Raw genomic sequence first — 115,343 nt, 5'->3', positions numbered from 1 at the left:
ATGTTACAGGAATAAGGCCAATAAATGAGAAGCCTAAAATTTTTTTTAATTTGGAAATAATCATAAATATGCCTTTCTAAAAAATAATGGTGATAATTATCAGTATTTTTTCTTTTTTTAAATACTTTTGCTATTATACCATTTTTGCAAAATATTTTTGCATTCCAAATTATTTTTTTAATTAAAGTCTATAATTCGCTAAGAAAGTGAAAATTATTTAATTAGAGCCATGCTGATTTTTAGTTTTATGTACAATAATTTTTTATAATTTTATAAAAAAGTCGTGAGTGTTTATAATTTTGTTTTTAAATGTGATTCTCCATTCTCTCAATTTGACACTGTATTCTTGATTTTTTTGAAATTAATATACTAATTTATTGAATTTTTGAACTGATTTATTTATATTTATAGATTTTTTGCCATTAGTTGCTTTTTTGTGGTAATATCATTTTAGATATTAACAAAAAAATTAAGAGGATTGCTATGAAAAAAATTGCTAATTTCTTGATAATTGAACAAAAAAATGAAATTTTTACTGTTTATTTAACGGCCGAGTTACAAGATGATCTTGGAACAATCGGATTTTTAAAATTTACGAATAAAAAACAACTAGAAAAAGATGATGTTGTCGCTAAAATTGAAGCGTCAAAAACTGTTTTTTCAATAAAAACACCCCTAAAATGTAGAATTATTGAACTAAATCAATTAGCTGAAAAGGATCCAAAAATTTTGAATTCGCATGAGTCAGACAAAAATTGACTTTTTAAAGCAAAAGATATAGACCAAAGTGAATTTGATGAACTTGAGGACTTTTAGTATTCTAGATCAAGCGATAAAAATCAAGAAAATCCTTGATTCAGCTGATGCGATTGTTGTTGGAGTTGGTTCAGGACTAACAAGTGCAGATGGAAATAATTATTATGGATCAAAATTCAGCGATAATTTTAAAGATTTTATCGAAAAATACCATTTTTTAGATATGCTTCAAGCTTCGCTTTATGATTTTGGATCATGAGAAACATACTGAGCTTTTCATAGTAGATTTGCAAAAGTTAATTTTTTAGATCTAAAAGAATCAGAAAGTTTTTTGAATTTGAAAAAAATTTTAGAAAATAAAAATTTTTTTATAATAACCACAAATTCTGATAGTTTTTTTGAAAAATCAGGATTTGACAATCAAAAAATTTTTTACATCCAGGGTAAATATAATTTAATGCAGTGCTCAAAAATGTGTAAAAATTTTTTATACCAAGATGATGAATTGATTCTAAAAATGGTACAAAATCAAAAAAATATGAAGGTTGATTATAATTTATTGCCAAAATGCCCAGAATGTAATGCCTTCTTAGAAATAAACAAAAGAATTTCGTTTAAAGGAATGGTTGAAGACCAAAACTTCGATAACCAAAAAGCAAATTACAATAATTTTATTGAAAAAAATAAAGATAAAAACTTAGTTTTTCTTGAAATAGGGGTTGGATTTACGACCCCGCAATTAATTAAATCACCATTTCAAGAGATGACAAAAAAATTTAAAAATGCAAAATATCTGGTTATAAATCAGAAAAAATACCGTACTAACAAGGATATTCTTGAAAAATCCTATTTTTTTCATGAGGATATTAAATTACTGCTACAAAAAATAACAGAACAGGAATAAAAATGTACTTAATCGAACCAAAACGCGATGGAAAATGAGTTTTTGACGGTGCAATTTTGCTCGCTATTCAATATTGAGCAATCAAAAACTTAAAACTAGATGAAACAATTGTTTTTCCTTATATTTGTGATCCGCACGTACAAATTGGTTATTTCCAAAATCCAAGTGTTGAAGTTAACCTTGAACTTTTAAAACAAAAAAATATTGAAGTTGTTAGACGCGACACTGGTGGTGGTGCAATTTATTTAGATAGAAATGGAGTAAATTTTTGTTTTTCATTCCCATATGAAAAAAATAAAAATTTACTCGGAAATTATGCACAATTTTACGATCCTGTTATTAAAGTTTTGCAAAACTTAGGGATAAAAAATGTGCAATTTAGTGGAAAAAATGACCTTCAAATTGAAGGAAAAAAAGTCTCTGGTGCGGCAATGTCGCTTGTAAATGATAGAATTTATGCAGGTTTTTCACTTTTATATGATGTAGATTTTGATTTTATTGGCAAAATTCTAACTCCAAACCAGAAAAAAATTGAAGCAAAAGGGATAAAATCTGTTTCTCAACGAGTAACTAATTTAAAAAATAAGCTTTCAGAAGAATACCAAAATTTTTCAATTTTTGAAATGAAAGACTTATTTTTGGCTGAATTTTTGAAAGTAAATTCAGAAGAAAAGTTTAAAAAATACGAACTTACTGAAAGTGATTGAGTTCAAATTGACAAAATGGTTGCTGAAAAATACAAAAATTGGGATTTTGTTTGAGGACTTAGTCCAAATTATTCATTCAATAGATCAATTAGAACAAAAGTTGGGACAATTACATTTTCTTTAGAAATTGATGAAGGAAAAATTAGCAAAATTAAAATTTCAGGTGATTTTTTCCCGAAAAAATCACTTTTAGAGTTAGAAAATTTCTTAATTGGGACAAAATTAACTCAGGATCAACTATTAAATCGGCTAAAAGATGCAAAATTGGATGATTATTTTAGTCAAAAAGTTGATGAAGAAGAAATTTGTAACTTACTTTTAAGCTAAATATGAAAAACAAACTTTTTAAACCGTATCAAATTGGTAATTTCACATTAAAAAACCGATTTATTTTTAGCCCAATTAATCTTAATCTTTCTGAAAAGGGGCAAGTTTGCCAAGCAGATTTAGATTTTTTTAGCGCAAGAGCCCATAGTGCACCAATGACAATTACAGGTGGAGTTTACGTTTGTAAATCAGGTAGTTTGTTCAAATATGGTCATAGTATCGAAAGTGACAGCGATATTGAAGGACTAGCAAAACTTGCAAAAGCAATAAAATCAAAGGGAAGTATTGCAATTTTGCAATTAATTCATGCTGGTTCTCACTCTGTTTCAAAAATTGAAAAAGATGGTTTTTGCTATGGACCTAGTGCTGAAAAGCGAAATTATCCCGTAAAATACAAGGTTTTTCGTCTTACACAAAAACAAATTCAAAAAATTGTTAGCCAATATGCAGATGCTTGTCTAAGGGCAATTAAGGCTGGTTTTGACGGGGTTGAAATTTCTTCTGCCCAAAAATTATTACCTCAAGAATTTTTCTCACATTATACTAACAAGCGAAATGATAAATATGGCTGTCAAAATATTGAAAATAGATCTCGGTTTTTAGTAGAAATATTAGAAAAAGTACAAAAAACTATTTTAAAATCAAAGAATCCTAATTTTTTGCTAGGTTACCGGGCAACACCTGAGGAACGAAGAGGTGATAATTTAGGTTACACAGTCGAAAATTTCCTAGATTTCTTAGATCTAATTGAAAAAAGAGGGATAAAAATTTCTTACCTTGCAATTGCCGGTTGGGGTTTTGACGTTTTTCGTGACAAAGTTCGGTCAAAGTCAAGCAATTTTAACCGTTTAATTTCTGATGTGGTTTATGAAAAATTGCAAGGAAAAATCCCGGTTATTGCTAGTGGTTCAATAAATTCCTTAGAAAAATCAGTCGAAGCTATTCGATTTTCTGATTTTGTCGGAATTTCTTCAGCATTTGTGCCTGATCCTGATTTTGTTGAAAAAATTGAGAAAAATCAGCCAATAAAATTAAGTCTCGAACCGGAAGAATTTGAAAAATTAAAAATAAGTAAAAATGCCTTTAAGGAAATTGGCCATTATTTTGAATATGGCAAATCTTTACCTGAAAATGCTCGAAAAACTATTTTAAATAATTCAAAAAAAGCGGAATAATTTTTTCCCTGACTTTCCCAGTTTGATGAGATAATCTTAAAAAAAGTTTCCGTTTTTTGGGCACTTTTTTAACTTTTTTGACAAAAGTTAATTACAATTTTAAAACACTGGCAAAAATCAATTTATGGACAAAATAACAAAAACCACAAAAAATACAACTACTATTTAAACTCAATGTAAATAGAAAACTCGTTTTTATTTAAATTGAGCCTAAAAAAATATATGAAGTTTTGAAAGAACAATAATTAAAAGCCATAAATTTATAGATTTCTAAACGGTTAAATTTAAGGCATTCCATCATATTTAAAAATATGACGGAAAATTCGCATTTTCTGATTTTTTAGACAAAAAACATAACTGATTCCCCCTTAATTCAATATTAAAATTTATTAATTTATTCTTAAGTGAAAGTAATTATAACCTAAAATTTTTTTAAACCAAGCATTTTTTTTTTTTTTTTTGCAAAGTCTTAATTTTAAAATAATAAAAATTAAGACTTTGCGGCAAAAAACCCGGATTTACCGGTATTTTCTCATATTTATATTCACTAAAAAGTGAATTTTTGCCATCAAACTGCCAAACTCAGAAAACCAGAATAATTTTTTTTCTTTGAAAAATTAACAAATAAATATATAATTATACATTTATTAATTATATATTTATTTGTGTGAAGTAATATGATTGTTGATTTAAAACTAATTTTTGAGAAACAAAAAATTCTAGATAAACTTTTTGCCGAATATAGTTATGGTAATGATTTAATTACAAAGGTTGATCACCAATGGCAAGATAAGGTAATAATTGCTGCGATAGTTGAAATTGCTGAATTTGCAAATGAAATTGAAAGCTTTAAATATTGAAAAATTAACAAAAAGTCTAATTTTGATAAAACTATCGAAGAATTTGTTGATGCAATTCATTTTCTTGTTTCAGCCGGAATTCATTTTGAAAGCCAACAAGTTTTTGAAACAAAATTTGTTAAAAACAAAGATATTAACGAACAATTTAAAAAAGTCTTTATTTTAGCCTCTGATTTTTTGCATAAAAAGGAAAAAGAAACTCTTGTTAATTTGTTTGAATATTTCCTTGGGTTTATTGAAATTTTGAACTGAAATATTGATCAAGTAACTCAAGCTTATTTGGAAAAATACAATAAAAATCTTGAAAGAATTAAAAATCAGTATTAAATTTAATTTTTCAAAATAATTTTATTTTGAAAAATTAAACGGCACAAGACTCGCAAAATTCATAGTTTTCTGAATCTTCAAGAACATCTTGGCGAATTCTTACATAATAAATTGACTTGCAACCTTTTTTAAAGGCATGAATATATGCTTTATTTAAATCGCGAGTTGTTGCCTTGTCAGTTAAAAATAATGTCATTGAAATTGACTGATCCACGTGTTTTTGGGCCTCAGCAACGATGTTAATAATTGGAATCGGTCCAAGTTCGTATGCTCCTTTTTGATAAAAATCGTATGTTTTTGGACCTAATTGGTATGAAGGAACATAAATTCGCCCTAATTTTCCTTCTTTTCTAACTTCAACAGGAGCAACAACCGGCTGCAATGAAGGGGTACAAGAACTAAGATAAGAAATTGACCCAGTTGGAGCAATGGCCATTAAATGTGAATTTGCAATTCCGTGAATTTTAATTTGCTCGGCAAGTTCAATTCAGTCTTGACGGGTCGGAATGTCAACTTGATAGTCTTCAAAAAGTTGCTGAATTTTAGCTGTTTTTGGCACAAAAGTTGAGGCATCAACTTTTGTGTATTTTTCAAAATATTTGCCGCTGGCAAATGTGGTTTTTTCAAAACCAGCAAAAGGACCAAATTTTTTAGCCAATTCTAAAGAAGACTTAAAAGCAGCAAAAGCTAGACAATAAAAGAAAATATTTGTAAAATCAAGGGCTTCTTCTGAGTCATACATTATTTGGTTTTTGGCCAAAAAACCATGTAAATTCATAGCTCCAAGTCCAATTGCATGGTTTAAATTATTCCCTTTTTGAATTGAAGGGGCAACTGAAAGATCAGAATTTCTTGAGACACTATCAAGACCAATGACTGAATAGTGAACCATTTTTTGAAAATCTTTACCTGATTCCATGGCTTTATCAATATTTAATGAACCTAAATTACAACAGATATCTTGACCAATTTCTTTAAATGTTAAATCAGAAAAATAAGAACTTGGAGTTGAAGGTTGAGTAATTTCTGAGCATAAATTTGACATTACAACACGATTAGGATGAGCATTTGCATCATTAACAGTGTCTTCAAATAAAATATAAGGATAACCGCTTTCAAATTGTAATTCAGCAATTGTTTGAAATAATTTTCTTGCTGAAATAAAGGTTTTTTTAATTTGAGGATTGTCTAACATTTTATAGTATTCTTCGGTAATTGAAATGTCACTAAAAGGTTTTTTATAAAATTTTTCTGTATCATAAACAGAAAAAAGTGCCATTTGCTCGTTGTTTTTGGCCAAAGTTAATGTTATATTTGGGATTATAACACCTAAAGACAGCGATTTTATTCTTATTTTTTCATCAGCATTTTCCCTTTTTGTATCAAGGAAAGAAAGAATATCAGGATGATGAACATTTAAATAAACAGCACCGGCTCCTTGGCGTTGTCCAAGTTGGTTTGCATATGAAAAAGAGTCTTCAAGTATTTTCATGACAGGAATTACGCCTGTTGCTTGATTTTCAATGTTTTTAATTGGAGCCCCTAATTCACGTAAATTTGTCAGCAAAACACTGACTCCGCCGCCACGCTTTGAAAGTTGCAAAGATGTTGTAATTGCCCGCGAAATTGATTCCATATTGTCTTCAACTCTAATTAAATAGCAAGAAACAAACTCTCCTCTTCTTAGTTTTCCTGCATTTAAAAAAGTTGGGGTAGCTGGTTGAAATCTGCCTAACATTATTTGCTCAAGAATTTGTTTGGCATCTTCAAAATTTCCATTAGCCAAAAATAAACTATTTAACAAAGCTCGATCAGGAAAATGTTCTAAATATGTTAAATTATCATCAGATTTTAGGGCATATGAAGAATAAAATTTAAAAGCACCCATAAATGAAGGGAAAAAATGATTATAACTTCAAGCTTTTTGATTTAATTCTTCAAGTTGTTCAAATGAATATTGATTTATGACTGCAGGATCATAATAATTTTGGCTAAGCAAAAAATTAATTCGGTCTTTGAACGAATTAAATACTTTAAATCTAGGCTCAATATGTTCACTAATATATTTTTGCGCAGCTAAAATATCAAATTTATATGAATCTGGATTTTTTGAAAATAATTTGGCCTTTGCATTTAGGCTAATATAACTTTCAGAACTACTAGAACTAAAAGCGTGATTTTTATCGTGTGTTTTCATTTATTTTTCCCAAAAATTATTTAATATTGTCTTAACATTAATAACATCTTCTGAAGTCCCTAAGAGCTCAAAGTGATATAAAAAGGGGACATTCAATTTTTTTGACAAAACCGGACCAGCAAGAGCGTATGTGTCGCCAAAATTAGTGTTTCCAGAGGCAATAACCCCTTTACAAAATTTACGGTTTTGTTCATTATTTAAAAATTTTATTACCGGTTTTGGTACTGAACCGCTTGTTTCACCTTTTCCGCCGCTATAAGTAGGACAAAAAAGTACATAATCTTGATTAACTTCGATTTGAGAATCCATATCAATTGGAATTCTTTGATTTTTCAGTCCAAGTTTTTCAATAAAACGGTGAGTATTATTAGAAATTGAAGAGAAATAAACAAGAAAAATTTCACCTTTAGGTTTAGGATAATCGCTTAATTCATAGGTTTTTTTGATGTCTTCCATTTTAGAACTCCCAGTCTTCATCTTCAGTTTCTTCAGCAAGTGCCATTACATAAGAAGAACCATTTCCTGAGAAAAAATCATGATTCTCGTCTGCCCGAGCTGATAATTGGCTAAAAACTTCAGGTTCAATTTCAGTTTCTTCTTTTGTAAAAGGTGAGTCATATCCTAAATTTTGTAAAAATTTGCCAGCATTATAGAGACTAAATTTTATTGCAGATTCGGCAAGTCCAACTTCAGAATATAAGTCATATAAATAATCTTTTTCTAAGTCGATTAATTTATAAAGTAAATCAAAAACAAAGTCTTTCATTTCTTTTTGTTTTTCAGGACTTAGTTTTTCAACCTTTCTTTGATATTTATAGCCTGAATAATAATTGTGTATCACTTTGTCGCGTAAAATTAAACGAATTATATCAGAAGTATTTGGCAGTTTTGAACGCGAAGAAAGGTAAAAAGGAAGATAAAAACCGCCATAAAGTAGAAAACCAGGCATTAGTGCGGCAGCAACTTTTGATTTTAAAGGATCTTTTCCAACATAAAAAGGTATTAAGATTCTTGCCCTTTTTTGTAATTTTTCGTTATTTATTACTCAATTGTGTGCCTCTTCGATTTCCTCACTTGAACAAAAAGTTGAAAAAATCGAACCATAAGAACGAGCATGAACACCTACCATGAAGGCAAAATTAGCATATATAACTTGCTCGTGATCCGTCAAAGAATGACCAATTTGGGCTACATCACCAATTGTTGCTTGAATTGTATCAAGCAGAGTTAGACCAGTAAAAGTTCGGGTTACAAGTTGTTGTCATTCTGGTGATAAAGTTCTTCATGATTCTAAATCGTTTGAAAGCGGAATTTTTTCTGGAATTCAGAAATTTTGAACTACACGGGTTCAAACTTCTAAATCTTTAGGATCATTGATAACATTTCAGTTTACTGCCCGCATTTTGCCTGAAAAATTATTATAGGCATACTCAAGAGGCGAAACTGAAAGGTTATAGTAATCATTTTTTTGTTTAATTTTTAAGTTGTTGTTTTCTTGATTCATTTTTTTCACCTCTAAATAGCTCTTTAAAAAATAATTAAAATTAAGTGGACTATAATTTTACCAAAAAGAAAAAGGCTTTTAAGAAAAAAATTATTTTTAAATTTATTTTTTTAATTTTTTTAATTTGAAAAATAAAAAAACCCTATGAATTCATAGGATTTTTTTGTATTTGGTAGGTGAATAAAATAAAAATTTTATTGTCAATTTTTAAGTTTTTGGAAAAAACTAAGAAAAAATAATTTTATAGACAAAAATAACAAAATTAGACTTATAAAGTTGTTAAGGTGTTGCCAAATGCAAAAACAAAACCGCCAACAACGAAAATTACAGACAAAAAAATATGGGCATTATATTTTGCTCTTTGTCAAGCGGGTAAAAACATTTTTGTCTGCTCATAAGTAAAATGTTTTTTGCCCGGATTTTCTCTTTTCCAATCTTCCATTTGAAGTTCTTTATATTGTTGAATTTTTTTTCTTGTGTACTTGTGAAATGAAATTGAAACTATCGCAAGAACAAAAAAAATAACAGAAAGACTAATTAAAACTGGTTGAGGAAGATCTATTAGTCTGATTCCAGAATAAAAAGGATTTGTTTGCATAATATAATAATTATAATGATTTATTTTATATTTTAATATAAAGTATTATTATTAATACAAAAAAGTAAACTTTTGTCTTTAAAAGTTTACTTTTTTAATTTCTCATTTATTTTATTAAAAAATTAATTAATGAATTTTTTAATAAAATGATTATTTAAACTTGAAACTGCCTCAACATTTGTTGCCAGAGTAGGCGAGTCATAAACGGCAAAACCTTTGAGCAAGATTTGTGCTGAAGAGGCGGTTTGGGTTGTGGTTTGGGTTGTTCCAGCTCCTGATCCTCCAGATGCAGCTGTAGTAGAACTTTGTCCAGCATTAGGACCTAAATGAGTTCAAGTTAGATTTTTAGCATGATCAACATGACCACCTAAAGTTAGGTCTAAAACACTAGAAATTCTTTGAGTATAAGGGTTTTTTGCTTTTTCTGAAGTTAGCCAAATTGTTCATTTATTTTGATTCTTTAATAAAGTTAAGAACATTAAATCTCCATCTTTAATAAAGTCAAAGTCATCAGCTTCACCTTTGTTTACATTAGTTTGTCTGAAAGGGTCTGGAGGGGTGATTAAAAAAACTAGTTGAGTTATATTTTTCGCTTCAGCGCTAGAGGTTCCAGAACCAGAACTACCACCAGAAGTTGACTCTTCAAATTGAAGCCTAGTGTCAGCTTCGCCATCAACTCCAGAAATTAAAGCAACAATTGAGTCAATTTTTCCGTTTCTGCCTTTGCCATCGCCCGGATTTTCATCAAGACCTAAAACAAATTTTTCAGTTTTACCATCACCAAGTTTAGTTTTTTTAATGAAAATACCTTTACCATCTTTAGATGCAATTAAATAATGTTTTTTATCGTCATTAATGTTATTAGGTTGGAAAGCTAAAAATATTACTCCAGATTCAAGAATTTGCTCTTTAGAATCAGTAGTTGAAGTCTGACCCGCGTTTTCTGGAACCTTACTAATTTCAACAGCTTTACTTACTAATAATCCATCTTGACTAGCAACTTGATCTTTATCTTTTCCAAGATCAATTTTTACATCACCACGGTTAAGTGGTTGAATTTTTGTAACTTCACCTGTTCTATCTATTTTTTGATTTTCACGAAAATCAAAAAATACGGTTGGATTAAAACTTCTTAAAACATCATAATCAGCATCATCTTCTAATTTTGTAATTGAAAAAATAGCTTTAGGATTTGAATCTTTTTGTTCTGTTTGTGTTTTTGACCCAAAACTAAGAATTACATCAATTTGACTGTCAGATTTTTTAACTACTTCTGTTTGATAATCAGTTTGACCAAGTTCAGAATAATTAGATTTTTGTAAAAATGCTCAAAGTCCAACACCTAAACCATTGAAAGTTGAAATTTGAATTGGTTCAGTTTCAGGTTCAGTTTTAGTTTCGGTTTCAGTTGTAGTTTCAGTAGTAGTTTCAGTAGTTGAATTATCTTGGAAAGTTGTCGCTGTTGATGAAGTTGTTTGGGATCCAGATGTTGAGGAAGTTGAGGTAGCTGGAGCGGCTGCAGCAGCTGCTGGAGCTGGAGTTGAAGCGGCTGGAGGTGTTGTTGGTGCTGGCGAAGCGGGAGTGCCAGTTGATGGTTGAGATTCTGGTGCGCCTTCAGGTGCTTTTTCTTCTCCTTCTGGTTTTTTCTCACCTTCTGCTGGTTTTTCACTGCCTTTATCTGTAGGAGTAGATGATTCAAATCTTGGTTTGTTTCTAGCTATATAATCTTGGAGAGCTCTGGTACTATCTACCTCAAATCCAAAATCTAAAAAGAAAAGTTTTCTAGCAACTTGATCAAAAGTTTTTTGTTTTTTAGCATCATCAACAACTTCTGAAACTAGAGATTTAACATATTCTAAAGTTAATTTTGGACCATTAGGATTTTTTCTGAATTCAAAAGTTTTAGCTAGAGGATTAAAGTTTTGAATTTTTGGATCTTCAAAATTAATTTTGTCTAAATTTTCAAAGTCAATTTGAGAATTTTGTTTTAAAACAGCATTTATAACTTTTCGCTGATTTTCGTCATAATCAAGTTGAACTTCAAAACTAGATTTTGAAGAACCAAGATCAACTAAAACAAATTTAGAATTATTTCCTTTTCCTAATCTGGCAAGTGAAGATTCAAGAACTGGCGGATAATTTGACTTAACAAATTCACTTTCAAGGTAAGGAGCTTGAATATTTAGTTGTTTTTTTATTTGAAAATCAACATCAAAAGAAACTTTATTTTCTTTTAAAAGTTTATCTTTTTGCTCTTGGGATAAATTTTTTGCTAAATCAATTGAATTAATTTCAACAAAATAACCATCCATACCAGGAACTTGGATTCTCTCAGGCTTTAAATTGAAAAAAGCACTAAAATCTTGACGGTTTATTTCAACTTTGGCATTATTAGCTTGTGAATTTTGGCCTGAGTCTTGGAAAAGTTGGGTTGAAACCTGGCTCTGTTGTCCATTTTGTTGCGAGTTTTGCGCAATTCTGCTCAAGACTTTGGCGAGATTAACGGGGTTATTATCGGTTTTGTAAATACTTTGGGCTAAACTTAGATTATCTTTGACAAGTGCAAGTTGAACAAAAGGTTTTAATTGAACAAAATCGCTAAATTGTGAAAGAATTTGTTGCTCAACAGTTTTGACATCAACACTTAATTTTTTAATTCCTAAAATTGGAAAGTCAAATTCTTTGATAACTTTGCCAGTTGGATCCATTAGTTCAAAAGAAATTGAAAGAGTTCCGGCTTTATCATCAAGGTTTTTGAAAACTAAGTTTTCAACCTTCATTAGACTGTCAACTCTTTTGGTGTCTGACTCACCTATCATAACAATTTTTTCTTGTTTAGCTTTTTGATTTTCAACAGTTTTTGGTGCTAAAACATAACCTTTTTCCAAAATTGAAGGTAATCCTAAGGTGTTAACCAAATTATAACCTAATCCATTTTCGAATAAAGCATCAGAAAAAGCTTGTGATTTTGAACGTGTTCTTTTATAAGAGGCTTGGAAGTCATTATCAAGTTTAAAAGCAACTTCAGAAGCTGTTAAATTAGAACTTTTTGTTCCAAAAAGTTCTAATTTTGACTTTTCAAGGTCAATTTGGAATCCAACTAAATCACCATCAGCTTTATCACTTTGTGCAAAACCTTTAAGATCAGTTTGTTTTGAATAAGTAAGTTTGAATTCATCTGAATGCGCATAAACTACAACATTTTTTACTTCGCTACCAGAAGCAGTTGCTTTTTCAATGTCTAAAACTACCCGAAAATTGTGTTTAGTAATTGGGCTAAAGTCATATGCTTTTAGAAAATTAAAAGCATATGAAGGGTTGTTAGCTAATGCTAACGCTGTTTTTGCTGATAAATTTTTGTACTGGTCATGTAATTTTAGATTATTAAGAGCATTAATAAAATCTTCTTCGCTAAAAGTTGATTGAGTTTTTAGATCCACAACCTGATTTTTATCAACGTTACCAAAAATTTGCGAACTATATGAGCGCTCAAAAATTGTTAGACCGATTGGAACTGCAACGATTGTTGTAAGAATTGCGGTGATCGAAAAACCTGTTGAAACTATTGTTTTTATACTTTTTACTTTATTTTCTTTATTAAGCATTTTTCTCCTTTAAAATGGTAGAAATTTTTATTGTTGATTAAAATCGTCAAGTGCAATTCTAACTTGGAAACTTAGACTTGATTTAACAGATTGAGAAGTTGAAGAACCTTCGGTAGTTGTTGGTGTAGTTTTTTCGATTTGCAAATTCACAACTTTATATTTTTGAGGATTAATTTTATCTTCATCTATTGAAACAACTGAAATTTTGAGATCTTTATTGTTTTCTTGAATTTTTGCTTGAATTTCTTTGAAAACCTCGGTTGTTTCAAAAGTTTTAGTGTCAGTAGATTCAGTAGATCCATCTTTTTTGATCTTGTCAAAATCCTCTTTTTTGAGGAAAAATAGCGAAAATGATGGCGGAATACTTAAAACAGCTTTATTTAATTCATCTCTTTCAGTTTTTTGAGTATCTTGTTTATTAACTCATAAATTTAAGTCAATTTTTGGACTTTGATATTTATCAACACCAGTATTTTTATCAAAAACTTTGTAATAATAAGTTAATTTATAGTCCTCAAGTCCAAAAGGTGTATGAAGACTTTCGGCAACACTTGGTGAAGATGAAGTTGAAACAGTTGTAGCTACTGATTCTGGTTGTTTTTCAAAAACAATTTTATAATCTAGATCATTACCTAATTTTGATCAAGCACTAAACTTAGTTAATTCTTTAGCTTTAAAGTAAAATGCTAGCAATAAATCTTTTAAAGTGCTAAGTGGTTGTGTTTTATCTTTGAAGAATTTTTTGATTTCTGCTTCAATTGAAGAAGTTGTAGTTGAACCTGAACCACCTGCGCCAGCTCCAGCACCGCCTCCGCCGCCGCCACCAGAATTATTTCCATTAACTCCGGCTTTTAAAATTGTGGAATTTTGTTTTTTCAGGTCTTCTTTAATTTTTTTAGCAGCATCTTGCAATGATTTATAAAGATCATCAGTTCCTGAGCTAGTTGTTCCCCCTGAACCAGATGTCGACCCTGAGCCAATTTTTACAGCTGAAAATTGATTTAATTGATTAAAAATATCACTGTCATTGGTTAAGGCTTTTACTTTTTCCCAAACAGTTTTTGGTAAAAATAGATTAGAAATTCAACCACGAGAATCAAAACCTAAAAAATGGTTGTTAAAATCAAGTGAATAAACTGGATTATCTTGGGTTGTTTTAAATTTAACATCAGCAGCAATACTGAAAATATTGTTATTTCTTATATCATTTAAATTAATTGAATCATTTTTATCAATTAAACCATTTGCTTTAGCAATTTCAAATAGATAATTTAAAACCGCAGCAGGTTCCATTTGGATTAAATACGCATAAAAGGAAGCAACATCATATTCATTTTTGAAAAATTTATCAGATCTTAATGATTTTATATTGAATTTTGATGCAACTAAATTATTTTGCATAAAACTAGCAAAATCTTCGAGTTTAGGGAATTTTTGTTGTCCAACTCAAGCTTTTAACATTGATTCATTTGCATCAAAATCATAGGCATATTGGAAAGGATTACCAATAATTTTCTTAATTTCTTCAAATTTAGGAGCTTTTGATTCAGTAGTTTGATCGGTTTCGCCACTAGCTGGACTAGTTTCACCGATTAAATTTTCTAATTCAGTTTTAGAAATATAAGCTGTTGTTGAGCCAATTCTAATTTGTTTATTTCCAGTTGTTGTTGCTGTTGTTGAAACAGGAACTGGAGTTGCTTGAGAAGATGTTGTAGGTAAGCCGTCAAGATTATAGTATGTTTTTCGCTCTGGATCTAAATTAGAAGCAATATCTGTACTTGTTTGTCCTGTTTGTGGAACAACTTTTTTGAAATTAGGAATTTCAAAAATTGAAGTTTTAGATCTTAAAAGTTTGTTTTCTGAGTCGCCAAAAAAACTTGAATAAAGATTAATAACAACCGGAATTTCAAGATTTGATTGTCTAACACCTTCTTTTTCTTGTGCTTTAGAAAGATCAAAATAATATTCAACGCCTTGAGGTTGTCTTTGGGTAAAATATGGATTAAAATCACCAAAATCAAGAGAAATTGGCTTAATTAATAATTCAGAATTTATTTTTTTTATTAAATCATTAGACTTTTCTTCAATAGAAGAATATATTTTGTTATTAAAACTAGTTAAAAAATCATTTATAGTGTGTTTTGAAACTTCGAGATATTTGACTAATTCCGCTTTTTCGTCTTTAGGCTGAGCTGGAGGGGTTTCGGTAGATTGTTCTTCTGTGGTGGTTTGTCCGTCAGATTGTTGTCCTGTGGTTGCGCCAGAGGCTTCTCCTGAGGCTACCCCAGCTGCAGCTGTCCCGGTTGTTCCGGTTGTTCCTGCGTTTGAGCCGGTTGATCCTTCGCTCCCTTGTTGCCCTGTAGTTTGATCAGCTTGAGGTTGAGCCTGAGCTTGGGTAAGATTAGAGGCAACTTGAACTAATTGTCTAATTTCCGGATTTTCAGAAGTTAATAAACTAACTTGATTTTCAACTGGCTGATTTGTAACCTTAAAATCAAGAAAATTTAATTTTCTGACTGAAATTTTAGACAAAATATCGTCTAAATCAGCAAAATAAGTTGCTTGTTTTGCTTGTTTTTCAGCAGTGCCGTCAGTTTTTGTTTCTTCATTTTGATTTTGGCTTGATTCTGAAGTTGAACTAGTCTGGGGAACTAAGTCAATTTTTTCAAGCAATTGGGCATCTTCAATATTGAAATTTTTAAGCTCAAATTTTGCCTCATCACTTAATTCAGCTTTAACTAAAAAACTTGGAACTGAATTTGGACCAACTAAGATAAAACTGTTAGTTCCAGGATGTTTTTCTAAACTAAAATTGTAAATTGTTCCTTGTTTAAAAGGGAAAGAATTATTTTGATCAAAGTTTAATTCGTTAATTATTTTTTGAAAATCAGGGAAATATTGACTTATTTTTTCAACAGCCTCGGTTTGAGTTCCGGCTCTATTAATATCAGCGGCAAAATCTTCAACACGAGTTAAAGATGCAATTTTTTGATCAGTTAAATTTGAACTTGAAAAATTAGAGCTAAAATCTGTTCTTCTTAAATTTTGGATATTTTCTTTGAAGCTTTTGGTTATTTTTTCCAGATTTGAATTAAATTCGGCAAGAGCAAATTGTGAGCGTTGCGCAAATGAAACTTTTTTTGAGATAATTGTTGAAAATGCTGTGCGATTGTTATCAATTTGGTGCTTTGCACGAAAGCGGAGCTCAAAACTTTGATCATTATCATTTGGAATTAAGTCAATAAATTCTAAAAATGGCTTATTTGGTGCAAAAGTTGGCTCAAATTTACGTAGTTTGGAGTTGACCTGTGTGTAAAAGGATATAAATTTATTTAAATCTGTGCCAGCTATTAATTTTCCACTATTGTCAAAAAGTTGTGCTTTTATTTGACTATATGTGGTAGAATCATCAAAGACATCAGATTTAAAGGCAACATTTTGGACTCGAGAAACTAAATTTTCTAACTCAGCTCGGGGATTTTCTCCTGTATAGCGAATTCGAGTTACAAGCCCAATAGTTGTTGCAAAAATAGCAATACCGCCAACAGCGGTTAATGCTATTGCTAATCTATTAGTATTTTTAGGCATATATATTTTTCCTCTATTATATGGTTTTTAATCAAATATTTAAAATTATAGCACTACAAAGGCGTTTTTTATGATTTTATTTCAATAAAATAGTAAAATTTACTTTATTTTATGTTTTAAAAGTAAATTTTACTCTTTTTTTAGCTATTTTTATCAAATTTTTGCGACTTTTTTGACTAAATTGATTTTGAACTTTTTATTTTTAATGTCAATAAAATCATTCTGAGTTCCCCTGTTTGATGGCAAAAATTCACTTTTTAGTGAATATAAATATGCAAAAATACTCGTAAACCGGGTTTTTTGACGGTAAATCTTAATTTTTATTATTTTAAAATTAACCCTTTGCAAAAAAAAAAAAAAAATGCTTGGTCTAAGAAAAAATTATGTTATAATAAATCTCACTAAGAATAAATTAATAAATTTTGATATTGAATTAGGGAGGAATTAAGGATGTTTTTGTCATAAAAAAAACAGAAAATGCGAATTTTCCATTACGTTTTTTAATGTAATGGATTGCCTTAAATTTAACCGTTTAGAAATCTACAAATTTATGGCTTTTAATTATTGTTCTTTCAAAACTTCATATGTTTTTTTAGGCTCAATGTAAGTAAAAACGAGTTTTCTTTTTACATTGAGTTTAAATAGTAGTTGTATTTTTTTATCATTTTTGGCAGTGTTTTAAACTAAAAAAGCAGTTTAAAAATTCATAATTTTGCTTTTTAAGTTAAAATTTTATCTTTTTTAGTTTTGCTTATTTGATTAGCAAGTAGGTTTTGCATTCATGAGTGTTAGATTTAAAATTTAGTGTTTTTGCTTTGATAGTTATTTTTTGCTGAGTTTGCCAAAAAAGTCAAAAAAGCGTGGAAAACCCACACTTTTTTAAAATTATCTCATTAAACTGGGAAATTCGGGACTTTAAAATTATTTTACTTGTCAAAATCCTTGAAAAACCACGGGAGATTATATTCAAGCGGATTTTGAGCATTAAGTCTCATTATCATCGCAGACAAACTAAATTTATTTTTTAGTTCAAGTGGTTTTTCATTTTGTCAATTTATTCCAAAATAATTATGACTTGCTGTTGAATAATTCCAACTTTGTAAAAATGTAAGCGGTGAACCTGCATTAATCGTTGATATATACTCATCATTTAGCCCTAATACTCCAGTTCCGGAATTACCGGCATTAAAATATGTAGGAGTATAGCCTTTTTGATTTGAAATAGAAATATTTTGTTGATCTGAATTAGCCCTATTAATTATATAACCACTTTGTTTTGCATAAGGAAATCCATTCATTCCAAAATGTTTAACATTTGGGCCAAAAAATGTTAAATCTGATTGACCATTTGTATTTAATTTTAAGTTAGGTAATTTATATCAATTTAATAATCAGGCTGCTTTTTGGAATTCTCCTTTTTCATAAGCCGCTTGAATTAAAGGTTTAATATCAACTATTAAAACAGATATGTCAACAAATTTTGGATTTTTTTCATTTACATCCACTTGCTTAGTACCTGTTCAAACTAGTCAAGCAGAAACATTTTTGACACTGATTTGTCCACCTCAGTAGCTATAACCACCATCAATTGAATTAGCATAATATTTACTTCCAATAGCCATGTAACGACTATTTGATAAAAATTTAGTTAAATCTTTACCAAGAAGGGAACTTAAATCAAATTTTCCGCCACCTTCGACATGATTATTTGTGATTATGTAAAATTTGCCATCATTTGGGTCGTCATTTACTTTTGCAAGCATAGTTGCACTTCCAAAAGTAAAGCCAAATGTTCTTGATAATAAATTTTTTGCCAGTGGGAAATTTTTAGTGTCCCAAGATTTATGTAAAAAGTCTAAATCTTGTAAATATCCTTCATGTAATTTATAAGGAACATTTTGGTTTGGGTTATATTTTTCTAAATTGTAAGCATCTGAATTGGTAAAAAATGAAATTGGTTGTTCTTCATTAGTGTAGTCAATATTTTTATAATCAAATTGATTTGTTTTAGAGCCAAAATCTTCGTTTTCAAGCGAGTTTGTGTATTCAATATGAACTCTTGCTCCTGCTTTATGTATAATAAAGGCTTTTTTTGGATCAAAAGTGTCAAATTTTGGGCTATTATAAAACTCAACACCTTTTTCAACATGATTAAGAACATTATCAACTATTAAACCAAGATTTGAATTATTTAGTCATAATTTGAATTCAATTCCTTGATTTTTTATATATTGAGCACTTAAATTGAAACTAAAATGCTCAAATTTTTTGTTTGGTTCCTCAAAAAATACATTTTTGGTTTTTTCATTAACTACTATTATTTGGCCACTTGCTAATTTTTCAAAGTCAAAACTAAAATCATAACCGCCTTTAGTTGGTTGTTTTGTGATTAAGTCAGTTCCACCAGTAATTCGGGTAAGCCTTTGGGTATTTTGAACTAAAGCATTTGCAAATAATTGTAGTTTTATTTTCCGGTTTTTAGGATTATTCTTTAAAAATGTTTCAGAAAAATACTTTTCTTTTAATGTTCATTTAGCTGTTTTTGTAGAATTATCGTAATTTCAATATAAATCTTTATAATAAGGTTCAATTTCACGACTTCTAATTACTTCATTTCCAGAATCAAATAAAGTAACTAATGGCTTTTGTGTGTCTAAATCTATATTGGTCTGAATATTTTGGTTATTTATATTTGTTAAAAAATATCAAGTTGATCCTTCAACAATATGTGATCCATTAACATATTTTAGACGGAAATATAATTTATTATTATGTTTTTTTGTCTCAAGAAATTGTAAATTTTCTTTTGAGATTTTAAAATTATTATACTTAAGAGCTTCTTCTTTGATGTCAAAAAGATCTTTAAAATTGTTGTTATTTAACGCTTGTTGTGTAAGTGAACTATTATTTTTGGCAACAAAATCAGAAAATTTGATTCTATTTAGAATTATTTCAGGATAAAGTTTGTTTTTATAATCGTTTTCTAAGTTTTGTAATTTTATGTCTTTCTTAGAACTATAGCGGATATTTGTATTATTTTTGTTAATAAAACCAAGTTTAAAAATCATTTCCCCTGGTATATTAGTGGTTTTAACATCATAATAATAGACAAAATAATTCTTTAAAATTTTTGAAGTATCAAGCGTAACTTCAGGATCAGTATTAAAAAATATTTGCTTTTCGACAATTATTGGCAATTTTTCACTATTTTGTACAGTTTTTTTGTCTTCGTCTTCAAGTTTGACTTCTGTATTTTTAAACTTATCTAAATTATTATCTTTAACACTATTATTGTTAGCTTTAATTTGAAGTAAATAATTTAACTTTGATTCAGCCTTTTGTTCAACTATATCAGCGGGATCAATTAGTCTATATTTTACGTGTTTTTGTACTTTTTTATAAAATTCACCACCTACTCTACGATAATCAAAGTGGCGACTATTAATATTATCAATTATTGATTTATCATTATCAGGAATCTGGTTGGGTTTTACAATTGGTTTACCATTTCTATCCCTTTGCCCAGTTTCTTCTGGAATTGGTGAAAAATCTTCGCTGGTGAAATTAGAACCATTTTTAGGCTTAATATCACTATAAGTGGCTGGCAGTCAATTTGAAAAACTAATGGCTTTTTCAGTTTTGAACTCTTCAGAAGTTTTAATTCCTTCAACAATTAGTGGAAATTCTAAGCCATTAAATCTGTATCAAAAGAAAATTTTTGCCTCACCTTTTAAAATGTTTGTGGAAATAACATCTTTTGCAAAAATTTCAAATTTACCGATTTTAGCAAATGTATAAAGTTTGTTAAGTGAGTCAATTATTTCTAAATTCGTTTTTCCGGCTAGTGAAATTTGACCGTGGGTATAATCAATATCCTTAATTTTTGTATTTTTAAATAATTTTTTACCACTAGAATCACTTAAAATTTCTTCAATTAACGCTAAATCAGCTTTATCACGCGGTGATAAAATTGGTTTTAAGTAATCTTTAGGTGCAAATTGTAGAATTTCTTCTCTAGTGTGTTGGCCATTTTTTATTAATAATTTTAGGTAAATACTTTGACTAGTACTTGAGGTTAAAATTCTTCTTTTTTCTTTTTCAACATCAAAAGTTGAAAAAGAAATTGTGGCATCTTTAGGAATTTCATAGGTAAAAAATTGTTGATCTTTTAAAATTTTATCAAAAATTTTATCAAGGTCAGCCTTACCTAATTCATCTTGTTGTGTTGGGTTTTCTGAACCAATTTCTGAAACTTTTACAACTCTTGGGTTTTGTTCAAAAGTTTTAAATCTTTTATTTGCAGCAATTTGGCCTGTTTTTTGCAATGATTCTAACGTTGGTTTTAATAAATATTTATAAAATCAGTAACTACCAACCCCGCCGGCACCTAATGGTTCTTCGATTTGCCAAAAATAATCTAAATGATTTTTTGACCTTGTAAAATCAAAATCAACATATTCAGAATCACTAAGGTAAGTTTGATTATAAAAACTGGTGTTTTTAAAGTTTTGAGTATATCCAATTTTTACTGGCACGTTTTCTTTTTGTTTAAAATTAACTTGGTTCTTGGATTTAACACTGACTGTTTTAATAACTTGGTTATTAAATTTAATATCTAAATTTAAGGATATTTTGTTATCACTGGTAAAAGTTAATTCAGGTTGGTCTGATAATGCAACATGGAAAAATTTTTCTATTCTTTGTTTTGATTGGGAAAAATTTTCTGAAATAAATTTTTTTACGTCTTGCTTGCGTAAGGCTTCTTTTTCAAAATCAAGGAACGAATTATAGTTAATATCAAAATAGTCATCAAGAAAATCTATATTTAACGAAGAGACTATCTTGTTTAAGTCAACATCATTATTAGGAATTAAAAGTTGGGTGGATAAAATTGTTGAATTTGAAGGGTTTTCTATTGAATTCGCCTGATATTTAAGGACTAAAATATTTCTGTCGTTATTATCTAATGATAAGTCTAATAATTTGAAATTTATTTCATTATTTTGTGGTTTTTTTAACCAAAGATTTGCATTTTGAAGGTTAAATGAAGCAGAAGTAAGATATTTTTTTATACTGTGATGGTCAAGCCCTTGGTCATCAAGACTAATTTTTAGGGCATTTTGAGCTTGCTGTTTAAAATCAGATAAATTTTGCGCAATTTTTGCTGGTGGTTTTTCTTGCACAATTTGGTCATTTTGCGTTTTTGAATCTAAAATTGTTTGAGAAAATGAAGAGACTAAATTAACAAATTCATCAGCAAATGTGGCCAAATTTTCATTATCAATCTGATTGAGTCGGAGATTTTGGTCTAATTTTTGTTTAATTTTGTTATTTTTTTCTTCAAGTTCTTGCTTATTTGTTATAGATGTACTTGAGTTTTTCAATAATAATTGAAAATTTTTCACTTCAACACTATACAAATCAAGGGAATCTGCTAATTTTAAAATATAAGAACTTATAAGTTTAATATCAGAAACTAATTTTTTTGAATCTGCCAGTGTTTTAATATTAGAAATAAAATTTGGGCTAAATTTGTTCGGTAATAATTGATTTTCCAAAGTTTTTTTAGCTTCACTTAACTTCACACTACCATTAAGACGTGCTATTTCTGATTTTACATTTTCATAGACTGTTAAAACATTAGATAAAAAATATTTTGTATTAGTGGAAATCTCATCATTTAATACAAGCTTATTTTCTTGGTCTAATAAATTTAAGGAACTCATTAGACCATCTAATTCTGTTTTATTTTCAGAATTTAAATAATTAGAATCATTTTCTAATTCTATTTTTTCTGTTTTCAATGAAGATAGAAGTGATGCAACACGCTCTAATTCTGAAATAAATTCCTTAATTTGACTAATTTGTAATTCAGTAATTGAGTTATTTATTTTTTCTTTAAAATTACTTTGAACTGTTTGGGATAAATTAGCGGTTTTATCAACTTCTAAAATAGCAGATTTTTTTAATTCTTGTAATTTTTCGTTTTTTTCTGCTGACTTATTAACAATTTTTTCTAAATTAGTTTGGATATTTTTAAGATTTTGAATTGAATCAGTGACATTGTTAATTAAATTACCAGAATTTATATTTGAATTAAAATTTGTAATTAAACTATTGAAGGTTTCATTGCTCTCAGTTGAATATTCATTTTTTATTGATTTAATTTGAGCAATAATATTTTCTAATATGAGTAAATTTGAGGTGAAATTTTCAATTTCTTCTTTATTATCGTTTTTATATAAAGTGGTAATTTTGTCATTAATTTGTGCGCTTAAGGCTTTAAGATTAACAAGGTTTGCGTGTTTTAAAACCGTATTAAATCAACTAAAAGTTGAAACTTCCTGACTAAAGGTGTCATTGGTTTTAGTAATTTCCGTGCTTAATTTGCTTATTTTGACTAAAAACTCATCCAATTTAGTTTCAAAATTAGATGAATTTAGAATTTTTTGATTAAACGATTCAATTTCACTTTTTAAATTATTGTATTTTTCCTCGTTAACACTAAAAGACTTATCAATTGTCTTAGATTTAAAATTCGACTCGAATTTTTGAAACAAATCTAATGTTGATAAGTATTGTTCTACAAATTGAGAAAGTTTGGGTAAGTATTCTGAATTTGAAAAATTTTGTGAGGAAATGTTTAAACTATCTTTTATTTTATTTTTAATAACTTCAGGAAAATTAGGATACTGAAGAAAAAAATTATCTACCTGATTTTTTTGAAGACTTTGATTTGGATCGATGTAATTTTGAAATGAATTTGGGTTTGAGGTTGAGCAAGACGCAACAACAAACGAAACAATACCAACCCCAAATAAAAATATTGGATTGGTTTTTACTTTTTTTCTGTTCATAATTTTTCCTATTTCGTGAGAGTTTTAATTATGTAATTATATAACAAATAATTAAAAAACGTATATGTTTCAATTTTAATAAGTGTATTAATTTATTTTTAAACAATCCTATTAAATTTTCATGGGGTTTTGCGGCTAGAATTAATCAGTCTTGAACGCCAAAATTTTGAAAATGTAATTATTGCTTCTAAAAAATAAGTTCATTTATTTGTATAACAATTCAAGACTTTAAAGTCACTTTTCATATAAAAGCCCAAGTTTTTATATGAGCTAAATTATTTTCACATTTTTTAAGACCAAATGTCAGAAAATATAAACAAAAGACTGCAATCAAAATCACTCAAAAAAAGCTAATTGTTAAATTTTTTATACTAATTTATTTTAGAGATAATTGATTTTTTAATTTTTTTAAATTTTTTTTCATTTAATAAATAAATGTATTTAAAAAACTAAAAATTTGCTATAATTTCATCATTAAAAAACAATAAGTAGTGAAAAGGAAAGGCTAAAATCTGGTTTAAAAGAAATTCATATTGATGAGAAAAGGATACAGATAATACTGTAGATAAAATAAAACTATTTATTAATTCTTGAATTAGTGGTTATGCTAGTCCTTCTTTTTAATTTAATAAACATGACCTAAAAATATGACAAAGTTCCTATTGAAATATTTAATTCCAAACAAGAGGTTTATTTAGATGATAAAAATTCAAAATTTAACAAAAAAAATTGATCATAAATTTATTTTTAGTTCACTAAATCTTGAAATTCCTTCGAACAAAGTAACTTTTGTAGTTGGTGAATCAGGGATTGGTAAGACAACTCTTATTAATTTAATTGCCGGTTTTACAAAAAAAGATAGTGGAAACATTTCTTTTTTTGATGAAAATGGTTCTGAAATTAAAAAACCATTAGTTGATGTTGTTTTTCAAGATTTTAATTTAATTGAAAAAATTACATCTAATGACAATATTTTGATAGGAAATAATGTAATAAATAAACTTTTAGACAAAAATGCATTAAACCAAAATGCAAATTTAATGTCGATAAAAACTGAACAACTTGAGCAAAAAGTAAATAATTTATCTGGGGGCGAAAGGCAAAGAATTGCAATTTTACGTTCACTTTCACGTGATAGTAGTTTTATATTACTTGATGAACCAACAAGAAATTTAGATATTGAAAATGCAAAAATTGTATTTGAAAATTTAACTAATATTGCCAAAAATAAAACTATTTTAGTAGTTAGTCATAACCTTGATTTAGCAAAAAAATATGCCGACAAAATTGTTTATATTGAAAAAAACAAAATTACTGAGGAAATTTTTGACAAAAATAGTCAAAATCAGTCCTTAATTGCTAAAAACAGTGATTTAAAATATCAAAAAACAGCTAAAAATTCCAAACTTTCAAAAATTAAACAGGAATTTAAGACAGGTTTTTTATTAACAATCACAGACTTTAAATCAAAACTTACTTCAAGTATTTTATTTTTATTGCTTTTTTTAACTAGTTTTTTCGGGACACTGTTATTTGGCGTCTTAAATTTAAATATTAGCAGCACTAATTTGCAAAATACGATTGAATATCAATTAGATTCGGTTGTAATAACCAAAAAACCAAATGGAGAAATAGCCACATTTTCTACTGATGAAATCACAAAACTTAAAGAAGATAACCCAAAAATTGTAAAAATTGTTCCTTTTTTTAATTTTCCTAAGCTTACTTTTACTTATGGCGATAAAACAGAGTTTGATTCTTCTGTTGATTATATTGATGAAAGTGATTTTTTTAAAAACAGATTTATTTTTGACAACAAAAATTTAGTAGGCAGAAATATTCAAAACAAAGATGAAATAATAATTTCAAAATCGCTGGCAACAAAATTTAATATAGAAGAACCAAACAATCAAAAAATTAGTGTCACAAGTTTTCGAAACACAGCTGTAGATCTAAAAGTAGTTGGTATAAGTAACTTGGCTACTTTAGATAGTCTAAATTTTAGCTTTTTACATCATAAATTTTTTGAACTAGCAAAACCTGTGCAGAAAAACAGCGGGCAGCCAAATGAAAATCTTGACAACGATAAGCCAGAAAAAATTGACCCGTGAATATTGAAACTGTATTTTAATATTGATGATGATTTAGCTAATAATATTGAAAACTTTACTAAAAACAACAAAGAATTTGAAATCCAATCGTCTCTAGGTGGTATATCAAAATCAATATTAAATACACAATCATTTACAAATATAGTTATTGGTGCTATTTTAGTTTTATTTATTATAATTTTGCTAATTCAAACAGTCTTTTATGCTAAAAACCTGAGCGATTCAAAAATGAAATTAATTGGAATTCTTAAGGCATTAAGTGCTAAAACCTGACAAATTTTCTTTTACCATTGGCTAAATATTATTATAATTTCGCTCTTTATTTTGTTTATTAATTCAGTTGTTTTTCTTCCGTCAATGGGAAAAATTTATACCGCAATAATTGGTCAAGATATTTTACTACCCTCACTAAGCCAAGTTGGGACTTTACTTATAATAATATGACTTATAATGTTCGCGTCTATTTCGGTAATTTACCTAATAATTTCTTGACTAAGCTATCGTAAACCGGTAATTAAATTGCTAAAATTTGAGCAATTCTAATTTTTGGATTTTACTTCTATATTAAGACTAAATTTTATCTAAGTTTGCAAATCTCTCTGTTATTTATTATAAATTCCTAAAGATTTAAAGCTTTTCAAGGCTTAATTCTTTAGGTTTTTTTGTGCTGTTTTAAAGGCAAAAATTAGTTGCTTTTTGCTTAAATCCTGTGTTTGCCAGTTTGATGGTAAAAATTCACTTTTTAGTGAATGTAAATATGAAAAAATACCCGGATTTATGGGTATTTTGACACTAAAACCTTAATTTCTATAGTTTTGAAATTAGCTCTTTGTAAAAAAAAAAAAAAAATGTTTGGTCTAAGAAAAAATTATGTTATAATAAATCTCACTTAAGAATAATTAATAAATTTGATATTGAATTAAGGGGGAATTGGTTATGTTTTTGTCATAAAAAAATCAGAAAATTCGACTTTTCCATTATATTCTTGAATATGATGGTATGCCTTAAATTTCACCGTTTAGAAATCTAGAAATTAGGGCTTTTAATTATTGTTCTTTCAAAACTTCATATATTTTTTTAGGCTCAATGTAACTAAAAACGAGTTTTCTATTTGCATTGAGTTTAAATAGTAGTTGTACTTTTTTATGATTTTTATTGTTTTATCCATAAATTGATTTTTGTCATGTTTTAAAATAGGTAATTAACTTTTGCCAAAAAAGTTAAAAAAGTGTCCAAAACTAATAAACCAGGACACTTTTTTAAGATTATCTTATCAAACTGGAAAACTCGGGAAAATTAATGACTTTTTACTTAAATTAATGCACTAATTTACCCTGTTTTTTCAAAATTTGCTCACTTTTTAGAAATTATTCTTTATCCGTGTCGCTAATTTTGATATTGTATTCAGATAATAATTCAGGATTTATTGATGAAGGTGAATTTAGTAATAAGTCCAAACCTTTTGAATTTACTGGAAAAGCAATAACATCACGAATTGAGTTTGTTTGTAATAAAATCATAATTAGACGATCAAGACCAAAAGCAAACCCTCCATGAGGTGGGACTCCAAAATTAAAAGCCTTTAAAAGAGTACCAAATTGAAGATTAATTTGATCTTGATTAAGACCTAAAATTCTAAAAATTTTACTTTGTAATTCAGAATTATTAATTCTTATCGAACCAGAACCAAGTTCAAAACCATTAAGGACAAGATCATAAGACTGAGCACGAACTTTTATAGGATCAGTATCTAAAAATTCAATATTTTCAACAAGCGGTGCGGTAAATGGGTGGTGAGCGGAAGTTATTTGCTGATTTGAATCAAGCTCAAAAAGCGGTCAGTTAATAATTCAGGCAAATTTAAATTCATCTTTATTAATAAGGTCGTATTTTTGTGCCAATAAATTTCGTAGAGCCCCAAGAGCCAATGATGTTTCTTGATAATTATCAGAAATTAAAAATAAAGTTCCATTTTGATAATTGTTGTCTGATAGTCAACTTTCAAGCTTAGATTTTAAGACAGATTCATCAGTTTTAAAGGAAAAATATGAAATTTTTCCGGATTCAATATGAATATATAAAAGTCTGTTTGCATTATGTTGTCTTATTTTTTCAGAAAAAATTCGGTAATCCGCTTTTGAAATTAAAACATTTTCAAGAAAAATTCCGCGAGTTTTTCCTTGGAAAAGTGGGTCTTGACCATAAAGAAAATCAAGAGAAAATAATTTATTTTCAAATCGCAAGTCAGGTTTGTCGGTTCCATATTTATCAATTACAAAATCATAATCAAGCCGCGGAAATTCAATTTTTGAATTAGAGTAAATTTTTTCTCACAAATATTTTATAAGGTTTTCAATTTGATTAGAGATTTGTTCAAAATTACTAAAGCCAAATTCTAGATCTAGTTGACAAAATTCAAATTGGCGGTCTTTTCTTAAATCCTCATCACGAAAAACACGGGCAAATTGGAAGTATTTTTCAAATCCAGAAACCATTAAAAGCTGCTTATAAATTTGAGGTGACTGCGGTAAGGCAAAGAATTTTCCTTTTTGACGAGTAGGAACTAAAAAAGATCTTGCTCCCTCAGGTGTTGATTTTGACAAAATCGGGGTTTCAATTTCGATAAAATTATTCTCAAAAAGGAAAGAGCGAATATAGTGAAAAACTCTATAACGAAAAGTCAAATTTTTCTGCATTACTTCCCGACGTAAATCTAAAAATCGGTATTCCAAACGTAAATCTTCATTAGCGTGAGCCTCGTTATAAATTTCAAACGGGATTGGCTGTGAAAATGAAAGTGTTTCAAAATTTATTGCATTTATTTCAAGATCACCATTATGAATTTTTGTATTTGGATTGCTTCTTAAGGATAAAATACCTTCAACACGAACAACAGATTCTTTTGAGTATTTATCAGTTTTTTTGGTATTTTGGTCAATAATTACTTGAAAAATTCCGTGATAGTCACGGATTACCACAAAGGTTTTATTTTTAATTTTGCGAATATTTTGGACTCAACCTTGAATTGAAACTATATTGCCAATTTGATCTTTGGATAAATTTTTTGAATTATACATGAGTTTCTCCGTCTATAATTGTTCTTAAAAATTTAAAATCAATGTTTAAAAGTGAAATGACCTTATTAATAGATGTTTGAAGGTTTTTAATTGATATTTGGCCAGGTTGTTCATCTTTTTCAAAGAAAAAAGCAAATTTTGCGCCAGATTTTTTTGCTTTTTGAAATCCATCTTTAATTGATAGAGGCGATTTATTTAAATCAACTCGAAAATTTTGCTCACGAAGTAAAATTGCAAGTTCAAAATTTTTAAGAATTTCATCTTGACTAAACCCGATTAAATAAAAATCTAAATTTGTTAGTTTAGTGGGGCAATTAGATTTAAAAATTTCTATTAGACGCTCAATTCCAAAGGCAACACCGATACTTTTAAAATTAGACATGCCAAATTTTTGTGGTAAATTATTATAACAACCTCCACCAGCAAAAGTTAATTTTGAGCCTAAAATTTTGTCAGTATCGATAAATTCAAAAACAAATTCATCATAATAATCAAGCCCTCGAACTAAAGAATAATCAATCACGTAATTAATTTTAAATTTTTCAAAAATTGAAATTATTGAATTAAAATTTTTCTTATCTTCAACTGATCAAAATTCGCTTATTTTTGGGGCTGATTTAACAAAATCTTTAGAAGATTCTACTTTGTCATCAAGAATTCTCAAAGGATTATTCCTGATGCGTGCCTTAGAAATAGGCTCAAGTTGATCAATATATTTTTCAAAATATTGACTTAAATTTTTGCAATATTCTTCTCTTGTTTGTGAATTTGAAAGGTAATTAATTTTAAGTTGGTAATTTTGAATTTTAAGATTTTCAAGAATTTTAGTAACTAAAAGAATAACTTCTAAAATCTGTAGAAAAAATGAATCTGGTTTATAATTAGTAATTTCAAATCCGGCTTGGTAAAACTGACGAAAACGTCCTTTTTGTGGCTTTTCATAGCGAAACATAGGTCCAAAATAAAAAAATTTCTTTTCAACTTGGTGTAATTTATGCTGTCAAATTGCCCGCATGATTGGCGCAGTTCCCTCGGGTCTCAAAGCTAATTCTCGATTTGATTTATCTAAAAATTTATAGAGTTCTTTGGTTACTATATCTGAAATTTGACTAGTTTTTTCGAAAATTTCTGCATACTCAAAAATTGGTGTTTCAATATATGAGAAATTAAATTTTCTAGCATATTCAAAAAAAATATTACGGATTTTTAGGAATATTTCACTTTCTTGCTCAACAATATCATAAGTACCCTTAGGACTTGAATTTAAGAATGTTTTCATTTTTAACCTTTAATTTTAAACCATCGAAAATTTTAACAAAATAATAACCAAAAATTAAAATAGATATTTTTTAGTAATTATTTTAATTTTTGGTTATTTATTTCTCATAGTCATTAATGCTTGCAAATGTTTGTTCATGAACCTTCTGAACATTTCAATATTTAGCGTTAATTCTTTTTTGTTTTTTATAGTTTCGATATGCTTCTAATTTATTTCATATTCTAGTTGCGACAAATAATGAAGAATATGTTCCGATTATAACACCTATAAGCATTGTTAAACTGAAAACTACGTCAATTGATTCATAGAAAATCATCAAAACTATGATTGTAAAAATTGTTGTTAGGGATGTAAAAATAGATCTTTTAGCAGTATCTTTAATTGCTTCTAATGAAATTTGGTTAATTTTTTCACTTTTGTAAACATCAACGTGATTTGTTTCGCTAAATTTGGACTTAATACGGTCAAATACAACAATTGTATCATTTACAGTATAACCAATTAGAGTTAAAATTGCAACAACCAAATTTTGAGATATTTGAATTCGAGTAATAATAATCGCACAAAAGACCATCAAAACATTAAACAATTGAGAAAGAATAATTGCAAATGAAAAAGTTCATTTAAATCTAATCAATGTAAAAATACTTACAAAAACAAGCGCTAAACCAACTGAGAGTATTGCATTAAAAATTAATTTTTGTGCTTCTTCATTTGAAATTGAATAGTTTGTCATTCGAATATTTGAGAAATTACTTTGAATTTCCGAATTAAGACTCGAAAGTCTGGAAGCTAAGTCTAGTTGGGTTTTGACTTCAATATTAAAAATAGAAGATGATTCATTTAAAGGATTTAAAATTATTTGCGAATTTGTGCTATTAATATTATGTGAATTTAAAAAATCAATTATTTTATTAGCTTTTTCTTGGTTTATCAAATCAAAACTTGAATTTGATGTTTCAATTAGCAAGTTTGTCCCACCACTAAAATCAATAGCTAAATTAAAGCCTGAACCAAAAGACTTGTAAATTCCGGCAAATGTTGCAAAAACTACTAAGGAACCTAAAAACAAAACAAGCGGGGTTCATCTAGAATATTTATAAATTTTTTCATAATTAATTCGTGAATAAACCGATTGGTAACCACGTTCATATTTTTTGAAGTAAAAGTTTTTTATACCTAAGAGTCAAAATCTATTCTTTTTTTGTAAAAAATCAGCTTTAAGAATAAAGCTTGTGAAAAATTTTGTAAATCCAATTGTAACTATTAGTGTAAAAACAATTGAAAAAATAAGAGTAATTGAGAAACTTTTTACATTTTTGGTTCCAAAAAAGAACAAAACAAGCGCAGCTATCAGTGTTGTAACATTTGAGTCAATAATTGCATTAAAAGAGGTACGATTAGCCTGGGAATTTGCTTTTATTACGGAATTACCGGCATAAATTCTCGACTTAAATAATTCAAAACTAATCACATTTGCATCAATATTCATCCCAATTCCAACAACAAGCGCTGAAATGGTTATTGGAGAATATTCACCTCGAACAATTGTGAAAAAAAGTAATGTCAAAAAGACATAAAGTGAAAGTGAAATTGTTGCAACAATTCCTAAAAGACCGTAATTTACAATCAAAAATAACGAAATTATCCCAATGGCTAGACCTATTGCGATTCAACCAGCAATAAAGGCTGAATCAGATTTGGTTTTGCTAACAAACGAAGCTGACAAAAAATCTAATTTATAATCAGCAGTCCCATAATTAATATCCAGCGCTAATTGTTTTGCCTCTTGAGGAGAAAAATTACCTGTAATTACAAAGGATTGCCCGTTTAAAGCTTGACTAACTGTTGCATCGGAAATTAAATACCTTTTTGCATCAATCTGAAATTTTTTAAGTGAAGGTTGTAAAATTTTTTGGTCTGGCAAAAAATCAGGGGTAGTTTTTTCGCCAACGTGTAAAAAATTATATATATTTTTATTAGCATTTTCCCATTGAAGCGGGAATTTTTCTTGGGCAATTTTTTTAAGTTCAGAAATATTAGATCAAATTAAAATTCTGTTTTGACCCTGAGGTAATTTTGAAATATATTCAGTGGCTTTAGTTCACTCTAATTGAGCATTGTTGTCTTTTAATTCGATTAATACTTGATTACTTGATGGATTTTGTGGATTAGGCTGTGAAAGGGCAGAACCAGGAGCAAATGGAACTAGCCAATTTGACTCATCACCATTTTCAAGACTAAGGTTTGTTTCGAATTTACCGTCAAAAAACAGTGGATTTGTGTTAATATCTGTAATTGTCAGTGTTGGTTTATTGACTATTTCTTCAATAAATTGATCTAATTCACGGTTATTAGAAATTTTATTACGTGAAATTCTTATTCTACCTTCACCTTCGGTAAAAACGTTGGTACCATTCAAATTAGCCCCGCCGGTTAAGCGCTGAAAAATAGCCGAATCTGCCTCCTGAACAACTTTTGAAGATGGAATTTTCCCGTCCAAAGTTTTAACTTGAACTAAAACTTCAGCACCACCACCATATTCAATTGAGCGATTAATGTTCTGTGAAATATAGTAATTTGAAACGAGAAAAACACCACTTCCCAGAAAAGAAAATGTTAAAAAAGCAAGAAAAAAACGCTTTCAACTATTAAGCGAAAACAACCTAACAAAAAAATTGCGTATTTTCATGGCTTTCCCTTCTAATAAATTAAAAATTATACCATGTTTTGCTTAGCAAAAGCAAAAAAATTTTTTGCAAAATATTAGCACTTTTTAGAGTTTTCTTTATTTTTATTGTATAATTTTTATGTTTTTTGAAAAATGTACAAGAAAATTAATATTAAAGATCAACAAATTTCTGAGCTAATTAATTTAGAAAGTCAAAGGCAAAACGACCAAATTGAGCTAATTGCCAGTGAAAATTATGCTTCCGAAGATGTTCTAAGCGCAAATGGAACAAGTCTGAGCAATAAATATGGCGAAGGTTATCCCGGAAAACGCTATTATGGTGGCTGTGAGTTCATTGATAAAATTGAATTAATTGCAATTGAACGTGCAAAGCAACTTTTTGGGACAAAATTTGCAAATGTTCAACCCTATTCAGGCTCAAGTGCAAATTCAGCCGTTTTTGCCGCACTTTTAAAACCTGGAGACAAAATTCTTGGTCTTGATTTAAGCTCAGGCGGCCATTTAACTCACGGATATAAAGTTAATTTTTCTGGAATCTTTTACAACGGAATTAGCTATTTTCTTGACAAAAATGAAATGCTAGATTATGATGAGATCGAAAAAATAGCTCTTGAGACCAAACCAAATTTAATAATTTGTGGCTATTCAGCTTATTCAGGCTTGATTGATTTTGCTCGTTTTCGACAAATTGCCGACAAAGTTGGAGCCTATTTGCTAGCTGACATTGCCCATATTGCCGGTCTTGTTGCCACAGGCGTCCATCCTTCGCCAGTTGGAATTGCTCATATAATAACATCAACAACCCAAAAAACTCTGCGCGGACCTCGAGGTGGCTTGATTTTAACAGATATTGAGGAAATTGCAAATAAAATCGACAAAATTGTTTTTCCTGGAATTCAAGGTGGTCCACTTTTTAATACAATTGCCGCAAAAGCTGTTGCATTTAACGAAGCACTGCAGCCTTGATTTAAAGATTATTGTGAGCAAATCGTTAAAAATGCTGCTTTTTTTGCAAACGAATTTGCAAAAAAAGGCGCAAGAATTGTATCAGGAAAAACCCAAAATCACCTTTTTATTGTTGATGTTAAAAAAACCTATGATCTAACAGGCAAACAAGCACAAATTTTACTTGAATCAGTAAATATTATTACAAATAAAAATACAATTCCAAATGATACTCTAAGTCCTTTTGTAACTTCAGGAATTCGTTTTGGCACTCCAGCAATGACTTCGCGCGGTTTTAAGGAAAAAGAATTTGCTATTCTTGCTGAAATTATTGATTTTGTTCTGAAAAAGAAAGATTTAAGTCCTAGCGAAATTGAAGAAATTAAGCTAAAAATTCAAGAATTAACAAAAAAATTTCCAGTTAAGTCTAGTTACTGAATTTAAAAAAATAAATTATTTTCAATTTAGGAAAAATTATCTTCATTTTTAAGAAGATGGTTTTTTTATTTTTTTTCTGAGTTCACCAGTTTGATGGCAAAAATTCACTTTTTAGTGAATCTAAATATGAAAAATACCCCTAAATCCGGGTTTTTTGAGACTAAAATCTTAATTTTTATTATTTTAAAATTAACCCATTGCAAAAAAAAAAAAAAAATGCTTGGCTTAAAATAAACTTATGTTATAATAAGTCTCACTAAGAATGGATTAATAAATTTTGATATTGAATTAAGGGGGAATTAGTTATGTTTTTGTCATAAAAAAAATCAGAAAATGCGAATTTTCCATTATATTTTTAAATATGATGGAATGCCTTAAATTTGACCGTTTAGAAATCTACAAATTTAAGGCTTTTAATTATTGTTCTTTCAAAACTTCACATATTTTTTTAGGCTCAATGTAAGTAAAAAGGAGTTTTCTATTTACATTGAGTTTAAATAGTAGTTGTATTTTTTGTGGTTTTCGTTATTTTTTCCATAAATTTATTTTTGCCAGGAATATTCAATATTCTGTGTTTTAAGTTAAAATTTTAGCTTTTTTAGTTTACTTTATTTGATTAATAAGTAGATTGTTAGATTTAAAATTTAGTGCTTTTTCTTTAATAGTTATTTTTTCCTATTTAGCAAAAATCATCTCCATTTTTAAGAAGATGATTTTTTATTGGTTTGAGTTTTAATTAATATCTTTGCTATATTTGTAATTACTTATTTGACTATATACATGTTTGTTATTTAAATATTTTTGGTAGCGGGCTTTTGATTTGAGAGTTCATAAGTTTAGTGGTAGACCAAAAGCTTCAATCATCCCTGGTTCTTCGTCATATAAATCTATTCAAGGATGGAGGTACTTGCAAATTTGTTTAATTTCTTGTTGACTTACACTTGTTAGTTGAGTTTTAGTTCAAAATAAAAAACCAAGTTGATATTTAGAGTTTAATTTAAACATACGCTCAAGTGTTGAAAAATTAAAAGATGAAAAAATTATTTTGTCAAAAAAGTCTTTCCCATATCTAACTGATAAGTCATCAATAACTCTTTCAATTCCAATGTATTCAGTTTGGTCAGTTTTAAGTTCAACATTAATTACTTCAAACTTATCTAGATAAAGATCTAAAAAGTCCTCAAGTGTTAAAATGGTTTGTTTTCGAGTCTCAAGTTGAAAATGTAAACTATGATCATCATTATATAATTCAGATAAAGTGCTATTTGCAATTATTTTATCCACACCAGCTGTTCTTTTAGTATCCTCGTCATGAATGACAACTATTCTATTATCTTTAGTTAAATGAACATCTAATTCGATTCCATCAAAATTAAATTCATATGCTAAATCAAAAGCTAGTTTGGTATTTTCAGGTGCGATTCCTGAATAACCACGGTGCGCTATTAACAATTGTTTTTTAGGCATTATCTAATTCCCTTCAGCGATAATTTGTTTTGCCTAGCTTTTTAAGTTCAGCGCGATTGTGTAAAAAGACTATTAGACCACAAATTGTTCCAAATAAGGCAACACCTAATGCGATTGTTAAAATTAATTGGTAACCTAAAGGTGAAGTATTTGTTTGTCCTTCAATTGTATAGATTTTTCCAACATATCCTGATAATTCATAGAATCAAGCATCTGGTGAAAAGGCAATAAATGAAAGAATTCCAACTGAACTTGCATAGTTATTTTTACCAATTTCAATTTCAGCAACTTGAGTAAATCGAAGAGTTACCATTACTCATGATAGAGAACCTGCTATTAAGAATAAAATTGTAGCCAATATTATAAAGAAGATAAACAGTGGCGTTCCAGGCTCTTGAATTCCGGCTAAGGTAAGAAGTAAAATAGTTAAAATAACAAACATTCCTGTCACTGCTGTTAAAACTAAAATGAGAATGTAACTTCTAAATTTGTCAGCATAGTAACCAACATAAGAACTAATTAAACCTCGAAGTCCATAAGTTCTAATTCCGCCAAGAATTGTAACTAAAATTGTAGGTGCTAAAAAGACATTATTTAACACTTGAACTAAGTAATAGGCAAAAACTGATTGGAAAGTATACATTCCCATTACAAAAATTGAAAGCATTCATAGTTTTCAATTTTTAAGTGAGACAAAAATTTGATTAATATTTTTCTTGATAGATTCTCAACTAATTTTGTTAGTATAACGTTCAATTTTTTTCTCTTTAACAAAAAAGAGAACCAAAAATGAAGTAATTACTAAAAAACTACCGATTGTAAAAGTATAAGCAGCAAAAGGTGTAGAATTGATTTCTCTAGTATTTTGATTGTCTGGATAATAAACTGATGTAATAATTAAACCAATAACAAAAACTAGGAAAAATCCAATTACACCATTTGCACTACCTTGAATTCCATAAGCAAGACCTTGGTTTTTTTGGTCAGTTTGCTGTGAAACTAGTTTTCAAAGTGGGGTTCAGAATATTAGGGTTGATGTAATTCCTCAAAGACCTCAAATAATTTTATATTGAGTCAAAGCACTTTCTTCACCTAATTGTTGAGCATTTTTGATTGTTATACCAAATCAAAATGTAATAATTCCCGTTGATAAAACTGCAATAAATAAGAGTCAACGCGAACTAATCCTATTAGATAAAAATCCACCTGGTAGTTGAGTTGCAAGTGTAACTCAACCAATAATGGCTGTCAAAGAAGCTACTTGGTCTTCACGAATTCCTAAATATGTGTGCAGGTTAGGCACAATATTTTTTAAATAATAAGGGGCAGCAATAACAAAAACATCAGCGGCTGCTAATATTATTAAAGCAAAAATTTGTGATCAAGTAAAATCTTTAAATTTGCTAAAAAATCTTGTTTTAACTATGATTTCTCCTTTCAAAAAATTAAATTTACTATATTAATAATCATATAATAAATTTGCAAGAAAGTTTTAAAATTCCGGCCAAAAAAGCAAATATGAAATATATTCGTAATTTTTATTAAAAAAGCACAAATTTACTAAATTATTTCATAAATGGAAATAAAAAAAATGCAACGATAAAATTATTTTACTATTTGTTGCATTTTTATTTACTATTTGGGAACATGACATTAAAAAATGTCATGTTTTTAGAATATTAATTTTTAATAACGTGTTTTAGGGGTGTGATTAAGAACTAGAGGTTGAAGGTGATGGGGTTGAACCTGTTGAAGTTGATGATGAAGATGATGAAGATGATGAAGATGATGAAGATGGTGAAGATGGTGAAGATGGTGAAGATGGTGAAGATGGTGAAGATGAAAACTTACCTGATAAGAAATCCGTTAAAAGTTGTGTTATATTAAGATTTGCAACAAAGCCATTAATAATACTATTAATTATTGAAGGAAATGTGATTTTTGAGTGGTTTTTAGGATCTTTTGCATTTTTTTCTAGATCGGCTAATAGTTTATTAAGTGCAGCTTTAAGTATATCAGTATCTGGGGTCTTTAGATAAGGTTTAGCAAATTCTGCAAGTGATTTTAAAATTTCTGCTAGAGATTTTTCTGATGCTGATTCAGGAATAACCTTAACAAGATTGCTAGCATAAATGTTTCGTGATTTTTTAACTAAGTCTTTAAAATCTAATTTTCCAAAAATGTCTGAACTTAAAACTGATAACATTGAATCAGCCAAATCTCTTTTATCGGCACTCATTAGTGCATTTTGGGTTTTTTCAAATTCAGACTCATCACTAATGAAATCAGTTTCGGACTTATTATCGTTTATTTTCTTCAATAGTTCTTCATTAGTTTTTGCAACACTTGATAAATCAATAACACGTTTATATGTTAAATTTCCTGAAGCGTTATCAGTGAATTTTGTAGATTTTTTGATACTATCAACAACAGCACCAGTTTGAGATTGATCGGTCGCTAATTTTAGCAATAATTGCTCAGCTATTTTTTTATATCCCTTAATTTGAGGGTGAATATCAAATTTTGTGGCTCCTAATGTTGTATCAGAATCATTTCAAACTTCTGCATCAAATGGATCAACATAATTTACATTAACTTTTTGGGCTGTTTCACGAATCGTAGTATTAATTTCTGTTGTAATTTTTTGGAAATAGTCTTTTTCTAAACCAAAATTGTTAGCAAAAAGGTTACTTAAAACTTGTACTAAAAGTGAGTTTGGCAATTTATATGGAAGTAAATTTATATGTAAATTAGGATTAATTGTCTTTAATTCTTTTAAAAGATTTTCTAAATCTGATTTTAATTCTTTTATTTTGGCTGAAATTTCGTTTTGAATATATTTGGCTATTTTTGGTTTTAAATCGGGTTTTTTCTTAGGGTCAGGAGGAGTTGTTTCTTGGGCTGTTTCTACAGTAATTTTATCCAATTCCTCTTTAATTCCAGATGTTTCAGGTGATAAAAGTGGACCAAATTTAGTTGCAGCTAAGAAAATATCATTAGCACCAAGAGTCATTGTTAAAAGATTAGCGCTTTTAATTTTCTGAGTTAATTCAGGATAACTTGATTTATTAAAATTGCCAAAAACGGTAGATAAATCATTGAATTTTGTATTTTGATCGTTATTTTTAGGCACAAAAGGATTATCAGCAACTTTTCCAGCTGGGTATTTTGTAGGATTAATTAAATTAAGTCAATTTTTTACTGTTGCACCAGAAAAGGCCAAATTATCATATGAAACAAGCGAATCTTTGTTTAATTTTTGCAAAAAGTGTGCAAAAAAGGAAGGATACGAAAGACCACTTACGCTTCCTGAGTTAAGTTTACCTTGAAAATCGCGATATGTATCTTGATTGAATCCGGCGGTAACAGAATCACCAATTGCTAAATAGTTAAATCTTGAAAGTTGTGTTGATTCTTGTGATGAGATACATGCAACAAACGTTACTGTAGTAGCTATTGGTAATAAACCTAATGATATAAATTTTAATCTTTTTCTAACGGGATAGTTTTGAAGATTTTTGTATTTCATACTGTTCCTTTCGATTTTAGTTTAATAAATTTAAAATTATACTAAAAAAAAGAAAAGATAAGAAACAAAAAAATGTAAATTAGTATATTAACTTATCAAACAGAAGATTATTTTTTATTTTTGCATGTAATTTTTATAGTCAAAATTATTCTTAGCCTTATTAAATACCAAACTTAATTTCTAGCAAAGGTTGCCCAAAAATAAATTTTTCCTGAGTTTGCCAGTTTGATGGCAAAAATTCACTTTTTAGTGAATATAAATACGCAAAAATAGCCGTAAATCTGTGTTTTTTGACTGCTAAAATCTTAATTTTTATTATTTTAAACTAACCTTTTGTAAAAAAAAATGTTTGGTCTAAAATAAAATTATGTTATAATAAGCCTCACTAAGAATGAATTAATAAATTTGATATTGAATTAAGGAGGAATTAGTTATGTTTTTGTCATAAAAAAATCAGAAAATGCGAATTTCCCATTATATTTTTAAATATGATGGAGTGCCTTAAATTTGACCGTTTAGAAATCTACAAATTTATGGCTTTTAGTTATTGTTCTTTCAAAACTTCATATGCTTTTTTAGGCTCAATTTAAATAAAAACGAGTTTTCTATTTGCATTGAGTTTAAATAGTAGTTGTATTTTTTTATGATTTTTGTTGTTTCATCATAAATTGATTTAAATTGATTTTGCCAGTGTTTTAAACTAAAAAAGTAGTTTAAATATTTTATAATTTTGCTTTTTAAGTTAAAATTTTAGCTTTTTTAGTTTGCTTTATTTGATTAATAAGTAGATTTTGCATTCATGAGTGTTAGATTTAAAATTTAGAGTTTTTGCCTTGATAGTTATTTTTCCTGAGTTTGCCAAAAAAGTTAAAAAAGTGCCCAAAACTAAACCAGGACACTTTTTTAAGACTATCTCATCAAACTGGGAAACTCGGGAATATGCTAATTTACTTTATTTTGCTAGATCTTTATTTAAAGGAAACTAAATTATAATTGATTTTAGCAAAAAACAACGGTTTTAGAATTAACCAATTTAAAAAAGAAACTAATTTCCTAAAATTTCAACTGAAATTTTAGTCTGAAAAACATTAATTACTAGGATTTTTTACTAAAGGCGATATTTCTTGAAATATAATATACAGATTCAGCAAGTGTAGGGTGGGTAAAAGCTGAATTTTGAAGGTCAAAAATTGTCATATCTTTGCTTATTGCTAATGCAATTTGGTTAATCAAAGTTGCTGAATCTTCAAGGAAAATAGTTGCTGATAGAATTTTGTAAGTGTTTTTTTCATAATTAATTTTGACAAAACCAATTTCAAAATCTAAGTTAGCATGGGCTCTTGGCAAATTTTTTGCAAAAATTTGCGCTGATTCAAATTCAATTTTTGCACTTTCTAACTCTTTTTCACTTTTTCCAACAAATGAAATTTCTGGATTTGTATAAATTGCAAACGGAACGTTGGATTTTACAAATTTTTCATCAGATTTTTGGTGCAAAATATGTTTTGCAACAACATCTCCTTGTTTATATGCACTCGTTGATAACATCATAATTGCGTTTAAATCACCAATTGCATAAATGTTTTCTTCTGAAGTTTGAAAAAATTCGTTTACTTTTAAAACACCATTGTCATATTTTTCTAAATTTAACTCACAAAATGAATCATTATTAACAATTCTACCAACTGCAAGTAAAATATTTTGAGTTTTATGTTTAGAAATAGTTTCACCTTGCTGAATAAGTAGACCATCAGTTTCGTATTTTAAAACTTTCGCATTTGTTATGATATTTATTTTATCTCTTTGGATAATTGAATTAACAGCGTCTTTTATTGACTCATCAAAATTGCCAAATAATTGTTTATTTGATTCAATTATAGTTATTTTTTTGTCAAAGTTGGCATAGAAACTAGCAAACTCAAGAGCAATAACTCCGCCACCAATTATTGTTAGTTCATCAAAATCGTGATAATCTAAAATTAAATCATCAGAAGTATAAACATTTGCATTTTCAATGCCTTCAATTTTTATTTTTCTTGGACTGCTTCCGGTTGCAAGAACTATTTTGTCGGCATAAATTTCGTTGTTGTCAGCTTTAATTATGTTTTTAGAAAGTAATTTTGCTTCTTGGTTAAAAATAGAAACACCAGCTCCTTCTAGGGCGCCTTTGATTGCTTGTTGCAATTTTTTACTATTATTGCGAGCATTTTCAAAGATTTTTTCTAAATTAAATGTGTGGGTAGATTCAAAACCGTATTTATGTGAATTAGACATTAATTGTCTTATTTTTGCAGATTTTAAAATTGTTTTAGTTGGGATGCAACCCCTATTTACACAAGTTCCGCCTAAAGAATTTGATTCAAAAAGTGCGACATTTTTGCCGTTTTTAGCTAAAATAATTGCCAAAGAGTATCCACCTGGGCCACCCCCAATTATTGCAATATCAAATTTTCCCATATATTACTCCTTTTTTCAAATTAAAATTAATAAATTATGAGCAGCAAACTTTTTAAATAATTTTTTCAAAAAGCATGCTTGCTTATTTAAATATTTTACAGCAAAATTGTAAAATATTTAATTTATTCAAAATTAAAGTCTATTTTTAATAAATTTTTTAATTTTTTTTAGTAATTTTAGGCAACAAAAAATACTTTTTTAGCATAGTCGCTAAATTAATTATTTAAGAGAAAAATTTATACTAAATTTAAATTTTTAATAGCCAAATTTCTTAATCATTTTAGGGTCGTTAAACCATTTTTTGGCAACAGCTACTCTGTTTTTTAAAACAACTTTTTTACCAAAAATCTCTTCGAGTTCTTTGCGAGCGTTAGTACCAATTTGTCCAAGAACCGCGCCAGCTTTACCAATAATTATTGGTAAGTGTGATTTTCTACCAACATAAATTGTTGCATCAATTCGAATACAATTTTTTTCTGATTCGTCAAAATTGTCAATGACAACAGCGGTTTGGTGTGGAATTTCATCATCAACATTCAAAAGTATTTGTTTTCTTATTATTTCTTTTGCAAAAAAACGTGAACTTTGATCGGTAACATCTAAATTATTGAAAAAATGATTTGAGGGATAGGCATATTTTTCAATTTGGGCTAATAAATTGGTTCTTAAATCATCAAAATTAGTTGAAAAAGGTAAAATGCTATCGAATTCAAATTCAAATTCCTTCATTTTTTGTGACTGACTTTCGAAATTAAATTCGTCATCTTCAATATCAGTTTTAGTAATTATTGCGATTTTGTTTTTAATATCTGAAAGTTTTTTAGCAAATGCTTGTGTGTCTTCATCGATTGGTTCGTTAACTGGGTGCAAAAAAAGAACAAGATCTATTCCCTCAAGTGTCGAGTTTATCGCGAAATTCAGGGAATTACTTAAATTATTAATTTTATTATGAAAACCGGGGGTGTCAACAAAAACTATTTGAAGATTATCTTTATTATAAATTGCGTTAATAGCATCTCTGGTAGTTTGAGCTTTTAGACTAACGATTGAAACCGGAAATTGAACAATCGAGTTTATTAGTGAAGATTTACCTGAATTAGGTCGGCCAATAACTGCAACAAAACATGTTTTTGTTTCCATATTTATAAAAAATCCTTTTTAAATTGCAAGGGGAGAAGTTGATTTAATTTTTTCTCAACAGATTCTGCTTTTGAATTATAAAGAAAAATACTAACATTTTCAGAAAAAAATTCAACAAAAACTTGTAAACATTGACCACAAGGGACAATAAATTTACTAGATTTTGGGCTATAAATGTGAATTTCTTTAAAATTTTCAGGATTAACTCCTTGGGTAATTGCCTGAAATATCGCTACTCTTTCGGCGCAAATTCCTGCAGGATAAACGGCATTTTCAACATTAATACCTTCAAAAGTGTGCTCTTGTTTTGTTAGTAAAATTGAGGCTACTGGAAAATTAGAATAAGGACAGTAGGAATTTTTGCTTAGTTTTTTTAGGGATTCAAATATTTGTTCCATTAGCGAAAAATCTCCAAATTTTTTAAAATGTTTTCCACTTTTTCGTGCATAAATTTATTATTTTCATCATTGTCATGATCCAAACCTAGTAAATGATAAAGGCTATGAACAAAAAGGTATGAAAATTCGCGTTTTTGGGTGTGATTATAGTCTTTTGCTTGCTTTTGAATTTTTGATGGTGTCATAAAAATTTCGCCTAAAAAATGAATTTGCAAATTATTTTCTTCGATTTTTAAACCACTTGGAAATGATAAAACATCAGGAACATAATCTTTGTTTTTGAATTTAAGGGCTAGTTTTTGGGCTTTTTTTTCACTTATTAGCATCAAATCTAGATTAATTTCACCTTGTAAATTTTCATTTTTTGCAAAAATTTCAAAAATTTTTTTAAACAACTTTAAAAATTTAAACTTAACCTTACTTTGATTTTCGAAATTAATTAGAATTTTCACCATTTATATTTAATTTTATTCTATTTTGTAAAAAGATCCAAAAAATTACCTGTATTTTTTAAAAAAAGAACGGCCGGCAATTGAGTTTTTGGTTTTAATAACAGTGATTTCGTGAACTCAACAACAAATTCATTCTGTTTTACATTAACGATTTTTGTAATTTCAAGTCTAACTACTTGGTCCTGGAATTGAAACTGGGCAAATGAATCTTTATCCATTAAATAATATATGTCTGAATTTATTGTTGTAAATGTTTTATGTTTTTCATCAATTTCTAAAATAAAATTAACGGTCCTATAAGTTTTTATTTGAAAAAAATAGTAAAAACTTGCGCCCATCAAAATTAGCAAAAAGACACTAATTATTATTGTTATCTTATTGTTTTGATATATCTTTGATGTCAAAAGTTTCTCCTTGTTCAATTACATATCTTTTTGAATGAGAGATCTCGATAAACATTGCATTTTTTTGGTAATTGGAAATTACTTTCTTTAAAAATTCGAAATTTTTTTCATCGATATTTTCAAAAGCCTCATCTAATAAAATTAAGTCGAAATCCTTAGTTAAAAGTTGCAAAATTGCGATTATTTGCTTTTGTCCACTTGAAAAATTTGAGCCATTGTTAACAAATTTTGAATCAAGGGAAATTTGCCATTCATAAAGCATTTCTTGAATGTCAAACCGTTGAAAATTATTAATCAAATTCTGAATTTTTTCAGGATTTTCATTTGTTATAAAGGAAAGAACACTAATGTTAGGGAAATAATTTTGTGATTTTATGTAGCAAATTCTCTTGCGCAACTCGTTTTGATCATAATATTTTAAATCAAGATTATTAATTAAAAAATCACCGTTATAAACAATTTCCTGATTTAAAAGTCGTAAAAATGTAGACTTTCCGCTTCCATTTTTTCCAATTATGTGCAAATTTTCTTTTATTTGCATTTTTTCAATATAAAAAAGCGTCTTATTTTTATAATAACTCACGCTTAAATCTTTTAACTTTATATCTGAAATTTTTTGGTGATATTTGCCGGTTGTCTCTTTTTCAATATTAAGTACAAAATTTAAAAGCTCAAATTCCTTTAAAAAAATTGGCAAGTTAGTGACTATATTAACAAATGAAGAGAGCGGATTAATAAAAAAACTAAAAAAACTTAAAAAAAGCAGTAATTCACCAATTGATAATTTTTTATCAAAAATCCAAAAAGAGGAAATAACCACAATTAAAATTGGCGCTATCGAAAAAAGAAAATTATTAAAACTAGATAAATAACTTTCTTTTTTCCAAATATTGAATTCTGACTTTTTATAACGGTAATATTTTTCATCGAATTGATGTTTTAAATTTTTATAAACATCATCGTGCTTTAAATTTTCAAGCGAAAAAATCATGTCATTTGTGCTTGTGAGACTATTTAGTTGGTCTTCCATTAAAAATTGGTGATTTTTTGAAATACTTTTTCGCACAATTATGCTAATAAAAAGGTAAATTATGCCTATTCCAATAATTAAGCCCAAAATTTTAATATCTATCCACAACAATATAAAAAATGAAATTAAAAAAGTAATAACCTCATTAAAAATATGATAATAAAAACTGGCTGAAAAAGCTGCAAAACTTGGAATTAAATTAATTCTTCTAATGTAATCATGATTGTCTAATTTTAAAAGTTGAAAATTTTTACCTGTTTTTAGTGCATTAAAAAAACGGTCAAAAATATCTTTTTCGATTTTTAGTTCAATTTTGTGAATATATATTTTTTTAATAATATCCTGTAAAATTCGCCAAATTACAATCCAAGCAAAGAAAATACTCACTTTTATAACAAGGCCAATGTCTTGCTGTGGCAAAACCTTGTCAATTATTGTTTTCATGAATAATGAAGATAAAAAATTACTAACTGCAGTTATAAAAAATAAAAAAATAAGATATCAATTACTTTTTGACTCAAGGAAAAACCACCAATTATTCCATGATTTATCTTTTACTTTTGATCTTTTATACTCAGGATCTTTTTGGGCAAAAATTACAACATTTTGGAAAATTTTTGCCATTGTTTCAGTTTTAATTTTTAATTTTCCTTTTAAGGGATCAATAATTTCAAATTTTGATTTTTTTACTTTTGTCAATAAAACATAATGATTTAAATCACCAGTTTTAATTAAAATAATTGTTGGTTTTACGATCTCTAAATTTTTTAAATTCTCATAAGGACCCCCGTAGGATTCAAGAATAATTCCAAATTCCTTTGCTAATCGCTCTAAATTAGCGATGTTTATCCCATCATTTGAATAAAAAGCTTTTGTTTTTAAAGAGTTTATTGATATTTTTTTATCATAAAAGAAATGATAAATTGATTGAAGAACCGCCAATCCACAATCTTTTAAATCCTTTTGCAAAAATACTTTCATCTTCTGCTCTAATTGTTGTAAAATTTATTAAAATATTAAAAAATAGAAAAATTTAGGAAAAACTAACAAAAAATTATGGAACAATACAAATTTAATCGCATTTTCTTAATAGTAACCGACTCGCTTGGAATTGGTGATGATGGTTTCCAAGACTCATTTGGCGATTCGGGCGCAAATACTTTATATTGTGTTTCAAAAACTGGTGAATTAAAAATTCCTTTTTGAAAAAAAATGGGAATTTCTAATGTGGCTAAAATTGAAAATAGTGGCAAAATAAATAAAGAACCACTTGCTTATGTTTCAAAAATTATTGTAAAATCAAAAGCCAAAGACACACTAGCGGGTCATTGAGAAATGATGGGAATTGAAACTCTTAAGCCTAACCCAAATTTTGATCAGGGTTTTCCTAATGAACTAATAAGAGAGCTCGAAAAAGCCTTTGATAATCGAGAAATTATTGGCAATAAATCAATTAGTGGAACTGTGATTTTGTCAGAATTAGGACAAAAATCTATCGATGAGGGCAAAATAATTGTCTATACCTCACCTGATTCCACTCTACAAATTTGTGGTCATGAAGAAAAATTAGGGCTTGAAAATCTATATCGCTATGCAAAAGCTGCAAGAAAAATTTGTTCCTCAAAGCCAGAATGAAACGTTGCTCGCGTTATTGCTCGCCCTTATATTGGCCAAAACGGAAAATTTACACGCACTTTTAATAGACATGACTATGCAAATACACCGCCAAAATCAATTCTTGACAGATTACAGCAAAAAGGAATTGAAACTATAGGAGTCGGTAAAATTGGTGATATTTTTTCAAAACAGGGGCTTGATACAATTTTTGGACCTGACAGTGATGAAAATAATATGGATATAGCAATTGAGATTGCCTCCAAATCCACAAAAAATCAATTTATTTTTGTGAATTTGGTTGAATTTGACTCAAGTTATGGTCACCGTCGTGATATTATGGGATATTGCCAAAATTTAAATAATTTTGACATTAAACTAGCAAAATTAGTAAATGCTTTAAAAGAGGATGACTTATTAATTGTTTCTTCTGATCACGGAAATGACCCTTGTTTTCCCGGCACAAATCATACCCGCGAGGCACTACCACTAACAATTTTTTCAAAAAAATTCACATCAAAGTCAAAAAAATTAAAAAATCCTGTTGATTCACTTGCAACTATCGGGAACATAATTGCCAGAAATTTTCAAGTTGAGCTAGCAGAAATAGGTGAAGATATTTTTGACTCTTTAGAATAATTATTCCCTAAACTTACTAGTTTTTAATATTTTAATTTCAGAATTTTTCCAAAAAAGGACTAAATAATTGCTATAAGTTCTTTTTAATATATTGAAAAATGATAAAATTTTATTAAATTTAAAGTATAATTTATTATTTTTTTATAATTAGTCAGATTTAAACTCAATTATCTAGCCAGCAAAAGCAAAAAAGTGGAATAAAATGAATCATTTAAACAACAAATATTCACCAAAAAATCAAAAATATAGGAATAAGAAAAAAAATACTCATCATTATTTTGATCCAGAAGCAAAGGAATTTGCGCACGTTTTACAAAAGCAACGCTCTCTTTTTGAAAGTTCGCTCGACTGCTATAGTACTAAAAATTTGCTTGATAATTTAAGTCAAAATGAAACTGAAGACGGCCTAACACACTCAGACATCTTGAGAGCTCCAAGTTGTCAACACAACAGTAATTTAACGAAAATAACCTATGAAAATCGAGCTTTTTGCTCAAATAGTGAGTCAATAAATCACCAAAATAAGCATCTTAAAAACTCTGAAGCCCTCGATGAAAATCAGTGTCTTGAGTTCCAAAGTCTATCCAAACAGCGAATTAAAAGAATGGCTAATATTTCAATTATTTATGGCTCACAACTTTTTGATCAAAATATTGACATTGATGAAATAAAAAATAAATATTTTGAAGTGACTTTTGATCAGTTAAAAATTCTTACTTTTGTCAAGAAAAATTATGTTTTTTTGAAAAAAGTTATTACATTACAGTTAAAATCTAATTGAAGTTGAGATAGAATATTGCCATTAATTCGATCAATTTTGCTTTTGGGGGCTGCTGAATTATTTTTCCAACCTCGCCGAATTATTTTTAATGAGGCTATTGAAATCACTAAAATTTTTAGCATTGAAGGTGGCGATGAATTTAGCTTTGTAAATGCTGTTTTGCAAAAAGTATACAATTATTATGAAAACAAGAATCTTCTTAGACCTCAAAAATAAACATGAAATAAAAAATCATATCAAAATTGAGGTGAAATTTTGAAAATATAAAAAAATACTTGGAAAAAAATTTAAATTCTTATTTTATAACCTTTCAAAAATTTTAGAAATTAGTGTTTCAAATCAACAATGTGCTCAACTTGATTTAAAATTAGTTAATAATATTTACAAAGTTGAAAATTGAATTTCATGTATGAAGCAGTTTTTAAACTTAAATTTACTTACAAACTTAAGAATTCATAAAAATTTAGCAATTTTTTTGTTTTATAGTTGACAAATTTACCTACAAAGATTTAAATTCAGACAAAAATTATTCGACTTTGAAGACCGTCGAAGAGACGCTTTTAACAATTTATCGCTTGAATGAATAAAAAGTGATCCAAATTTTAATATCAAAATCATTGAAATTTTAAGGAGATGGAAATAAATGAACCTACTTAGTAAAATTCTAAGCATGGGTTTTGAAAAAGCCGAGTCATTAATTAAAACTGGTCATGTAAAAGTCAATAATAAAATATGCCTTCTTCCAGCATATAAAATTAAAAATTTAGACCAAGTGACAGTTGAAATAAAAGAAAAATATGTCTCACGCGGCGCCATAAAACTGCTTTGAGCTTACGAAAAATTTGGACTTGATTTTAATGACAAAATTGTTCTAGACATTGGGTCTTCTAAAGGTGGTTTTACACAAATTTGCCTTCAAAAAGGCGCAAAAAAAGTTTTTGCTCTTGATTCAGGTTTGAACCAATTAGATTATTCTTTAAGAATTGATCCTAGAGTTTCAGTAAAAGAAAAAACCAACATTAAATATATTACAAGCGATTTTTTTGATGAAAAAATCGACATAATTGTTTGCGATGTTTCCTTTATTAGTCTTAAAATTGTTGTTAGTGTTGTAAAAAATTTGTTAAAAAAAGGGCAAAGTTTTATTGCTTTATTTAAACCTCAATTTGAGGCTAGCTCAAAATATGTCCAAAAAGGCGGTTATGTTTTACCTGAATTTCATGAGTTTTTAATTAACAGACTTGTTGAATTTGCTAAAAACGACTTTGATTTTGTTAATTCAACTAAATCACCAATTAAAGGACTAAAATCAAAAAATATAGAGTATTTTTTGCATTTTATCAAGAAAAATGACTAATTATAAACAGTTTTTCCCTTTTTTAAATAAGGTAACTTATTTAGATTCTGCCGCAATGACGCAAAAACCAATATCTGTAATTGAAAAAATTAACCATTTTTACACAAATTGTGCTGTTAATACACACTCATCAAATTCAAAAATCGCCTTTGAAAATTTACAGATTTTAAATCAAACTCGTGAAAAAATTGCAAAATTAATTGATGGTCTTCCCGATGAAATTATTTTTACTTCTGGAACAACAGAATCGATAAATCTTTTTGCCAACATGATTAAAAAATTCATAAGAAAGGGAGATGAAATTTTGTTGTCACCTTTAAATCATTCTTCAAATTTACTTGTTTGAGTCAAAATTGCTCAAAAGGTGGGCGCAAAAATTGTTTATAGCACAAAAATAATTGACAAAATTTCACCAAAAACAGCTATTATTGCTTTAAGCCAAGCGAATAATTCAATTTTAGTTGATCTAGATTTAGCTAAAATTTGAGAAAAAGCTTTAAAAAACTGCGCTTTTGTAATAAATGATGCAACACAATCAATAAACTTTCAAAAAGTTAGTATGAATTTTTGCCACGCATTGGCTTTTAGTTCTAATAAATTTTACGGCCCAACTGGATTAGGTGTGCTTGCAATAAAAAATTATTTGATGGAAGAACTAGAACCTGTAAAATTTGGAGGGGGAATAATTAGAAAATTTGACAACAAAAATTTGCTTTTTTATAATGATTATCGCAAATTTGAAGCAGGAACACTAAATTTTGCTGCAATTTGGGGCTTAAATGCCGCTATTGATTTTATAAATAAAATCGGAATTGAAACAATTTATAAAAAAATTAGAATTTTGGCCGATTATTTATATGAAAAATTAGAAAAAATTGATGATATTGAAATTTTTTCTAAAAAAGGCGACCATATTGTAATTTTCAATATCAAAGGTTTTAGCGCTCAAGATGTTGCATCGTACCTAGGAAATAACGATATTTATGTGCGAAGTGGGAATTTTTGTGTTCCGTTACTAAAAAAAGTACTAAAAAATGATAGTTTCATCAGAGTTTCGCTTGGTTTTTATAATGATTTTGCTGATATTGACAACTTGATTGCCAACTTAGAAGAAAAGAGGTTTTTAGATTTTGTATAATGATTTTATTATTCGACGAAATATTATTGTCGATGCTAATGAAAAATTCAAAGAAAAAAAACGAATTTGTAAGTCAACAAACTCTGAAATGAATAATAACTGTGATGATTGGGCGCAGTTAGACTTAGAAATTATTGGGCAAAAAATTAAAAAAATACAATTTTGCGCTTCAGGTTGCGCTCTTTTGCTCGCAAGTTGTTATTTATTTGAAAAAATTTTAATTAATAAAACCATAAATGAAGCGCAAATTTTGCTTGAAAATTATGAAGAAATGATTAAATCTCAAAAAATTATCCCAATTTTAGAAGATTTAAATGCGCTTTTTATGGTTAAAAGTCACCCAAACCGAGTAATTTGTATTAGTATTCCTTTGTTTTTGTTACAAAAACAAATTAAAAATCATGAAAACAGTTAGAATTCATAAATTTTTATCACAAATGGGAATTGCTTCCAGACGAAAAGCCGAAATATTAATCAATGAAAAACGAATAAAAATTAATGGCCAATTTGCACAAATAGGTCAAAAAATTTCTGACCTTGATGTTGTTGAGTTTGACGGTCAAAAAATAAATAAAAAACCAAAAATCGTCTGGTATGCGCTAAACAAACCAAAAAATTATATTACAAGTCGAACTGATCCACAAAATAGGCCGACAATAATGGAATTTTTTGATAAAAATTCCTATTTGTTTCCAGTAGGACGGTTGGATTTTGAAACAACTGGACTAATTTTAGTAACAAATGATGGCGAAACTAGCAATAAATTACTTCATCCTAGTTCAAAAATTCAGAGAACATATTTAGTCAAAACTGATTTTAATTTAAATGATGAGGAAATCAATTTTTTGAATAACAATGAAATTTATTTAGATAATGTAAAATCTGTTCAAAAAGTTCAAAAAGTTGCCTCACGGACATATATTGTCAAAATTTGACAAGGTTCCAACCATCATGTTAAAAAAATTTTTATCTCTGTTTCCAAAAAAGTACTTATGCTCCGAAGATTAAGTTTTGCTACTATTGAACTTGGAAATTTAAAGCCAGGTGAAAAACGCAAGTTGTCTCAAGCCGAAATTTTGTCACTAAAGAATATTTTTTAACAAATTAAATTTTAGCTAAGCAACTATTATATATAATTATTCGTGTAATACTTAAATGAAAAATGATTTAACTATGGAAAAAAATAATTTTGTAACTGAAAAACCAAAGAAAAAATTTTTTAATAAAAAAACGTTTTTATTTGGTTTGTTGACTTTAGCGTTTTCAATTGCCGTAACAGTTTTTGTTCTTTTTACCTTTATTTTTAGGTTAGTTGATGTTGAAGGTAACTCGATGTTCCCAACTCTTCAACACGGGCAAAAAATTTTTATTAATAGGGTAAAATCACCAAAAAGAAACGATATTGTCGCCTTTAATTACAAAGAAATAGTTTTAATTAAAAGGATTTTGGGACTGCCAGGCGATAAAATAACTGTTAAAGATAATGAAATTTACATAAATGATAAAAAAGTTGCAGAATTTATCAAAAGCGCGACTTTTTTATTCGATGGAATAGTGCCTGAAAATAAATTTTTTGCTGTTGGTGATAATTTGGAAAACAGTAGCGACAGCAGGGATTTTGGATTTTTTGATCTAAATGATGTCATTGGAATTTTATAGGATTAATTATTTTCTATATAAATTTGTTAATTTATAAATATAGCCAACTGTTAAAATAAAAAAATATAATTTTTTTGCAAAATATGATGAAATTATATTTTTTTATTTTTTGCTTTCTTCCTTTTAAAGATTATGATATAATTTGTTAAAAATATAAGAACAAAATTATAAGGAGAATATGATGAAGGCAGCAAGCAATTTTATCTGTTTTGGCAATTTTTGCAGATCATAGTGATTTAACCAAAAGCAAAATTGGTTATTTTGAAAAATATCGGTCAGGCACTCCTAATTTTAAAAATATGTTAAAAGATAGTGAAAATAATTACTTTATTGGAGACTAAAAGAAATCAGAAAAATCCGCTACTATCGAATTTATATCAAAAAATTTAAATCTGTAACTGTTGATAATTCTGTTGATGATAAATTAGCACTTTCTTATTTGGTTAATGATGAAAAATAAACTAATTCTTACTAAATTTTTGGGAACAACCCTTTTAATTCCAGCATTTTTTTTAACTTCCTGCGGAAATTTAATTACTTTTCTTACTAAACAAATTTTTAACAAAGATGACGGAATTAACAATCCAAAAAATTACGATTCTTACTATTTTTTAAATTTGCTAGCGAAACATTATGAAGAATTTAATGTAAAAAACGGTACTTTTTCAGCCTTACATCTGTTTTATAATCAACCCGAAAAACAACGGGGCAGATATTTATTCCTTGGTAAACAAGGTGAAACTACAATTGAAAACTTAGAACAATTTCAAAAAAATATTATTGATAGAGTTGATGAAATTATAAAAAATAATCCCAATTTCGCTAATGTTAATACTTCTGAACTCAAGTCAGAATTTGAAGACAAATTTCTAAAGGGAGAGCCTCTTGAAAAAGTATTAGAAAAAAATAATATTATAATAGGAGAAGCTGGCGGATATTGAATGTCAACTCGTGTTACCTACTATTATTTTGAAGAAAATGGTTTTTCAAACATTACAGCCACAAGAATTACACCAGATTATGTTATAGAAGGAGAATTAAAACAACCCACTGTGGTTTTTGATGATTCGCCTTTTTTTAATGTTATAGTCTACCCTAAAAATAAAACAATCACCTTTAGGGATATTGACGGAGGAATTTACACCGGCGATAACATTATAGATTATGAAGAACAGAAAGAATTGAAAATATTAATTGAAAGAGAAGTTAGAAAAATTTATAATAAACTAGCAAAAAAGTACAATTTGCCAAAAAACAAGATTAGCTCTTCTTCCCCCTCTTTTATGTCTATTATTATCGATTTTAGCCAAGAAATTAATAATATTAAAACTTTAAAGCCAAAAATTCTTGATTTAATTACAGATAAAATTAACCCTTGATCTAACAGTTTTTTACCCAAAAAACACGCAATTATTAAAAATATTGACGAATTTAAGAAAACAATTATTGACCGAATTTTAAAATTAGATCCTAAATTAAAAATTGACCAAAATGATTTAATTTCTGATTTTGAACAAAAATTTCTAAACGGCGAAAAACTTGATGAATTTCTAAAAAATAATAATATTTTTATTTACGAAACTTGGGAACGAATGGGTTATGAATCATTTTGAAGATGGGTTCCCCATAGTATACCGGATCCTAATAATTATCCAAAAAGAGTTGAATGAGAAAAAATACTTCTTAGAAAAACAGAAGGTAATAATATTTTTTTGACAACAATTTTTAAAACGGATTTAACACTAAATTTTGTTAGAAGTCCTGCATCTAGTTTTGATAAAGTTGCTTTCCAAATCTTGGCTTTTCCTAAGGATAAAAATATTGTTTTTGATAAAAACGTTAGTCGACTTGAACTAATTGAGGACTTAAAAAACAATTATTTAGATAAGTATGAAGAAAAAGACAAACAAAAAGTAAAAAACTATGTATAAGTTTAAATTAGTAGAAAAAATCAGGCAATTAGTTTTTTATCTATAATTCTAATTGTACCCCTTTTGTTATTTTTCTCTAGCATGTTGTTTTAAAAAGTTTCCACAAATAATTTCCCTAATATAAAACTTGGGTTTTTATATGATAAGTAACTTTTAAGGGTTAGGGTCAATTTTATTTTCTTTTTTATGGCAAAAGGTCAATAATTTATTGTGAGAATTTTAAAATTTTTTAGAATATTGAAAATTATTAATAAATAAAGGTCATGATTATTAGTAATAATTTGTTAATAAAAGTATAATGATAAAATATTTATTTAAAAGTAGAAGTCGGGTTTTCAATAAAAAAATTAAAGTGATATCAAAACGAATATAATTAAATTAAAAAGCCAAAACATGTTATAATTTTTATAAATAATTTTAATTAGGTGCGAAAAATGAAATTAGCGAAATTTAAAAAAATAATTTTATTATTGCTGTTTTGACCATCAATTTTTTTAATATATCACTCTTTTCTTATAAATTTTGATACTAAAAAATATTGATATTCTTCAAATTTTAGTAATAAAATTGATATAAGAGAGCCTTTTGCCAAACAGTTAAGTAGCTCGTCAAAAATTGATGATTTTGATAATCAATTCGAATTAAAACTATTGTTAAACCCTGATTTCTTGAGTACTGATTCTAAAGAAATCAGTAATTTTAATCTTGAATTTATTAAAAAAATAGAAAAATCAAGATTAAAATTCAAAGAAGCTAAGAGCAGTGAAATATTACCAATTGTATGGTTTTATTTTGATACCGAGAATGATAGAGAGTTTTTTGTAAAAAATTCAATAGAAAACTCGTTCATTAGTCGTTACATCGTATATAAAAATGAAGGAAATAAAAAAACAAAGCCTTTAAGTTGGTTTCATTATAATGATCAATTTCTAAATGGTTACAACTTTTATTTAACTAAATATTTACCTAAAAGTCGAATTGACAAGTTTAAAGAATCAATGTCAAAAAATATTAAGATTGTTAATTTTGAAGAACAGGCTAAAAAGGATAAATCAACTTATAAAACACCACAAACAAAAGTTGGTGCAATTGAAGTTGAGGATGAATTTAACTATGATTTTAAGAGTTATTTTAATGATAATAACATTCATATTAACGACTTGGGATCTACTAATAAGTGAATTAAACCAATTACAACGAAGTATGATGAAAACGAACCATATCATTCAACTTTAGTATCATTAATATTAGGTAGTAAACTAGGCATTGATACCAAGTCAACTTCCTATTTGTCTATATATACTACTCACAGCCAATGACAAAAAGCAATTGAATGAATGGTTGAAACCAATAATGTTAGGGTAATAAATCACAGTTATGGTGGGGTAGGAAAAGACTTTTACGATTATAAAGAAGACGCCTTTTTTCTTGATTTTTTAGCAAGAAAATATGGTGTTATTAACGTTTTTGCAGCTGGTAACGGTGCAAGGGAAAGAAACGATGGGAAAATTGTGGATCACCCTTGAATAGATAAGAAAAGTTTATCTTTAAATTCTATAGTTGTTGGCGCACTCGATGATAATTCTGAGCCTTGAAAAATTGCGAAAAACAAAATTGCTGACTATTCAAATTATAAAACTGGGCAAGAATATTATGAATTGGCTAAACCTTTAGTCGTCGCTCCCGGACGGATTTATAATCCTGTTACTAATTTTAAGGATCGTTTTGTTAGAGGAACTAGTTTTGCTGCCCCTATTGTCACTGGTTTAATATCAACATTCCTAAGAGAAAAACCAAATTTAGATAATGATGATAATAGACTAATAGCATTAAAAGCGATTTTATCTGCTTCGGCAATTTCCCCAAATTATAGCGATTTAATTATAAAGCGAAGTGGTTATTTTGAAAAATATGGCTCAGGCACTCCCGATTTTAAAAATATGTTAAAAGCTAGTGAAAATACCTACTTTATTAGTGACCAAAAAAAATCAGACCATGAAATAATTTTTACTAGTAAACCATTCTGAGTAAATTCAAACAACAAAATTAAGGCTTCTTTGTCTTGAATGTTTAATGCTGGTCTTTTAAAAAATAAAGTAGCTGCTCCTGACAAGAGCAACTACGTAAGTTGATGATGATTTTTAACACCTTTTACTCCGATTGGTTTACCAGTTGCAGGCGCCGCTGCTATTTTAGATGCAAAATCTAAGATGAACCAACATAAAAATGACTTTGACAAATGATCTGAAACACATATTAATTCTGAACGTTTAAAGCTAGAAGCTACTAAAGAAAATCAAAATGGCAATTTTGTTTCAGATTATGATTTATATTTGCAAAAACTTGATTCAAATAATAATTGAGTTGATGTTTCTTGGTCAACAAGTTCTAAAAGCAATGATGAATTAATCAATTTTAAAGCAGAAAAATCAGGCTACTACCGGCTTTATGTCAAAAAATTTAAATCTGTAACTTTTGATAATTCTGTTGAAGATAAATTAGCACTTTCTTATTTGGTTAATAATGAAAAATAAACTAATTCTAACTAAATTTTTGGGAACAACCCTTTTAATTCCGGCGTTTTTTTTAACTTCCTGCGGAAATTTAATTACTTTTATTAATAAACAAATTTTTAACAAAGATGACGGAATTAACAATCCCCAAAATTACAATTCTCACTATTTTTTAAATTTACTAGCAAAGCATTATGAAGAATTTAATGCAAAAAACGGAACTTTTTCAGCCTTAAATCTGTTTTATAATCAACCCGAAAAGCAGAGGGACAAATTTTTATTCCTTGGCGAACAAAGTAGAATAACAATTGAAAACCTCGAACAATTTCAAAAAAATATTGTTGATAGAACTGAAGAAATTATAAAAAATAATCCTAATTTTGCCAAAATAAATACTTCTGAACTCAAGTCAGAATTTGAAGACAAATTTCTAAAAGGAGAACTTCTTGAAAAAGTCTTAGAAAAAAATAATATTATAATACGCGAACGTATCAGATATTCAAGTCCAACTCGTGTTACCTACTATTATTTTGAAGAAAATGGTTCTTCAAACATTATAGCAACAAGATTTGTACCAGATTTTGTTAAAGAAGGAGAGTTAGTTCAACGCACTGTAGTTTTTGATGATTCGCCTTTTTTTAATGTTATAGTCTACCCTAAAAATAAAACAATCACCTTTAGGGATATTGATGAAAAAATTTATGCTGGTGATAATGATAAAATTATAGATTATGAAAAGAAGAAAATATTAATTGAAACAGAAGCTAGAAAAATTTATAATAAACTCGCAAAAAAGTACAATTTGTCAAAAAACGAGATTAGCGGTTCTTACCCCTCTTTTATGTTTGATATTATCCATTTTAGCCAAAGAATTAATAATATTAAAACTTTAAAGCCAAAAATTCTTGATTTAATTACAAATAAAATTAATCCTTGATCTAACAGTTTTTTACCAAAAAAACATGCAATTATTAAAAATATTGACGAATTTAAGACAACAATTATTGATCGAATTTTAAAATTAAATCCTAAATTAAAACTTGACCAAAATGATTTAATTTCTGATTTTGAGCAAAAATTTCTAAACAGAGAAAAACTTGATGAATTTCTAAAAAATAACAATATATTTATTTACGAAACTTGGGAGCGAATTGGTTATTGGCCATCTTTAAAAGAACCCGCTCACCCTATATCGGTTCCTAATAATTTTCCAACAAACGTGGAATGAGAAAAATTGGTTCTTAGAAAAACAGAAAATAATAATATTTTTTTGACAACAATTTTTGAAACAGATTTAACACTAAATTTTACTATAAGTCCTGATTCTAGTTTTGAAAAAGTGGCTTTCCAAATCCTGGCTTTTCCTAAAAATAAAAATATCGTTTTTGATAAAAACATTAGCCGTCTTGAACTAATTGAGGATTTAAAAAACAATTATTTAGATAAATATGAAGAAGAAAAAAAGAAAAAATGACCAGACAAAAACCACGTATAAGTTTAAATTAGTAGAAAAAATCAGACAATTAGTTTTTTATTTGTAGTTTGTGTAAAAACTATTTTGCATTTTAAGCGACCATTTTATAGACTTTTTTAGTTTTGAAAGCGAAAAACTAAAAAAACATAGAGTTAAAATCTAAAATAACAAAATTGCTTTTGCAGGGTAAAAAAGCGAGAAAAACGTCCCGTTTTTGCGCCTAAATTAACACAATAATTTAGATCTTTTTAAAAATTGATTATTCTAAAAAAATTTTTTTAGTGAAATTTAATTATCTTAAAAAATTAGTCTAGTGTAATTTTTTGTTTGCCAATATGCATTAAAAATCACTTTCGACAACGAGGTAAATCTAGACCGCTTTTATTTATAAATTTTTTATTTTTGCACAAAATCAACAAGTTCTCTTCAATTTCTGAATCAATTAGTGAGGGTTTTAGTTCTAAATCTGTAATGAAATTTGGGTATTGTTCAGAAATTATTTTATATGCTTCAATAAAAAGATCACTAATATTTAGAATTTCTCACCTTATCAAACCAATAATAGCTAATTTTACAGCTAAAATTTGATCGTCCATTTTTGGCAATAAGATACCTGGGGTGTCAAGAAAAAGAAATTTATCATAGCTAATTCATTGATTATTTCTCGTTATTCCCGGTTGGTTTCCTACCTTTAGCTGTGATTTTGTGATTAAATTTATTAGCGTTGATTTTCCAGTGTTAGGTACTCCGACAACAAAACATTTTAGACTTGGCGAAAAAAATTTAGTTGAATTTTTTTCTTGTTTTATTTTAAATATTTTATTTAAATGTGATATAATTTCTAATCTAGCTGAATAATCTCGTAAATTTACAAAGAGAACAAAAAATTTTTTATCTGTAAAAAATTTTTTTATTTTAGTGAATTTATTCTTATCAGCTAAATCAATTTTTGTTACTATTACTAGTGTCATTTTTCGCTTTGCAATTTGCAAAAAATTCTCATTTAGACTAGAAATAGGGCATCTTCCATCCACAACTAAAATAAAAAGATCTGCTATTTGTGCTTTATTTTCTATGTCATTTATGCTTTTTGCCATATGACCTGGAAATCAATTTATTTTCATGCAATAAATTATAAATCTTTTTATTAAAAAAGTGGTATAATTGTAAATTGTGGTCACGTAGCTCAGTAGGATAGAGCACGAGCCTTCTAAGCTTGTGGTCAGAGGTTCGAATCCTCTCGTGATCGCCATTTTTTTATTCTTAAAAATAAAAAAAATAAATAAAAAAATTTTGCTTTTTCAAAAAATAGTGTATAATTATTAATTGGAGAAGTAGCTCAGCTTGGCAGAGCGCTACGTTTGGGACGTAGTGGTCGCAGGTTCAAATCCTGTCTTCTTCACCATTTGGGGGGGTAGCTCATCTGGCTAGAGCGCCTGTTTTGCACGCAGGAGGTAGAGGGTTCGACTCCCTTCCTCTCCACCATTGGCTCTATAGCTCAGTTGGTTAGAGCGTCCGGTTCATACCCGGAAGGTCATGAGTTCGAATCTCCTTGGAGCCACCATTTTCATATAATATATAACAAAATCGCCTGGATCTATAGCTCAGCGGTTAGAGCATCCGGCTCATAACCGGTTGGTCATTGGTTCGAATCCAGTTAGATCCACCAAAATGGGCAATTACCCAAGTGGCTGAAGGGACTAGTCTTGAAAACTGGCAGGGGTGTGAAAGCCCGCGGGGGTTCGAATCCCTCATTGCCCGCCATTTATTTTAAAAATTTCTTAACACAGCGGAGTAGAGCAGAGGTAGCTCGTTGGGCTCATAACCCAAAGGCCGTAGGTTCGATTCCTACCTCCGCAACCAAGGTCTAGTAGTAAAGTGGTTAATACGCCTCTCTGTCACGGAGGAGATCGCGGGTTCGATCCCCGTCTAGACCGCCATGGCTCCGTAGCTCAGTTGGTAGAGCAACGGTTTGAAGCACCGTGTGTCACTGGTTCGATTCCTGTCGGAGCCACCATACCTAATTGCAACCTCCAATAAAATATAAATATTTTGTATAAAAATGCCGTAATCTACGGCTTTTTTTATATTTTTAATTTTTTTTAATTAAAAAAAATATTTATCTTGTAAAATTTAGTATTTATTTTTATGTAGAGAGAAGGTATTAACAATTTTTTACCAACATCCGGATTTTTATCTTTCCCTTACCGTAAATTTACTAATTTTTCTTTTAATTATTCTAGCAGTTCCGGTTTTAATAGTATTTTTAATTGCAATTGTTAAACCGCGAATTAAACGAACGTCAAATATTTATCTCTATTCACTTAGCACCGGTCTCTTGTTAATGGTTGCAACAGTTGGACTTATGCAAGAAGGGTTTAATGGTGCTGAAAATTTCGCTCATAGCTATGGTGATCTAGAAAATTTATTTAAAATTCTAATAATTGGCGGTGGTTCAATTTTAGGTCTAACAAGCGTTTTTATTGCCCGTTGATTTTTTATTCGCATTTTCAAAAAAGATTTGCACTTGGATCACAAACAGCACGATCATAACGATCATATTGTAAATTTTTCTGACATTGACAGCCCAAAATCTGCTTGACTTGCAATTTTACTTCTACTTTCACACCGAACAATTGATGGATTTATACTAGGATCTGTCATTGCCAGGGTCACTGCAGGAGATGAAGTTAATTGATATTTAATTGGAACTTTTGTCGCTCACATGTTAATTGAAATTTTGATTATTCACTATCGGCAAGTTCAATATGGTCAAAGTATTAAAAAGTCCGTAATTTACAACTTAATTACAACGCTAATTTTAATTCCAATTATTATAATAGGTGCTTTTTTGAATAAATTTTTTATTCAAACTGGTTGACTAATTCCATTTTTCAATGTTTCTGGTGGAGCAATTTTGAGTTTTGTGGTAATAATCGAATTAGTTCCCGAATTTATTCACCTCAGAAATAATTCCTCAAAACAATGGCATATTTCACTTATTCTTTTTGCAGCCGGAATTGTTTTTGCTTTAATTCTTTTAACTCTTCACCAACACTAGTTTGTAAAAAGCATAACTTAATTTAGCAAGTTTTTTGCAAATTTTTAGAAAATTTCGAGCCTTACAAAGCTCGTTTTTTTATTTTTTAAGGAATTTTCATGAATTATTAGGACCAAAATTTTAACTATTAAAGGATTAGTTTTTTTATAAAATGCTGTATTTTACAACACTTTTTTAGTTGAGCCTGTTTTTTATTTAAGGTTTAAATCTCAACTTTTTGGCACAGATTATTTTTGAGACCAAAACTAAATTTATTATTATCAAAATTAAAATATTTTTTTAATTATGTTGGCATCCATAATTAAAAAATTTTCAAAGTTTTTCAACCAAAAATGCAAAAAAAGCAGGAAATTATGGTATAATTTTAAAATTAGTATTGCTTTTAAAAGGAAATATATGATTGAGGACAATAAAAACCATAAAGATAACGAAGAAATCAAAGAAATTGATTCTAGCTTAAATAGTGAAGATGACAAATCGGATGACTCAGACAAAATTTATGAAGTTAAACCAACAATTTTAGAAACAGTAACTGACAATATTGTTCCAATTAAAATCGAAGATGAGATGAAAGTTTCATTTCTTGATTATTCAATGTCAGTTATTGTCTCAAGAGCTCTACCAGATGTTCGCGATGGACTAAAGCCTGTTCATAGACGAATTTTATACACAATGAGCGAACTTGGAATAACTTCAGGAACTAGTTATAAAAAATCAGCTAGAATTGTCGGTGATGTTCTTGGAAAATATCACCCACATGGTGATGCTTCTGTTTATGATTCAATGGTTCGAATGGCTCAATCTTTTTCACTACGCTACCCACTTATTGATGGACACGGTAATTTTGGTTCAATTGATGGCGATGAAGCTGCGGCAATGCGTTACACTGAGGCGCGACTGTCAAAAATTTCTAATAAAATGATTGAAGGTATTAAAAAAAATACTGTAAATTTTAGGCCTAATTATGATGCAAGTGAAATGGAACCCGAAATTTTACCAGCACGATTTCCAAATTTATTAGTTTCAGGGGTTTCTGGAATTGCTGTTGGGATGACCACCAAAATTCCTCCCCACAACTTAGGTGAAATTATTGAAACTTTTATTACTTTTGCAAGAAATCCAAATATTGACATTAATGAATTAATTGAGACCCTTCCTGGTCCAGATTTTCCAACAGGTGCAATAATTTCGGGAAAAAAAGGGATAAATCAAGCATATTTAACCGGAAAAGGTACTTTTTGAATTAGATCAAAAGCAAAAATTGAACATTTAAATTCAGGTAGATCACGAATTATTTTTTACGAAATTCCTTATGAAGTTAAAAAACCTTCTATTATCGAAAAGGTTGCTTTTTTAGTAAAAAATAAAAAAATTCTTGGAATTAAAGATATTCGCGATGAAAGTACTCGTCACGGAATTCGTGTTGTTTTTGATATTAAAAAAGGATTTAATCCTGAAGTTATTTTAAATAAACTTTATCACAGCACCGATTTACAAATTAGTTATTCAATAAATATGCTTGCGCTTGTAAAAGGTGTGCCAAAATTAATGAATTTAAAGGAAATTTTAACTCATTATCTTGAACACCAAAAAGAAATTAATCTTCGTGCACTGAACTTTGATTTGGAAAAAGCTAGTGAAAGACTTAATATTTTAAGCGGTTTAAAAATTGCTATTGAAAATATTGACAATGTAATTACTATAATAAAATCTTCAAGTTCAGACCAAATTGCTCAAGAAAGATTAGCCCAAACATATAATTTAAATCCTGTCCAAACAAAAGCAATAATTGACATGCGTCTTGGTCGGCTAACTAGTTTGGCGATTGAAAAATTAATTAGTGACATTGAAAGTCTAAAAATCGAAATTGATGAAATTAAGTCAATAATTGAATCACCTGAAAAACTAATTGAATTGATTATTACACAACACAAAGCAACGGCTGAACAGTTCAGTGATCCGCGAAGATCTGAAATTATTGCCGAAATTATACGACTTAATGAAGAAGATTTTATCCCTAATGAAAAAGTAATTATTTCTCTGACACAAAATAACTATGTAAAAAGGTTAAATTTAGAAGAATATCGCCTACAAAATCGTGGTGGTTTTGGCGCTTCAGTTTCAAATTTATACAAAGATGACGAGCTAAAATCTGTTTGCATCACAAACACCCACAGCGATCTTTTAATTATTTCTTCACGGGCTAAAATTTTCAAACTTCGGGCTCACCAAATTCCTGATAGTTCAAAACAAGGAAAAGGTCTCCCTTTTTTAAATCTTGTACAAGTACAAAAAGATGAAAATATTAGCGCTTTAATTCCTTGAAACCAACAATACAAAGATCATTGACTTATCACTGTTTCTGCTTTTGGTTATATTAAAAAAACGGAGCTTTCAGAGTTTAGTTATATTCCAAAAAATGGAAAAATCGCTTTAAAACTTGTTGAGGGAGATTATTTAAAATCAGCCTTTATTGTGCCAGCAAGTTCTGAAATCAATATTATTTTAGCCTCATCCCAAGGACTTGTAAATCGTTGACCAATTAAATTATTACGAAATACGGGTCGGGCTTCAATCGGTGTTAAAGGAATCGCTCTTGAAGAAGGACACAAAATAGTTGGTGCTTGTTACACTTTTGGCAATGATTTTGTCTTTAATTTAAGCAAACATGGTTATGGGAAAAAAACTCCTGTTGAAGAATATCGACTAACCGGAAGAGCAACTAAAGGATTAAAAGGTCTAAACGACGAAAAGGCTGGCGATCTTATTTTTGTCGGCACAATTGGGCAAGATCAGGAAGCAATAATTATCACTAAAAGAGGTTTTGCAATTAGAATTGATCTTGATAGCGTTCCAATAATTAGTCGTAGGACAAAGGGGGTAAAATTAATTAAACTCAAAGGTGAAGACGAAATAAGTTTTGTTACTTTAATTAAAAAAGAGACAAATTAATCTATCAATTTTAGACAAATCACTAACAAATTCACAGTTAAAGAGAAATTTAAGTTCATTAAAATTACAGAATCTAAAGACTTTAAAATCCTAATTTTGCATTTTACAGTGTAATTTAGACGCTGATTTAAAGTCTTAAATTCATCGCTTTTCTTAATTTCTGACATCAAACTGGCAAACCCAGGAAAAATAACTATTAAAGAAAAACACTGAATTTTAAATCTAACCATAATAAAAGAAAAAATACAACTACTATTTAAACTCAATGCAAATAGAAAACTCGTTTTTATTTGCAGCGAGCCTAAAAAAACATATGAAGTTTTGAAAGAACAATAACCAAAAGCCCTAAATTTATAGATTTCTAAACGGTTAAATTTAAGGCATTCCATCATATTTAAAAATATAATGGATAATTCGCATTTTCTGATTTTTTACAGCAAAAACATAATTAATTCTCCCTTAATTCAATATCAAAATTTATTAATTCATTCTTAGTGAGGTTTATTATAACACAATTTTATTTTAGACCAAGCATTTTTTTTTTTTTTTTGCAAAACAGTAATTTTAAAATTATAAAAATTAAGATTTTAACCTAAAAAATACCCGTAAATCCGGGTATTTTTTCATATTTAGATTCACTAAAAGTGAATTTTTACATCAAACTGTCAAACTCAGGAATAAAATGTTGAAAAATTAACTAAAACAATACAATCAAAATCATGAATAAAAAGCAATAATCTGAATTTTTTGAACTAATTTAGAACATTTAGATAATGTCCTTAAAAAACAGTTATATTAAATCTTGTTTTTCAGACTTAATTAGATTAGCATCAAAAAATCGCTTTTTGATGCGTCGATATGTTCACTCAATAAATATACGTTTTAGGATATCAACAAATTCAAAAATGACAAAAATAACAACTGCCATTGATGAAATTTTTCAGAAAAATGTCGGGTTATCAAGAAGAAAATGATTAAGTAATGCAAAAATTGTTGACAAAAGAAAAATTCAAATTGTTAAAATATAAAAAAATAAAATTTTAAATAAGTAGTAGTAAAACTTTTTTCTATTAAAATTTTTTTCGTTTTTATTAAAAATTGAAGCAAAAACAAACGTATAGAATCAATAATAGTTTTGTACCTCAGTTACAACCCAGTCAAATTCACTAATTTCCTTGCGGTTCCTTAACTTAATATAATAATATTTAACAAAACGTCTAGTAAATCAAACATACTTATGGGACGGAATTTTTTCTCTTAAATTGCTAATTCTTGTTTCCCAAGGTTGATATTTTCAACAAATTTTTCTTGATTTCTTCCTCTTTTTTTTACAATTTTCAGTGTCAACAAGAACGGAATTTACAAAAGATTCTAAATTAAAATTTTGTAAAAATTCAAAGGTTGTGGTTTTATTTTTCAAATCATATTTTCGGTATAAAAATTTCTTAAAAAAGTAAATAACAAATTTTGCTCAAAAAGTATTTAAAAAAAACCCAAAAAACGCAATGAAAGAATATATCACCACATTCATAATATTCGGAAATCAAATATCATAGTCATAAAAAAAATTATCTTTATTTTCAAGGCTAAAAACAAAATTTTTGCCTAAAGAAAAAAAATGAACTCTATAAACAAAAATTAACACAAATAATAAAATGGTTAAAATAATTGAAAATAAATTAAGAATTAAATAGAAAAGCCAGGAAATTAGTTTGGTTTTATAGTAAAAAATCGGCTCAAAACTGTTGTATTCTACAAGTAAATCGAATAATTTATAATAGCTGTTAGTTCCAAAAAATGGGATAAAAAAAATCCAATTATTGAATTTTAAATTAAAAAATTTTTCTAAACTTTCTTTATTATACATTCTCAATTAAATGGGTTAGCCTCTATTTTTATACAAATTTCAAGTTACAATTTGAATTATATCAATTATACTAAGTGTCCTTTAAATTTATTTGAAATATATAAAATTATTAAATTGGGAGTGTTCATAATTTTTTGTTTTAGATTTATTATGTATTTTTCAAATAGAAATCTAATTTAGGGCATTTAGATAATGTCCTTAAAAAAACAGTTATATTGAATCTTGTTTTTTAGACTTAATTAGATTAGCATCAAAAAATCGCTTTTTGATGCGGCGATATGTTCACTCAATAAATATAGATTCTAGCATAACAACAGATATAAAAATGACAATAATAACAGATCCTAATGCTGAAATTTTTAACCAAAATGTTTGTTCATCAAGAAGAAAATGATTAAAGAATACAAAAATTGTTGAAAAAAGAAGAATTCAAATTGATAAAATATAAAAAAATAAAATTTTAAATAAATAGTAGAAAAACTTTTTTCTGTTAAAATTTTTTTCATTTTTATTAAAAATTGAAGCAAAAATAAATGTATAAAATCAATAATAGTTCTGCATCTCAGCTACAACCCAGTTAAATTCACTAATTTCCTTGCGGTTCCTTAACTTAATATAATGATATTTAAAAGAACGTCTAGTACGCTTAGGGGAGTTAATTACTTCTGTGAAAAGGCTAATTATTGGGTAGTTATGTTGATATTTTCAACAAATTTTTCTTGATTTATTCCTCTTTTTTTTACAATTTTCAGTGTCAACAAGAACCGAATTTACAAAGGGCTCTAAATTAAAATTTTGTAAAAATTCAAAGGTTGTGGTTTTATTTTTCAGATCGTATTTTCAGTATAAAAATTTCTTAAAAAAGTAAATAACAAATTTTGCTCAAAAAGCATTTAGAAAAAATCCAAAAAATGCAATGAAAGAGTATATCACCACGTTCATAATATTCGGAAATCAAATATTATAGTCATAAAAATAATTATTTTTATTTTCAAGGTTAAAAATAAAATTTTCACCAAAAGTAAAAAAATGAACTCTGTAAACAAAAATTAACAAAAATAATGAAATGGTCAAAATGATTGAAAATAAATGAAGAATTAAATAGAAAAGTCGCGAAATTATTCTGGTTTTAAAGTATAAAATCCCATCCAAACTGTTGTATTCTACAAGTAAATCGAACAATTTATAATAGCTGTTAGTGCCAAAAAATGGGATAAACAAAATTCAATTGCTGAATTTTAAATTAAAAAATTTTTCTAAACTTTCTTTCTTAAACATTATCTAATTAAATCGGTTAGCCTCTATTTTTTATACAAATTTCAAGTTGCAATTTGAATTATATCAATTATACTAACTGTTCTTTAAATTTGTTTGAACTATATAAAATTATTAAATTAATTTTAACATAATTTACTAATTTTAAAAAGAATAAATTTCAATTTAAAATAAATTAATAAAAAAATAGACACACCTTTTTGATGCGTCTAAATTAATGTATTTTTCTTTGTTTTTAAAATGATTTTTTAATCTATTAAAATTTCAAATTTTAAATTTTACCTCATTTTTGTAAGGTTTTTTTGGTTTTAGCTGAAACTTTAATACGAACTTTTTGCCCTGAGGCAGTTTTTAGTACTATTTGTTGTAAATTTAAATTAAATTTACGTTTTGTTGCATTTAGGGCATGAGAACGGTTATTTCCGCTCATTGGTCCACGTTGTGAAATTGGGTCTTTTCTTGCCATTTTTTTCCTCCTGTGATAACAAAGGGACTATTTTTGACCTTTTTCTAAAGCAATTTTAATGATATTATCAAATTCAGTTTTGCGACTAATTGCCATTTCAGCAAGCATTTTACGATTAATTTCAATGTTTGCAAGTTTGATTTTATGCATTAATTGCGAATATGAAATTCCTTGGTCACGAGCTGCAGCATTTATTCTACTAATTCATAATTTTCGAAATTCACGTTTACGCTGTTTTCGATCACGAAAAGCATAGGTTCAAGATTTAATTACTGCCTGTTTTGCAACTTTAAATCCGATTGATTTATGTCCTCAATAACCTTTTGCTAATTTTAATCAACGACGGCGACGCTGGCGCGTTACACTTCCACCTTTGACTCTCATAATAAAATTTCTCCTTTTATATAATGTAGTTTCAAAAAATTTAGCGAATTCTTTGAATTAATTAAATTAGTTTTTTTATTCTTTTATAATCTGAAGGATCGATTAAAGTAGCTTTTCTTGATTGGCGCTTTTGTTTTGTAGTTTTATTTTGCGCTAAATGTGAGCGATATGCATGTCCGTGTTTAATTTTTCCGGTTGCAGTAACCTTAATTCTTTTTTTCAATGCTGACTTTGTTTTTAGTTTGATTTTAGGCATTTTTTTCCTTATTTTGAATTTCTTCGTATTCTAATAGTTCTTTTAGCTGTTTTGAAGAAGTGAATTTAGGTAGTTTTTTGCGATCACGTTCAAGATGCATAACTAAAAAATTACCGTTTTGCGAAATTTCCTTGCTTTTTTTTGCAATGTATTTCAATTGGTCAAAAAATATCTCAAGTGTTATTTTACCTTGATCAATTCGGGTAATTTCACGACCACGAAAACGAAGAGCAATTTTCACACGGTCGCCATCAAGAATAAACTCTCTAGCTTTTTTTGATTTTACAAGAATATCTTGCTTGTTAATATTAAAACTAACCCGTATTTCGCGGTTATTAGTAAAGGATTGCTTTTCCTTTTCTTCCTTTTTTTTCTTTTTTATGTCGTAACGAAACTTACCATAATCAAGAATTTTCGCTATTGGAACTTTTTGAACTTTTTCATCTTTAGTTTTTACTTCTTTAATTGAAATTAAAACTAAGTCAAGTCCTTTGGATTTTGCAAGTTCAAGCGCTTCTTTAGTCGGAGTTTTTCCAATTTTTTCGTTGTCAGATCCTACTAAAAAAACGTTAGGAAACATAATATTTTCGTTAATTTGGTGATCTTGTTGTGGTTTTCTTTGAAAAAGATTTTTAGGATTCAAAATTTAAATTTATCTCCATTTTCAATGGTTTTTACTGTGTTTATACAAAAATCTTAAAAAGTATTAAATTATAATTTAAACAAAAAAATAATAATCTTTGTTTGCTAGGTAAACCCAAGATCTTGCGATCTTCAGGTGAGAGCAAATCTACTTTCTGCAAATAAAAATTTGCATTATAATTATACTTAATTTTTAAATTTTCAAAAGCAAATTTTTAAAAATTTAAAAATTAATAAACAAATTGCACCATTTTTTCGTTTTCTACAACTAAAAAGGTGTCTCCCTTTTCAGCTCCAAACGGTTTTAAAACATTGCGTGCTAAATTAAAGTCACCTTTTATCGCGTTAAATTCGGAAATAGAATTAATTGAAACAAAAACTGAAGATGTTATTCCAAATCCTGAAATTAATTTTTCATTATTTACAACACCAATAACGGCGGTATTTGGACGAAACTTAGCTATTGCTTTTAAAAGTTCACCGGTTCTTGATAGAACAACAGTATATTTTATTTCATTTTCGTAAGCAAGGTGAGCTAATTTGTGAGCAATTTTTGCTCGAGGACCTTTTGAATTTTTGGTAATTACTGCCAACTGTTTTGTATAAAAAAGCTTATTATAGAACTCTTTTTCTGCTCTTTTATTAATTACGGACATAACCTGAACGGACTCAATTGGAAATTGTCCTTGAGCTGATTCACCAGACAACATTGTTGCATCAGCACCTAATTCAGTTGCTCAATAAACATCAGAAACCTCAGCACGGGTTGGTTGAGAAGATTTTTCCATTGAATCAAGCATTTGTGTCGCAACAACAACAGTTTTGCCAGCAAAACGACATTTTCTAATTATTCTTTTTTGTTGATATGGAACTTCTTCATAAGGAACTTCCAATCCTAAATCACCACGGGCTACCATAATTCCATCGGATAACTCGATAATTTCATCGATATTTTCAAGACCTAAAGTAGATTCGATTTTTGAAATTATTTGAATGTGAGAACCACCGTTTTCATCTAAAAGTTTACGTAATTCTTTGACATTTTCTGCTGAATTTACAAAGGATGCAGCAACATAATTAATATTTTCTGAAATGCCAAAAAGCACGTCGTTAATATCTTTTTGCGATAAAAAAGGTAATGAAAAAGGAACACCAGGCATATTTAGGCGCTTATTTGGTTTTAAAATGTGAGAATTTTTTGTCTTTACTACAACTTTTCCATCTTCAATTTCAACAACTTCTGATTGTAATTTGCCATCATCAAAAAGAACTCTGTCGCCAACTTTTAAGTCTTTATCAATTTCGTGTGAAACAGTTATTATTTGGTCAGTTCCTTCAAAATTTTCATAAGAATCTTTATCAGTTAGGACAGTTAAGTGTTGATTTGCAAGAATTTTTTGCGAACCATTAAGAATTTTACCTACACGGATTTCAGGCCCTTTTGTGTCAAGCATAATTGAAATCGGAATTTGAAGTTCTTCAGAAGCTTTACGAGCATTTTCGAATTTTTGACGCTGCTCTTCATATGTTCCGTGAGAAAAATTAGCCCGAATTACACTAACTCCAGCCAAAACTAATTTTTTTAAAACCTCATAGTCTTGGGTCGATGGGCCGATTGTTGCAATTATTTTCGTTCTTTTTGAAATATAATTTTTCATTGCATTCATGATTTTTGTTTGTGTCCTTGTTTTTAGTTTTCAAATTGTTGAAAATATATAAAAAATTATTTATAATTATAATATCAAACTAAAAAATATTAGCAAATTTTTAATATTTTTTTCAAAAAATCAGACCCTGAACCTTCAAAATGAAGATTTTTATCTATTTTTGACTTGTTAATAAAAATTTCAAGTTCTTTTTCAGTTTGAAAATGAGGGGAAATTAAGTTTACAGTCTCTAAATTCTCTCAATTAAATGATAAGAAAATTTGGCTAACTTCAAAATTGTCAACAATAATTTTGAAGTTATTTTCAAATTTGTCAAAATTTTTGAAAAAATCCAGTTTAACTTTATAGAAATTCAACAACTTACTTTCATTTTTAAAAGAAAACTCACCAAAAATATCGATTTTTTTTGGTGAGTTTCCAACAAAAGAGTAAATATCAACATTAATTTTGTTCGAATTAAATTTAATGGTTTGGATACTATTGTCAGCAAATGAATCAGATTTAATTTGGCTAACTCATTCAGGAATTACGAGGTTTTCAATTTGATTACCTGCAAAAACTGAGCTATTTAATATAGTTACTTTTTCAGGAATTTTAATATTCCTTATTATATTAGATTCAAAAGCTGAGTCTAAAATAATTTCAACATTTGGGCCAAAAACTACTTCCTCAATTTTATTTAACATGAAAGCAGACTCGCCAATTTTTAAAAGTGAATTTGGCAAAATTAGTTTTTTTATTTCTAAATTCATTCCTGAAAAAGCAAAATCATCAATTTCTTGAAAATTAAAGGATGATAAATCCAAAATTTTTCCTTGCAAAAATTTTGGATTTTTAATTATTTTTAATGCTTCATCGCGGGATAATATGAAAACTTGCACTTTTTACCTAAATTTTTCCTTTTTTAGATGTTTTTTGGGCGTTTGACTAACTTTGGGTGAAAGGAGATACAAATAATGAAAAAACAACCAAACCAAAATTTCGTTAAATTAAGCGAAAAAGATAAATATGAAACTGGCGGAGCTGGTGCTTTTGCTGTTATTTCAAACATAGCAACTGCAGTCGGAAAAATAGCACCTGCTTTATTGGGCGCTGCGGCTGTTTATCGAACTTTTACAACAGGATCCGGTGAAATTAAAAGTGACGGTCATACTGTAAAATGAGATGATTCAAAACTTGCTAAAGCAGAAGCAGAAAAAGCACTAAAACAACCAATTTATTTTATTTATTAGCTTAATTACTATTAAATTTCAAATATAACAAAAAGAATTTTAAACTATTATTTATAAATTAATTGTTCATTTTCTTCTTGGCCAAATTCTAAAATAAAAGCCTCAATTAAATCAGTTGCAGCTTTAATGTCAGAAATACTAATTAGGCCATATGTTGAATGTAAATAGCGCTGCGGAATTGAGATGCTAACTGTAGGAGTTCCGTATCCAGAATATTGAAGCTCTTCTGCATCAGTCCCACCACCTTGAGAAACATATCGGTAAATCGGTATGTTTCTTTCTTTGGCAATTCGAAAAATAATGTCTACAAGTCTTGGATCCATCAATGCACCACCATCTGCAATGTCAATAGCAACACCGGCTCCTAATTTTTGCACGCCAGGGATTGCATCCTCGGTATCGTGCGCAGCACCTGTGTCAATTGCAAAAGCAACATCAGCATTAATCATTTTTGCAACCATTTTTGCACCACGTGACCCGACTTCTTCTTGGACAGTTCCTACTAAAATTGGATTAGATTTTAAATTTTTATTATGCAAACGGTGAGCAAGTTCGTCAATTACAACAACACCAGCACGGTTATCTATCGCTTTTGATGCAAAATAATCTTGATTATGCATCAAAAAACTAGGATTGCTAAAGTAAATTCTGTTTCCTATTTCAACTGAAAGATCTTGGGCTTCTTTTTTTGATCTAAATCCAAAATCAAAGTAAAGATCTTTTACCATCAAAGCTTTTTCAATTTTCTGACGTTCCATAATGTGAATTGAAGTATGACCAGCAACACCGTAAAATTCTTGTCCTAAAGAATTTATTAACTTAAATTTAGCACCAATTACAGCGTTTCCTCAAATACCACCAACAGATTTTACTTTTATATAACCTTTTTCGGTAATATCTAAAACAATGAAACCAACCTCATCCATATGTGCTGCAACAACTATTTTAGGTCCAGAATTTTGCTTTTTTTGTTGCATAATCAATGACCCAAAACCGTCACGAGAATAACTTAAATCAAGATTAGCAGTTGATCTTTTTAATTCAGCAACAATTTCGTCCTCATAACGGGACATCCCATCAATATCGCAATATTTTTTTAATTTTTCTAATATCTGCATAACAAATTCCTTTAAACGTTTTTGATATGAAATTATACACTTTTTTCTATAAATTCCAATTAATTTGCTCTTTATTTTTTAGTTTTAAAAAATCATTCATTTTCCCAAAAACTCTTGAATTCTCAAGTGATCTTCAAAAACCTAAGGGCGAAGGATGTGAATAAAAAAACACTTTTTGAGCAGAAAAGTCAACATTTTTAAGGCAAGTTTTAGCTTTTTGGCCTAAAATTAAAAAGACAACGTCTTTTTTGTTGGCCACTATAAAATTTATTAAATTAAGACTAAAAGTTTCTCATCCTATTTTTGCATGTGAATTAGGACTTGATTCTCTAACAGAAAGAACTATATTTAGCAAAAGAACGCCTTGTTTTGCTCAATTTTGGAGATTTCCATCTGTTTTTGAAAAGTTTGGATATGATTTTTTTATTTCAGAAAAAAGATTTTTAAGCGATGGTGGTAAAATTTTCGCCCGACTGGAAAAAGCAAGTCCATCTGCTTGTCCTTTTTGATGATAAGGGTCTTGGCCGACAATAACTATTTTTAAATTTTCAAGACTTGTTAGCTCGATGGCGCGAAATAAATCTTGTTTTTGCGGGTATATTTGGTAATTTTTGTATTCAACTTCTAGTGTTTTTTCAAGCTGTTGGAAATAAGTTTTTTTTGTTTCTTGTTCTAAAAAGGTGGCAAAAGTTAGGTTAGATTTCATAGGTCAAATTATAGCAAACTAAAAAAATAATTTTTTTGATTTTTTAATAAAAGTGGTATAATTTTTTTGTTTATTTTGTTAAACCATCCCATACCAAAAAGGTTAAAATCTAAATAATTTCAGTATTTAGTGCCTTTAGGATGATTATTCATAGGAGCATCTTATGTTTGCAATTATTAAAACCGGTGGTAAACAGCTTTTAGTTGAAAAGGATCAAACAATTTTTATTGAAAAAATTGATAAAAATGAAGGTGAAAGTGTAATTTTCACAGATGTTCTTTTTATTAATGGAAAAATTGGGACTCCTTTTGTTGAAAATGCAACTGTTGTTGGCATTGTCGAAAAACAAGGCCGTGGTAAAAAAATTGTCGTTTACCGTCACAATCCAAAATCAACTCACAAACGTAAATTAGGGCACAGACAACCCTTTACTCGCGTAAAAATAACAGAATTGAAGGGATAATTTAGAAATGGCAAAGACCAAAGCTGGTGGTTCTACCAAGAATGGCCGTGATTCGATAGGTCGTAGACTCGGCCAAAAAATCGCTGATGGACAATTTGCGCTAACTGGTTCAATAATTTACCGTCAAAGGGGAACTAAAATTTACCCTGGATTAAATGTTGGAATTGGTGGCGATGATACTTTATTTGCACTTGCTGATGGAATTGTAAAATTCCATAAAACTAGAAAGCGCAAATATGCAACAGTTATTGTTAGCGATTAAAATTTAAAAAAGCTGACACTTTGGGTGTTAGCTTTTTTAAATTTTCAAATGCAACAAAAAGGAGAATACTAATGTCAAGACACTTTATAAAATATGAGTTTGATATGATTTATAAAATTTACAATGAATTTGGATCAAAACAAACAATAAATTATATAAATGATATTTCGCCAGATACAAATTTTATAACCGGAAAACATCTAGATCTAAGGATCAAAAAAAATATTCGATGCTATAATAATGGTATGCAAGATCAATTATTAAATAAAAAGGGTCCGAAGAGAAAGCCGGGTAGTCGCAAACCTAAAAAACAAATTGAACCTGATTGAAACGAATTTACAATAGAAGAATTAATAGAAATAGCTAAGAGATATTACGAAATAACTAAAAATGAATCAGAATAAGGAAACTTAGTGAACCAAAAAACTAAATATTCCCAGAATTTCTTAAATCGAGATTATTTAAAATATCAGGAGTAATTTTTTCTTTTGGAAGATCGGTAATTTGATTAGATATATGCTTGCATGGTTGTGGTGAGTTGCAACATTTAATCACCAATTTTCCATTTTTGGAATCTCATGTAAATTTATTTCTATCAAACTGACTATGTGAATTTTTATCTAAAGCTATTAAATTATGAGCTTCTGTGATTTTTTTAAGAAAGTTTTTTACTTGACAACTGTCAAGCTCTTGGCTTTCCATATTTACTAGTTTTACTATTTTATCTTTAATTCTTTCAACTGGGAAAATATGTGCCTTGTCTAAAGGAATTTGTTTATCCAAATCAAGAATATTAATAGAATCTATCTTAATATTTTTCATTTTTGTTCTTTCTTTTTTTACTAAATAATTAATTTCATGTAATGATAAACGCTTTTTAATATCTGCTAAAACTTTCTTGCCACTTTCTATATTTAATTTATTGCTAGTGAGTTTTACAAATAATTGATAAACATTGTAAAGTTTTGAATTATTAGGAGCTTCTTTAAATCTATCAAAATAATTTTTATCATCTAATAAATCATTATCCTTATAAATATTCTTATAAATACCATCATATTCATTTTTATTATTTTTTTTATTATTATTTTTAAAATCAGAATAATGTGTGAAAAAGAGTGCAAAATAACTGGTATTTTTTCCAAATTTTCCCTCATCATCTAAAATAATAGGAGCATTTTCAGGTTTAAATAATTCTCCAGTTGGATTGGTACCATAGATAAATGTAGATAAACTTTTAATTGTGGTTAAAAAATTTGGTGTTCTTAATAGTTTATTTAACTGTGCAATTTCATCATTATTTAAGATTTGTAAATCATCTTGATTATAAATTTTAGATTCTCTGTCTTTTTGAACAACTTTTTGCTCAAGACTATTAAAAAACTCTTCTCTTTTTTTATAATAACAACATCTTGTTTTATTAATATGGTTTTGTTCATGGTATTTTCTATGACTTTGAGTTACTAATTTAGACATGACACAACTCTTAATTTCAATATAAAAATGATGAATTACTAAACTTTCAGTATCATAAACAAAAAATATTTCCCCTTTAAATTGTGGTTTATTTTTGTTTTGTGATTTGCTTTTAATTTTTAATTTACTCCATCTCAAAGTTGCACTCATCTATTACTCCTTTTCTAAAAGCAAAACAATTTTTTCAAATAGTGCTTTTAGAACTTCGATAGATATTGAATTACCAGCTAAAAATATTATAGATTTTGGTTGAACTAAATTTGTTTTATAAATTTTATGAGCATCACGTGCTGTAAAACCCATATATTTAAAGGCTTCATAAAAATTTATTTCTCTTATGTAGTTTTCTTGAATCAAAAATTTAAGTCTAGAGTTAGCCCCTGATGCTGTAAGTGTTGGGCCGAAAAAGTCAGGATAATAAATATAGTTTTCAGAATTAAATTTAGTAAAATTAATAATTTCCCTTTTCTTAATACTTGAGTTTGTTATTCTAGGGCTTGTTAGTTGATATTTAAAAATTTTACTAGCTAGATTTTCTTCATTTGGTAGATAAGTAAAATCTAAAATCTTCTTTAAATTATTGTTATGTTTTATTGTGCTTGGTCATTCAAATTTTTTATTAGTCAACCAAGAAACCATGAAAACTCTTTGTCTATTTTGAGATGATCCAAAATCAGTAGAGTTTAAAATTTTTCATTTACTTTTGTAGCCTAAAGTTTTTAAAAAATTAATTCAATTATTAAATTCACCACGAAATTTTTGACTAGCTAAATTTTTTACATTTTCCATCAACAAAACTTTAGGTAAATTATCTAAATTATTTTCTAAAATTCTTTTAATTTGCCAAAGTAGCCCGCTTCTTGTTGAAGGATTAAGACCTTTTTGTAATCCTTGTGTCGATAAGTCTTGGCAAGGGAAAGAATAAGTAAAAATATCTATATTTTTAGGTATTTGATTAACTTGATGAATATCTGAATATCAAGGATAATAATTATTTTTAATGTTTGTAGAGAAGAGAGAGAGAGAGAGAGAGAGAGAGACGGATTATTGAGCATTTTTAAAAAATAAGGATAAATTTTACGCAATTTATCTTCCTTCATTTTTTGAAAATAATTTTTAGACACTAAATTTTTGCTATCGATTGAAAGGCTTAATGAAGAAAGTTGATCAATAATTACTTCTATTGGCGTTTTTGTATCTGGTGGTAAGACTTCATAATTAATAATTTGATAAGAAATAATAGCGTGAATATATCACTCAATAATTCCTAATGATTCAACTTCAAAATTTAGAGTTTTTGCTACCAATTTGAGCGCACGCAATTGTGATCCTAGACCAGCAAAAGCTTCAAAAATAGTTATTTTTTTCATAAATAACCTTTCTTCAAAAATTACTTTATATTATAACGCGTAATAAAAACTTAAAGTAAATTCAAAGACTATAGAAATCGTAAATTTTACAAAAAGCGTATAAATTTATAGCAAATTTTTAAAAAAACCAGGTCAAAATAAACCAAGACAAAAAAAGTTAACAGTAAGGTGTTGGCTTTTTGTCCGAGTTTATTTTTTAATTTTCTTTATTTTTTAGAGCAAAAATCTAAAAAAAATTGTTAGATCAACTTAAATTTTAACTCCTGAGTTTGGCAGTTTGATGGCAAAAATTCACTTTTAGTGAATCTAAATATGCAAAAAATACCAGTAAATCCGTGTGTTTTGAGGCTAAAACCTTAATTTTTATAGTTTCGAAATTAACCTTTTGCAAAAATGCTTGGTTTAAAATAAAGTTATGTTATAATTAGCATCACTAAGAATAATTAATAAATTTTGATATTGAATTAAGGGGGAATCACGTATGTTTTTGTCATAAAAAAATCAGAAAATGCGAATTATCCATTATATTTTTAAATATGATGGAATGCCTTAAATTTACCCGTTTAGAAATCTACAAATTTAGGGCTTTTAATTATTGTTCTTTCAAAACTTCACATATTTTTTTAGGCTCACTGTAAATAAAAATGAGTTTTCTATTTGCATTGAGTTTAAATAGCTGTTGTATTTTTCTTTCATGAGTGTTAGATTTAAAATTTAGTGTTTTTGCTTTGATAGTTATTACTCCTGAATTTGCCAAAAAAGTTAAAAAAGTGCCCAAAAAAATCGGACACTTTTTTAAGATTATCTCATCAAACTGGAAAGATCAGGAAAAGGCAAAAAAATTACTTAGATCAGCCTAAATTTTTCACTAACTCCTTTTTGTAATCTTCAACACCAGGTTGATTAAATGGGTTAACTCCGAGCAAATAAGCCGACATTGCACATGCTTTTTCAAAAAACATTACTAAGTGACCGAATGTTTTTGGCGAGCTGTCTTCAATTTGAATTACAAAATTAGGATTGTTTCCTTGCTCTGAATGCGCTATTGTTGTTGCTAAAAATGCTTGATAATTAATTTCATTTAAAGTTTTTCCTGAAAGTGTGTTAATTTTTGTTTCAAAAGTTGGTAACTTTTTAATTTCAATGTCAAATTTTGGTTTATTTATATAAATTACAGTTTGAAAAAAATTTTTAGTTCCTGATTGAATAAATTGACCAAGTGAATGCAAATCTGTAGTAAAAATTGCAGAAGCTGGAAAAATTCCTTTTAAATCTTTTCCCTCAGATTCACCAAAAAGTTGTTTTCACCACTCATTAAAATACATTAAAAATGGCTCATATGAAACTAAAATTTCAGTTTTATAGTCGTGATTTTTGTAAAGTAAAAAACGAGAAAGTGCGTATTTATAGGCTAAATTTTCCTCAACAAGCTCTTTTGAATAACTCTTGTGCGCTTGTTTCGCTCCTTCAATTACCTCAAAAACATCAATTCCAGCAAATATCATTGGGAAAAATCCAACAGATGAAAGAACGCTAAAACGACCACCAATTGAGTCAATAACTTCAAATGTTTCAAAATTATTTGCTTTTGCTATTTCTAAAAGTTCACCAGATTTAAAGCCTGTTGTAACAAAAGTTCTATTTTTTGCTTCTTTTTCGCCAACTTGATCAACTAAAAATTGGTATAAAATTTGAAATGTTACTGCTGGCTCAATTGTTGATCCAGATTTGGAAATAACATTAATTGCGAATTTTTTTGTCTTTAAATATTCAAGTTTTTGGGCTAAATCTGTTGATGATAACGAATTTCCTAAAAAAATAACCTCAGGTTTATTATCAAAAGGACCAAGACCACCTGTAAAATCAATAGCGGCTTTTGCGCCCAAATATGAACCACCAATTCCAATTACAACTAAAATATTAATAGACTCATCATGTAATTTTTGGATTTTTTGCTGCATTTTTTTAATTTCATCAAAATTAACAGCGGAATTAGGAAAATCATTTCACCCTAAAAAATTAATATCAGGACTAGATTTTGAATTAATTTTTTCATGAATTTCAGCAACTTTTTGCTGAAATTCACTATAATTCAGGTTTATTTTTGACTTTATTTCTAAACTTAGACTCATAATTTATTTGCTCCTCGCATAATTTTTGTAGATTTTTAAATCCTGATTGAGTTTCTAAAAGATGTTCGGCTTCATTGTAGTAAATTACTCTACGGGTATCTAAAAGTGATGCTTTTTTGTTAAAATGAGAAATTGTCTCAATTTTTAAAATAAGTTGTTGGCCTATTTGGTAATAATTATCAATTTTTCGGCCATTTGTGAGTTGTTTTGCATCTAAAAAAACAACGCCATCATAGCCATCAGGCATTGAAACCCAAAAATATTTTTTATGTAGAGATTTGATTTTACATAGTACTTTGTCACCGATATCCATAATTTTACTCACTTTTTGTTGTTTTTGTTTAATCAAATAAATTTACTTGTGTTATTTTAGAAATTTTACCAAAAACTCCCAGTTATATTAATTTTTTAGTGTTATATTGTTTGTTTTTGTCCCGGTCTGAAAATCTTCAATTGGCAAAAAAGGCCGTAAATTACGGGGTTGAATGATTTTTAGGATGTTAATATCACCAATTCCATCAACTGAAATAAATTGTGGAATTAAGAATTATTTTTTCCGTGGTTTACCAGTTTGATGGCAAAAATTGAGACGAAGGGTTGAATTTAACGCATCAAATCAGCAAATGATATTTAAAAATCGCGGTGGTGTTTCTAGTGATCAAAATATTTGAAATAGGTATGATTTCTACTTTGATATCTTAATAAATCAGTAAAAAAAGGTAATTAACTTTTGCTAAAAAAGTTAAAAAAGCATAGAAAGCCCGAGATTTTTTTAAAATTATCTCATCAAACTGGGAAACTCGGGAAGACCCAAAGTAAAATAAATTAGTAGAAAAATTAGCAAAAGTGGCACAATCAAAATCATAGATAGAGATTATTTGTCTGAATTTTTTCTGCTAATTTTAATAATTTTTACCCTTCAAAAAGTCAAAATGTCAGCGATGTTTTTGGGAAATAAAGAACCACAGGAATAATGACATAACCTAGAAAAAGAAATAAGAGTGGTAGTAATCAAACAGCAACATCACTTTCAAAAAGTTCTTTATATAAATTCACATTTAATTGGTCTCAATAATGATATCCTGCAACTAATCAAAGTGGATATCATGTAAATATAAAATGCAATGCTGTAAAAATAAAATAAAATATTAAAAAATATTTTCATTTTTTTGGATTGATTTTTGATTCTGAATTTTCAGAATTATCAGAATTAAATAAAAACACTTCCAAAATTATATGAGAATAATATCTTGGTAAATAACCTTGTGCATGTCATAAAGTGTTATTTATTCACTTGATAATATTTTCGACAATTTGATCATATTGGTGTCAATTATTAATGTCAAAATAACGTGAATAAAGTTTTCTTTGGCACGCAAATTTATAATATTTATCATAATCAAAGTTAGTTAAAAAACCGAATTTATTTTCTGGATTTAGTCGACCTAATTTTTGTTTCACTTTTTTTATTAAATAAAAACGGAAAATTTTTTGTAAAAAACTACAAACATATGAATATGGGAAATAAAAAATTAAGTAAGTAATTATTTCAAACAAATGCAAAATAAAAAAATTGTTAAAAATTTTTAAATAAAAATGTCTTAAAAAATCTCCATTATGACTCAAACTTAACATTGAAACAATTGCGAGATAAGGAAATGGATAGCTTATTAAAAAAAACAAAATAAGCAAAAAATAATGCTTTTTTCGCTTATAAGGATTAAACAGAAAAACTAAATAGACAAAAAGGCTAAAATACAAAATATTAGACAAAAACGGGATTATTGAAAATTTTTTTGGTATTTTAAGGTTTAGAAATTTTTCAACTCTTGATCAAAAGTTCATTTTTTTAATTAACCTAAGGAAATAACTGATTGGAGAACATCTATTGCAGATAACACAATAATAATTTGGGGATTAACCCATTTTACCGCATTTAGAGCAACCATCGCTGCTTTTTGTCCAGCTCTTAATTTTTTTCACATTTCTAAAATTTTGAGTGTTGATGATACGATACTAATACGAGATGATGCTTTAGATGCTTCTTTAGTATAATAAATAGTATCTATTTCTTTAATAGCATCTCAATTTTTGTCATACACAAGAGAATTATAAGCATCTTTGTATAGAACTGAAAGGGCTGTTGAGACACTGCCAGCAATAGTGCTAGCAAACGCTGATCCCCACATTCAAATAACTCCATAAGCCACTGCAAGACCGTAATTTATAGCAGCAAATGCGGCATTGGAAACGTGTTGATTCCAAAGTTTATTTGCAAATTCTTTCATTTTTAAATTAGGAGCGCTCTTAGAAGAAAAGGATTGAGGCTTAACAAGTAAATCTTGATTTTGAATTTTATCATTTTTTGAATTTTTTGAAGCAAATATTTTTTCTATATTATCGGCGGTAACACCTTTTTTTAGCAATTTTTCTTTAGCAATTTTTTCCAAGTTTAAATTCGGGTTTTGTGAAACTTCATCGATAAAATCTTGAAAATCTTTTTCAAATTTTGGAAAATCCTTAATATGTTCTTCAGTATTCTCGTTAGTAGAAGAAAAGGACTCGGCATTTTTTTGTTTTAAAGCTGAAATTATTTTCAGAGATTCGGATTTTAATGTTTTAGAGAAAGTTGTCTCAGATATATTTTTATGATTTTTGACAGTTTTTTCATTAATACTTAATATTAAAAAAGGCAAAGTAACAGCTGTAGCAAAAGTTGTTATTCCAAAAATGATTTTAAATTTGGATAATTTTAGCATTTAAAGCCTCCTTCAATTTATCATTAGATATAGAAAGTAGCTAATTATATTATACTATATTATATTAAAAAGCCATGATCAACTCGATGTTACTTGGGTTAGATTTAAAATTTAGTGTTTTTGCTTTTATAGTTATTTTCCTGGGTTTGCCAGTTTGATTACAAAAATTAAGACAAAGGGTTGAATTTACACTTTAGATAAACAAATGATATTTAAAAATCACTTGGTGTTCCTAGTGATCCAAATATTTGACATATATATGATTTTTACTTTTATTTCTTAATAAATCGGTAAATTAGGTAATAAGGTCAGAAATAAACTTTTGCCAAAAGAGTTAAAAAAGTCCCCAAAACACGAGACTTTTTTAAGATTTTCTCATTAAACTGGGAAAGTCGGGTGATTTTATTTCTAAACTCAGACTCAGAATTTATTTGCTCCTGGCATAATTTTTGTAGATTTTTAAATCCTGATTGAGTTTCTAAAAGATGTTCGGCATCATTGTAGTAAATTACTTTACGAATATCTGAAAGTGATGCTTTCTTGTTAAAATGAGAAATTATCTCAATTTTTAGAATAAGTTGTTGCGCTATTTGGTAATAATTATCAATTTTTCGACCATTTGTCAGTTGTTTTGCATCTAAAAAAACAACACCAACATAGTCTTCAGGCATTGAAACCCAAAAATATGTTTTATGTAAAGATTTGACTTTGCATAAAACTTTGCCAGCGATATTCATAATTTTACTCGCTTTTTGTTGTTTTTGATTAGTCAAATAAATTTACTTGTGTTGTCTTAGAAATTTTATCAAAAACTCCCAGTTGTATTAATTTTTTTAGCGCAGTATTATTTGTTTCTGTCCTGGTTTGAAAATCTTCAATTGACGAAAAAGGTCGTAAATTACGGGCTTGAATGATTTTTCGGGCATTAATATCACCAATTCCATCAACTGAAATAAATGGTGGAATTAATGAATTATTTTCTTTATTAACAATTCAATTTTGAGCATCTGACATTAAAAGGTTAACATTTTCAATTTCAAATCCTCGTAGTTTTAGTTCAAGACTGATTTCTAAAAAGGGAATTAAATCCTTTTCTTTTGGGGTTAAAGCTTGGCCTGATCCGTTTTGATTTGTTTGCCTTTGTTGTAGTGTCAGAATTTTAGCCTCAATTTTGTCTGCCGGTTGAATTAATGTATCAATATCTTTAACATCAGGTCTGATAGAAAAATATGATGAATAAAATGCAAGTGGGTGATATAGTTTAAAATATGCGATTTTTCAAGCTTTCATTGCATAAGCAACCGCGTGGGCTTTTGGAAACATATAGCCAATTTTTTGCAATGAGTCAATATACCAAGTTGGCACTTTTTTTTCAGTTAAAATATCAATTTCGCTTTGTGTAAGTCCTTTCCCTTTTCGAACTTTTTCCATAATATTAAAGGCATCAAGATGATCTAGTTTCATTCTTAAAAGATAAATCATAATATCGTCACGACAGGAAATTACCTCGTTAATTGCGTGGTTTTTTTTGGAAATTAGCACTTCGGCATTATTTTGCCAAACTCCACCTCCGTGAGCTAGACCACAAACTGCAACAATATCAGCAAAAGATTTTACTTGTGCAACTTGAAGCATTCTTCTAACAAAAGGAGTTCCAAATTCTGGAATTCCAATTGTTCCTGTCTGTTCACCAAGCATTTGACCTGGTTGTATACCTAATTCTTTTGCAGAGGTAAAAAGTGATAAGATTTTATGGTCACTTTTTGGAATTTGATCGGATTTTACTCCAGTAATTTCCTCTAAATGAAGCAAAATTGTCGGATCATCATGACCTAAAATATCTAGTTTCAAGAGGTTATCATGAAGCGCATTATAATCAAAATGCGTTGTTTTTCAGTCTGATTTTTCATTATTTGCTGGAAAATTAATAGGGGTAAAATCTTCAATTTCACGGTTTTGAGGGATAACTATAATTCCACCTGCGTGTTTTCCTGATGTTCGTTTTACACCTTGGGCTTTTGTGGCCAGAAAATCGAGAAATGTATTTGTAAAATATGAAACTTCACGGTTAAGATCAAATTTTGAATCATACATCGCCCTAAATTCGCCAAGTTTTCGCCCTAGACCAAAAACAGTTTTTTCGGCATTTGTCAAAATAGTTCCAGCGCGAAATGTTTTATCTTTTCCAAAAAGATCACGAACAAAATCGTGCATTTTAAGTTGTGTTTCGCCTGAAAAATTTAGATCAATGTCAGGAACTTTTTCGGCATTAAATCCTAAAAAAGTCTCAAAAGGGATGTTATGACCGTCTTTATCCATAAGTTGACCGCAATTTTGACATTCTTTGTCTAGCAAATCATAACCTGATAAAAATTCTTGTGAGTCAAAAAATTCCACTTTAGAACATTTTTGGCACAAATAATGTGGTAAAAGTGGGTTTACATCTGTGATTCCGGTCAAATATGCAACAATAGAAGAACCTACTGACCCACGAGAATCGACGATTGCACCTTGAGATTTGGCTTCATCGACTATTCGTTTTGAAATTCAATAAACAACGTGAAAACCGTGCTGAATTATTGGAATAAGTTCCTTTTCTATTCTAGTTTTGATTATTTCTGGCAAAGGATTTCCGTATTTTTTATATGCATTTTTGTAAACAGTTTCTTTTAAATTAATTTCGGAATTATCAAATTCTGGCGGGTGAAGGCCGGGTTTGATAATTTCAATGCTATCTGAAATTGAATTAGCAATTAAATTAGAATTTTTTACCACAAATTCATCAACTAATTCAGGATTTTGTAAAAATTCAAACTGTTTTTTTAACTCATCAGTTGTAAAAAAATGCTTATCGGGAAAAATATGACTGTTTTTAGGGTCTTTTCGTTCTTTTTCTTGATGATCAAACAAATGATGATTAACTCCGCCGACACCTTTTGCATAAATATAAAGTTCATGAAAAATTTTTTCACGAGACTGGCAATAACGAACATCACCAATTGCAACAGCTGGAATTTTTAATTTTTTTGCCAAATTCAACAAGTTTTTTATCAAATCTTCAATCTGATTTTGTGTAAAAATTTCCCGTTTTACTAAATGAACAAATGCAGTTGGAGGCGGAACTTCGATAAAATCGAATATTTTTTCAAATTTTTCAACACTGTCAGGCCCAAAATAAAGTAAATTCTGGATCAAAAGCGAATCGATTCCTCCTGAACCTACCAATAAATCAGGGTCTTTTTCCATTTTGTCATAAAAAATTAGTGGACGGGAAATTAAATTTTCTGTGTTTGCTAGCGATACTAATTTATAAAGTTTTTTTAGACCGATTTGATTTTTGGCCAATATTGTCAACTGTTTTGGAAAAATTTTTTCTGGTCGAAGATCAAAAATTGAATTTTTTACTGATGAAAGTTGCTCTAAATCTTGAATATTTTGGTTTTGTAATGTATTAAGAAAATTTCGCCAAACATTAGATAAAATTTGCGCATCATAATCTGCCCGGTGAGCTACCTCATCATCATAATAAATTTCAAATCTTTTTGCAACATTTTTAAGACTATGACTTTTTTCTGAAGGATTCAAAAAACGACTTACTTCGAGCGTATCAATAATTGGATTTTCCACTGATTTTTGTGCATGTTTTTTAAAAAATTGATTTAAAAAATTAAAGTCAAAATTTGCATTATGGGCCACTAGAACCGAATTTTTAATAATTTTTTCTATTTTTTCAACAGCAACGCCTGGCAGAATGGCAAGTTCGTCAATCATTTGCTGGGTAATTCCAGTAATTTTTGTAATTAAATATGGTATTTTTTCTGATGGTTTAATAAAAAACTGATGTTTTTCAATTTCAATGCCATCTTGAAAAACAAGCGCACCAAATTCAATAATTTCATTATAATATGATGAAAGTCCCGTTGTTTCTAAGTCAAAAATGACAAATCTTGCTGAATTTAGTTGCTGATTTTTACCGTTAAAATTTAAAACTTTTTCAATTTTTGATGAATATGTTGAAAAAGTTGAGCCGTAAATAGGCTTAATATTTGTGGATTTAATAGCGCCGTAAAACTCAGGAAAAGCTTGGACTGAATCTAAATCAGCTATTCCAATTGCCGAATATCCATTTTTTAATGCGTGACGAACGTATACGCTTGCACTTGAGATTCCGTCCATAGTTGATTTTCAAGTTCTAGCGGTAATTTCGACTCTTTTTTCAATAGCAGTATCAATATTTTGTTCAGGAAAAAAGTCAGATGCTTCTATTTTAGTAATGTCACACAAATCTAGATCAATATTTGACTTATATCGCGAAGTTGTGTCCTTGATTTCAGCCCGAATTTTTACTAAATCACCAACTTTTAAGTCAAAATTTTGATTTGCTCGCAAAAATTTATCAACAACAACTGCTTCTGTGTATTCATAGTCATTTACATAAACTTTTAAAATTTGCCCACCGTTTTTTGATTTTATTGTTGAAATTTTATAAATTTCGCCATGGAATTCGACATTTGAATTCTTGTGTGAGCGAATGAATTTTAAATTAATAAGCTCAAAATTATTGCATTTTTTGGAGGTTTTTTTCTTTCGAACAGAAATTTGAGATGTTGAAGGATGCAAAACTCTTTCTATGGATAAATTTAATTCTTTTTGAGGCGGTAATTGCTTGTCTTCAAGTATAAATTCTAGATCTAAATGAATTAGGCCAATTTTTTTTATTATTTTCAGCAATTTATTTTCGTACTCTTTAAAAGAATTAAAGCTTTCTAGATCTGAAAAGAAAATTTTAAATTTAGCTGAACCAGCTCTTACGATTTCTTTATCTGTAAAAAAATTTTTAGATTTTGAAATCGTTTCCATTAAACCGTTTAGGTATTCTAATAATTCATGATCATGAAAATTATTCTGTTCAATTTCATAATCAAAATTAATTTTACAACTTGAAATTGAGGATTTTTTATTAATTGTTGAAATTAACTTAATAAATGAATATAAATCAAAAAATTTTGGTAGGGTAGTTTTTTTTAGTATTGCTGAAAATTCATTTGAGGCATTATCTTTGTTTGAATTTTCGTTTTGAATTATTTGAACATCATCTCAATCTGGCGGTATTTGCCAATTAACTCACTCACAAAATTTTTTGAACCTTACATTCATAGCCACCCTCATTCTTTTTAAAAAAGAAAAAATTAAATTGTTAGAATAATTACTGAAAATGATAAAAAAACAAAACTAATAGAGTCAAGTCGGTCAAAAATTCCACCATGCCCCTTAATAATTTGTGAAAAATCCTTTATATTCAAATATCTTTTTATAACAGAAAAAAATATGTCACCAAAAATAGCTACAATTGGCAAAAAAATTACTGCCAAAATTTTAAATAATAGTCAATTATTCAATTGAATTCCGAAATTTAGATTTAAAAAAATTAATAAAGTAAAAATTAAGGAAAAAATGAAGGAAAAAATGAAGCCTTCCATTGATTTTTTGGGAGAAAAATCAAATTTTCAAGGAAATATTTTTCTTCCAAAAATTGAACCAAAAATATAGCCAAAAATGTCTGAAATTACGGCAATTAAAGCCAAACTAATAACCAAAAACACATTAAATGTGTTTAATATTCATAAAAATTTGAAAAATAATGTAACTATAAAAATAATTATAAATTTAAGTACAATATCAGAAAAAAAACCAGAACTAGTTTTTTGTTTAGAATCCATAAATCTAATAACTAATAAAAAAGGTAAGGTAAAAAAAATATGATAATCTAAAACTTGTTCTTTTACAAAAAATTCTATTAAACTTCAACTAAACTCAATGTCCTTAGAAAAATAGATCTGATTTAAATTAAAATTTGAAGGTAATAAAAATAGTAAAAAACCTAATGATGCAGATATTGCAGCAAAAATTTTTCTAGATTGAAAGTGAACAAAAATTTCATACAAACTATAAAATAAAATAAACGCTAAAACACCAAAGGAAATTATTCGTCCTCAAAAATGCCAATAATAGCCTACAAATAAAATTGGGGCAATTATTGCGATAATAAAAACTGAGGATAAAAAGCGATATAAAAATTCCTTAGATGTAAAATTTGGGAAAAATGCCCGCATTTTTTAAATAGTTTGAATTTCTTTTACTTTTTTTTCGTAAATTTCATCAATTTTTTCTATTTGTAAATTGATTGTTTTTTGAACCTGATTGAGATAGTCTTTTTCTTGATCCTCGGAAAGCTCTTCTTTTTTTATTAATTTATTAACATCTTGGCGAATTAGACGTATTTTAACTTTGGCTTCTTCGTGAATTTTTTTTAATAAATGAACGCTTTCCTGGCGTTTTTGCTGTGTTGGTTCAGGAAAAATTATACGGACTTGGTTAGCTTCTTTTTGAACTTGAGCATCAATTTTTGATGCAACAATTGCGGTTGCAATTTCCTTTACAAGTGAAAATTCATAAGGTTTTACTAAAAGTTGTAAAGGTACAGGGGTTGAAATTGATGCAATTTCATTAATTGGGGTTAATGTCCCGTAAAAACTAACTTTAATATGGGAAATTAATTGGGGGTTTGGTGCGCCAACACTTACTTTTTGGAAGCTTTTTTCCAAATAGGAATAAACATCTTGCGCTTTTTGATCTAGAATTTCTTTATAAAAATTGAATTCAATTTCAGATTTCATTTTAATAGACCTCCGTATGTTTGATTTGACCTTTTATTAATTTAACTATGCTGTTTTCTTCTTTAATGTCAAAAATTAATAGTCGAATCTTGTTATCGCGCGCCATGGAAAAGGCTGTTGAATCCATCACTTTCAGATTTTTTTCAATAACTTGATCATAAGTAATTTTATCATATCTTATTGCATTTGGATTAATTTTAGGATCAGAATCAAAAACCCCGTTTACATTATTTTTACCAACTAGAATTAAATTTGCATCCATTTCAGAAGCAAAAAGGGTAGCGGCACTGTCTGTTGTAAAAAATGGACGACCTGTTCCACCGACAAGAATTAAAACATGACCATCTGAGAGATATTTAATAGCTTTTTCTCGAACAAAATACTCACAAATTCGAGGATCCAAACTCATTGAAGACAAAACGCGAGTTTTAATTTTCAAATCGCGAAAAACTGAATCAAGGGCTAGTCCATTCATTACCGTCCCTAGCATGCCAATATAATCTGCAGTATTTCGATTTATTCCATTTTTTGCAGCGGAAGTTCCACGCCAAAAATTTCCACCGCCAATCACAATTAAAATTTTATAACCTAATTTTTGAATTTCTTTAAGTTGATGGCCAATTCGACCGACAAGTTCATAATCAATTGCGAGTGATTTTTGTTTGTTAGCAAGACTTTCACCCGAAAGTTTAATTAGAATAGTTGACTTCATGTTATCTCAAAAAATTTTATTTAATTATACTTTATTTTAATCGATTATTTACAAAAAAGGAAAAATTTAGGAAAAAAGTGTCGTTTTTATTTTTTTTACCCAAAAAGTAGCCAATTATTTAATTATGTGTGAGGAAAAAGAAGAAGGTGATCATGATGAAAATTAAGGGAATTTTTAAGCGACTTATTTTGCCAGGTTTAACAATATTAAGTCCTTTTTTACTTTTTAGTCAAAAATCTAGTGATTTTCACCAGTATCAAAACTCAAGTTTTGATTTTAAGGGGCTTGCCTCAAACTTAAATTTCGATGCAAATTTAAATAAAGTAAATAGAAATGTTAAAGTTGGAGTTTTTATTGAAGAAAACGGGGACGAAAATAACAATGATTTTAACAATTTGCAAAAAATTTTTCAGTTTTTTGCACCTAATTCAAATTTAATTATTTACCGTTTTAAAACAAAGGAACAATGAGCTAAAGGGATTGCACACTTTGAAACCGTTGGGGTCGAGATGGTTTTGCACTTGTACAAAGAAAAAAGAACTTTTTTAAACGAGTTTTTTACAAATGGGAGAGACTTAATAAAATTTGGAGATTTTCTTGATTTTTGAAGCGATAAAACTGGAATAATAAATTTTTTTGACGGAAGTAGAATTCCAGGCGATGAAATTAATAGTAATTTCAGCATTTTTGCAAAACAAGACGACAGATTTAAGAAAGATTCGCGACTTTTTAATTATGTAAAAAATTTTGGAAATAGCACTGGAGTGGTAAAATCAAACCACTTTATACTTCCAGAATTAAAATTTGCCTATCAGTTAAATATTCGTGATTCAAACATACAATTTTACTCAGCTTTCCTAATTGCCGCTATTTTTAGTGGACTTTCATCAAGTTTTGACTCTTATGAAAACTTAAAAGAAAGGAATTTAAAAATAATTTCAGCTTTATCATTAACGGCTCAACCATCGGAAAATAGCAATTTAGGATTTAATGGTGTCCATTCAACCGAAGGTTTTGGGTTTATAAATTACAAAGATGCCTATTTTACTCTGGAACAAGGTAATTATTTATACAATAATTATGATGGAAATGATTATGTAAGTGAGCCTTTTGAACTTTTAAAAGATCAAAAATTTTCAGCACTTGTTTTTCATGATAAATTTTCTGAAAAAGAAGTTGTGGGCGAATACTTATCGGGATTTAAAGGTTTTTTTTATAATTTTGGTAAAACACTCCGTGATGGAGTGAGTGATTTACTTTATGGTCAGCCAAATTATAAAGTAAATGATTTTGATATTTCAATCGAAATTTATCGTGGAAGTTGACAAAAAATTATTGAAGCAAACTCGGATATAAGTCCGTTTGACAAAATTAGCTTTAAAGCATTTGAAGACGGCCAATACCGAATTAGAGTTTCTAATGTAAATTTTCAACCCGATAAGCCAAAAAAATACTTTTTGACATGAAGAAGATACCCTGCAGAATTTCGTTCTAATGTTTATAGTTAAAAACAAATTTTATATTAAAATATAGTTTTAATTATGAAATTTTTTATTGATACTGTAAGTCAAAATCTAGTTTTAGCAATTTTTGACAAAAATTTCGACCTAGTCGATTCTAATATAGTCGAAATTAAAAATAAAGCTGATTTGCTTCCTGAATTAGTTGCTAATATTTTGTCAAAAAATAATCTAAAAATTTCAGATTTTAGTGATTTTTACATTAATTTAGGACCAGGCACATTTACAGGATGCAGGGTTGGACTGACATTTTTTAGAACTCTAGCCCAATTAGGCAATATAAATCTCTGAACTTGTTCGACTTTTAATCTTTTATCCTTTAAAAAAAAGGAAAAAAGGCAATATTTTATTAGTTATAGTAAAAATTCACAGTTTAGCGCTTTTGCTCATGACGGCCAATTAATCTCTGAAATTTCAGATATTAAGACCAAAAGTAGGCCAGATGACCAAGTTGATTACCAATTAATTTTAAATGATTTTGCTCAAGCCCAGAAATTATTCAAAAAAGAGGAAAACATAGTTAATGTTTTCCCTTTATATAACAATTAGTTTAAAAAAATTAATTAAACGGTGAATTAAGAGAACTTAATTCAGGAATGTTCTCAAAATTTTCGTTAGTTTTTATAACGTTTTCTTTAAAAGCTGATGTTCCAATTGTAACTGGTTTTGCACTTTTGTTAAATTTTACACTTTCAATTTGGTTAGATTCAAAAGCACTAGAAAAAATCTCAATTAATTTAACATTTTGGCTAAAGTCAACATTTTTAATTTTATTATCAAAAAAAGCACCGGTTTGAATAATCTCTAAATCCTTAGAGTTTGAAAAATCGACCTGTTCTAAATTATTTTTAGCAAAAGCTTGCCTACCTATCGAAACTAAAGATAAAGGTAAAACTAATTTTGTTATATTATTTCCTTGAAAGGCAAAATTACCGATTTTCTTCAAATTTGTCGCCTTTGAGAAGTCAAGTTCCTTAATTTTTTCTTGATCAGTCAAATTTGCGCTATCAGCATAAAATGCATAATCTTCTATTTCAGTTAGCGTTTCTGGAAAAATTATTTTTGACAAAAAATAAAAATTTACCTTAGTTTCTTGTGGTTTTTGAGTGTTTTCGGTACCAGGTTGATTAGTTTGATTCTGATTTTGAAGAGTAGTTTTTTGAAAAATCCGTGATTTTAGACTAAAAAATGCAGATTTATCAATTTTTGTTAGTCCAGAACCTGTTAGGTCAAGCACAAAAGAATTTGTTGACTCATCAATTTTTACATATTTGGAATCAGTTTTATCTATCGAAGCAAGAAGTTGTTCTGCTTGAGATGGGGTTTGGCTGCATGCAGAAAGCGCAACCATTGGTGATAGCAGCACTAATATTTTTAATATTTTTTTAAACTTGAACATAAAATAAATTTTACAATAATAATTAATAAAAATATTAAATTAGAAACTTTTATTGATAAAAGTCTTAATTTTTTGTCTTTAAATTATAGTAAGTACGAATTTGAGAAGCAAGTCTTTCATCTAAAGGCTTTAAAAAAGTATAATTCAACTGATATCTGCCCTCGTCAGTGTTATTTTCAGTTGGCATATTTCCATAAAAAGTTTGCTCAGGTTGTTGAGAAAGATACATATTTAAAGCTCGAAGCGATCTATTTGATGAAGTTTCGGACTTTATATTATCATAATTTAAATTTTTCTCATCAGCAATAATTTCATCATTAAGGTCAATGAAAACCGAACGGTCTTCACCTTCGAGAGTTTCGCGAACAGTTTCGACTGCATCATTAAAGTAGAATTTTTTAAAGAATTCAAAGGATTTTTTAAATGTTGGGGTGTAATTTATATAGTCAAAATTTGCTAAAAAAGGTAGGGATTCATAGTCAAAATAAAAACCTTTTCCATTTTTAGGTTCAAATTTTTCTGTTTCACTATTTTGGACAAAAGCAAAATCAACCTCAATTTTTGCTTTTTGAACAATTTCTTCTAAGTCAAAATCTTCGCCTTTATAAATTCCTTCATAAAGTGAATTATAAACCTTGTCAGTCAATTCAGGCGAAGTTTCTTTCAAAATAATTCAACCATCAAGTAAAGTTAAATTATTTTTTGGGCGAATAATTGCAATTGTATTTTCTTCTTCGAGTTCTTCATAATTATCTTTAGAATAATGAGCATCAAGCGAATCGCCATTATATAAAAAACCAACATCTTGATTCAAAGAAGGATCGATTACTGAATTGGCTAAGTCAAGACCTGATGTTTTAAAAACATTATGTCTCAAATTAAAATAGTCAAAACCAGAAATTTCGCCAATATAGTCAATAAAACCATCAACAAATGATTTATAGTTATTTTCGGTAATAATTTCGCCGTATTGATTAGTTTTTTCTGTCCCAATTAGCAAATTATCTCTCATAGCTTCTGTTCATTCAAAAAAACTATAGCCATTTTGTCTCAAAGTTTTGCCAATTCCGCTAAGACTTTGATCTTCAAATTTAAGACCTTTTTCTTGAATTTGTTCTTTTTGCTCAGCAGTTCAATTGTTCTGAAATTTACGGAGATTTTTTCTTTTACCATCAACATCATAATCGCCAATTGTGTAGGCAATTACTTTGTCTTGGGTATAATAAGGTATGAAAAACTCCCAAAAACGGTCTTGAATTCCGTCATTATCAGTATCAAGATTTTTTTGCGGATCATAGGCATCTTTCATAAATTGATCATATTTATCAATATGCTCGACAATTTCAGGGCGAAACATTTCTTCAAAAGCGGCCCTTTTTTTATTGATAAATTCTTGCTTTTGGACCAAAGAAAAACTCTCATAATTTTCAGGTTTTTCAAAAACTTTAGTTAGTTGCCAATTTGGAAAAAGTTTTGAATAGTCTATTTTTTGCAAAAGACCTTTTTGCGCCAAACGTGCAATTTGAAAATCTGAACCTACACCAGCAATTGTGCGATTGTCTTCGATTGCTCTTGTAAATTCGCTAACATCACCAAACTCACGATAATTAAAATCTTTGTTAATTACATCGCGACCAAAATCAGAAATGTAAGCTTCATAATTATAGACAACTGGTTTGAAAGGGAAGCTTGATTTTGAAAAAGATGCAATAAAAACAACACTAATTACCGAAAGGGCGAGTGTTATTTTGGCAAAAAAATTAACTAAATTCTTTTTCATGTTTTTTCCTTTTTATTTTTATAATAAAGTCAAATTAAGTTAGAAATCACGGAAATGAAAAGCATAATTGTTCCCAACATTAGCGCTCAAGTCTTAAAAGTTCCTTGATACAAAAGCGTTCCAACTGTTTGGGTGTTTGATGTAATTTTTGTGATTATAAAATCATCAAATGAAAGAAAAGCAACGACCGGAAAAACCGAAATTATCGCTGGCGACATGTGTTTTAAATAAATCAAAAATCATGCCTTAATTTTTGAATAGCCTAAATCTTGGGCTGCTTCATATAAACTTAGCGAAAATTTTTCACTTCTTGGATACATTATCAAAATCCCGTAAGGCAAAGTCATGACAATATGGGAAATAATTGCCCGATACAAACCTTCATGAGCCGCTGAAAGTGAACCAAATATGAACCCTAAAATAATTGCAAGCGAAACTGCGGTAATCACATCAGGATTAATTAAAGGAATATTTGAGGTGGCATTTACATAAATTTTTACGGATTTATTTTTTTGTCTTCAGAGAGCAAAAACTGTTAAAAGTGAAAGGAAAACAACGGTTATTGCAGCAAAAATTGCAATAATTAATGAGTTAATTAGCGCTGATGCAAAAGTATCTTTTGCAAATTCGTCAAATGCTTGCAAACTAAATTTGTTCCATGTTGAAGAGACAAAACCTTTTTTCGAAGGACTGTTAAATGAAAAAATAGAGCCAAAAATTATTGGAATATAGAAAATTATTATTAAAAATCAAACGTAAGTTTTTTTCAAAATCTCGTGTTTTTGAAAAAAATCAATAATTTTAGTCATATTTAAATCCTTTAATTTTCATGATAACAATAGGTGTAAAATGAATTAGTGTATAAATTCCAATAAAAACTAAAAGTGTGACTAAAACAAGTGATGAAACTCTAGCTAGATCAAAAGGGTTTGTTGTGTTTGCAGAATTATTAATTAAATTTCCAATCAGTTGATTTTGTGATCCGTTTGGTAGCAATTTATCTGAGACAACTATTGATGTTGCCGCCATTAAAAAAACAATCGCAAATCCAGAGCTAATTGCACGAAAACTATAAGGAACAACCACTTTAATCAAAACTCGAAATTTTGAATATCCTAAATCTGTCCCAGCTTCAATTAAATTTTTAGGCATATCTTTAAAAATTGTATAAAGCGGAAGTACCATAAAAGGAAAATTGAGAAAAATTAGACCAAGAATCATAAAAGAGTTATTATTTAGCGATCCTTCGTCAAACATTGACAAAAATAAAGCTCGTAATGAGAAAACTTTTGCAATTGTAAAAATAATTAAAGGCGTAATTATTAATGATAAAGAATAAATTTTAAAAATACGTGATTTTGAATTTGCGACAATGAAAGCATATGGAAAAGCTAAAATTAAGCAAATAAAGGCGCTAACTAAACCAACAAAAATTGAACGGGCAATAATTTGTCAAGTTGTTTGCTCTTTTACTAAAAGATGGTTGTCAAATGGCTCGCCGTTTGTCGAAAGTGGACTTACAGATTTAACAAAAAGTAAAATAAGCGGAATAACTATTAAAATTAGGGCAAATACAAAATAAGGGAGAACAAGACTGATGCGTGGATTCAAACTTTTTTTGAAATTTTGTCAAAATTTATCAAAAAAGCTAAGAGTTTCCACTTTCCATCTCCATTAAATGAATCGCATCATCATCTCACTTTAAATAAACTTCGGTATTAAGATCGTAAAAATCATTAGTTTCAACGTAAATAATTTTAGAACCAACCTGAATATCTAGTCAGTAATATGAACCTTTGTAAATATTTTGAACAACTTTACCCTTAAAATATCCAGAATTTAAGTCAATATCGATGTCTTCAGGACGAATAAGTGCATCCAGTTTTTGGCCATGATCAAATTCTGTGTGAATTGTATAGAGTTCAATGCCAAGAATTTCAACCTTATTTTTTCCAATAAATGTTGCTTCAAAAAAATTTGAATCACCGATGAAATTAGCAACTCATTTATTGACAGGATAGTCATAAATTTTGGTTGGCACGTCATATTGAGCGATTTTCCCGTTACGAATTACGGCGATTTTATCTGATAATTGAAGAGCTTCATCTTGGTCATGAGTTACAAAAATGAAAGTTAGACCTAATTTTTGCTGAATTCTTTTGAGAAAAACTTGCATTTTTTGTCTAATTTTTGCGTCTAAAGCTGATAATGGCTCATCTAATAAAACTATTTCAGGCTCAATAACAAGTGATCTAGCTAGTGCAACTCGCTGTTTCATTCCACCAGACAACTCTGAAATTGCGCGGTCTTCGTTTCCGCTTAGACCAACAAGTTCGATAATATCCTTAATTTCGTTATCAATTTCAGTTTTTGTTATTTTACGAGTAAGGTATTTTTTTTCAAAAGTTACAGATTTATAAAAAACATAATTTTCCCAATTAGAATATTTAAAATCTGAATCATCAAGTTTTTCCTGTAATTTTTTACGGGTTTTGTTGTCTAAATTGGGATTTTCAAGTTGTTTTTCTAGCTTTGTTTGCAAATTATTAAGTTCTGCAATTTTTTGGTCCTGTTTTGCTTGCCATTTTTGCTTTAATTCTTCGAACTTTTTCCAAGTTGACTGTGGAATTTCAGAATCACTTTTCTTAATTCTTTTTAATTTTAGGCCAAATTCAATATTTCCTCTAACTGACAAATGTGGAAAAAGTGCATAATCTTGAAAAATAGTCGCTGTGTCTCGTTTATGGGCAGGAACATCTTTAATATCAACCCCATTAAATTTAATTTCGCCTCGGGTTGTTCATTCAAAACCACCAATTAGGCGTAAAATTGTAGTTTTTCCAGATCCAGACGGACCTAAAAGAGTGACAAAATCACCTTTTTTGATGTCCAAATTTATTTGATTTAAAACTTTCTTCTCACCAAATTCTTTATCAACATCAACAAGCGAGATTATTGTTTCACTTTTGTGAATTTTTTGCATTTTATAATTCCCTCTTGAGTAGATAAAATTAAAAACAATATCTAATTTAAATAAAAAAATGTAATTTTATTCTAAAAAAAATATGAAAACTTCATCTTTGAAGAAAAAAACTCTTCTCTAATGAAGAGTGGTGGGGAATTTATCGAAAATATCTTCTGATGCAGATTCATGGAAAAAAGCAGCATCATCAAAGAGTGATGCCGCAAACATATAATATTTTAATAAATATAAATAGTATTTTCCAAAATCCATGATTATTGGAAAATTATACTATATTTTTAATTTTCCAAAAGAATTTAGCAAAAATAAAATTTTGTGCTGTTACATCAAGAACTTTTAAAGCGCTTTTCCCTAAAATTTTCCAATTTTAGCTCTTTATAGACTCCATTTTTTGCAAAACTGTTGTAACATCACCAATTTTTCCGAATTTAGCAAAATAAAATTTTATGCTGTTAATTCAAGAACTTTTAAAGCACTTTTTCCTAAAATTTTCTAATTTTAGCTCTTTATTGACTCCATTTTTTGCAAAACTGTTGTAACATCGCCAATTTTTCCGATTATTGTTATTTCATCATTTTGATGAATTATTGTCTCTGCAGCCGGCAAAATTGTTTCTTTATTTCTTTTAATTAAAACAACATTAACGTTATACTGACGTAAATTAGCGTTTTTTATACTTTTGTTAATATATTTTGGCGATTTAACATTAACACTTCCAGCAAATATTCCATTTGCAATTTCTTTAAGATTATCTGCATAATTCAGGAAATTTTTATCAACACTCAAAAGCGCCATTTTAATTCCGGCTTCTTCTTCAGGACTAATAATTCAGTCAACACCGATTTGTTTTAAAACACGAGCATGTCTTTTATTAACAGCACGCGCAGCTATTTTTAAGTTGTTAAAAAAATTAATTTCTGTTTGCAATTCTAATAAAGTTGCAATAATTTCAATATTGTCTGAAGTAGCAACAATTATTGTGTCTATATCTTCAAGTCCAACTTCATTACGAATTGCATTTATGTCGCTAGCGTCCATTATAATTGGTTCAACAGTCGCAAACTCACGAATAAATTTTAAATTTTCAGCTCTTTTGTCAATAACAATAATATTGTGGCCTGATTCTGCTAGTTGGGTTATTGCCGCTCTACCTAGTCGTCCGGCACCAATTATACAAATATTTGCTCGTTTCATTTACTTAAATTTTATCTAAAAAACAATAAATTAATTCAAAAATCAGAAAATTTTTGAAGGTGGACAAGTACAAATGTTTTATAGGCTAGTTTTTTTGGCTATTTTTAAATTTTTTTGTTTTGACTTTGTTTTTTTAAAAAAAATTGTATAATTTAATAATTAGCTTTTTTTGTATGTTTTATATAAGTAAATTAACTGACTAATTTTTTAATTTAGTCAAACATTAAAACGAGGAATAATGAACTTGAAAATTAATATCAAAAATTTTCTGCGGTCCATTTTTTCTCTTAAAAAGATACATATTATTTTTACTTTTTACACGTTAGTTATTCTTCTTGGGGCCGGAATTCTAACAGGATCGTTTTCACACACTGATAATCCACAAAAAATTAATTTTTTTTCGGCACTTTTTACTTCAGTTTCTGCCTTTAGTGATACTGGCCTTAGTTTAGTTGATACTGGCACAAGTTTTAATATTTTTGGACAAGCTGTTATTGCAATTTTAATTTCTCTGGGTGGAATAGGAATTTTTGCAATAAAGTTTTACATTTTTAACCATTTATTTGGAAAAAAACTAAGTATTTTGTCACGTGAAATTTTGAAAATCGAAAGAGGTTCAAGTAAATTAAGCGAACTAAAAGGCGTAATCAAGGTTTCTATTAATTTTTTTTTGATACTTGTTTTAATTAGTAGTCTTGCTCTTAGCCTGTATTTTTATTTTTATGATGCTGAACCACAAAAATTTTCGTTTCAAAAATCACCTTATAAAAATATATCTTTGTCGCTAAGATTTGCTGTTTTTCATAGCATTTCTGCAATTAATAATGCTGGTTTTGATATAATCGGACCAAATAGTTTTGAACCTTATTATCACTCTTATTTTTTGCAAATAATGATAATAATTCTGACAATAATAGGCGGAATTGGATACCCGGTAATTTATGATTTTTTTAGCTTTTTCAAGCTTAAACTTTCTAAACAGAAAATAAAAAGATTTAGATTTTCTTTATTTACTAAAGTTTCAATTTTGAGCTATTTTGTTATTGCGCTAATTGGTTTTATTCTTTTAATTACTTTTGAAGCTAGTTCAAATTCTCCTTTTACTTTTTGAAACCAAGAGCAAAATGGCAACTGATTTGATAAAACATTTGCATTATTATTTCATAATTTTATGACTCGCTCAACTGGTTTTTTTACATTTGACTTAAAACAACTAACTCAACCAAGCACATTTTTAACAAGTTTATTGATGTTTATTGGCTCTGCCCCTTCTTCTACAGGTGGTGGAATTCGCGTTACAACTTTTTGAATTTTTATCGCTGTGGTTTTATCTAAAATTAGGGGAACTAGTGATGTTAATATATTTAAGAGAAAAATCACAACTGATAAAATTGTTTCAGCTGCGACTGTATTTTTTATATCTTTTATTTTAGTAGTAGCGATAGTTTTTCTCTCAAGTTTTTCGCTAGACGATTTATCAAGCCAACAAAAAACTAGTGATTATAAAATTTACCATTTAGTTTTTGAGGTCATGTCGGCTTTTGGAACCTCGGGTCTCTCGACAGGTTTGATTCGAAATTTATCTATTGTTTCGCAAATTGGATTTATGATTATTATGCTAATCGGTCAGCTCGGAATTAGCTCTTTTATTTACGTCTGACAAGGTGATAATATCGGCAAACAGAATAAAACTTACATAACTGAAGATATTTTAATAGGATAATTTTTTGACTTAAAACGCTAAATTTGAAATTTATTCTTTTTTAGATCAATTTTTTTGCTATAATTTAATAAAAATATAAATAAAAGAGGGGTGGAAAATGATTTATGACAAATTAGAAAATTTTAGCAAATATAGTTGTTTAAATGAAAATTTTGCAAAATTAGCAATTTTTCTAAAAGAAAATGACCTAGAAAAATTGCCACTAGGCAAAACTCTAATTGATGAAGACAGAATTTTTGTGTTACATGTTGATGTTGAAAGTTTCGATGATACAAACGCTCTCTATGAATATCACAAACGATACGCAGATGTTCATATAGTAATTGACGAAAAAGAACAATATTTCTTTGATTTTTCAGAGAAATTAGTCAATAAAGTAAGTGATTATTCTGAAGAAAATGATGTAGCTCTTTATAAAAAAGATTCGACCCGAAATTTAATTAGACCCTTAAAAGGCGAATTTTTAATTTTTCTACCTGGCGATGCTCATTTACCAAAATATACTGGACAAATTGGTGTAGTTAGAAAAATGATTTTTAAAGTTGAATATTAGTGTTATTGAGTTTAAATTTTTTATTAAGTCTAGAGATTAAAAATTCATTTTTTAGATATAAATAACATATTTTTATGGTATAATTTTTAGTACCGTTTTTTAAAGGTCTGAAATAAACTATTATATATAAATATAGGAAAAAAATGGCAAATATAAAATCCAAAATTAAATCAATCACCAAAATGCAAAAAGCAAGAGCAAGAAATAATGCAATTAAATCTCGTGTAAAAACAGCAATCAAAAAGGCTAAAATAGCTGTTACAAGTCATGCAGAAAATCAAAATGAATTAGTTGCAAAAGCTCACAAAGAAATTGCAAAAGCAAAATCAAAAGGTGTTTTTCACAAAGGAAAAGCATCACGAAAAATTTCTAGACTTCATTTGTTTGTTAATAAACATCAAAAAACAACAGTTTAATCTCTTCTTATTTTAATAATAAATTTTGAAATTTTTTCGAAGTTGAAAATAAAAAAACCCTTAAATTTAAAGGGTTTTTTTATTTTACAGGTTATTTTTTATTATAAATTGTCGAAGCGAATTTTAATAGATGGACCCATAGAAGCAGAAACTGTTAAATTTTTGAAATAATTTCCTTTAACTGAATTTGGTTTCAATTTACGAATTAATTGTAAAAGGGTTTTAGCATTTTGGACTAAATGATCGGCTTCCATGTTGGTTTTTCCAATTAATGAGTGGATAATTCCGTATTTATCAGCGCGATAATTTGCTTTACCTTTTTTAATTTCAGCCACAGCTTTTTCTGGTGTTGGGGTAACGGTACCTGTTTTTGGGTTAGGCATAAGTCCTTTTGGTCCTAATTTTTTCCCGTATCTTCCTAAAACTGGCATTAATTTAGGCTCAACAACAATAACATCGAAATCAAAATTATCAATTTTTAAATTTTGTTCAAGTTCAGCTGTTGAATAAATTAAATCAGCGCCTGCTTCTTTGGCTTTAGTTGCTACCTCTGAAGAATCTGTTGCAACAAGCACACGCACAGATTTCCCGGTTCCATAAGGTAAAACAACAGAACCTCTTAATTGTTGGTCAGCTTTTCGAGTATCCAAATTAAGTCGAATAGCTAAATCAACAGAGCCAGAAAATTTAGTATATGATGTTTTTTTAACCAATTCCATTGCTTCTTCAAGTGAATAATAATGATTTTTATCAACTAATTCACGAGACTGAGCTAATTTACGTGAAATTTTTTTCATTATTTTACTCCTTGTAGAAATTCTTCGATACCTTCAACTTCAACGCCCATTTGTTTGGCGGTTCCATAAACTGTAAGAATTGCTTTTTCTATACTATCAGTATTTAAATCTGGTAATTTATATTCTGCAATTTCTTTAAGTTGTTCAAGAGTAATTTTAGCTACTTTTTCAGCTTTAGATTTTTTAGATCCAGATTCGATTTTAGCAGCTTGTTTAATTTTATAAGAAGTTGGGCTTGTAAATAACTGAAATTCAAAGCTTTTATCTTTAAAAACAGTAATTTTTACAGGAACTGGTTCACTTCCACGATTTTTTGTTTCATCGTTAAATTTTCTTGTAAACTCAGGCATTACAATACCAAGACCTGCAAGAGCTGGCCCGGGTTTTGCTTGGCCGGCATTGAATTGCAATTTTGCAACTCTAACTACATTTTTTTTTACCATTTCGAGCATCCTTTATTTTTTTAGTTCTCTTAGTGGTTAACGGTTTTAAACCTTCCACAAAAATTATTTAAAATTATACCACAAAAATTATTTATTAAATAATTTTTGGACTAAAAAAACCACAACGTGTGGCTTTTTCCTTTAAATTAGTGATCAACGACGACAAGATGTAAAATTTTTATAAACAAAACAACAATTTCGTCAACTTTGACCACTGAAGACCATCAATTTAAAATTTTAATTTTAACTCAATTTAAGATGTTCCTCGATCTCATTGTTTTTAACCTCCATAAATTTTTACCATTTAATTGTACCATAAAATCATTAAAAATCCAAAAATTGTGAGATTTATATATTTTTAAAAATGATGATTTTGTGTGATATACAAAATTATTTTATGATAAATAAGATTTTAGAAGTCTAAACAAAAATGACCAAAAATTTAGAAAAAGTGTCTATTTAAATAAAAAAACAGCGAGTTTTCGCTGTTTTTTGCACTAATAAGCCGCGTTCTGTATCAGTCAACCATTTATCTAGGTTTTTTAAAACCTTCCAATTTAAGTTCGTTTCCCAAATTGGATTCCCCTACCAAAATTTAGGTTTCTAGCTCATGGAGTTTACCGCGTTTCACTTTATTTGTTAGGATTTTTTATTAGGAGTGAACAATGATTATGAAAAATTTAGAGTAACAAATAAACTCGTCTCTGTGGCACTTGTCGTCTAGGCTTGGATTTTTTAGATCCAACATGAACACTACTACCATCACAGGTAGTGCTAGCGCGGACTTTCCTCAAATATTTTTAAATTAAAAATTTAAAAATACCAGCGGTTGACTTGTGCAAAATTAAATTATACCATATCTTAAAAATATTTGGTATAAAAATTTAAAATTATTTACGTATATTTAAAGCTTCGATTGTCTCTTTATATGTTTCAAAACTTTTTTGTTTTAAATAAGAAAGTAATTTTTTACGTTTATTAACCTTTGCAATAAAACCTCGCATTGAGTGTTTGTCCTTTTTATTTTTTTCAAAATGAACTTTTAATTTTTCAATATCTTCAGTTAATATTGCAATTTGAACGGCTGTATCACCAGTGTTTTTGGCGTTTTTACCAAATTTTAAAATTAATTCTTGTTTTTTCGCTTTTGAAATCATTTTAATTCCTTTAAAAATAATTAAGTAACAAATTTAAACCTAGCAATAATTCGCGAAACTATTAAAACCAAGCATAAATTTAACTAATAAATCAGGCAAATTACTCGTCTAGATCGATATCATCGCATCCACAACAACTGTCGTCATCTAATATGCCAGAATTTAGTGGATCTGTTGGGCATGCATCAGAAAATTTTACCATTTCATAAAATTGTTTAGGATCTAATGATGCACCACCAACAAGTATACCATCAATAAGTTCTGAATTTAAAAAATCTGCATAATTTTGTGAGTTAACAGAACCTCCGTAAATAACTCTAACATTTTTGCCAAATTCTTCTTTAATCAAGGACGAAATTTCATTGGCAATTGTAGCAGATGCTGTTTTACCGGTTCCAATTGCCCAAATTGGTTCATAAGCTATTATCGCTTTTTCGAAATTTAGCACGTGTTTTACAGCATTTATTTGTGAAATTATAACTTTTTTAGTTAATTTATTTTCGTATTGCTCTAATGTTTCACCAACACAAAACACGGGAGTTATATCGTATTTTTGTGCTTGTGAAATTTTTTGAGCTAAAACTTCATCAGTTTCATTAAAAAACATTCTACGCTCAGAATGACCAATTATTATGTAGCTAACACCTAAATCCTTTAACATTTTAGCACTAATTTCACCTGTGTAAGCTCCAGATTCGAACTGGCTAACATTTTGAGCAGCTATTTTTAATGTTTTAACTTGAGATTTAGAAATTTCACTTAATAAAGTAAAAGGAGGGGCAATCGCAAACTCCATTGTTTTAGCGACTTTTTTTGGATTTTTGTTAAAAAGCGCGTCAAATTCAAAAAGGAAATCATAAAATTCCTTTCTGATTTGATTCATTTTTCAATTCCCGATAACAATTTTTTTCATGATATAAGTAAAAATTATAACATAAATTAGCCAAAATAATAGCGTTATTTTTTAAGTTTTTACTTTAGATAAAAAAATTTTGGCACTTAATTGCTACGAGTGACAAAAATATGTTATAATTGTTTTTGCATTAATGTAAAAAAATAAAAATAAGGAAGAAAAAAATGGAAATTAAACTCGAAAATCTTGAAAAATATGCAAGAAATTTAACTAAATTAGCAAAAGAAAACAAAATTGAACCAGTAATTGGGCGAGATTCTGAAATTAGAAGAATTATAAAAATTTTGTCAAGAAAGACAAAAAATAACCCCGTTTTAGTTGGTGATCCCGGTGTTGGAAAAACAGCAATTGTTGAAGGAATGGCACTAAAAATAATTGCAGGACAAGTTCCTGATAATTTAAAAAATAAGCAAATTTTTGAACTTGACCTTACAAGTATTCTCGCTGGGGCCTCATATAAAGGTGAATTTGAGCGAAGAATTAAGGCAATTTTAACTGAAATTGAACAAAAATCTGATGAACTTATTATTTTTATTGACGAAATCCACTTATTAATTGGAACAGGTTCATCTGGATCTGATTCAATGGATTTTGCTAATATTTTAAAACCAATAATGGCTCGAGGTGGAATTAAATTAATTGGCGCAACAACAAATTCTGAATATCGACTTTATATCGAAAAAGATGGAGCGCTCGAACGAAGAATGCAAAAAGTTGAGGTTTCAGAACCTTCAGTTGTTGATACCATCAATATTTTGCGCGGAATTAAGGAGCGATTTGAAAATTTTCACCAGGTAAAAATTCTTGACTCAGCTTTAATTTTTGCTGCAAAAATGGCAAACAGATATATTTTTGACCGTTTTTTGCCCGATAAAGCCATTGACTTAGTTGATGAAGCTGCTGCTTCTTTAAAAGTGGAAATTAATTACCAACCAGAAAAACTAGAAAAAGCAAAGCGTGAATTAATTAATTTGAAAATGATGGAAATTAATTCGACAAATTCGGACAATGAAGATCTCAAAAAACAAATAATTGAGGTTGAAAATCAGGTTGATCAAATGCAAAAGGAATGAAACGACTCGCGAAATTTAGCTTCAAAAATTGCAAATTTGTCAACAAAAGTCGAAGAATTAAAACACAAGCAAAACACACTAATGGACCAAGGCGATTATCAGGGCGCTTCGCAAATCAAGTATGTAAAAATTCCTAAAATTATGGAAGAATTGGAAAATTTAAAGGAAAAACAAACTGAATTTTCAAACGTTCTTGATGAAAATCATATTGCAAAAGTTGTCTCAAATTGAACTAAAATTCCAATTGGCAAACTTTTAGAATCCGAAAGTCAAAAATATATTAATTTAGAGGAAAATCTTAGAAAAGTTATTAAAGGACAAAATCAAGCTTTAAAATCAGTTTCAGAGGCCATTTTAAGATTTAAGGCAAAAATTAATGACGAACAAAGACCAATTGCATCCTTTTTATTTGTAGGACCTACTGGTGTTGGAAAAACTGAAGTTGCTCGCGCACTTGCACAAAATTTATTTGACAATAAAAATCAAATTATTCGCCTTGATATGTCAGAATATATGGAAAAACATAGCGTTTCTAAACTAATTGGTGCGCCTCCAGGTTATATTGGTTTTGAACAAGGTGGAATTTTAACCAACAAAATTAGACAAAATCCATATTCGATTGTTCTAGTTGATGAAATTGAAAAGGCACATCCTGAAGTTATTAATATTTTTTTACAAATTCTTGATAACGGCGAGCTTGTTGATAGCAAATCTATAAAAGTAAATTTTCGCAACACAATTATTATTTTAACTTCAAATATTGGCGCTAACAAAATTATTGAGGCTAAAAAAATTGATGAATCTAACATCAAAAATGAATTATTAATGTATTTAAAACCTGAATTCATTAATAGAATTGATGAAATTATTGTCTTTAACCCTTTAAATCACGAGGTAATTTCTGAAATTATCCACTTAGAACTTGATATTTTCAAAAAAAGATTAATAGAAAATCATTTTGAGATAGATTTTAATGATTCTGTTATTGACTGAATTATTCAATCTGGTTATGATAAAAATTTTGGTGCTCGTCCTATCAAAAGATTTATCAAAAAAAATATAGAAAGTTTTATTGCTCAAAAAATAGTTACAAAAGAAATAACAGAAAATTCAAAATATAGATTGTCCTATAAACAAAATAATCTATATTTGGAAAAAGAAAAATAGTTTTATTTTAATGCTGTTTCAAAGGCTTTTTCAAAATCTTCTTTTTTGGAAAATTGGTTATTAAATTTTATAAAAAATCTAAACAAAACCTCTGATTTATCGGAGGTTTTGTTGTTTTCTTGGTCTCCGAAATAAAGGGTTAAATTTTTTGTTGGGGTTGCTGAAGAAGTTGAAGTCGTTGGAGCTGCTGGAGCTGCTGGAGGAGTTGGAGAAGCATTCTGAGTAGATCAAAAGTTTTTTTCTAACTCAACTTGGGGTTGATTTTTTGATTTTGAAGTTGCAATTTTTACAATTATCTTTTGAGAATTTTGACCTTGAGTTCCTGAAGTTGAGGATGAATTCTCATTAAGAGCATTGTAAGAAAGAACAAAATTAGTAAATTGACCTTCATCAACAGGCAAAATACCAATAATTTTTTCATTTTGGTTTGTACCTGAGCTAGTTGATTCAATGTCTGTTTTTTTTGAAACACCTATTAACCAAATTGGAGTATTATCAGGAATTGAATCTAAATTTGTTATACTTAAGCTTGTTAAATCGCTTTTTTTAGCTATTTTCTTAACTCAAATTAAATTAGGTTCTTGATTTGTTTGTTGATCAGAAGTTGCATTTTCTTCAGTAATAAATTTAAGGACAATTTTATATTGGTTAGGTTCTAAATTATTTTGGACTGAAAATGAATAAAAAAATGGATTATTTTCATCAAAAGCTACAGTTTTTTGAGTATTTTCATCGCTTTTATAAAATAATTTTAAATAAATGTCGTTTAGACTTGGATATAAAATTCCTGAATTTCTGACAAGTTTAACTTTCTTATTGGAAATTTTTGAAGAGTCAAGGCTAAGTGAAACTTGAGGGTTTGTAATTGATTTTAGACCTCTGATTTCTGAGTGAAATAAGTTATTTTCACTAGATTCGTCAAAATTATATCCGCCAGATCCATCAATAAAAAAACTTGCTTGATTTTCTTTGGCTAATAATAATTGAGGATTTGCTGGTGACAAGCCGGCTATTTTTATATCTTTTTCACCTAAAATTTTATTAAACCTGTCATAAATACTGATTGTTATTGTTAATTGCCCAGTAGAATTTTCAAAAAATAAATTATACTTAACACCGTATGAAAAAATTTGCTTAGAGTTAATTATATCATTCATTTTAGCAAAAATTTTTGCTAAAACTTCCTCAGGTTTGTTGTTTTGGTCAGTTTTTTTTCAGGCCGGAAATGTTAATGAATCTTTAAAAAAGTCTTTAAATCACGTCACAATTGCTCTTTGACTAGTTAAACTATCATAAGTTGGACTGCTTTCTAAATTAACAATTTCTAAGCCTTTACTTGTGTTTTTATTTTCTTGAAAAGAATAAAAAGTAGCATTAATTGACCTTAAATTATTAATAATTTCAACACCATCTAAATAATTAAACTTTTGTCTAACAATATAAAGATCATTATCCTTAATCACAGAATCCAAATATCTTTGTGCTAAGTTTGTAAAAGGTTTTAAAGTGTAAATAAAATTAAATTTACGGTAATTTTCTTGAGTTTGTGAATCATTTAAATTTTCTTGACTTGAATTTTCAGAATTATTTGAGCCAACATCTTGAAATAAAGATACCTGATTTTTAAGCATTTTTTGCCCTTGGACAGGTAAATTTTTTTGTAAATTTGATACACCTAAATTTTCAGGAGTTGACTGATTTTGGGTTAGTTTTTCAATTTCTTTAGCCTTAAAATCGATTTGAACCATAAGTTCAACTTCGCCAACTCGGTCCATTTGAACATTTGTCCCAAACAATCTTACATTAAAATTTGGTGAGGAATTTGTGAATAAATTTTGTAATTTTGATATGTCAAAGAGACTGTTATGATCGGTTTGGGACACCAAAAAAGTAGATAAAGATACATTTTTTGCAACAATTTCTTGAATTTTTTCGTCTTTTAAGATGATAAGTTCATCATTAGTTTTAATTAAATTATTAAGATAATTTGTAACTTGTGCATAATCTAATAAATTTGAAACTTTTAAATCAAATGTGCGAATTTTATTTTTATTTGAGTCAAAAATCCCAAAGGAAATTCACAAATTACCTGTTGAGTCGCCAATATTTTTAAAAATTATATTTCCGGATGAGTCTGTTTCAAAATCAAAATAGGTACCCTCAGGAAGATTTACTAAATTATCATTTGAATCTAAAAATAAAAAAGAACCAAATTTTTCAAGAGTTTTTTTAGCATCTTTTGTATTTTTATACTCATGATTTAGTGCTTGAATAAGCGAAAATGCGTTTCATTTTTGGTTTATTTGTGCTGTTTGTAAAACAAAAGCGGACTTTTGTTGGTCAATATTAAAGTTTATAAATGGAATGTCACCTTTGCCATTGAAGCCACGAATTGAGTGAACTTTTGAATAAGTTTTATTTGTAAATTGATCATGCGCTGAAAAAACAACGTTAATTAAATTATTATTAACAACTTTTGTAACTAGATCATCATTTTCAACATCAGATTTATTAATAGGATTGACATTAAGCTTTAAAAAAGGATATTTTGAACTAAAATTGGCAAGATTAAAAATTGTAGTAAGATGAAAATTAGACGCTGAATCACGAGATAAATTGAGAATTTGTTCGGCTGAATATTTAGAAAAATCCTCGTCAATTTGCATTTGATCAACAATTTTTTCAAATTCTTCATTTGAAAGTTGAATCCCTCTTTGATTAACTTCAGTTTTCTCTAAAACTCGCTGATCGACAATACCAAAATATTTTGACTCAACAAGCGAATAAGTCAAATAGGAGAAACCTAAAATTGCACCAATTGCGATAGGCCAAGTCGCCATAATCATTAAAGATCTGGTGTGTGAAACTTTTTTTACTATTTTAGTTTTTTTCATTTTTTCCTAATTTCGATTTAACTGCCTATTTGGCTTAATTACTGTAAAAATAAGCGGATATTTTGCTTCATTTTGTCCAGGTACAAAGGGCTCTAGATTATTTTTAAGTTGGTGTTGCGCGGTCTGAGTTGTAGGTTGTTGAGTCTGCGGTGGTGTGGTTGGTGGCGAAGGCGAAACTTGAGGGCTAGGAGAATTTTGCACTGAACCATCAGGATTATTTTGATCATTATCTACAATGTTTGGAATAAAAATTTGAGATTTTTCGCTAGAATCTAGATTTTTTACACTAAATCTAATTTTCAAATTTCCAAATTTATCCTTAAAAACATTATCTTTTTTATATACAAGACCATTACCATTTAATAAAGGATAAATTTGGACAAAAGTAGAAAAACCAAAAAGTTTTTTAAAACTCTCTAATGTTTGTTTAAAATCTTTATCTTGATTATTAAATTCAGAAGTTAGAATCTCCTCAGCAGTTTTTGAAAATGTAAGTGCTGTTGCAAAATTAGACTCATCAAGTTCTAATTTTAAAAGTTTTTGTGGAAAATTTAAAACAACATTGGACAAGATTTCAATTTCACTTTGAGAATTTTGATGTGTAAAAACATCTAATTTTAATGAATTAATTGGTGTTCTAAAAACAATTTTATTATTTGTAGCAGAAGTAAAAATATAATAATAACCTAATGTAAAAATCTCTTTTTGGGGATTATTACCGTTTTCAGAGGTCTCTTGATCGGCGACTTGAACTGGTGTTGGAGTTGAATTTTGCCCATCAGAATCGATTTGTTCTGATTCTTGATTGGCTAGAAAAACAATTTTATAAGAAAGATTTTCGCCAAGTGTTTCAAATTGCTTAACTAAATTATTATCTTTATAAGTTTCTATAAATAAATCAGAAAATGTTTGAGCATTTAATTCCGCTTTTGGCTGTTCGTTTTTTTCGTTTAAAGCCTCAATTTTAGAAATTAAGTCATTAAATCCCTTAATTAAATACTGATTTTGAAGATTTGAAACAATTTTATCATTAATACTCTTAGTTTCTGGGGCTAAATTAGTATCAGGGGCTGGATTTTCTGTGTTTTGTTGTTGGTTTCCTTGATTTTGGGGTTGCTCAGAATCTTGAGAATTTGTGCTGTTTTCAGAATTTTCAGTTTCTGTTTCTTGAAATTGAGTTGCTAGTGGGGTGGCAGTCTCACTAATAGTGTCATTTTTGGGGGTTGAATCAAGACTTTGAGTTTCAGAACTTTGCTCTTTATCATCAAAAGTATCAGATTTTATTTCCGCAAGGGAATTAAAAAGGATTCTAAGGTATTTTTGAGCTTCTTCTTTAGGTAAGGCTAAAATATTTTTTACAAAAAACATAAATTCTTGATTATTTTCAAAAAAAGCACGAGTATTTGTGTTATTTTCTAGTGTTATTGGAGTCAAAGTCCTTTTGGAAAACTCAGGAATAGTTGGAAAATCATACTTAAAAATTCAGGAATCTAAAATTTGAGTTTCAGGAAAGTTAAGATTAAATTTTGAGGAATTTATTAAAATATTATAAATTTCTTCATGTGAATTTAAGTCAATTAACTTTTGAATTTCATCTTTTGAAACATAATCAAAAGATGAAAAGGTTTGGGTTGGTCTACTTTTATCAGTGAAATAATCTAAATTAACAACTGGAATTTGACTAAAATTTTTAGGGTCAAATGTAGAAACATTTTGGGATTCAGAATTTTTGAAATTTCTTAAAACAAGCTCTGAAGTTTTAGTTAATTTTTCAGAACCATCATCATTAAGGGGATAAAAAATTTCAAACGGTATACGAACTAGCGATGAGTGCTCGTCTGCATCTAGATAAATTTTTTCAACTATAATATTAAAGCCAAATTTTTGCTTAATTTTTGGATCTAAGTCAGCATAATCGCTAAAATCAAGTTGTAAATCTGAATTAATAAATGAATTAAGGGCTATTTTTGCTTCTTCTGGTGTTTTTAATGTTTTTGTGTTTTCGTTATATTTAAGAAAATTATAAACTCAAGATATTGATTTTTGGGAAATATCAACTTTGTTTTCTTGATTTTCTTGTGAAAATTGATCAATTTTTAGATCTGATAGTTTTGGAATTTGTATAAAAACTTTAGGATCAGCAAAAGCGGATTTATTTTTAGCTGAATCAAACAGTAAAAAAGTAAAATTTTTAGTAACATTTGTATTAAAATTTTTTGGAAAAATATCTTTGGCTTCCTGTGTAAAACTAATTTTACCTTGTATTTCCAAAAAATCTGAATGCAATTGCGAAGGTTGGACTCAAGTGTTATTATTATTTTTTATAATTTCAATTGTGTAAGGAAAAACTAACTTATTTTCGTGTTTAATAGCAAAGTTTTTGTTAGTTAAAATTGACTCAAAGTCAAAGTCAAAAAAATCATGAACTTTTTTAATAAAACTTTCTGCGCTTTGCTCAGAATTTGCTTTTGCTAAAAAATCACTTGCAAGTCAAATGTTAGGAGAGGTTTTATTTTGTTCACCTCTAGAAAATGGTCTAATATTTTGAAGATTTATTTGGAGTGCTTGATAAAAATTTTCCAGAAAAAAAGTTGAATTAGGACTTATAGAAATTTTGTCAGTTCTTATATCAGATCTTATAATTCTTGAGTGATTATAAGTTTTAAGCAAAAATTCAACATTAAATTGTTGGTTGGCATCATCTGGCTGGACATCTACAAACTCAAGCCAAATTCCGTTTGGCAATTTATATGGTTGCAATCTTTTATGTTCAAGACTAAAAAGATCAAAAAAATCACCTTGATCTGTTGAGTCTTGAATTTTTTTTCACTCTTCTTTTAGTGAGGCATAAGTAGAAAAAGGAGAAACTTTTTGGGCATTAAAACTAAGAGCATTAATTTTAGTTATTATTCTATTTAAATCCTCAACAGTTGTTTGATAAGAATTTTTTTTAATTAAGCCAAAACCATAAGAAATACCGACTGAAATTCCTAAAACACCAAGAAATGATGCGCTTAAAGTAAGTCCTAGTAAAATTTTTGATTTTTTTGTTAAAAATTTTGTTTTGGAAAATTTCTTAACTATTTTCACTATATAGGAACCTTTTTTTACTTAATTCGATTGGTTAAAATTTTACCAACAATTGCACCGTCATTTGCAGCAGTAACAATTTGTCTAATTTCTTTTGTAACAACATCACCAACAGCATAAACCCCAGGAATTTTTGACTGTCCGTATTTGTCAACTGTAACAAAATTAAATTTGTCAAGAATTTCTTTATGGTTTTTTTGTAAAAAGCTAGTAGCTGGCAAAAAACCAATGTATGGGAAAAGTGACTTAATTTCTAGTGTTTTTTGCTCACCATTGTGATCAATAATTGCTGATTCAAGCGCACCTTCTCCTTGAAGTTCTAAAACTTTAGCATTAAATAAAATTTCAACATTTTTGTTTTTTTTGAGTTCTTCTATTAAAAGTGGCTCGGCGATAAATTTGTCATCACGAACTAAAACATAAACTTTTGAAGCTATTGAAGCTAAAAAACTTGACTCCTCAACGGCAGAATTTCCTCCTCCAATAACAATTGAAGGTTGGTTGGCATAAAAAGGACCATCGCAAACAACACAATAAGAAACACCTTTACCTTCAAAATCAAGGTAATTTTTAATATCTAACGGTTTTCTTTCGACCATTCCTGAAGCTACAACAACGGATTTTGCTGTGAAAGTTTTACCGTTTTTGCAAACAACTTTATGGTCAAAAGGTGAGTTAGACTCAATATAATCAACTTCACAATAACGGTGTTTTGTCCCGAATTTTAGTGAGTGTTTATACATTCTTAGCGCTAAAGATGCACCATCAATAAACTCATCTCCAGGTCAATTTTCAATTTTAGATTGTGAAACAAGCTTCCCTCCTGGGGCTCCTTTTTCCAAAATTAGAACTTTTAAATTACCACGAGAAGCATAAAGAGCGGTTGTTAGCCCAGCTGGTCCTGCTCCGATTATTATAACATCATAATTTTCCATGATTAAACCCCTTAAGAATAAAATGTTAATGATTATAAATAATTATATAATATTAAATTATAAAAAACATTAAAAACTAATGTTTTCCGTTGTAAAATTTCAATTTTGTCTAAGCCTCTAAAGTTTTTGGTTCTGATTTTGCAGGCTCAGAAAGGTTACGATTCCATCTTGTTCAAGGCAAACCAATGTAGCGTCTGTTTTCCTTTGTGTATCTTTCGAAAAATGCTATTTTTAACTTTTTATTTTCAATTTTTACATAGTAATTTGCGAAAAATTGAAAGCGGATGAACAACAAAATTCCCAGAATTATCATCAAAATTGCAATTACAAAATAATAAACATATGATTCTTGCCGTAAAAATTCCATAGAAGCCCGAACAATTCCGTAATATAAAATGTATAGTGCCCCTGTTGAACCTGGTTTGAGTCATGAAAAAAGGTTTAATACTCATACAATTACCAAGTAACCAAAAAGCGAAGTTAGTGATTCATAGAAAAATAATGGAACACGGAGTTGACCATTTGGTGCATGTTTATCGGCAATAAACATATTTTTTCGAATAAAATCACCTAATCAATTTACGGTTTTACCTTCAGGATCAAGAAATCCATAGACTTCGTGATTTGTAAAATTCCCTCATCTTCCTAAAAATTGACCAATTAAAACGGCCGGCAAGATAAAAGAAAAGGCTTTTCGTCAATCAAAACTAGCCCGTTTTCGATAAGCATAAATTAAATTTGCAACAGTTGGAAAAATAACACCTCATTGAATTGAAAGTCCACCTTGGCGAATATTTCATCACTGTTGTAATGATGTTAAATCACCAACCACTAAACGCTCAAGAATATATCCAAAACGTGCTCCAACAATAGAAATAGGAATTGTGATAAAAATCAGTGCGGCTAAATGATCAAATTTGTAACCTTCGCGCTTCCAGAAAAAATAAATTGTGATAATTGAGGCAACCATGCCCAAAACGACTGTGAGGGCATAAATTGGAATTCAATCCTGAATTAACCAAAAAGCCTCACCTTCTTTAAAAGGGCGTTCATTTATTAGGTCAGCGGGAATTTTTGTAAGGTCATTCATTGTTATTCCTATTTTATTTTGTCTTATAAATTATACCACTTTTTTTATTTTTAAAAAATAAATAAAAAATACACAATTAAATGTGCATTTCTTGAATATGTAAATAAAAATTAATTTTTAAGTTTTTAACAAAATTATGAAAGGTTTTGAAGATGTTTTTCTAATTGTTCAAAATTAATTTGATCGTGAACATCAGAATTAGGTTCAACAACTAAAACTTTTCCTTCAGAGTCAACAATAATATAACCACGATTTAATAAAAATACATCATCAATTAAAAATCCAGTAGCTAATCCAAAACTACGCAAACGATAGTCAGAATATATCTCCATATTTTCGGATAAATTTGCATTTTTTCACTGAGCAATCGCAGAAGGAAGGTCAAGTGAAACTGAAATAAATCTAAATTGTGAATATTTCCTTGATAAATCTCGGATGGATGTTGTTTGTTCATCGCAAATTTTGGTATTAATTGACGGAAAAATCGAAATTAGAGTTGTTTTTCCAAAATTTTTAAAGTCAACAACATCAAAATTTATATCACTAACGGTAAATTCTAGTTTTTCTCCTGGTTGTATTAATGATGAAACTAAATTATATGCTTTGTTCTTGAATTTTGTTTGCATCTTGCCACCTTTTGTATTTTAAAAATAATTTTTTGGCGGGGGTTAAAGGATTCGAACCTTCACTGATGGGTTTGGAGTCCATGGTACTGCCATTATACTAAACCCCCTTTTTCCACAATCTAATTAAATTATACCCTAAAAAAAGTTATAAATAAAAATTTAATGCTAAATAAAAAAATGTTT

88 protein-coding genes, 10 tRNA genes, 1 other RNA gene and 1 pseudogene (1 of these 100 only partly in view) are annotated in these 115,343 nt (G+C 28.4%); 40 read left to right on the top strand and 60 right to left on the bottom strand.

What is annotated here, in order from left to right; translation table 4 throughout:
• Positions 1-64 carry the beginning of a hypothetical protein gene (locus KW512_RS02480; RefSeq protein ID WP_258841248.1) on the bottom strand. 224 nt of this gene lie to the left of the window's left edge, so only the first 64 of its 288 coding nucleotides appear in the window; it begins with the start codon at positions 62-64; the stop codon falls past the left edge of the window.
• A 419-nt stretch (positions 65-483) separates the two neighbouring features.
• Here KW512_RS02480 and KW512_RS02475 point away from each other — a divergent pair, with 419 nt between their 5' ends.
• From KW512_RS02475 to KW512_RS02455, 5 genes are all read left to right on the top strand, one after another.
• Positions 484-816 (top strand): glycine cleavage system protein H, encoded by a 333-nt coding sequence (locus tag KW512_RS02475; RefSeq protein WP_069098264.1) that lies wholly within the window; start codon positions 484-486, stop codon positions 814-816.
• The gene (locus KW512_RS02470; RefSeq protein WP_258841247.1) at positions 797-1,660 is read left to right on the top strand and encodes a deacetylase SIR2; all 864 of its coding nucleotides are present in this window, start codon (positions 797-799) and stop codon (positions 1,658-1,660) included. The genes KW512_RS02475 and KW512_RS02470 overlap by 20 nt, the downstream gene beginning before the upstream one ends.
• 2 nt (positions 1,661-1,662) lie before the next feature.
• The gene (locus KW512_RS02465; protein WP_258841246.1) at positions 1,663-2,694 is read left to right on the top strand and encodes a lipoate--protein ligase; all 1,032 of its coding nucleotides are present in this window, start codon (positions 1,663-1,665) and stop codon (positions 2,692-2,694) included.
• Between the two features lie 2 nt (positions 2,695-2,696).
• Entirely contained in the window at positions 2,697-3,869 is a 1,173-nt protein-coding gene (locus tag KW512_RS02460) for an NADH-dependent flavin oxidoreductase (protein ID WP_258841245.1), read from the top strand.
• Between the two features lie 677 nt (positions 3,870-4,546).
• The gene (locus KW512_RS02455) at positions 4,547-5,056 is read left to right on the top strand and encodes a dUTP diphosphatase (RefSeq protein WP_258841244.1); all 510 of its coding nucleotides are present in this window, start codon (positions 4,547-4,549) and stop codon (positions 5,054-5,056) included.
• A 34-nt stretch (positions 5,057-5,090) separates the two neighbouring features.
• Here the strand turns inward: KW512_RS02455 and nrdE are convergent, their stop codons facing one another.
• The 7 genes from nrdE to KW512_RS02420 form a co-directional block, all read right to left on the bottom strand.
• Positions 5,091-7,253 (bottom strand): class 1b ribonucleoside-diphosphate reductase subunit alpha, encoded by a 2,163-nt coding sequence (gene nrdE / locus KW512_RS02450; protein WP_258841243.1) that lies wholly within the window; start codon positions 7,251-7,253, stop codon positions 5,091-5,093.
• Positions 7,254-7,709 (bottom strand): class Ib ribonucleoside-diphosphate reductase assembly flavoprotein NrdI, encoded by a 456-nt coding sequence (gene nrdI, locus KW512_RS02445; RefSeq protein ID WP_069096934.1) that lies wholly within the window; start codon positions 7,707-7,709, stop codon positions 7,254-7,256.
• 1 nt (position 7,710) lies between these two features.
• A complete protein-coding gene (gene nrdF, locus KW512_RS02440; RefSeq protein WP_081311064.1) occupies positions 7,711-8,757 on the bottom strand; it encodes a class 1b ribonucleoside-diphosphate reductase subunit beta in 1,047 nt (348 codons plus the stop codon).
• A 268-nt stretch (positions 8,758-9,025) separates the two neighbouring features.
• Positions 9,026-9,355, bottom strand: coding sequence for a hypothetical protein (locus KW512_RS02435; protein WP_010321297.1), 330 nt, complete (start codon positions 9,353-9,355; stop codon positions 9,026-9,028).
• 122 nt (positions 9,356-9,477) lie between these two features.
• Entirely contained in the window at positions 9,478-12,960 is a 3,483-nt protein-coding gene (locus tag KW512_RS02430; protein ID WP_258841242.1) for a P110/LppT family adhesin N-terminal domain, read from the bottom strand.
• Between the two features lie 27 nt (positions 12,961-12,987).
• Positions 12,988-16,548 (bottom strand): P97 family adhesin, encoded by a 3,561-nt coding sequence (locus tag KW512_RS02425; RefSeq protein ID WP_258841241.1) that lies wholly within the window; start codon positions 16,546-16,548, stop codon positions 12,988-12,990.
• Between the two features lie 926 nt (positions 16,549-17,474).
• Positions 17,475-23,405: an MGA_1079 family surface serine endopeptidase gene (locus tag KW512_RS02420; RefSeq protein WP_258841240.1), complete on the bottom strand. Its 5,931-nt coding sequence runs from the start codon at positions 23,403-23,405 to the stop codon at positions 17,475-17,477.
• 698 nt (positions 23,406-24,103) lie between these two features.
• On the opposite strand from KW512_RS02420, the gene KW512_RS02415 reads away from it, so the two are divergent.
• Entirely contained in the window at positions 24,104-26,059 is a 1,956-nt protein-coding gene (locus KW512_RS02415) for an ABC transporter ATP-binding protein (protein WP_258841239.1), read from the top strand.
• A gap of 824 nt (positions 26,060-26,883) precedes the next feature.
• On the opposite strand, the gene aspS is transcribed toward KW512_RS02415, so the two are convergent.
• From aspS to secDF, 3 genes are all read right to left on the bottom strand, one after another.
• Positions 26,884-28,593: an aspartate--tRNA ligase gene (gene aspS, locus KW512_RS02410; protein WP_258841238.1), complete on the bottom strand. Its 1,710-nt coding sequence runs from the start codon at positions 28,591-28,593 to the stop codon at positions 26,884-26,886.
• Complete coding sequence (hisS, locus tag KW512_RS02405; protein WP_258841237.1) at positions 28,586-29,872, bottom strand: histidine--tRNA ligase; 1,287 nt, start codon at positions 29,870-29,872, stop codon at positions 28,586-28,588. The genes aspS and hisS overlap by 8 nt, the downstream gene beginning before the upstream one ends.
• Before the next feature lie 97 nt (positions 29,873-29,969).
• Positions 29,970-32,564: a protein translocase subunit SecDF gene (gene secDF / locus KW512_RS02400; RefSeq protein WP_258841236.1), complete on the bottom strand. Its 2,595-nt coding sequence runs from the start codon at positions 32,562-32,564 to the stop codon at positions 29,970-29,972.
• A gap of 132 nt (positions 32,565-32,696) precedes the next feature.
• Here secDF and glyA point away from each other — a divergent pair, with 132 nt between their 5' ends.
• Positions 32,697-33,953 carry a serine hydroxymethyltransferase gene (gene glyA, locus KW512_RS02395; protein ID WP_258841235.1) on the top strand — a complete coding sequence of 419 codons (1,257 nt, stop codon included), beginning with the start codon at positions 32,697-32,699 and terminating at the stop codon, positions 33,951-33,953.
• A gap of 726 nt (positions 33,954-34,679) precedes the next feature.
• Here the strand turns inward: glyA and KW512_RS02390 are convergent.
• The 9 genes from KW512_RS02390 to KW512_RS02350 all read right to left on the bottom strand — a co-directional run bounded on the left by KW512_RS02390 (position 34,680) and on the right by KW512_RS02350 (position 45,805).
• Positions 34,680-35,414 (bottom strand): glycerophosphodiester phosphodiesterase family protein, encoded by a 735-nt coding sequence (locus KW512_RS02390; RefSeq protein WP_258841234.1) that lies wholly within the window; start codon positions 35,412-35,414, stop codon positions 34,680-34,682.
• The gene (locus tag KW512_RS02385) at positions 35,407-36,843 is read right to left on the bottom strand and encodes an MFS transporter (RefSeq protein ID WP_318034555.1); all 1,437 of its coding nucleotides are present in this window, start codon (positions 36,841-36,843) and stop codon (positions 35,407-35,409) included. The genes KW512_RS02390 and KW512_RS02385 overlap by 8 nt, the downstream gene beginning before the upstream one ends.
• Before the next feature lie 282 nt (positions 36,844-37,125).
• A complete protein-coding gene (locus KW512_RS02380) occupies positions 37,126-38,943 on the bottom strand; it encodes a GDSL-type esterase/lipase family protein (protein ID WP_258841233.1) in 1,818 nt (605 codons plus the stop codon).
• Positions 38,944-40,038: 1,095 nt separating this feature from the next.
• Positions 40,039-41,400, bottom strand: a complete 1,362-nt coding sequence (locus KW512_RS02375) for a dihydrolipoyl dehydrogenase (RefSeq protein WP_258841232.1) — start codon at positions 41,398-41,400, stop codon at positions 40,039-40,041.
• Between the two features lie 255 nt (positions 41,401-41,655).
• Positions 41,656-42,540, bottom strand: coding sequence for a GTPase Era (gene era / locus KW512_RS02370; RefSeq protein WP_258841231.1), 885 nt, complete (start codon positions 42,538-42,540; stop codon positions 41,656-41,658).
• A gap of 2 nt (positions 42,541-42,542) precedes the next feature.
• Positions 42,543-42,938: a cytidine deaminase gene (gene cdd / locus KW512_RS02365; RefSeq protein ID WP_258841230.1), complete on the bottom strand. Its 396-nt coding sequence runs from the start codon at positions 42,936-42,938 to the stop codon at positions 42,543-42,545.
• On the bottom strand, positions 42,938-43,390 hold the full coding sequence (ybeY, locus tag KW512_RS02360) for an rRNA maturation RNase YbeY (protein WP_258841824.1): 453 nt from the start codon (positions 43,388-43,390) through the stop codon (positions 42,938-42,940). The genes cdd and ybeY overlap by 1 nt, the downstream gene beginning before the upstream one ends.
• A gap of 20 nt (positions 43,391-43,410) precedes the next feature.
• The gene (locus tag KW512_RS02355) at positions 43,411-43,794 is read right to left on the bottom strand and encodes an MAG1140 family protein (RefSeq protein WP_258841229.1); all 384 of its coding nucleotides are present in this window, start codon (positions 43,792-43,794) and stop codon (positions 43,411-43,413) included.
• Positions 43,766-45,805: an Mbov_0121 family peptidase domain-containing ABC transporter gene (locus KW512_RS02350; protein ID WP_258841228.1), complete on the bottom strand. Its 2,040-nt coding sequence runs from the start codon at positions 45,803-45,805 to the stop codon at positions 43,766-43,768. The genes KW512_RS02355 and KW512_RS02350 overlap by 29 nt, the downstream gene beginning before the upstream one ends.
• A 75-nt stretch (positions 45,806-45,880) precedes the next feature.
• Between KW512_RS02350 and KW512_RS02345 the strand changes: the two genes are divergently transcribed.
• The 11 genes from KW512_RS02345 (at position 45,881) to KW512_RS02295 (ending at position 57,951) form a co-directional block, all read left to right on the top strand.
• Positions 45,881-47,077: a phosphopentomutase gene (locus KW512_RS02345; protein ID WP_258841227.1), complete on the top strand. Its 1,197-nt coding sequence runs from the start codon at positions 45,881-45,883 to the stop codon at positions 47,075-47,077.
• A gap of 202 nt (positions 47,078-47,279) precedes the next feature.
• Positions 47,280-48,074 (top strand): transcription antitermination protein NusB, encoded by a 795-nt coding sequence (locus KW512_RS02340; RefSeq protein ID WP_258841226.1) that lies wholly within the window; start codon positions 47,280-47,282, stop codon positions 48,072-48,074.
• Entirely contained in the window at positions 48,040-48,501 is a 462-nt protein-coding gene (locus tag KW512_RS02335) for a hypothetical protein (RefSeq protein ID WP_258841225.1), read from the top strand. The genes KW512_RS02340 and KW512_RS02335 overlap by 35 nt, the downstream gene beginning before the upstream one ends.
• On the top strand, positions 48,502-49,215 hold the full coding sequence (locus KW512_RS02330; RefSeq protein ID WP_258841224.1) for a TlyA family RNA methyltransferase: 714 nt from the start codon (positions 48,502-48,504) through the stop codon (positions 49,213-49,215).
• Positions 49,208-50,353, top strand: coding sequence for a cysteine desulfurase (locus KW512_RS02325; protein WP_258841223.1), 1,146 nt, complete (start codon positions 49,208-49,210; stop codon positions 50,351-50,353). The genes KW512_RS02330 and KW512_RS02325 overlap by 8 nt, the downstream gene beginning before the upstream one ends.
• The gene (locus tag KW512_RS02320) at positions 50,346-50,768 is read left to right on the top strand and encodes an iron-sulfur cluster assembly scaffold protein (RefSeq protein ID WP_258841222.1); all 423 of its coding nucleotides are present in this window, start codon (positions 50,346-50,348) and stop codon (positions 50,766-50,768) included. The genes KW512_RS02325 and KW512_RS02320 overlap by 8 nt, the downstream gene beginning before the upstream one ends.
• Positions 50,755-51,453, top strand: a complete 699-nt coding sequence (locus KW512_RS02315; RefSeq protein ID WP_258841221.1) for a pseudouridine synthase — start codon at positions 50,755-50,757, stop codon at positions 51,451-51,453. The genes KW512_RS02320 and KW512_RS02315 overlap by 14 nt, the downstream gene beginning before the upstream one ends.
• Before the next feature lie 73 nt (positions 51,454-51,526).
• Positions 51,527-52,012, top strand: coding sequence for a signal peptidase I (gene lepB / locus KW512_RS02310; protein ID WP_258841220.1), 486 nt, complete (start codon positions 51,527-51,529; stop codon positions 52,010-52,012).
• Between the two features lie 449 nt (positions 52,013-52,461).
• Positions 52,462-53,943, top strand: a complete 1,482-nt coding sequence (locus KW512_RS02305) for a hypothetical protein (protein ID WP_258841219.1) — start codon at positions 52,462-52,464, stop codon at positions 53,941-53,943.
• 434 nt (positions 53,944-54,377) lie between these two features.
• Positions 54,378-56,477, top strand: a complete 2,100-nt coding sequence (locus KW512_RS02300) for a S8 family serine peptidase (protein ID WP_258841218.1) — start codon at positions 54,378-54,380, stop codon at positions 56,475-56,477.
• Complete coding sequence (locus KW512_RS02295) at positions 56,467-57,951, top strand: hypothetical protein (protein WP_258841217.1); 1,485 nt, start codon at positions 56,467-56,469, stop codon at positions 57,949-57,951. The genes KW512_RS02300 and KW512_RS02295 overlap by 11 nt, the downstream gene beginning before the upstream one ends.
• 284 nt (positions 57,952-58,235) lie before the next feature.
• Here KW512_RS02295 and ylqF read toward each other — a convergent pair whose 3' ends face one another.
• A complete protein-coding gene (gene ylqF / locus KW512_RS02290; RefSeq protein ID WP_258841216.1) occupies positions 58,236-59,027 on the bottom strand; it encodes a ribosome biogenesis GTPase YlqF in 792 nt (263 codons plus the stop codon).
• A gap of 78 nt (positions 59,028-59,105) precedes the next feature.
• Here ylqF and KW512_RS02285 point away from each other — a divergent pair.
• The 11 genes from KW512_RS02285 (at position 59,106) to gyrA (ending at position 63,943) form a co-directional block, all read left to right on the top strand.
• A tRNA-Arg gene (locus tag KW512_RS02285) sits at positions 59,106-59,182 on the top strand.
• Positions 59,183-59,258: 76 nt separating this feature from the next.
• Positions 59,259-59,335: transfer RNA gene (locus KW512_RS02280), tRNA-Pro, on the top strand.
• Between the two features lie 3 nt (positions 59,336-59,338).
• Positions 59,339-59,415: transfer RNA gene (locus tag KW512_RS02275), tRNA-Ala, on the top strand.
• 2 nt (positions 59,416-59,417) lie between these two features.
• Positions 59,418-59,494: transfer RNA gene (locus KW512_RS02270), tRNA-Met, on the top strand.
• A gap of 29 nt (positions 59,495-59,523) precedes the next feature.
• Positions 59,524-59,599, top strand: a tRNA-Ile gene (locus KW512_RS02265).
• A gap of 4 nt (positions 59,600-59,603) precedes the next feature.
• Positions 59,604-59,694 (top strand) — tRNA-Ser (locus KW512_RS02260).
• 24 nt (positions 59,695-59,718) lie between these two features.
• A tRNA-Met gene (locus KW512_RS02255) sits at positions 59,719-59,793 on the top strand.
• A 1-nt stretch (position 59,794) separates the two neighbouring features.
• Positions 59,795-59,870 (top strand) — tRNA-Asp (locus tag KW512_RS02250).
• A 1-nt stretch (position 59,871) separates the two neighbouring features.
• Positions 59,872-59,947: transfer RNA gene (locus KW512_RS02245), tRNA-Phe, on the top strand.
• A gap of 327 nt (positions 59,948-60,274) precedes the next feature.
• On the top strand, positions 60,275-60,991 hold the full coding sequence (locus KW512_RS02240; protein ID WP_258841215.1) for a hypothetical protein: 717 nt from the start codon (positions 60,275-60,277) through the stop codon (positions 60,989-60,991).
• Between the two features lie 396 nt (positions 60,992-61,387).
• The gene (gene gyrA / locus KW512_RS02235; RefSeq protein WP_258841214.1) at positions 61,388-63,943 is read left to right on the top strand and encodes a DNA gyrase subunit A; all 2,556 of its coding nucleotides are present in this window, start codon (positions 61,388-61,390) and stop codon (positions 63,941-63,943) included.
• Positions 63,944-64,733: 790 nt separating this feature from the next.
• On the opposite strand, the gene KW512_RS02230 is transcribed toward gyrA, so the two are convergent.
• The 8 genes from KW512_RS02230 to KW512_RS02195 all read right to left on the bottom strand — a co-directional run bounded on the left by KW512_RS02230 (position 64,734) and on the right by KW512_RS02195 (position 71,381).
• Positions 64,734-65,810 (bottom strand): hypothetical protein, encoded by a 1,077-nt coding sequence (locus tag KW512_RS02230; protein WP_258841213.1) that lies wholly within the window; start codon positions 65,808-65,810, stop codon positions 64,734-64,736.
• 210 nt (positions 65,811-66,020) lie between these two features.
• Entirely contained in the window at positions 66,021-67,088 is a 1,068-nt protein-coding gene (locus KW512_RS02225; protein WP_258841212.1) for a hypothetical protein, read from the bottom strand.
• A 268-nt stretch (positions 67,089-67,356) separates the two neighbouring features.
• Positions 67,357-67,551 carry a 50S ribosomal protein L28 gene (gene rpmB / locus KW512_RS02220; RefSeq protein WP_010321263.1) on the bottom strand — a complete coding sequence of 65 codons (195 nt, stop codon included), beginning with the start codon at positions 67,549-67,551 and terminating at the stop codon, positions 67,357-67,359.
• A 27-nt stretch (positions 67,552-67,578) separates the two neighbouring features.
• Positions 67,579-67,935, bottom strand: a complete 357-nt coding sequence (gene rplT, locus KW512_RS02215; protein WP_044284349.1) for a 50S ribosomal protein L20 — start codon at positions 67,933-67,935, stop codon at positions 67,579-67,581.
• 61 nt (positions 67,936-67,996) lie between these two features.
• A complete protein-coding gene (gene rpmI, locus KW512_RS02210; protein WP_010321261.1) occupies positions 67,997-68,191 on the bottom strand; it encodes a 50S ribosomal protein L35 in 195 nt (64 codons plus the stop codon).
• Positions 68,184-68,834 (bottom strand): translation initiation factor IF-3, encoded by a 651-nt coding sequence (gene infC / locus KW512_RS02205; protein WP_010321260.1) that lies wholly within the window; start codon positions 68,832-68,834, stop codon positions 68,184-68,186. The genes rpmI and infC overlap by 8 nt, the downstream gene beginning before the upstream one ends.
• A gap of 229 nt (positions 68,835-69,063) precedes the next feature.
• Complete coding sequence (pyk, locus tag KW512_RS02200) at positions 69,064-70,500, bottom strand: pyruvate kinase (RefSeq protein WP_258841211.1); 1,437 nt, start codon at positions 70,498-70,500, stop codon at positions 69,064-69,066.
• 89 nt (positions 70,501-70,589) lie between these two features.
• A complete protein-coding gene (locus tag KW512_RS02195) occupies positions 70,590-71,381 on the bottom strand; it encodes a leucine-rich repeat domain-containing protein (protein ID WP_258841210.1) in 792 nt (263 codons plus the stop codon).
• A 75-nt stretch (positions 71,382-71,456) separates the two neighbouring features.
• Between KW512_RS02195 and KW512_RS02190 the strand changes: the two genes are divergently transcribed.
• Positions 71,457-71,732, top strand: coding sequence for a hypothetical protein (locus KW512_RS02190; protein WP_258841209.1), 276 nt, complete (start codon positions 71,457-71,459; stop codon positions 71,730-71,732).
• A 47-nt stretch (positions 71,733-71,779) separates the two neighbouring features.
• Here the strand turns inward: KW512_RS02190 and KW512_RS02185 are convergent, their stop codons facing one another.
• Positions 71,780-72,850 (bottom strand): M42 family metallopeptidase, encoded by a 1,071-nt coding sequence (locus tag KW512_RS02185; protein WP_258841208.1) that lies wholly within the window; start codon positions 72,848-72,850, stop codon positions 71,780-71,782.
• 46 nt (positions 72,851-72,896) lie between these two features.
• Positions 72,897-73,556 carry a uracil-DNA glycosylase gene (locus KW512_RS02180; RefSeq protein WP_258841207.1) on the bottom strand — a complete coding sequence of 220 codons (660 nt, stop codon included), beginning with the start codon at positions 73,554-73,556 and terminating at the stop codon, positions 72,897-72,899.
• A 163-nt stretch (positions 73,557-73,719) separates the two neighbouring features.
• Here KW512_RS02180 and rplU point away from each other — a divergent pair, with 163 nt between their 5' ends.
• The 3 genes from rplU to KW512_RS02165 all read left to right on the top strand — a co-directional run bounded on the left by rplU (position 73,720) and on the right by KW512_RS02165 (position 74,685).
• On the top strand, positions 73,720-74,019 hold the full coding sequence (gene rplU, locus KW512_RS02175; RefSeq protein ID WP_258841206.1) for a 50S ribosomal protein L21: 300 nt from the start codon (positions 73,720-73,722) through the stop codon (positions 74,017-74,019).
• Positions 74,020-74,026: 7 nt separating this feature from the next.
• A complete protein-coding gene (rpmA, locus tag KW512_RS02170; RefSeq protein WP_010321253.1) occupies positions 74,027-74,281 on the top strand; it encodes a 50S ribosomal protein L27 in 255 nt (84 codons plus the stop codon).
• A 71-nt stretch (positions 74,282-74,352) separates the two neighbouring features.
• Complete coding sequence (locus KW512_RS02165) at positions 74,353-74,685, top strand: transposase (RefSeq protein ID WP_258841205.1); 333 nt, start codon at positions 74,353-74,355, stop codon at positions 74,683-74,685.
• A 22-nt stretch (positions 74,686-74,707) separates the two neighbouring features.
• Here the strand turns inward: KW512_RS02165 and KW512_RS02160 are convergent, their stop codons facing one another.
• The 5 genes from KW512_RS02160 to KW512_RS02140 all read right to left on the bottom strand — a co-directional run bounded on the left by KW512_RS02160 (position 74,708) and on the right by KW512_RS02140 (position 79,608).
• Positions 74,708-75,907 (bottom strand): MAG4270 family putative restriction endonuclease, encoded by a 1,200-nt coding sequence (locus KW512_RS02160; RefSeq protein WP_258841204.1) that lies wholly within the window; start codon positions 75,905-75,907, stop codon positions 74,708-74,710.
• A 3-nt stretch (positions 75,908-75,910) separates the two neighbouring features.
• Complete coding sequence (locus tag KW512_RS02155) at positions 75,911-76,690, bottom strand: DNA cytosine methyltransferase (protein ID WP_258841823.1); 780 nt, start codon at positions 76,688-76,690, stop codon at positions 75,911-75,913.
• A gap of 2 nt (positions 76,691-76,692) precedes the next feature.
• Positions 76,693-77,127: a DNA (cytosine-5-)-methyltransferase N-terminal subunit gene (dcm_N, locus tag KW512_RS02150; RefSeq protein WP_258841203.1), complete on the bottom strand. Its 435-nt coding sequence runs from the start codon at positions 77,125-77,127 to the stop codon at positions 76,693-76,695.
• 842 nt (positions 77,128-77,969) lie between these two features.
• Complete coding sequence (locus tag KW512_RS02145; protein WP_258841201.1) at positions 77,970-79,259, bottom strand: glucose-6-phosphate isomerase; 1,290 nt, start codon at positions 79,257-79,259, stop codon at positions 77,970-77,972.
• Positions 79,213-79,608 carry a hypothetical protein gene (locus tag KW512_RS02140; protein ID WP_258841200.1) on the bottom strand — a complete coding sequence of 132 codons (396 nt, stop codon included), beginning with the start codon at positions 79,606-79,608 and terminating at the stop codon, positions 79,213-79,215. The genes KW512_RS02145 and KW512_RS02140 overlap by 47 nt, the downstream gene beginning before the upstream one ends.
• Positions 79,609-79,744: 136 nt before the next feature.
• On the opposite strand from KW512_RS02140, the gene KW512_RS02135 reads away from it, so the two are divergent.
• On the top strand, positions 79,745-79,972 hold the full coding sequence (locus KW512_RS02135) for a hypothetical protein (RefSeq protein ID WP_258841199.1): 228 nt from the start codon (positions 79,745-79,747) through the stop codon (positions 79,970-79,972).
• Between the two features lie 199 nt (positions 79,973-80,171).
• On the opposite strand, the gene KW512_RS02130 is transcribed toward KW512_RS02135, so the two are convergent.
• From KW512_RS02130 to pyrH, 7 genes are all read right to left on the bottom strand, one after another.
• Positions 80,172-80,720, bottom strand: a complete 549-nt coding sequence (locus tag KW512_RS02130; RefSeq protein ID WP_258841198.1) for a hypothetical protein — start codon at positions 80,718-80,720, stop codon at positions 80,172-80,174.
• Between the two features lie 392 nt (positions 80,721-81,112).
• Complete coding sequence (locus tag KW512_RS02125; RefSeq protein WP_258841197.1) at positions 81,113-82,018, bottom strand: hypothetical protein; 906 nt, start codon at positions 82,016-82,018, stop codon at positions 81,113-81,115.
• Positions 82,019-82,290: 272 nt separating this feature from the next.
• Positions 82,291-82,689 (bottom strand): hypothetical protein, encoded by a 399-nt coding sequence (locus tag KW512_RS02120; protein ID WP_258841196.1) that lies wholly within the window; start codon positions 82,687-82,689, stop codon positions 82,291-82,293.
• Positions 82,690-82,783: 94 nt separating this feature from the next.
• Positions 82,784-87,175 (bottom strand): PolC-type DNA polymerase III, encoded by a 4,392-nt coding sequence (locus KW512_RS02115; RefSeq protein WP_258841195.1) that lies wholly within the window; start codon positions 87,173-87,175, stop codon positions 82,784-82,786.
• 32 nt (positions 87,176-87,207) lie between these two features.
• Complete coding sequence (locus KW512_RS02110; protein ID WP_258841194.1) at positions 87,208-88,131, bottom strand: phosphatidate cytidylyltransferase; 924 nt, start codon at positions 88,129-88,131, stop codon at positions 87,208-87,210.
• Positions 88,132-88,134: 3 nt separating this feature from the next.
• On the bottom strand, positions 88,135-88,695 hold the full coding sequence (locus tag KW512_RS02105) for a ribosome-recycling factor (protein WP_258841193.1): 561 nt from the start codon (positions 88,693-88,695) through the stop codon (positions 88,135-88,137).
• 1 nt (position 88,696) lies between these two features.
• A complete protein-coding gene (gene pyrH, locus KW512_RS02100; RefSeq protein ID WP_069099702.1) occupies positions 88,697-89,407 on the bottom strand; it encodes a UMP kinase in 711 nt (236 codons plus the stop codon).
• 152 nt (positions 89,408-89,559) lie between these two features.
• On the opposite strand from pyrH, the gene KW512_RS02095 reads away from it, so the two are divergent.
• The gene (locus KW512_RS02095) at positions 89,560-90,915 is read left to right on the top strand and encodes a hypothetical protein (RefSeq protein WP_258841192.1); all 1,356 of its coding nucleotides are present in this window, start codon (positions 89,560-89,562) and stop codon (positions 90,913-90,915) included.
• Positions 90,916-90,948: 33 nt separating this feature from the next.
• The gene (gene tsaB, locus KW512_RS02090) at positions 90,949-91,476 is read left to right on the top strand and encodes a tRNA (adenosine(37)-N6)-threonylcarbamoyltransferase complex dimerization subunit type 1 TsaB (RefSeq protein WP_258841191.1); all 528 of its coding nucleotides are present in this window, start codon (positions 90,949-90,951) and stop codon (positions 91,474-91,476) included.
• 10 nt (positions 91,477-91,486) lie between these two features.
• Here the strand turns inward: tsaB and KW512_RS02085 are convergent, their stop codons facing one another.
• The 6 genes from KW512_RS02085 to KW512_RS02060 all read right to left on the bottom strand — a co-directional run bounded on the left by KW512_RS02085 (position 91,487) and on the right by KW512_RS02060 (position 98,283).
• A complete protein-coding gene (locus KW512_RS02085) occupies positions 91,487-92,278 on the bottom strand; it encodes a leucine-rich repeat domain-containing protein (protein ID WP_258841190.1) in 792 nt (263 codons plus the stop codon).
• A 112-nt stretch (positions 92,279-92,390) separates the two neighbouring features.
• The gene (locus KW512_RS02080) at positions 92,391-94,106 is read right to left on the bottom strand and encodes a hypothetical protein (protein ID WP_258841189.1); all 1,716 of its coding nucleotides are present in this window, start codon (positions 94,104-94,106) and stop codon (positions 92,391-92,393) included.
• Positions 94,091-94,915, bottom strand: a complete 825-nt coding sequence (locus KW512_RS02075) for an ABC transporter permease (protein ID WP_258841188.1) — start codon at positions 94,913-94,915, stop codon at positions 94,091-94,093. Before KW512_RS02075 ends, KW512_RS02080 begins: the two co-directional genes overlap by 16 nt.
• Positions 94,908-95,768, bottom strand: coding sequence for an ABC transporter permease (locus KW512_RS02070; protein ID WP_258841187.1), 861 nt, complete (start codon positions 95,766-95,768; stop codon positions 94,908-94,910). Before KW512_RS02070 ends, KW512_RS02075 begins: the two co-directional genes overlap by 8 nt.
• On the bottom strand, positions 95,755-97,089 hold the full coding sequence (locus KW512_RS02065; protein WP_258841186.1) for an ABC transporter ATP-binding protein: 1,335 nt from the start codon (positions 97,087-97,089) through the stop codon (positions 95,755-95,757). Before KW512_RS02065 ends, KW512_RS02070 begins: the two co-directional genes overlap by 14 nt.
• Before the next feature lie 498 nt (positions 97,090-97,587).
• The gene (locus KW512_RS02060; protein ID WP_010321236.1) at positions 97,588-98,283 is read right to left on the bottom strand and encodes a potassium channel family protein; all 696 of its coding nucleotides are present in this window, start codon (positions 98,281-98,283) and stop codon (positions 97,588-97,590) included.
• A gap of 238 nt (positions 98,284-98,521) precedes the next feature.
• Here KW512_RS02060 and KW512_RS02055 point away from each other — a divergent pair, with 238 nt between their 5' ends.
• The 3 genes from KW512_RS02055 to rpsT all read left to right on the top strand — a co-directional run bounded on the left by KW512_RS02055 (position 98,522) and on the right by rpsT (position 100,975).
• Positions 98,522-100,006: a TrkH family potassium uptake protein gene (locus tag KW512_RS02055; protein WP_258841185.1), complete on the top strand. Its 1,485-nt coding sequence runs from the start codon at positions 98,522-98,524 to the stop codon at positions 100,004-100,006.
• Positions 100,007-100,103: 97 nt separating this feature from the next.
• Positions 100,104-100,559 (top strand): YhcH/YjgK/YiaL family protein, encoded by a 456-nt coding sequence (locus tag KW512_RS02050; protein WP_258841184.1) that lies wholly within the window; start codon positions 100,104-100,106, stop codon positions 100,557-100,559.
• A 143-nt stretch (positions 100,560-100,702) separates the two neighbouring features.
• Positions 100,703-100,975 carry a 30S ribosomal protein S20 gene (rpsT, locus tag KW512_RS02045; protein ID WP_010321233.1) on the top strand — a complete coding sequence of 91 codons (273 nt, stop codon included), beginning with the start codon at positions 100,703-100,705 and terminating at the stop codon, positions 100,973-100,975.
• A 101-nt stretch (positions 100,976-101,076) separates the two neighbouring features.
• Here the strand turns inward: rpsT and rplA are convergent, their stop codons facing one another.
• The 5 genes and pseudogenes from rplA to tpiA all read right to left on the bottom strand — a co-directional run.
• Positions 101,077-101,772 (bottom strand): 50S ribosomal protein L1, encoded by a 696-nt coding sequence (rplA, locus tag KW512_RS02040; protein WP_010321232.1) that lies wholly within the window; start codon positions 101,770-101,772, stop codon positions 101,077-101,079.
• Positions 101,772-102,215, bottom strand: coding sequence for a 50S ribosomal protein L11 (gene rplK, locus KW512_RS02035; protein ID WP_258841183.1), 444 nt, complete (start codon positions 102,213-102,215; stop codon positions 101,772-101,774). Before rplK ends, rplA begins: the two co-directional genes overlap by 1 nt.
• Before the next feature lie 496 nt (positions 102,216-102,711).
• Positions 102,712-103,056: RNase P RNA component class B (gene rnpB, locus KW512_RS02030), an RNA gene on the bottom strand.
• Between the two features lie 49 nt (positions 103,057-103,105).
• Positions 103,106-103,372 carry a 30S ribosomal protein S15 gene (gene rpsO / locus KW512_RS02025; RefSeq protein ID WP_010321230.1) on the bottom strand — a complete coding sequence of 89 codons (267 nt, stop codon included), beginning with the start codon at positions 103,370-103,372 and terminating at the stop codon, positions 103,106-103,108.
• Between the two features lie 196 nt (positions 103,373-103,568).
• Positions 103,569-104,285, bottom strand: a pseudogene (tpiA, locus tag KW512_RS02020) (triose-phosphate isomerase); the annotation flags it as partial.
• 164 nt (positions 104,286-104,449) lie between these two features.
• Here tpiA and KW512_RS02015 point away from each other — a divergent pair.
• Positions 104,450-106,525 (top strand): ATP-dependent Clp protease ATP-binding subunit, encoded by a 2,076-nt coding sequence (locus tag KW512_RS02015; RefSeq protein ID WP_258841181.1) that lies wholly within the window; start codon positions 104,450-104,452, stop codon positions 106,523-106,525.
• A gap of 2 nt (positions 106,526-106,527) precedes the next feature.
• Here KW512_RS02015 and KW512_RS02010 read toward each other — a convergent pair whose 3' ends face one another.
• The 6 genes from KW512_RS02010 to KW512_RS01985 form a co-directional block, all read right to left on the bottom strand.
• Positions 106,528-109,419 (bottom strand): P110/LppT family adhesin N-terminal domain, encoded by a 2,892-nt coding sequence (locus KW512_RS02010; protein ID WP_258841180.1) that lies wholly within the window; start codon positions 109,417-109,419, stop codon positions 106,528-106,530.
• 6 nt (positions 109,420-109,425) lie between these two features.
• Positions 109,426-112,509, bottom strand: coding sequence for a P97 family adhesin (locus KW512_RS02005; protein ID WP_258841179.1), 3,084 nt, complete (start codon positions 112,507-112,509; stop codon positions 109,426-109,428).
• 17 nt (positions 112,510-112,526) lie between these two features.
• Positions 112,527-113,444, bottom strand: coding sequence for an NAD(P)/FAD-dependent oxidoreductase (locus KW512_RS02000; protein ID WP_258841178.1), 918 nt, complete (start codon positions 113,442-113,444; stop codon positions 112,527-112,529).
• Positions 113,445-113,553: 109 nt separating this feature from the next.
• Positions 113,554-114,534: a prolipoprotein diacylglyceryl transferase gene (locus KW512_RS01995; protein WP_258841177.1), complete on the bottom strand. Its 981-nt coding sequence runs from the start codon at positions 114,532-114,534 to the stop codon at positions 113,554-113,556.
• Positions 114,535-114,668: 134 nt separating this feature from the next.
• On the bottom strand, positions 114,669-115,160 hold the full coding sequence (locus KW512_RS01990; protein ID WP_010321223.1) for a peroxiredoxin: 492 nt from the start codon (positions 115,158-115,160) through the stop codon (positions 114,669-114,671).
• A 33-nt stretch (positions 115,161-115,193) separates the two neighbouring features.
• Positions 115,194-115,267 (bottom strand) — tRNA-Trp (locus KW512_RS01985).
• Between the last annotated feature and the right edge of the window lie 76 nt (positions 115,268-115,343).

Origin of the sequence: Mesomycoplasma ovipneumoniae (assembly GCF_024758565.1) — a bacterium.
Lineage (GTDB): Bacteria > Bacillota_I > Bacilli_A > Mycoplasmatales > Metamycoplasmataceae > Mesomycoplasma > Mesomycoplasma ovipneumoniae_B.
The sequence above is the reverse complement of the archived record's forward strand: the minus strand, read 5'-3'. Positions and strand labels throughout refer to the sequence as shown.